This window comes from Flavobacterium filum DSM 17961, assembly GCF_000425465.1.
Classification (GTDB): domain Bacteria; phylum Bacteroidota; class Bacteroidia; order Flavobacteriales; family Flavobacteriaceae; genus Flavobacterium; species Flavobacterium filum.
Genome location: NZ_AUDM01000007.1, coordinates 57,672 through 173,014, shown reverse-complemented (window position 1 = coordinate 173,014; position 115,343 = coordinate 57,672). Strand labels below are relative to the sequence as shown.

Here is a 115,343-nt window from a genome sequence, read left to right as displayed (position 1 = left end):
ATAACGGTCACAATAAAACCATACCGGTAATTGACAATTTTGAGGAATTGGATTTACTTCAGGAAAAAATTGACGGAAAGTTCAAAATCGGCATTCGCATTGCGGCAGAGGAAGAACCAAAATTTGAGTTTTATACTTCCCGTTTAGGAATTGGTTATAAAAACATTGTTCCATTTTACCGCAAGCAAATTGAAGAAAACAAAAAAGTGGAGCTTAAAATGTTGCACTTTTTTATCAATACCGGTATTCGCGACACGGCCTATTACTGGAATGAGTTGTTGAAATGTATGAAAGTATATGTTTCATTGAAAAAGGAATGTCCAACGCTAGACAGTTTGAACATTGGCGGTGGCTTCCCAATTAAAAATTCATTAGCATTTGAATATGATTATCAATATATGATTGACGAAATCATCAATCAAATCAAAATTTCCTGTGAAGAAGCGGAAGTAGATGTGCCAAATATTTTCACTGAATTTGGATCTTTTACAGTAGGAGAAAGCGGAGGAGCGATTTATCAAGTGTTATATCAAAAACAACAAAACGATCGTGAAAAATGGAATATGATTGATTCCTCATTCATCACCACTTTACCGGATACGTGGGCCATCAATAAACGTTTTGTAATGTTAGCCATCAACCGTTGGAATGATACCTATGAGCGGGTTTTACTTGGTGGTTTGACGTGTGATAGCGACGATTATTACAATTCTGAGCAAAACATGAACGCCGTTTATTTACCAAAATATAACAAAGAAAAGCCGTTGTACATTGGTTTTTTCAACACCGGAGCGTATCAGGAAACCATTGGCGGTTTTGGCGGTTTACACCACTGTTTGATTCCGCAACCTAAACATATTTTGATTGATCGGGATGAGAATGGAATTATTGCCACTGAGGTATTTTCTGAGCAGCAAAATGCAGATGATGTACTATCCATTTTAGGGTACAATAAAAAATAACAAAATTCAACAAAAAGAGTTTTTCGTTTCAGAAAAATAGTTTTTCTTTGAAGCGGGTTACGAAATAATAATTTTATACGAACAAAATGAGTAAAGGACCTATCAGTCAATTTATTGAAAAACATTATCTTCACTTTAATGCCGCCGCTTTGGTTGACGCAGCCAAAGGGTATGAGCAACATTTGCTTGAAAACGGAAAAATGATGATTACTCTTGCCGGTGCAATGAGTACCGCTGAGTTGGGAAAATCATTAGCGGAAATGATCCGTCAAGATAAAGTACACATTATATCGTGTACCGGAGCAAACCTTGAAGAAGACATCATGAATTTGGTCGCTCACAACTCGTACAAAAGAGTACCCAACTACCGCGATTTAAGTCCGCAAGAAGAATGGGATTTATTAGAAAATCATTATAACAGAGTTACGGATACTTGTATTCCAGAGGAAGAAGCCTTCCGCAGATTACAATCGCATTTATATGACATTTGGAACAATGCTGATTCAAAAGGGGAACGTTATTTTCCGCATGAATTCATGTACCAAATGATTAATTCAGGTGTATTAGAGCAATATTACGAAATTGACCCAAGAGACTCTTGGATGGTTGCAGCGGCAGAAAAAAACCTTCCTATTGTTGTACCCGGTTGGGAGGACAGCACGATGGGTAACATTTTTGCTTCGTATTGCATCAAAGGAACATTTAAACCAACAACCATGAAAAGTGGTGTAGAATATATGATGTGGTTGGCTGATTGGTACACTAAAAATTGTTCCGGAAAAGGAGTTGGATTTTTCCAAATTGGTGGTGGAATTGCAGGTGATTTCCCTATTTGTGTGGTTCCAATGTTGTATCAAGATATGGAAATGCACGATGTACCCTTTTGGAGCTATTTTTGCCAAATTTCAGACTCTACCACAAGTTATGGTTCTTATTCAGGAGCAGTTCCGAATGAGAAAATCACTTGGGGTAAATTAGACATCACCACTCCCAAATTTATTGTAGAATCAGATGCTACCATTGTAGCCCCCTTAATCTTTGCTTACTTACTTGATTTATAACAGATTTTTTTATGAGAAGAATTATTGTTGACTATGCTAAACTAACGAATGACATTTTATCCTTATTGGTAGAAAAGTTTCCAGAAGGATATGAAGATTCCGATATTATCCGTTTCAAAAACGCTCAAAATGAGTTGATTGAAGCTGTTGAAGTGCGAACTGAGGATACTATTTACTTGGTAAAAGTCAGTAAAAAATTAGCTACCCGAATTGAAAACTTTGAAGAAGATGATGATTTGGATGTAGAAGTTGAAACAATTGCACCGGTAAAAGGTTTAGACCTTGATGAAGATATTGATGAAGTAGATGTAGATGAAGAAGACGATGATGCTCCTTCTGATGATGATGCTGAAATTGATTTATTAAAAGATGCCGGCGGTTCTGACGACGATGATGACGATGATGATGATTTTGATGAAGAACCTTCAGATGAAGACGAAGACGAAGACGAATATTAAGATAAAAAGGAGCAAATTGCTCCTTTTTTTTATAGATACCGCTCTCTAATCACCTTTTGGTGATGCATTTGATGCCCAATCGTTATAAATCCGATGGCTCGAACTGAAACCGGTTTTTCTGATGCTGTACCGGTTTGGAGTAATTGCTCATCTGAAAAGGTTTTAAAAAGCAAATAAGTTGTTTTCCGAATCAATTTAAATTCTTCCATCAATTCAGAAAGTGTTCGTTGGTTGGCAAATGCGGCATCAACATAGTCGTTTTCTTCAAATCCCGGTAATGGAGTTTGGTCTTTTCGTGCGATTCGCAAAGCCCGATAAGCAAAAATTCGTTCCGCGTCTATCAAGTGTTGAACAATATCTTTGATGGTCCATTTTCCTTCGGCATAGCGATACTCGTGCTTTTCAGTTGGTATTTGAAGAATGAATGCATCAAAATCCTGCATGGAATTTTCTAAACCCTCAAGCAAGTCAACTTCGTCAACCGCTTTGATGTAATCGGCATAAAACGGTGCAAATTCGTTGGGTTGTAATTGAGATGGTTTCATTTTAATAATTTTAGATTTTTTACTTTCACTACGCCGAATTTCGACTTGCATTTATGTTACCAAACAAGGAACGGGTGACTAATTTTTCATATACTTCTAACAAATCCGGTTCGCTTCTCCCCTTTTTGATTTCGTTGATTTTGATTAAGGCATATTGTTGAATGGTCAATAAGGGCAACACAATTTGTTCTCTAATTTCAATAGATGCTTTTCCATCCGGATAATTTTCCATTAATTCCAGATAACCGGATAATTTGAGTAACAATCGTTTGGTTTCCAAAAATTCATCATAGATAATTTGCCAAAATTCACCAAACTCTTCATCCTTTCGCATATAAGCCGTTAAAGGGAAAAATGATTTGCATAACGCCATCATACTGTTTTCAATAAGCGTTTTAAAAAACAAGGAGTTTTTATATAAATCGACTACTTTATTCCATTGATTGGTTTGTTCAAAATGCTGTAAAGCCGTTCCTACACCAAAAAAACCAGGCACGTTTTGCTTGAGTTGACTCCACGAACCCACGAACGGAATTGCTCTTAATTCTTCAAACACGAGTTGTTCACTTTTGTTTCGTTTAGAAGGACGGCTGCCAATATTTGTCTTTGCATAATAATTCAGTGTACTCATTTTTTCCAAATAAGGAATAAATTTGGGATGCTGCTTAAATTGTAAATACTTTTCATAACTCAACTCCGATAATTGTTCAACAACCGCTCTATCTTGATCAGAAAGTTGGTTATTCCCTTTGCTGAACAATTGATTGGTAGCACCGGCACTTAATAAATTTTCGAGGTTATATCGACATGCATCTAACGTTCCAAAATTAGAACTAATGGTTTGACCTTGTACCGTAACTTGAATTTGGTTATTTTCAATTGAAGGCCCTAATGAAGCATAAAATTGATGTGTTTTACCACCACCTCTTGCCGGCGGACCACCTCTACCGTCAAAAAAGAGTACTTTTATACCGTATTTTCTTGACATGATTGTTAGTGATTCTTTTGCTTTATAAATGCTCCAATTGGCCATTAAATAGCCTCCATCTTTTGTGCCATCAGAAAAACCAAGCATAACCGTTTGCACATTATTTCTGGATGCCAAGTGTTTTTTGTAGGTGATATTGGCATACAATTGTTCCATGATTACATCGGCATGCTGCAAATCATCTACTGATTCAAATAAAGGCACGATATCAACTGTTGGATTTTGCCAACCACACAAATGGAACATCGACAAGGTTTCCATCACATTCAGAGCACTTTCATTGTTGCTGATAATGTAGCGATTGCTTCCTAATTCTCCATTTTTTTGTTGAATCGTTTTCATGGCATGAATGGAACCAATGGTCGATTTTGTCATTTCATTTTCCACCTCGTTTTCAGTCAGATTTCCACTTAAATGGGATAAAATTTCGATTTTTTCAGTATCTGATAATGAGACATAATTTGGAGGAAAAACGTCCATTTTTTGAACAATTTCTTCAAAAACGTTTCGGTGAATTTTACTGTTTTGACGAATATCCAATGTAGCAAAATGAAAACCAAATGCCGCTAATTTATTCAATAACAAATCAATTTCATCCAGATAAAGCGATTGATGGTGTTCAATTACTCGCTTTTTGATTTCTTGTAAAGTTTCTTCAAAGGCTTGAATGGTAATAAATATTTCTCCTTGCGAATAAAACACGGAGCGATATAGTTTATGTTCAACTTCAGCCAAAAGCGTGTCAACACCTTTAAATGTCAACTTTCTTTTCAATTTCCGAATGTCAATATAATAACATTTTAAAATAGAAGTCCTTAGTCGATCAGCCACTTTTAGGGTAATTTCAGTCGTCACAAATGGGTTTCCATCTCTATCCCCACCCGGCCAAAACCCGAGATTGACAATCGATTTTGGCATTTGGTGGTTTTTATAAATGTTTTTATGCAAATACTGAAGCATATCTCCAATGGTAGAATAAAACACATTTTCTAAATACCAAATCAAGCTGACTGCTTCGTCAAATGGAGTTGGTTTTTCTTTTTTGATGAAAGGTGTTTTGCCCAATTGAGCCAATAATTCTTTGATTTGAACCAGATTATTCACCCGAATCGCTTCTGTTAAATCCGTAATGATTCCCAAAACCGAACCCGGATAAAACTGTGTAGGATGAGCGGTTAGCACCGTTCTAACTTGAAAATCATTCAAAAACCGCACTAATTCTTGGTTTTTTGACCGCTGATCTGCTTTTTCTTTCATATCGCGAATCGAACCTCTCCCTTCCATATTGTTGACAATCGGAAAAGCGGCATCTTCTATCGCATCGAACAACACAATTTGACGTTCGACATATTGAATAAAACGAAACATCAAATCCAGTTTATCTTGCTCGCTTGGATTTTCAAGGTATTTTGTTGCAAATGTTTCAACAATTTCTTTTGGGCTTAACGTATTTTTAAACCCATTTTCACACACTTCTGCAAAAAGAGGAAGAAGAACACCTGTATTATCAATTTCATCAAATGGCAACGTAATAAATACACTATTGAACAGTTTGTATTTGAGCCAAACATGTTGATTGAATCGTTCTATTTTAGGAAGTGAGTACATTTTTTTGTTTACTAATTTACGATTTTAATTGTAAGCTTACAAAAACGACATAAAAAAACCCTCTCGTTGCGGAGAGGGCTATATTTTCATGTTTCAAATTACATGTTTTTGAAAATCGTGTGCATCAAACGTTTTTTATCGTTGATACTTTCTTCCAAAGAAATCATTGTTTCAGTACGATAAACTCCTTCAATATCATCAATCATAAAGATGACATCTTTTGCATGTTTAGTATCTTTTGCTCTGATTTTACAGAAGATATTGAATTTACCGGTTGTAACATGTGCAACAGTTACGTATGGAATATCATTAATTCTTTCTAAAACAAACTTAGTTTGAGAAGTATTGTTCAAAAATACTCCCACATAAGCGATAAATGAATAACCTAATTTTTCATAATCCAAGGTCAATGAAGAACCCATAATTATTCCTGCATCTTCCATTTTTTTCACACGTACGTGAACTGTTCCGGCAGAAATCAATAATTTTTTTGCGATATCTGTAAAAGGAACTCTTGTGTTATCAATTAACATGTCAAGAATTTGATGATCCACTTCATCTAAACGAAACTTACTCATGGTTTTGTGTTTGTATTAATACTAGTTTACCTCGATTTGCTTTACAAAAGAAATACATTTAATTCAATAAAAAAACGAATTTGTTATTTTTTTAATAAACCATTAACAAATACTTTATTCTTTCCTAAAGAAAAATTCGCTTTTTTGCCATTAATCGGAAAATTACCTTCATCATCTTTAAATAGCTCTTCTTGTGCATCATACTCTAAATGACCAAAAAAATCATCCAAATCTCCAACACTTGCAATGTAGCCTATGAAAATTACATCATCTCCGACAATTTCTTCTTTAAATTGCACTGCAAAATTGGTAATTAATTTTGAATTTTCATAATTAATTTTGACATTTCTATAAACAAAATCGAAAAAACAGACATTATTTTGAGGAATTTTCAAATAATTGTCAGTTTTGTTATCAACTATATCGTTTTCGTAAAGTAGATCAATTGCCTTCAACAAACTCACAAATATCCATTTTCGGGTTTCTTCTCTATGGTAATCATTTTGAAAATGTCCAGCTTCAAACAAAACCGTTGGCACACCTAGTTGCTGAAACGTATCTCCAACGCAATTTCGATTATACCCATCATCAAAACGACCTATTTGACTTGGAATATACTTTTGAAGCTCTTCTACAATGCCTGCAATTAAATTAATTGCTTTTTGACGTACATCATTAATGGCTCTTTCTTCATTAAATGAAGGAGCTAAAAAGGAAACGGTAGCCGGGGAATTTGTCTTCCCAGCACCAAAGATGGTGCGTTGATCATGTAAATTAAAACAAAAATCCGGTTTTACTTCCTCAAACAATTGAAACAATAATTGACTTTCAGGTTGCGACAATTGAAGAAAATCACGGTTTAAATCTACTCTATTGGCATTTTCACGTGTGTAAAGTTCTGCACCATCCGGATTCAGTATTGGAACAAAAATGAAAGTAAATGTTTTTTTCCAATCAAGCACTTCTTTAGTGTCGCTTTCTAAAAAATTAAAAAGGTCGAATAACGCTTTTGTAGTGGTACTTTCGTTTCCATGCATTTGTGACCAAAAAAGTAATTTGATTTTTCCTGAACCAACTTTGTACATATAAATTGGTTTTTGCAAAACAGAATAACCCAAAACAGTCAACTCATTTTTGATGGAAAAATGTTGAAGCAGTTTCTCAATTTTTGACAACGTGATATAACGACCCGAAAGCGAATTTTCTTTATAGGTTTCAAAACAAAAAAGGTAATTCATACTGTATAATTAGTACAACAAAAGTAAACATCTTTATCGTAACAATTGTAAACAGCTTTCTTTTGTTATTTTTATTACTTTTGTAAACAAATTTTTTATATACAATTCACATAAATACATTTTAAATACTATATAATTAATTTCCAAATATTTATATATATTTACATAAAGTGATAATTTATAAAAATTATTTAATTATAAAGCTAATTACATTTGTAACACTATTCAAATCACAAAAAATAATTACATTTGTAAACGACATAGAACAGCAAAAAAAAACATGCAAGAAGGAAACGATTTTGTAGAAAAACTTGAAAAAATATTAGCTTATTTTCAGTTGAGTGCTTCCGCATTTGCCGATAAAATTGGTGTGCAACGTTCAAGTCTTTCTCATCTCCTATCCGGAAGAAACAAACCCAGTTTAGAGTTTGCTATTAAAGTGACAGAAACTTTTCCTGAAGTTGATTTATATTGGTTTTTGATGAATAAAGGTTCGTTTCCGAAATCAATTAACTCTACACCTGTTAACAGTTCAATTGAAAAGAACAATTCAAAACCGGAAGAAAAAAGTAACACTAACGAACCAAAAAGTTTTTTTGCACCGTCATCAACCTCTGAAAACATTGAGAAAATCATTGTTTTTTACACTAATGGAACTTTCACTACGCATCATCCAAAAAAATGAAAGCCTTCACTCTGAAGAGCAAAGGCTTTCGAACCAATAAAACAAACACAAAAAACTATTTTCTATATAAAAAAACAGCTGTACATCCCGGCTCTACTCTATTCATCATTGGAGCATAGTCACCGCTTGTAGTTGGCACCATATAAGAAAGCAGTCTTCCGCCACCATTGGCACGTTCAGCTACATATATCATTTTTGTTACGTTATCATACGCTACATCCACCGGATTACCCAACATTGAATTTGGTCCGTAAATGCGGATTTGTTTATCCATCATTATTGTTCCGTTATTTACTGTTGCATTGAATACATTAGAAAAGTTTTTGATGATTACTAATCCACCATCTACATCAGAAGCAGCAGCAGCAACATCAGATAAAACCATCACATCTTCCACAGAAGAATAGGCAATACCATGCGTTCTAATCAATCCTTCTATTGTAACTCTTTTGTTAGGTGTAATTGCTCCAGAATTATTTGATAATAAGTTATTAAACACAACCAAATCACTTGTTAAATCTACAATTGCATATAAAGAAGTACCGTCAAATTGAATTCCCCAAAGTTTAAAATCTACATCAAACGTTTTTTGCAATTGCAATCCGGAAGCCATTCTTTCATACACAAACAATTTGTTCATGTTGCTATTTGAAGCTGCTTGGTCTTGTGCCACCACAATCATATTGCCTGAAGCAGCAATTTCTCTGGCATTGGTGAAGTCGGCTGTGCTCATTCCTGTTAATGTTAATGCACTTGCATTGTTCATGTATTCTTGTTTGAAGTTTCCATATACTTCTAAACGATTATTAGAACGAGAAGCTTGAATTAATTGATCTGAACCCGGATGATAATATATTCCGTCAGCATCAGTAGAATTAACCATAAATTGTTTAACAACCGGTGTTGCGGGAAGTAAATCCGTTACAGAAACCATTCCTGATGTATTACTTGAAGTAAACAACATTAATTCTTTTACTGTTTGTTTGTTATCATCATCACTACATGACAATAATACAGCTGAGCTCATCAAAAGAGATGCAAATAAAAAACTTTTTTTCATCGTATAAAATTTTAAGTGTTATGAAGTCACTTACGATAAAAAAAAGAATGTGGTTTTAAAAAAAGTAAAAAAAATTAATTTACCTCAAAACTGTATTGAGGAATCTTTCCTATTACTCCTTTATAAAAAGCTTGTAAAACTTTCGAATCTTGCTCATAATTTCCTGTTGGACAAAATGGATTTCCTAATTTCACTTCCTTTTTACCATAATCAAAAGCCACCGGAATAATTGGAACTTTAGCTTCAAGTGAAATATAATAAAATCCTGTCTTCCATTCATTTACTTTTTTTCTCGTTCCTTCAGGAGCAATGGCTAAACGAAAAACTTTTTTATTTTTGAATATGGCTGCAATAGCTTCTACTCTATTTAATCCGCCGGTGCGATCAAGGGGTTCGCCGCCCATCCAACGAAAATAATAACCGAATGGAAAGCGAAACAATTCTTTTTTCCCCACAAAATTCATTTCTAAACCAACGATTCCTCTAGTAAAAATACCCAAATAAAAGTCATGCCAGCTTGTATGAGGAACCACAATCATCACACATTTTTTGGTGCTCTCTTCAATTGTTCCACTAATTTTCCAACCCATCAGTTTAAAAAAGATGAATTGATAAAGTGCTTTTTTCATGCTAAAAATATTTTAGTAAAAATACGATTAATCCCTTATTTTTGAAAAAAAATGGCATGCTAAAAAAAATCATCAGTTACTTCTATCCTATTCCGATACACAAAACAACCTCTGAAATCAGTAAGTCGTTGGAAGTAACGATGGTAAATGGTGAAATTGTTTTGGACAGCAAAAATACCAATTATTCCTATGGAAGTTTACAGCGTATTTTAAGAAAAGGGCTCAAACATATTGGTTTTGAAAACATTCTTCCCATGCAACACATCTTGGTTTTAGGTGTAGCCGGTGGAAGCGTAATCAAAACATTGACAGATGAAATTGGTTATAAAGGAAAAATAACCGGAATTGAGTTAGATGAGAAAGTAATTGACCTTGCCAACACTTATTTTGGATTAAATAAGATTGAAAACTTACAACTGATTCATCATGAAGCCTTTGAATTTGTATTGAGAACCAAAAAAACCTATGATTTAATTATTATTGACATTTTTCAAGACACAACAATGCCCGATTTTTTATTTGAACCTTTTTTTCAAAATAGGTTAATTGAAATAATGAATTCAAATGGTTATATTTTGTTTAATACGATGCTGTTGAATCCAAATGACAATGAACGGAATAAAAAATACCATTCTTATTTTGACGTAAATAAATTCACTATCAGCACCTTACCGCGTGTTGAAGAACATAATGAGCTAATCATAGTTCAGAAAAAATAGGCTTTGGCAAGCTTTTTGAAAGTTCGGAATTCAATAAAAATGAATATCTTAGCCGACTCTATCAGAAACATGAAAAAAATATATCTAATTTTAAGCATACTGCTCGCAATGGCATTTTTATACAGCTTTGAACAAGAAGATTCAGAAAAAGAATCTGCCAAAGCCGGGAAGAAAATGCAGGATTTTGTCATTAACCTTTCCAGGTATGCTCGAAAATTTGATCCTAATTTTATTGTTATTCCACAAAATGGCTCTGAATTAGCTTTTCAAAACGTGCAACCGGATAAACCATTATGTCAAAATTACTTGAATGCAATTGACGGGATTGCGATTGAGGAGTTGTTTTATGATGAAAAAGGAAAAGCTGATGACTACCGAATTAACAATTTGAAAAAAATTGTAGGTCAAAAAAAAGTGATTGTTTCAGAGTTTATTAAAGAACCTAATGATCATAATCAAATCATTCAGCTGAATCAGGAAGCCGGTTTTGTGCCTTTTATTCGCTCCGCAGAAAATTATCATTACCATCTAATTCCTGAGAAAATCATCAATGAAAACGAAAATGATATCACAAAATTGAGTGACGTTCAAAATTTTTTATACTTGATTAATGCGGATGATTTTGATACCAAAAATGAACTGATTGAAAAAGTTTCCAACACCAATTTTGACCTTATTTTAATCGATTTATATTATTTAAGCTTTCCTTATTCCAAAAAAGAAATTGAAAAGCTACAAACGAAGAAAAACGGCAAAAAAAGACTGGTGATTTGCTACCTCAACATTGGTGCAGCAGAAAATTGGCGAAATTATTGGCAATCTGATTGGAAATTAGGTAACCCAAAATGGTTAAAAAAGAACTACAAAGGCTATGACAATGAAATTTATGTCCAATTTTGGGAACCGGCTTGGCAAAAAATCATTTTTGGAAATGACGATTCTTATTTGAAAAAAATTGTGGATGCCGGTTTTGATGGCGTTTTCCTAGACAACGTCGAAGCGTATTATGCTTTGTATCACAATTAAAGCATTAATCGGGCTTTTTCTAAATCTTCCGGCGTATCAATTCCGATGCCTACGTGAGTAGTTTCTACCATTTTGATTTTTTTACCATATTCCAAATAGCGAAGTTGTTCCAATTTTTCGGAAGCTTCCAAGGATTGCATCGGTAAACGATAAAAATCCATCAAAGCCGCTTTTCTAAACGCATAAATTCCAATGTGTTGAAAATAACGAACACCTACGTTTTTTTCTCTTGGATAAGGAATTACAGAACGGGAAAAATATAACGCTAAGCCATTTTGATCCACAATCACTTTCACGTTATTTGGATTTTCAATGGCTTCCCAATCGGTAATTTCACGCATAAGAGAAGCTAAATCTACTTTTTTCTCCAAATCATTTTTGAAGACTTCAATTACTTTTTGCAATGGTTCTTTATTGATAAACGGTTCATCGCCTTGTACATTTACCACCACATCTACGTCTAAGTTCTCGATTGCTTCCGCTATTCGGTCACTCCCACTTTCATGCTCTTTGATGCTCATTATGGATTTTCCACCGTTTTTTTCAATTTCTTTAAAAATGAGGTCGGAATCGGTCACTACAAAAACATCGTCAAATAACTGTGTATTTACTGCTGCTTCAAACGTTCGTAAAATGACTGTTTTTCCACCTAAATCTTGCATTAATTTGGCCGGAAAACGTGTGGAAGCATAACGAGCAGGAATAACAGCAATAATTTTCATAATGAAACTTAATTTTAGATTACAAATGTAGTTTTAAACTTTTTAAAGTCGGGAAAGATGCAACTGAATTTTTTTCAAACATCAATCTTCATGAGCTTCCATAAAAAACTCCTCTTTAAAACCGATTAAATACAATTTTTCTTTCGCTCTGGTAACGGCTGTGTACAACCACCGAATATAATCGCGATTGATACCGTCCGGCAAGTAAGGTTGTTCAACAAAAACGGTATTCCATTGTCCACCTTGTGATTTATGACACGTAATCGCGTAGGAAAATTTAACCTGAAGAGCATTAAAAAATTCGTTTTCCTTCACTTTTTGTACCTGTTTATATTTTGGCCCTTCATTTTCATAATCTTTCAATACTTCTTGATACAATATATTGGATTCTTCATAGGTTAACGAAGGTGATTCGCTCATAACGGTATCCAAAAGTAAAATAGTTTCAAACGGTTTTTGTTGCGGATAATCCACCATTCTAATTTTTACTTTGGCAAATTTGAATCCGTATAGATCAACTATTTTATGAATTTCAAGTACTTCAATAATATCGCCATTGGCAATAAATCCGGCTTCATCGGTTTCTTTTAACCAAAAATAATTGTTTTTGACCACCATCATAAAATCTCCAGCCGACAAATCACTTTCTCGAAATAAAATACGGTTTCTGATTTGCTGGTTATATTGATTCGCCCGTTTATTGGTTCGCACGATAAAGGCGGTTTCTTCCATTCCATCGTTGCTGTAAGCCGTATTAATGGCGTCTTGAATATCATAACCATCAGACAATCGTACAATATCCTTAAACCCATTTACATTGAATTGAAATGTATCGATAAAATGTTCTTTCAACGTTTCTCGAAGTAAAGTAGCATTAAATAAAATTCCTGAATTTTCTTCTTGCCGCATGACTTCATCCAATTCCAGATGAATTACTTCTTTGTGATAATACGCCAGAAGCGTTGCAACATCCAACGCCGGACTCATTTCCATTTGAACCGGTGGCAACTGTGCGGTATCACCTAAAAAAAGGATTTTACAATTTTCACCTGAATACACATAATGCATTAAATCATCTAGTAAAGAACTGGATTCCATTGTTTTGATGTCAGTGTTGGTATCTGAAATCATAGAACTTTCATCGACAATAAAAAGGGTGTTTTTGTGTTTATTAATTTGTCGGGTAAACGAAACGCCACCACCCTGATTTTTTTTTGGAAAATATATTTTTTTATGAATGGTAAAAGCCGGTTTTCCGGAATAATTAGCTATAACTTTTGCCGCACGACCGGTTGGAGCAAGAAGAACATATTTTTTATTGACCAAACTCAAATTTTCGACCAACGTAGAAATTAATGTGGTTTTTCCTGTTCCTGCGAATCCTTTTAGCACAAAAAGATCATTTTGTTGAGGATTAGTGACAAAGTCGGCAATCTTTTCAAAAAAGATAAGTTGCTTTACAGTCGGATTAAATTGGAATGATTTTTGTAAAATACTGTAAAACAGAGATGAATTCATTGTCAAAAGTTAGGAAAATATTAAAATTCAAATATACTGATGAATTTTGTGCGAAATGCTTTTGAGAAAAAAAAAAAATTGTAGATTTGCCTTAACTGAAATTAAAAAAAATAAAAGATGATAACATTAGTTATAATTATTGTAGTACTAGCCTTAGCTGTGTTTGGAACAGTTAAATTAATTGATAAATCTACTAATCGTTCATTAAAAATTGGACTTTCTGTTGCGTTGTGGGCCATTTCAATTGTTTTTGCCTATTTAATTTATCAATCCATTCAAGCTCCAATTGAATTTGACAAATTAAAAGAAAAAAGATACCAAGTTGCGGTTAATAAATTTTTAGACATTAAAGCTGCACAATTAGCTTATAAAGCAGTTAATGGGAAATACACTGCTAATTTAGATTCTTTAATTCAATTTATCGAAAACGAAAAATTCACTATTATTGAAAGAAGAGATACATCAATTATTGATGTTGATAAAAACAGAGCATACGGATTAACCGTTGATGCGAGTGGAACAGGTGGTTATTTTAAAGATATTGTTGTAACTAAAGAATTAGGGAAAGTAAGTATCAAAGATTCATTATTTAAAGGTTCAGACCGTTATAAAAGATTGAACATTGTAAAGGTTGGTGATATTGAAACGAAAATCGAATTAAAAGCCGGTTTTATTCAACGTGAAGAGTTAAAAATTCCTGTTTTTGAAGCTAAATTAGATAAATCTACCTTATTAACTGATCAAGATCCAAATCTAGTTGCTAAAGAGAAAAAAGTGGTTTCAGTTGATGGAATCAATGGTGAATTTATCATTTTAGGTTCTATGGAAGAAGTAAGCATGTCAGGTAACTGGCCAAAAAAATATGGTAATAACGAATAATTCACTTACCGAAAAAAGCTATAAAAAGTTGTCCATTCAGGTTGCACTGAATGGGCTTTCTTTTTGTTGTCGGGACTTACTATCCGGACAAATTACTTCATTCAAGCAAGTTGACTTTTCATCTTTCCCAAAAAATTATACGATTGAAAATGCCCTTTGGAAATCCATTTTAGATTATCCAGAATTAACCCGTTCCTACGATTCCATTGTTGTATTGCACGAAAACGATTTGAGCACATTTGTACCTAAACCCTTATTTGATGCAGATTACAAAGGCAGTTATCTTCAATTCAACACCAAAGTTTTTGAAACCGATTTTTTTGCAACCGATGAAATCGAGCAAAGCGAAATGATTAATGTTTATGTGCCGTATGTGCATGTAAACAACTATCTAATCGACCAATTTGGTTCGTTTGAATACAATCACTTCAGCACTATTTTAGTTTCTAAACTGCTTGATTATTCAAAAAATCAAGAATCACCTCAATTATTTGTGCATGTTGCCAAAGAACATTTTGAAATTGTAGTGGTTCAAAATCAAAAATTACTGTTGTATAATTCTTTTCAATACAAGAATGCTGATGACTTTTTGTATTATTTATTGTTTACGGCTGAACAGCTTCATTTGAATCCTGAAACGTTTAAATTATTCTTTCTAGGGGATTGTACAATCGAAAATGAATTGTATCAAAAAGCCTATCAATACGTACGAAACACCCAAATGATGGAAGTGAGCGAAATACAAAAATCCAATTCGTTTTCAGCGGAAGAAAACAGAAAACATTTTATTTTATTTCATTCGTGAGAATCATATCCGGAAAATACAAAGGTCGCCGACTTTCTCCTCCCAAAAATCTGCCTGTTCGTCCAACCACTGACATGAGCAAAGAAGCCTTATTTAATATACTGAACAATCACTTTAATTTTGCAGAATTATCAGTGTTGGATTTATTTGCCGGTACCGGAAACATCAGTTTTGAATTTGCTTCCAGAGGAAGTGAGCCAATTGTTTCGGTTGATGCTGTTTATGGTTGTGTGTCCTTTATCAAAAAAACGGCAACTGAATTTGATTTCAATATTACTGCTTTAAAAAGTGATGTCTTTAGCTTTTTAGCCAAAACAAAAGGTAATTATGACATAGTTTTTGCCGATCCACCTTATGGTATGGAACAAAAAGAATTTGAAAAAGTAGTTTCACTCGTTTTTGAAAATGAACTGTTAGCTGAAGAAGGAATGTTGATTGTAGAACATTCCAAGCATACCAAATTAGAGCAATTACATCACTATTCTTTTCAAAAAAATTACGGTGGCTCAGTTTTTTCATTTTTTGAATGGGAAACTGATGAAGAGGATTAACGAATGTTGATTAACGAATGTTGAACAACCCATTGCCACTTACCCATTACCTATCACCCATTACCTATCACCCATTACCTATCACCCATTACCCATTACCTATCACCTATCACCCATTACCCATCACCAAAAAAAAGCAGACCTGTAAGCCGGATTCTGTATTCGCCGAAGCGAACCCTTATCATTTATCTGGTTCAACAGTTACCCATTGAATCGAGCTGCCTACCCTTCAACATCGAACGAGTAGCCCTTATCCGCCAAAGCGGAACGTTGATATACATGGCATTTCACCGCATAGAGTTTACCTGATTTCACTACAGCCGAACTGTACATCCTTTCTGTTGCACTGGTCCTTCTCGTCTTTCAACGAGCGACGGGCGTTACCCGTTATGCTACTCTGTGGTGTCCGGACTTTCCTCTTTATTCTGAACTTGATTCAGAATCTATAAATAGATGTTGAAACAAGTTCAACATAAAGCGATAAGGCGGTCTGCGGTGCAAAAGTAAACTTTATAATTCATAATCGTATAAAATCAAGAAGATTAACTAATGCTTCGTTATGAACGTAGCTTTTTATCATGTACAGAAACTAAAATAAATTGAGCACATAACAAAATAAGAAAATTTTAAAACAACATTTCATTTTTACAACAGTTGTCTTTTCAATTTTTATTTTTCCAATTTTTTTACGCTTAATATTATTAAATACAATTTTAAAAAAGATAATATTCATCGTCAAAAGACTATATAAAATTATTTTGTAAGACTTCATTTTATATATACTGATTTTCAATTGTTTAATTGTTTAACACAAACCTATTTCTACTACCATTAAAGTTAAATAATTGTTAATTTATAAGAAAAAGTTGTAAGAATCATTTTTTTTTTGGCACTTTTATAACGGTTAACCAAAAAATTAGTTTTAACTTTAAATTTTAAAAAAATTTATGTTTAGTGCTATCGCAATGATGGCGTTTTCGGTGAGTTCTTTTGCAGAAACAAATTTTGTTGAGAAAAAAGAATTAAAAAATGAATCAATATCTGAATTTCAAGAGAATCTCATTGCAACTTCCTGGGGATTAGATAGATGTACAATACTATATGTTTCAACATACAATAGTGCAATTGCACAGGGATTTAATTCAACCCAAGCTGGTAGAATAGCTACTGCAGCTTTTAATGAATGTGCTTTAATTGAAAATCCTGGTCCAGGAGATAGACAAGAATAATAACAAAAGCAACCTCAGATATGAGGTTGCTTAAATTAATTTTAGTTATGAAAAATATTTTTATATACTTAATACTTTTAATCAATTTTAACTGCCTTGCTCAAGTTAAAAAAATAATAGTTGATTATACCTTGTATTTTGCTGAACCTAACAACTTGACTAATAACGAAAGGGATAAAATAATGAAAGGGATTTATAAAAAAAATGGATTGATAACTTATAAACTATATGTAAATGATAGTATAAGTTATTTTGTTGATAATGAAGGTTTAAATTCTAGCGACTTACTTACTTCACTTGCCACAAACAAATCACTCTATGATACTCCCATTTTTTCTGATCTATCAAAAAAAAAAATATATTATTCAAATTCAACAAATTTTATCTTTTTTAAAAAAAATCAATATCTAATAGAACATCCAGTAGTTTCGAATTGGTCAATTTCTTCTGAAAATAAAATAATTGACAACAAAGTATGTTACAAAGCAACTTCAATCGACAATTATTATTTTCATACTAAAGATAAAAAGATAGAATTTGAAATTACTGCGTGGTTTTGTCCTGAAATTCCAGTAAGTGCTGGGCCAGTATTTTTCAATAACTTACCAGGTTTAATTTTAGAGATTTCTTATTTAGATGTCCGTTTGTATGCAACAAGAATTGAGTTCATCGAAACTGAAAAATTCATAAAAAAACCAGAAGGAAAAACAATAGTTAATTATGAGGAGTATGTCATTTTAGAGGCAAATAAGATAGAAGAAATGACAAAACAAATTAATTCAAAAAAAAATTAACTCGTAAAAATTTAAATAAAGTCAGTATCTATCTGATGGTTTAATCTTATACCAAGACTATTTAATCATTAAATGAAAATTACAAGTATTTTTTTTTTATTAATAACTAAATTTATTTTCTCCCAATCATTATCGGGAACAGTTTCCGATACCCTCAACAATCCTCTCGAAAATGCCAACGTAATTGCTAAACCCTTACAAGAAAAAGCAAATTTAAAATCATAATAATAGCAAATAAGAACGTCATATATTTAGAATCTTAAATTATTTTGTAAGATATAATTTTTTTATACTGATTTTCAAATGAATAAATATTTAACAAAAATCTATTTGTACTACTATTAAAGTTAAATAATTGTTAATTTATAAGAAAAAGTTGTAAGAATCATTTTTTTTTTTTTTGCACTTTTATGTCGGTTAACCAAAAAATTAGTTTTAACTTTAAATTTTAAAAAAATGAAAAAATTTATGATTAGTGCTATCGCAATGATGGCGTTTTCGGTGAGTAGTATGGGGAATACTATTTTTATTGACGAGAATATTAATACGGTAGTTCTTGAAGAATCAGAAATTCAAAAAGACAACAGTAATGAAGGATGTTTTTTGAGAGGTATAGCCACTTACTATCAATCATTAACTGCTGGGCATACTGAGGAGGAGGCTATAATTTATATGAATATTTCCGAAGCTATTTGTTTAGGTTGGACATTGGCTGATGTTAGATTATAACTAAATTGTGGGCTTAAATTTAAGCCCACAATTAAATTTTAATGAAATGAAAAAAATCTTTTATTTATTATTACTATTTACATTACATTCAATTTCTCAAAATCGAAATGAAGGTGTAATTACTTACAAAGTTGTATGTAATACTTGCGATAAAAAAGATGAAAAAAAGAGTGAAATAGAAAAGATTGATGATCTTATATTTAAAGATTTAGAGCAAGTTAATTTTGTTTTAATTTTTAAAGGAAAAGAGTCTTTTTTTGAACTAGAGGATAAAGTTTACTCAGATAATACTAAAATAAACAAATCTATAATTAAAGGTTTAATTAGTGGTGGTGACCATTATTTGGATTTAAATGAAGATATTCTAATTCAAGAAAAAAGTATAATGGGTCAACGTTTTTTAATAAAAACAAATCCATCATCAGCTCAATGGAAAATAACAACTGAACAAAAAGAAATTGATGGATATTTATGTTTTAAGGCTCTAAAAACTGAAAAGATTACTAATTCTTTTGGTACTTTTGAAAATGAAATTACAGCTTGGTTTACTCCTTCATTACCTTATCAGTTTGGTCCAAAAAATCATAATTCACTTCCAGGATTAATATTGGTTCTTCATGATAAAAAGTTTAGCTACTATTTAGATAGGATTAATTTGAATCCCAAAGAAAATGAATTGTCAAAAATAAAAAAACCAAATGGTAATTTGATGACAGAGGATGAGTTCAAAAAATATTTAAATAAAATAACAGAAAATTTTAAAAATTAATGAAATTTTTATTCTTGATTATTTTTACACTCTATTCACAACTCGTTTTTTCTCAAACATTTAGCGGTACAATATCAGACACCCTAAACAATCCCCTTGAAAGTGCCAACGTCATTGCCAAACCTCTACAACAAAACGCATCCATAAAATTTGCAATCGCAGATAATAAAGGGAGATACAAACTTGAATTAGAAAAAGACGTTCGCTATGAAATAAAGGTTTCCTATATTGGATTTGTTGAAGAAAGTATTGTTTATGAACCAAATTCCGAAATCAAAACCCATGATTTCAAACTCAAACCCACCGGAATAGATCTAAAAGAAGTCATCATCAACCACAAATATGAACCTATCATCATCAAAAAAGATACGTTGGTGTATGATGTAAAAGCTTTTGCCAGTGGTAACGAACGAAAACTTAAAGAACAACTCGAAAAATTACCTGGTGTTGAAGTTGATAAAGATGGTGGCGTAACCGTTCAAGGAAAAAGAGTTACCAAATTTTTAGTAGAAAACAAATCCTTTTTTGGAGGTGGAACCAAGTTAGGAGTCGAAAATATTCCTGCCGATGCTGTGGATAAAGTAGAAGTAATCGACAATTTCAACGAAGTAGGTTTCCTTAAGCAAGTTTCCGATTCCGAAGATTTGGCCATGAACATCAAACTCAAAGAAGACAAAAAGAAATTTGTCTTTGGCGATGTAGAAGCCGGTGCCGGAAACGATTCCTATCATCTATTGCATGCCGCTTTGTTTTATTATTCCCCTAAAACCAATTTGAGTTTTATTGGCGATATCAACAACATCGGAAAACAAACTTTTACTTTTCAAGATTTAATGCGTTTTCAAGGCGGAGTAAGTAGCTTTATTTCCGGCAGAAAATCGTTTACCAATCTCTATTCTTTTACCTCAGAAAACAAAGATTTAGTTGAAAATAAATCACAATTTGCCGCGTTGAATTTTAGTCACGAACTTTCAACAAAGTTGGATGTTTCCGGTTTTGCTTTGTTTTCAAAATTGTTTACCGCAACACAAAACGAAACAGCGTTAGAATACCTTCAAACCGAAACGCTCGAAACCCGAACACAAAATGGCAACAATCGCTCATTGCTCGGTCTTGGAAATGTAAAACTGGATTATACACCAAGCAAAGACGAAAAATGGTATTACAACGCACAATACCAATCAAGTGCAAATGATGCTTTTTCGTTGCTCAATTCGGTATCATCTACCAATCAAAATACATTTGAAACGTTGCGTGAAGCAGATAATTCGTCGGTAAAACAATATATCGAATGGCATAAATCCATTTCAAAAAATCATACCACAACCTTAGTAGTCAATCACGCTTTTGAAAATAATGTTCCTCAAAATCAATGGTTAACCAATCAACCCTTTTTAGCCGGATTAATTCCGTTGGATGAAGATGAAAACTATCAAATTGCTCAATTAAAAAAGGTAAAATCCAATTCAATTGATGCCTTATTTAAACATTATTGGATTTTGAATAATTTCAACCACATTTATACGAATGTTGGAAATAATTTTGGAACCACTGCTTTACAAACCTCCGAAAGACAATTTTTATCCAACGGAACAATCAACGATTTTGCCGAAAATGGTTTTGGAAATGACATCGATTACCGTTTGAATGATGCTTTTATCGGAATTGAATATAAATTTAAAATTGGAAAATGGACCAATAAGCCCGGAATTTACGGACATTGGTACCAGTTGAAAACCAAGCAATTTGAAGAGGACATAAATCATTCAACGTTTTTACTTCAACCCCAATTTAACAGCGAATTTGAATTTAATCAATCTGAAACACTACGATTTAATTACCGTTTAGTGAATCAATTTCCAGAAGCTTCACAATTAGCAGAACGATTTACACTTCAAAATTACAACTCCGTTTTTCGTGGAAATGCTTTGTTGAATAATGAGCGTTATCATTCGGCAATACTTAATTATTCTAAAATGAGTATGTATCGTGGTTTGATTGTCAATGCTTATGCCAATTGGAATAAAAAAGTAAAAACCATTCGAAATATTGTTCAATTAGACGGCATTAATCAGTTTACTTTGCCAATTTTAACCGATAATCCGGAAACCAATTTCAGAGTAGGTGGTTCAATAAGCAAAAAGATTTATCGCTTTAATTTGCGTTTAAACACCTCTTTATCATGGTTTGATTACATTCAAGAAGTCAACGGAATCGAAACGGCTAATTCGAGAAAAAATCAAACAATTGGAGTAGAATTGCGTACTGCTCATAAAAAATGGCCTTTTGTAAAAGTTGGTTTTAATAAAGGTTTTAACACATTTAGCGGAATCACTTCATCCAAATTTGAAACCAATCAATTTTCGGCTGGTTTTGATCATGAAATCATTAAGAATTTCACTTTAAAAGCCGATTATGAAGCATTTACCAATTTGAATTTCACCAATCCAAATACTTTTTTTGAAATAGCGAATGCTTCAATAACTTATCAAAAGAAAAACAGTCCTTTTGGGTTTGAATTCCTAGTGTCCAATCTTTTAAATAACAAATCAAAAAATCTAAATACTTTCTCTGATTTTCTCATTTCAGAACAAACTACATTTATACTTCCAAGAATTTTTCAATTCGGAATTCGCTATAAATTATAATATTTATCAATTCTCCTAATCAATTCGGAAATGTGCTTCTGTCTGCAGAAATTTTTATTTTTTACCCTAAAAACTATTCCCATCGAAAATAAAAATAACTTTGCCTCAAAAGAGCACCATGAATATCAAATTAATCGCCATTGGTAAAACAGACCAAAAAAATCTACAAGCGTTGATGGACGAATACCAAAAGCGATTGTCGTTTTACATTAAATTTGAATTGGAAATTATTCCTGATATCAAAAATGCTAAAAACTTAAGTGAGCAACAACAAAAGGAAAAAGAAGGAGAATTGATTTTACAAAAGCTCTCGCCAACTGATTTTTTAATTTTGTTGGATGAAAACGGGAAATCATTCAGCAGTGTTGAATTTTCGGAAGAATTACAAAAGAAAATGAATGCCGGCGTCAAAACATTGGTTTATGTGATTGGCGGACCATATGGCTTTTCGGAGGCGGTATATCAAAAAGCTCAGCAGAAAATCTCCCTATCAAAAATGACTTTTTCGCATCAAATGGTTCGATTGTTTTTTATCGAACAATTGTATAGAGGTTTCACCATTTTACGAAATGAACCTTATCATCATCAATAATAAAAATTAACCTAAAATTATATTCTTTCCAATTCATAACCCATTCAATTCAATTATCTTTGCGAATGGAAATATGAGGTATTTTATCAAATTAGCTTACAACGGAACCCATTACCACGGTTGGCAATCGCAACCCAACGCTACTTCCGTACAAGAAACCTTAGAAAAAGGTTTGTCGTTGTTGCTTAAACTAAAAATTGAACTGGTAGCCGCAGGACGTACCGATGCTGGTGTTCATGCCAAAGAAATGTTCGCTCATTTTGATATGGAAGAACAAATTGATGCTGCTATTTTATTGCCAAAACTCAATTCATTTTTACCCAAAGACATTGTAATTTATTCCATATTTGCCGTTCATGATGAGGCTCACGCTCGTTTTGATGCCACAGAACGCACATATGAATACCATATTCATACCACAAAAGATGCGTTTATTCATGAGTTGAGTTGGTACCATCATTATCCGTTATCGATTGAAAAAATGAACGAAGCAGCATCTATTTTAAAGGAATACACCGATTTTGAATGTTTTTCAAAAGTCAACACCGATGTGTTTACCTTTAATTGCAAAATAAAAAACGCTTATTGGCAACAAAATGGAAATGCATTGGTATTTACCATTACTGCCGATCGTTTTTTGCGAAACATGGTCAGAGCCATCGTTGGCACCATGATAAATATCGGTCAAGGAAAAATTGAACCGAAACAATTACATCATATTATTGCCAGTAAAAACCGTGGTCAGGCAGGATTTTCAGTCCCAGCTCACGGATTATATTTAACCGAAATTAAATACCCCTACCCAACCGAATGAAAGCATTTGACACCAAACTCTTCAAACGGATTTTAATCTACACTAAACCTTATCAATGGCTGTTTAGAGGGGTAATTATTTGGGCTATTGGGCTGTCTGTTTTTGCTGCACTTCGCCCCTATTTGCTTAAAAAAACGGTGGATGATTATATTCAAACACAAGACAAAGAAGGACTTTTAGTATATATCCTCCTAATGGGATTCATTTTGTTAATGGAGGTACTTTCACAATTTTACTTTGTCTACTGGGCCAATTGGTTGGGACAGGATATTGTGCGGGATATTCGTGTGAAACTCTTCCAACACATGTTGCGATTCAAAATGAAATACTACGACAATTCTCCGGTTGGACAATTGGTGACGCGTTCCGTATCTGATATTGAAGCCATTGCACGGATTTTCAGTCAAGGTTTATTTATGATTATAAGTGACTTAATGAAAATGGTTGCCGTAATTATCGTCATGTTTTTCATGAATTGGAAACTCTCTTGGATAGCCATTTTAGCCATGCCGATTTTGATTTATGCCACTCGAATTTTTCAATTGAAAATGAAGGTCGCTTTTGAAGAAGTGCGAACACAAGTAGCTAACTTGAATACTTTTGTTCAAGAACGTGTGACCGGCATGAAAATAGTGCAACTCTTTTCGCGTGAGCAAATTGAATATGAAAAATTCAAGGAAATCAACGACAAACACAACAAAGCGTGGATTAAAACCGTTTGGTATAACTCTATTTTCTTCCCTATTGCGGATTTGGTTACATATCTAACACTTGCATTGGTAATTTACTTTGGTGGTTTATCCTTGGTAGAAGGCGATACTACTACTTCTTTTGGAGATTTATTTACTTATACCATGTTGATTGGAATGTTATTCAATCCACTTCGTCAAATCGCTGATAAATTCAATGAAATGCAAATGGGAATGATTGCTGCCAATCGAGTTTTTCATATTTTAGATATTGAAGACCAAGTACAACAAGACGGGACAGAAATTGCTCCTCATTTTGATGGTAAACTATCGTTTCAAAATGTGCATTTCAGTTATATTGATGGAGAAGAAATCATCAAAGGCATTAATTTAGAAGTAAATCCGGGTGAAACCATAGCTATTGTGGGTTCTACCGGAGCCGGAAAATCAACGATTATCAATTTATTGAATCGATTTTACGAAATTCAGAGTGGTACCATATCCATTGATGGAAAAGACATCAAGAGCTTTGAATTGAAGAGTTTACGCAAGCAAATTGCGGTAGTTTTGCAAGATGTATTTTTGTTTGCCGATACCATTTTAAACAACATCACTTTAGACAATCCATCTATTTCTCGAGAAGATGTTATTACTGCCGCACAAAAAATTGGTGTCCATGATTTTATCATGAGTCTCCCGAATGGTTATGATTATAATGTAAAAGAACGCGGTGTAATGCTTTCTTCGGGTCAACGACAATTGATTGCATTTTTACGAGCGTATGTAAGTAATCCGAGTATTTTAATATTGGATGAGGCTACCTCTTCCATTGATAGCTATTCGGAAGAATTGATTCAACAAGCCACTGAAAAAATCACCAAAGGAAGAACCTCTATTGTTATTGCACATCGATTAGCCACCGTTATCAATGCCGATAAAATTATTGTGATGGATAAAGGTAAAATCGTTGAACAAGGAAAGCATGCTGATTTGGTTAATAAAGAAAATGGCGTGTATAAAAATTTGTATGATGCACAGTTTGTGAATGAATAGTTGGCGGTTGTCTGTTGTCGGTTATCTGAAAACTGATAACTGATAACTGACAACAGTCAACAGACAACTGAATAAAAAAAACTTTTAAAAGACATAATAAATCCTTATTTTCGCACTCAATTAATTACGAAAAATCCCTTCATAATGAAATACGATATTATTGTTTTAGGTAGTGGTCCCGGTGGTTATGTAACAGCCATTCGTGCTTCACAGTTAGGCTTTAAAGTAGCCGTTATTGAAAAAGAAAATTTAGGTGGCGTTTGTTTAAATTGGGGTTGTATCCCAACAAAAGCCCTTTTAAAATCTGCACAAGTATTTGAGTACCTAAAACACGCATCCGATTATGGATTGACCGTAAAAGACTTTGACAAAGATTTTGGAGCGGTAATCAACCGTAGCCGTGGAGTGGCAGACGGGATGAGCAAAGGCGTTCAATTCCTAATGAAAAAGAATAAAATTGATGTGATTGAAGGTTTTGGAAAAATAAAACCGGGTAAAAAAATAGATGTTACTGCGGCAGATGGAAAAGTAACAGAATACAGTGCAGATCATATTATCATTGCTACCGGTGCTCGTTCACGTGAGTTGCCTAATCTTCCACAAGATGGTAAAAAAGTAATTGGCTATCGTCAAGCCATGACCTTACCGGAACAACCAAAGAAAATGATTGTGGTGGGTTCAGGTGCTATTGGTGTTGAGTTTGCCAGTTTTTATAATGCAATGGGAACGGAAGTAACTATTGTTGAATTCATGCCTAACATCGTTCCGGTGGAAGATGAAGATGTATCAAAACAATTTGAGCGTTCGTTAAAAAAATCCGGAATTTCTATTATGACTAATTCTTCTGTTGAACGAATTGACACTAGTGGAAATGGAGTAAAAGCATTTGTAAAAACAGCAAAAGGCGAAGAAGTGTTAGAAGCTGATATTTTGTTATCTGCAGTAGGTATCAAAACAAATATTGAAAACATCGGATTAGAGGAAGTGGGTATTGCTACTGACAGAGATAAAATTTTAGTAAACGATTACTATCAAACCAATATTCCCGGATACTATGCCATTGGAGATGTTACTCCCGGACAAGCTTTGGCTCACGTTGCGTCTGCAGAAGGAATTTTGTGTGTTGAAAAAATTGCTGGACATCACGTAGAACCAATTGATTATGGAAACGTTCCGGGTTGTACCTATGCTACACCTGAGATTGCATCCGTTGGTTTAACTGAAAAACAAGCGAAAGAAAAAGGATACGAAATTAAAGTAGGTAAATTTCCATTTACCGCTTCCGGAAAAGCAAAAGCGGCCGGTACTCCGGATGGTTTTGTAAAAGTAATTTTTGATGCCAAATATGGCGAATGGTTAGGTTGCCACATGATTGGTGCCGGCGTAACCGATATGATTGCCGAAGCCGTAGTAGCTCGTAAATTAGAAACAACAGGTCACGAAATCTTAAAAGCCATCCACCCTCACCCAACGATGAGTGAAGCGGTTATGGAAGCTGTGGCAGATGCATATGGTGAGGTGATTCATTTGTAAATTACTATTAAAATAAAATGTAAACCGTTCAATATTAAATTGAGCGGTTTTTTTATGTTCTAAATTTTGGTAGCTTAAAAAATGATGAGATAATGTAAATTATACATATATTATACGTATATTTACCGTAAATTATATAATAATGCTACAACAAGAAAAAAACAGAAAAGAAGTTGCTCTAGATAATCAAACACTTGCATTGCTGAGTATTATGGCTGAAAGAGAAGGTAGAAAACTCAAAAATTTTATGGAGCAAGTTTTAAAAGAAAAAGCAAATAGTTTTGAAATTTCTGACGCATATAAAAAAGAAATGGATGAACTTTTGGCGAAACACGAAAACGGTCAAAACAGTTATGTAAATGAAGAAGCGTTTTTCGCAAAAATCAAAAGAAAATGAGTCATATTTTGCTTTTTGACGATAATGCTCATCTTGATTATCAAAAAGGTATTGACTACTATGACGATATTTCCATTGAATTAGGTAATCGATATGAAGAGGATTTTAAGAAGACTTTGCAGTATATTAAAGAAAATCCTTTACATTTTTCTAAACGATATTCCATTATCCGAATTGCTCTCTTTGAAAATTTCCCATTTGGAATACATTTTATGGTCGAAGGAAATGTAATTTACATTTTAAAAATTCTGCACACAAAAAGATTTTTTAAACAATAAAAAATACTATAAAATTATAGTAAAACTGCTTCCTTCTTAGCCATTTCAAATTCTTGTATTACTGAATCGATAATTTCTTTGACCGGTATAATATCATGAATTAATCCGGCAATTTGACCGATTTCTAATTCACCTTCCACTAAATCGCCTTCAAACATGCCGCGTTTGGCTCGAGCTCGCCCTAATAATGCTTTTAATTCTTCGGTGGTTGGACATTTTGCATACAACTCTTGTAAATCGTTAAAAAACTTATTCTTAATCAAACGTACAGGAGCGAGTTCTTTTAAGGTAACCAACGTATCCCCTTCTTTGGTATCAATAATTGTCTGTTTGAAATTTTGATGTGCCGAACTTTCCACTGAAGCCGCAAAACGACTACCCATTTGTACGCCATCGGCACCCAAAATCATAGCCGCCAACATTCCTCTTCCGGTCGCAATTCCGCCAGCCGCAATTAAAGGGATGGAAATATTTTCTTTCACCATCGGAATCAAGGTCAAGGTAGTAGTTTCTTCTCTTCCATTGTGTCCACCTGCTTCAAAACCTTCGGCAACAACGGCATCCACCCCAGCCTCTTGGGCTTTTAAGGCAAATTTAGAACTACTCACTACGTGAACCACAGTAATTCCATTTTCTTTTAAAAAAGAAGTCCACGTTTTCGGGTTTCCAGCAGAAGTAAAAACAATTTTCACGCCTTCTTCTACAATAATTTGCATGATTTCTTCAATGTTGGGATACAACATCGGTACATTAACACCAAAAGGTTTATCGGTTGCTTTTTTGCATTTCTGAATGTGTTCACGCAAAACATCAGGATACATCGAACCGGCACCAATTAAGCCTAAACCACCGGCATTACTCACCGCACTGGCTAATTTGTAACCGCTGTTCCAAATCATTCCCCCTTGAATAATCGGATATTGTATATTGAAAAGTGTAGTTATTCTATTCATGAAAGGTGTATAGCTTACTTTTTGATTAATTTACCTTGAACTTCTTCACTTTGAGATTTAATTTTATAAAAGTATACTCCGGATGAAAAAGCTTGAAAATCAATACTTTTTTGTGTTGAAAGTATAGAAGATTGGAAAATTAACTGCCCTAATTGATTATAAAGCTCAAAAGTAGCATTTGTATTTTCTGAAGGTAAAATTAGTGTTAATTGATCAGCTACCGGATTAGGATAAACCTTAACTTTATTGGTTTTTACCTCCCATAAAGCCAGTGCATTTTCTAGAGCTAAATTAAAATTCGGAATTCCGTACCCTAATTGAGCCGTTGGATTTTGAAACAAATGAGCAGATTCACGAATGATGTTTAACAATTCTACATTGGTTTTTTGTGGCAACGCTTGCCATAAGCATGCCACTAATCCTGCCGTTATAGGACCGGAAAAAGAAGTACCATTTGCGGAAGAAATAGTACCTGATGCTGTGGCGACAATTGAACTCACTCCTTGAGCAACTACATCAGGTTTGATGCGTAAATCCGATGATGGACCAATTGAACTAAAAGAAGCGTAATTTCCGGCAGCATTCACGGCACCAACTGTTAACGTATTGATAGCATCTGCAGGGGTTGCTATGTATAACCATGAACCACTGCCCGAATTCCCTGCAGAAGTCACTATGAATATTCCTCTGGAAAAAGCAATATCAGCACCTCTACTACTAAAGGTTGTTACTCCATTCATATCAGCATACGAATAATTATAGGCAGGATTGTCAAAAGTGCTGTAACCTAAAGAAGTGTTGATAATGTCTACACCCAAACTATCAGCCATTTCAGCCGCTTCTACCCACAACGATTCTTCTAATGGATTTTCATAATCAGTTGCCTCAGTTTTGAATAAATAATAGCCGGCATCTGGAGCGGTTCCAACCAGTTGGTTATCTACAAATCCTCCCATGGTAGATAGCACTAATGTGCCATGCGTTCCTCCATCATAAACATTTTCATCACGGTTTACAAAATCATAACCTCCCAAAATTTGGTTGTTTTGCATTAAACGTTGAAAAGGAGACATGTTATTCACTCCCGGAAAACCGTTGTCCATTACTGCAATAATTTTTCCGGCACCGGTATAATTATTTTGATGCAACAAATGACCATTTAACATTTGAATTTGATTGGAAGAATTTCCGTAAAGAAAATTTTCTTCGGTTTCCAGATTTTTTTGCACCTGACTAATTTTATTGCTTGAAGATTGTCTTCCCGCAGTATTCAACGTTCGATCGGCAAAAAATACTTCGGCTACAAAAGGCAATTGTGTTAACGCTTGAATGTTCTCAATTGAACCTCTTACATGCAAACAATTCATCCATTTAGATTGAGCCAGAACAGTAATACCTGTTTGATTTTCTATAGCTTGTCGATAGGAAGCCGTAATCGGAACATCTTTACTGTCAAGTGAAATACCTTGATTAGCCCTTCTATCCAATGCTCGTTGAGAGAGCATTTCCATTGGGTTTTGCAAATAATAATCCACTGATTGCTTATCAGTAAAATAAACCCAAGCATCTTCTTGTGCAAAAGAAATTTGAGCTATGATTAGTAAAAAGAAAAGGTATAACTTTCTCATTTTGATTTGGTTTGGGCACTAAGTTACGAAATTACTCCTGAACCTACCAATTCAACATCAATATTCCATGCTACAAATTGTCCTTCGGTGATGGCTGATTGTGGTTCATCAAAAACAACATACAATCCTGATTCAAATTGATGTAAAGTGGCTTTTTGCAGAGCTTGACGGTATCTGATTCGGGCTAAGACCTTCATCGATTCACCATTATTCAGACGTAAATCTTCTCTTATCCAGTGAATTTCATCTGGATTTACTTTTAAAGTCGTTCTATATAATCCGGGATGATCATGGCCTTGACCGGTATATATGGTGTTGGTTTTTACATCAGTATGAATGATAAAAAGGGGTTCTTTTGTTCCTCCCACATTCAGTCCCCTTCGTTGACCGATGGTATAATAATGAGCTCCTTGGTGTTTTCCAACTATTTTACCCATAGTCGGAAGATAGGTCAAGGGTTGTGCATCAAATTGAAGCTGTTCTTCCAAGGAATCAAAAGTAGGTTTAAGTTGACTGTAAATGGAGTCATTTTTATCGATTTCGATGATAATGCCCTCTTTAGGTTGCAATTGTTGTTGTAAAAATTCAGGTAAGCGAACTTTTCCGATAAAACATAACCCTTGGGAATCTTTTTTCTCGGCTGTAATTAAATCCAATTGAGCGGCAATCTCTCGTACTTGTGGTTTAGTTAACTCGCCAATAGGAAACAATGCTTTTGCCAATTGCTCTTGTGACAATTGACATAAGAAATACGATTGATCTTTATTGCCATCAATTCCGGCTAGCAATTGATAGATTTCTTTACCTTCTTTTTGAATCGTTCCTTTTCTGCAATAATGACCGGTGGCCACAAAATCGGCTCCCAACGAAAGAGCAATCTTCATAAAAACATCAAACTTGATTTCTCGATTGCAAAGCACGTCCGGATTTGGTGTTCTACCATTTTCATATTCCTTGAACATATAATCGACAATACGGTCTTTGTATTGTTCACTTAAATCAACGGTTTGAAAAGGAATGCCTAATTTTTCAGCTACTAAAAGAGCATCATTGGAATCTTCTAACCACGGACATTCGTTTGAAATGGTTACCGAATCATCGTGCCAATTTTTCATAAATAACCCGATAACTTCGTAACCTTGTTCTTTCAACAAATAAGCCGCAACACTAGAATCCACTCCGCCGGAAAGTCCGACTACTACTCTTTTCATTTCAAAAGTTTTTGCAAAGGTAGGAATTTCTAAAATTACTGTTTCTGTGCTTTAACTTTTCTTTTGGCTTCGCCGGCTGCCGTTTTAGGTTTGGCTTTTTTCTTTTCGCTACGGTTTTCTTGTTTTACCAATTTGTTGTTTTCATAAAACTTCCAAATGCCAACTGATTTTCCGTTTTTATATTCTCCGGTGGAATAACTTTTTCCGGTGGCATCGCGAAACGTTACGATGCCATGGTATTCATCATTTTTATAATTGGCTTCTTCTAAAATAACACCGTTTTCTGCATACCGTTTAGAAGCTCCCTCTTTTATTCCATTTAGGTAATTCGTTTCTTCAGCCAATTGACCATTATTAAAAAAAACTTTTCGGATGCCATTTAATTTTCCTTCTTTATAGTTTTCAATGGTCATAATGTCAGGCGATTTAAAATGATAATACTTCCATTCACCTTCAAATTGTTTGTTGATTACTTTACCTTCACTCACTTTAAATTTTCCATTGAAAAAAATAGTGTAACAAGAACCGTCATTGGCCGAAAAATCTCTAGTGGCCACAATTGATTTTACTTTTGTATTGTCATAAAAAGTAAACAAGCCAACTTCTTTTCCGTTTTTAAACTCGCCTTCATATTTCAAGTTTTTAGTATCCTCATAAAAGCCTTTCCAACTTCCATGTTTATTTCCATTTTCATCCAATTGATTGGTTTTTTCTTGAGCAAAAGAAATTAGATTTGAAAAAATAAAAAGCCAAAAAATAGGTTTCGAAATTTGCATGTGAGTGATTTTAAAATTCAATATTATAACTATGTATTCACAAAAATAGTATAAGTCAATGAAAAATCGAACGAATTTATTAAATTTGAGCATCATGGAAATTTTACTACAGTTATGAGAAAAATAAGTCTATTCAGTTTTTTAATTTCTTCGCTTTTACTTCAAGCTCAAGTAACATTGAGAATTACTTCTATACCGAATAATACTCCGCTTGGAGCAACAATTTATTTGGCCGGAAGCATCAATAATTGGACTCCAGGTAATTCGGCATTCATTATGCAACCGGATGGTTTAGGAGCCTTTCAAATTACTATTCCGGAAGGAACGGGAACCGTTGAATACAAATTTACGCGTGGAAGTTGGCCAACTGTGGAAGGAAATGCCAATGGTGGTTTTTTACCCAATCGCTCCTTTACGTTTACGGGAAATCCACAAACGATTAATTTGAGTATTCTTTCTTGGGAAGACTTAGGTGGAGGAAATAATAGTACAGCCGCTTCAAATGTACAAATTTTGAGTCCGAGTTTCTTTATGCCACAACTCAACCGGAACCGAAGAATCTGGTTGTATCTGCCACCGGATTATTTTACTTCCACCAAACACTATCCGGTACTTTATATGAAAGATGGTCAAAACCTATTTGACAATCAAACTTCATTTTCCGGAGAATGGCAAGTTGATGAAACCTTAAACAATTTGTTTAATCAAGGAGATTACGGAGCAATAGTTGTGGGAATTGACAACGGAGGAGGAGAACGATTAAATGAATATTCGCCATGGGTAAATGCTCAATATGGTGGTGGACAAGGAGATGCGTACATGGCTTTTGTTGCTGAAACACTCAAACCTTATATAGATGAAAATTTCAGAACTCGACCTGAGCCAGAAATGAATGCACTTATCGGAAGTTCGATGGGAGCTCTGATAGCAACCTATGGTGCCTGTGAGTATCCAAATGCATTTCGGAAAATCGGTTCGTTTAGTCCGGCTTATTGGTTCGCTTTAGCTCCATTAACTACTTATATAAGTTCCGTTGCAAATTTAAATCAACACAGAGTTTATTTTGTTGCGGGGCAAAATGAATCTTCCACAATGGTGCCCAACATAACCACCATCAGAACAAACATGCAAAACAACGGTTTAACAACCAACAATACGTTTACTAAGATTGATGCTAATGGAACACATTCAGAAAGTTATTGGCGAAATGAATTCGGTGCCGCCTATCAATGGTTATTTATGGAAGAAAATTTATCAATAAACAAAGAAGAAAATAAAAAACCTCAAATCATTCAAACAAATAGCGGGCAAATTTGGGTGGAGGGTTTAACCAATACTACATCATTTGAACTTTATACCATAACCGGACAAAAAATCACTACATTAGAATTAAAAAATGGTTATAATACAATTTCTAATGAATTATTGAGCGGAATTTATCTTTTAAAGTCAACATTTATTGTTTTTAAACTCTTCAAAAATTGATTTTTTTATATTTTGTTTATTAAATTTGTGTTAAAATTAAACAAAGTTATTAACAATGAATAATCGTAAAATTCCATAAAATAAAGGGTTTTTAAAATTTTTACACGGTATTTTGATTTATTTTTTGTTTATCATTTAAACAAAATAATTAAACAATATAAAAAAATGTATATCTTTGTAGAGAACAATAAAAACTCATAATCTATGAAAAAATTAAATTTATTAAAAACAGCTTTTGTAGCTATTTTTGCAGTTGTTGCATTTTCATGTAGTGATGATGATTCTTCATCAAATGACAACACAATTGCCGGAATTGCTTCCAAAAATGAAAATTTAAGCTCTTTAGTTGCCGCATTAGAAAGAGCTGGATTAACTTCAACTTTAAGTGGTGCTGGTTCTTACACAGTATTTGCTCCAACAAATGAAGCTTTTGCTTCTTTTTTAAGTGCAAATGGATTTGCAAATTTAAACGCTGTACCTGTTGATGTTTTGAAACAAGTATTATTAAACCATGTTGTAGCGGGTAACGTTCAGGCAGCTCAACTTCCAGATGCAGGATACATCAAAACTTCTGCAACTGTTGGTGGTACTTCAACAGGAAACACATTGAGTATGTATGTAAACAAATCTTCAGGTGTTAAATTAAATGGGGTTGCAACTGTTACAACTGCAAATGTAATTGCTTCAAATGGTGTTGTACACATTGTAGATGCTGTAATTGCATTACCAACTGTGGTAACATTTGCTGTTGCAGATCCAAATTTTGATATATTACAAGCTGCATTAACAAGAGAAGGTAATACTACTGATTTTGTAACTGCTTTAAGCAGTGCGGGACCATTTACAGTATTTGCTCCTACCAATGATGCTTTTGTAAGTTTATTATCTGAATTGGGAGCAGCGGATTTAGCTGCAATTCCAGAACCAACATTAGATGCGGTATTAAAATACCATGTTGCCAGTGGTGCTTTTGGAAATGTATTATCTAGTGGATTAACACCTAATGGGGTTACTACAGTTCCTACTTTATTAGGTTCATCTGCAACATTTGATATTACTTTACCAGGTACAGGTGGAAATATTGCAAATGTAACTGACGGTGCTGACAGAGCATCTGGAATCATTGCTGTTGACGTACAAGCAGCAAACGGTGTAATACATGTTTTAAACAGAGTTCTTTTACCAGGATCTTAATAATCTTATTGCTATGAAAAAGAAAAGCTCCGATAATTCGGGGCTTTTTTTATGGTTTTACTTGTGAATTTTTAGACTTGAAAATGTTTTAAACTATAAAAAGAATTACTCTTACTACACAAAATGTAGTTCTCAAATATTTACAAAATACAAAAAAATATCATCTGTATTACTTCATTTATTAATTGAAAACTAAAACATACAAAGCTATTTTAATTCCATGTTTATTTTGTAAAAAAAAGCCCCAAACAAATTTAGGGCTTAAATGAATTTACTTTTTCAATTTCTTTTGTTTTTCAGCTTCTTCCATCATTTCTTGCATTTTGCGTTGGAAACGATTCATAGATTTAGGCTTAGTTTTATTTTCTTGAATTTGAGCATGAATTTTATCCTCATTAATGATATAATTTTTAATCACCAACATGATTCCAATAGTAATGGCATTGGAAACAAAGTAATATAAACTCAAACCGGAAGCAAAATTGTTGAAGAAAAACAACATCATGATAGGTGACAAATAAATCATCATTTTCATGATTTTGCCCATATCCGGCATACCTTCTTGTGGTGGTGCACTCATGGCTTGATCACCCGTTGTCATTTTCATGTAAAAGAAAATTGCGATAGAAGCCAAGATAGGAAATAAACTCACGTGATTACCATAAAATGGAATGTAAAACGGTAAGCTAATAACGGAATCAAATGACGACAAATCATCTGCCCAAAGGAAACTTTTTTGACGTAAATCAATTGCTGATGGGAAGAAACTAAACAACGCATAAAACACCGGAATTTGCATTAAAGCCGGTAAACATCCCGCCATTGGGTTTACTCCCGCTTTAGAATACAACTTCATGGTTTCTTGTTGTTTCTTCATTGGATCTTTGCCGAATTTGGTATTTAATTCTTGGATTTCCGGACGTAAAACCTTCATTTTTGCTTGAGACAAATACGATTTATAGGTTACCGGTGACATTACAATTCTGACCAAAATCGTTAATACAATAATCGCAATACCGAAAGGTAAAAACAAAATCAGAAAATCAAATGTTGGAATAAAAATATAACGGTTTATCCAACCGAAAATTCCCCATCCCAACGGTACAATTTCATCTAAGTTTTTATCGTAATCATTTAAAATATGATAATCAGTTGGTCCATAATACCAATTCATATTATAATTCACTTCACCATTTTTAAAAGCTAATGGTACAGTTGCTTTGAATTGTTTGGTAAACAAAGTATCTTTCTCTTCATCTTTTACTAAATTTTCTGAAACTACAATTGCTTTTTCAAAAGGTGTATCCGTCATTAAAACAGATGTAAAGAAATGTTGTTTGAAAGCTATGTACGACACCTCTACCGGTTCATCAGAGGTTGAAGCACCTTGTCCTAAATAATCGTCTTTCCCACCTTCATATTCAAAAATAAGTTCAGTGTAACGATTTTCATAGCTTACACTTTTCTCATTGCGATACGTTTTGATTTTCCAATCTAAATTTAACGGATTGGAGGTATTTAAAACCGTATTTAAACCTTGTGAACGAATAGCAAAATCAAGCATATATTCGTTTGGTTTCAATACATATCGGTACTCCAAGTATTGATTATTTCCAGCTTTTAGTTTTAAAGAAACAACTTGGTTTTTACCTTCCTTTGTTAACGTAGGCTCGAAAAATAAATCTTTTGTATTTAACGTTCGATTATCGTTAGTTTTTAATTCAATATTAAAATCTGCATTCCCGTCTTTAATCAAATGCACTTTTTTACCTGAACCTTTTTGGAATTGTTCAAATTCTTTCATTTCGGCTTCAACGATGTAACCTCCTTTATTTGCAATTTTTAAACGAGCCACTTCATTTTCAATGGTTGTAAAATCATTTTTTGCAGAAGGAAGAGAAGCTGAATAAGCAAAAGACCCTAAACTACTTTGTAATTGAGCTGCTTGAATAGAATCGCTAACTGGGGCAACTGTTTTTACATTTGTTTCGGCTACTTTGACCGGAGTAGTTTTTCCTTTGGTCTCAACTTTTTCTTGTTGTGCCTTTTTTGCTTTTTCCTTTACTTCGTTTTGCTGACTGTTGTACATGACCCAAATCAGAATCAGGAATATTAATCCGAATCCGATAATCGAGTTGACGTCTAATTTTTTTTCTTCCATTTATTTAACTAATTACAATTGTTGCGTTTCTACACTTAAACAGAAACGACTTTATGTTGAACGGCAGCTTTAACAAATCCAACAAAAATTGGATGTGGATTGGCCACAGTACTTTTATATTCCGGGTGGTATTGCACTCCGATAAAAAACGGATGGTTTTCGATTTCAATAATTTCAACCAAACCGGTATCCGGATTAATTCCACTTGCTTTTAAACCTGCTTTTTCAAGTTGTTCCTTGTATTTTCCATTGAACTCAAAACGATGACGATGACGTTCTTGAATTTGCTCTTTTCCATAAATTTGATACGCTAATGTATCTTTTTCAAGGTTGCATTTCCAACTTCCCAAACGCATAGTTCCGCCTTTGTCTGTAATAGTTTTTTGCTCTTCCATCAGATCAATAACAGGGTGTGACGTTTGCTGATTCATTTCGGTTGAATTGGCATCTTCAAATTCTAGTACGGTTCGAGCATATTCGATTACCGCCATTTGCATTCCCAAACAAATTCCGAAAAACGGAATATTATTTTCTCGTACATATCGAACGGTTTCAATTTTTCCTTCAATTCCTCTTTCACCAAAACCGGGTGCGACTAAAATTCCGTCGAAACCACCTATTTTTTCAGCTACGTTGCTTCTATCAATGTATTCCGAATGCACACTCACAATATTTACTTTGGTCTCATTGGCAGCACCGGCATGAATAAACGCTTCTAAAATCGATTTATAGGAATCTTGCAATTCAACATATTTTCCAACCAATCCGATATTAACCGTATGTTTTGGGTTTTTTAATTTGTATAAGAACTCGTTCCATTGTTTCAAATCGGGAGAAGATTTTTCGGGTAAATTCAACTTTTTCAAGGCTACTTTGTCCAAACCTTCTTCCAACATCAAATTCGGTACATCATAAATCGTTGAGGCATCAATCGATTGGATTACTGCTTCTCGTTTTACATTACAAAACAAAGCCAATTTTTGACGCAATTCATCAGACAATTCGTGTTCGGTTCTACAAACCAAAATATCGGCTTGAATTCCACTTTCCATCAACGTTTTAACCGAATGTTGCGTAGGTTTCGTTTTTAATTCACCAGCCGCAGCCAAATACGGAATTAACGTTAAATGAATGACAATTGCGTTCTCCTCCCCCAACTCCCACAACAATTGTCGAACAGATTCGATGTAGGGTAACGATTCAATATCACCCACCGTACCGCCAATTTCGGTAATCACAATGTCAAAATCACCAGAATTTCCTAACAATTGCATTCTCTCTTTAATTTCGTTGGTAATATGTGGTACAACTTGTACCGTTTTACCAAGAAATTCGCCTCTTCGCTCTTTTTCAATCACAGAAAGATAGACTCTTCCGGTGGTTACGTTATTTGCTTGCGAAGTCGGTACGTTTAAAAAACGCTCATAATGACCTAAATCCAAATCGGTTTCCGCTCCATCATCCGTTACATAACATTCTCCATGCTCATACGGATTTAAAGTTCCCGGATCAACATTGATATACGGGTCGAACTTTTGAATGGTCGTTCGATAACCTCTGGCTTGCAATAATTTTGCTAACGAGGCCGCAATAATTCCTTTTCCTAAAGAAGATGTTACGCCACCGGTTACAAAAATATACTTCGTTTGATTCATTGTGTTGTTGTTTGTTGTTGTAGTTGTGTGAAATGGAATAAAACTTTACTCCAAAACGGTGCAAAAGTACGATTTAATTCATCAATGTAAAAATGAATTAAGGAGATTGTTTCACAATATTCTAATGTCAAAACAATTCTTTGAAAATCAGATGCTAAGGCTTTGGAAATTTTTCTTTAATGGTTCGAACCAAATGTTCTAAACCGTTTAATTTGAGTTCATAAACCAATTGGAGTTGCTGGCCCAATTCTCCTTTTGGAAAGCCTTTTTGATGATACCAAACCACATAATATTCTGGTAAATCAATCAAATAACGTCCCTCGTATTTCCCGAAAGGCATTTTTGTATGAGCTAATTTAATAAGGATTTTTTGTTGGTCCAATTCTTTTGTCTGTTTTCCGTTGTCGGTTGTCTGATAACCTATAACGGACAACCGACAACAGGAAACTATTTCCAGTTAAACGTAATTTCTTTTTCAATATCCGGATGCAAACTCAACATTACAGGGCAAGTCATGGCGGCTCTTTCTAAAATAGTTTTAGTTTTATCATCGACCACAAGATTCATGTTTAAAACCGTGATAATCTTAGCGATTTTACGAGGCTCTGCCTGCATGATTTTGGTGACTTCAACAGTTGAACCGGTTAAATCTACATTCAAATCTCTGGATTTTATTCCCATAATAGAAATCATGCAAGTAGCTAGTGAATTAGCCACCAAATCAGTTGGAGAAAAAGCTTCTCCTTTACCGTGATTATCTTTTGGAGCATCAGATAGTATTTCTGTTCCCGATTGTAGGTGTACTGAAGTGGTGCGTAAATCGCCTATATAAGTTACTTTAGAAGTCATTAGTCCATTAATTTTACATTAAAATCTTCAACGTATTGCATGATATAAATTCCCTTGTTGGAATATCCTGAGCTACTTTTTTCGTAATCAAATTTATTTTCCACTCCTTCTGAGGCATACGTTTGAATGGTCGTTTCAAAATCTTCTTTTTGGAACAATCGCATCATGGTATCAAAAACAACATCAAAGCCTCGAACAGCATATTGATTCGGATACACATTGTTTTTCTTCTTGTATTGCATGGCAAAATTCAACGATTGTGGTGTATCTTGATATCTTGTAAGCGAAGGAAATATGATTTGTTGCTTTAAAATTCTTGGAAAAACCTCATCAGTTTCGAAAGTATTGTTAATATCCAATACCACTAATTCAGCATTATATCCGGCAGATTTCGCATTACTACATTGGCTTAATGCGTTAAAAATCATTCCGGTAGAAGCCGTTTCTAAAATAAAATAGTTTATTTTATCCTTTGATAATTTTGGGGAAATACTATCATTTATAATTCCACCTTTTTCATTTAAAGGTGCTATGTAAATATCTTTATGAAAGTCTGTTATGAATTGCTTAGCAGCCGATTTTTTACTGTCAACCAAAGCAATCATATTGCCATTTTTAGAGCGTATATAGGCAAACATTTCGTTTTTAACAAAATCGTTTGGTGGCATAGATTGATAAACATTTTCGGTGGATGAAGTTATTTCTCTCAATGGGGAAATTACCGGCACATTACTACTGCTCAGTAATTCGGCAGTTTTTTCAACATATTGAGGATAAAAAGGTCCGATAACGGCATCCGCTTTGGCTAGATTTTGATTTTGTACAATTGACGAAACACTTGAACCTCTTTTAGTTTCTTGAGAATCTAGTATTTTAACATTCAAATTTAAACCCAATCGTTTAGCTGAATCAATTGCCATTAAAGCACCGGAATAAAAATCTAAAGTAAGGTTTAAAAAACCATCTCTTTTTAATCTGGCCTGAGTGGTCAATGAAGTATCACTTTCGATATTTGAAGTATTAAATGGCAGTAATAGAACAATTTCTTTTTTGTCTTTTTTAACCAACGATTTTGTAAAATCCTTGATTTCTTTTGTTTTACCGGAATACACAAATCGTTGAGCAGGAACTTGAAGTTTCATTCCTTCTTTCACACCTTCCTTTAATTCAGGATTCAACGTCAATAATTCTTCTTGACTCATCGAGAAAAGTTTTGAAATACTAAATAAAGTTTCTTTTGGTTTAACTACATATTCCAAATAGTTAGATTTTGAAACTTTTTTTATTTCAGATGTTGCATCAGGTAATGATGGTTTAGAATTTCCGTTTTTGATTATCAATTTTTGACCAATTGATAAACCTTCTTTTGCACTTGGATTCCAAAGTGACAAATCATCTACAGAAACTTGATATTGTTTAGCAATAGAATAAAGGGTTTCTTTAGCTTGAACTTCGTGATAAAGGGTTGTTGACTCTTGAGGTTTGGATTTTTGAACCTCAATTGATTTTCCTGAAACATGAATAATTTGACCTACTTTTAAACCGTTTTCTTTAACATCAGGATTCCATTTCTCTAAAAGTTCTACTGTAGTTGTATATTGTTTTGCAATACCAAATAAAGTTTCTTTTGGTTTTACTTCATGCGTTAATGGAACCGAAGAATTACTCACATCAGAAGAAGGAATTAATAAAATCGCATCAATTTGAATCCCATTTTTGGCATCAGGATTCATCCTGTAAATATCGTAAGGTGTAACTTTATATTTTTGAGCAATCTGAGTGATGGTTTCTCCTTTGGCTACTATATGCTTTTTTACAGACTCATTCGGTTGAGCGAAACTATTTTGAAAGCTCAAAAAACAGCATACAATAACTAGGAAAAATACCCTCATGGAGTTCAAAATTTATTTAGAAATAATCGTTAATACTTGTCCGGCTTGTAATCCGTTTTTCAATAATTTTTCATTTTGATTCATAATTGCTTCTACTGACACATTATATTTTTTAGCAATTCCATATAATGTTTCTTTTGGAGCAACTGAATGCTTAATCACAGTTTCAGATGATGCAACAGTAGTAGCTATTTCAGCCGGCTTATTTGTTGATACAACTTCTTTGGTTTGTTTTTCAATAACCGTACCACTTTTGGGTATTTTCAGTGTTTGTCCAACTTGTAAACTGTTTTTTAACAGCATTACATTTGCACTTTTAATTTCATCAACTGAAATATTATAAAGTCTTGACAAACCATAAAGTGTTTCACCTGCTGTTACTTTATGCATAACAAAACCTGATTTAGAATCATTAGTAAGGTTAGAATTTACAACTTCTTTTTTTACGATAACCTCTTTTGGCTTTTCTACTTCTTTTTGCTTATCTAACTCTTTTATAGGCTTGTAATTATCAGAAGGTAAAACAATTTCCGGTGACTTTTGAGGAACATAAAATTCTAATACCATTCCCTCTTTCACTCCATCTATGGCTGAACGATTGGAACGATAAATTTCTGCCGGATCTACCACATATTTTTTTGAAATATCTAACACGGTTTCTCCAGAAGCAACGGTATGTTTAACTAAATCCATACCCGGTTTTACAACGGTTTGAGAAAAAGTGATTTGGGGGCTAAGCAAAATCATTGCTCCAAATAAAAACTTCTTCATCTAACTAAAAATTAAAAAACTACTCCCATTCAATAGTAGCTGGTGGTTTTGAACTGATATCATACACAACTCTGTTAACCCCTTTTACCTTATTGATGATTTCATTGGAAATTTTCATCAAAAAATCATACGGCAGATGCACCCAATCGGCTGTCATTCCATCGGTAGATTCAACAGCTCTTAAGGCAACAACTTTTTCGTAGGTTCGCTCGTCACCCATAACTCCTACACTATTTACAGGCAGAAGAATGGCTCCAGCTTGCCAAACTTTATTATACAAACCGTGTGACTTTAATCCTTCAATAAAGATAGCGTCAACATCTTGCAATATACGAACTTTTTCTTTAGTTATATCACCTAATATACGAATTGACAAACCTGGACCTGGAAAGGGATGTCTGCCCAACAATTCCGGGTCAATACCCAAGGTAGCTCCTACTCTTCTCACTTCATCTTTGAACAACATTCGGAGGGGTTCAACAATTTTTAATTTCATAAAATCGGGTAATCCGCCCACATTATGATGCGATTTAATAGTAGCCGATGGTCCTTTTACTGAAACCGATTCAATCACATCCGGATAAATCGTTCCTTGTGCCAACCATTTCACGTCTTCAATTTGATGAGCTTCATCATCAAAAACTTCTATAAATACACGACCAATAGTCTTTCGTTTGGCTTCCGGTTCTTCAATTCCGGCTAACTGATCTAAAAATCGGTCGGTTGCATCAACACCTTTCACATTTAATCCCATTCCTTTGTATTGATCTAATACATTTTGGAATTCATTTTTACGCAATAAACCATTATTTACAAAAATACAATACAAATTTTTGCCAATGGTTTTATGCAATAAAACCGCAGCAACGGTAGAATCCACTCCACCTGAAAGTCCTAAAACGACTTTATCGTCTTTAATTTTTTCTTTTAATTCGGCTACAATTTCATCAACAAAAGCATTAGGAGTAAAATTTTGTGGTACTTCGGCAATTCGCACCAAAAAATTTTCCAACATTTGTTTTCCGTCGGTAGAATGATATACTTCAGGATGAAATTGAATGGCATAGGTTTTTTCACCTTCAATTCGATAAGCCGCATTTTCTACATCTTTAGTACTGGCCAATCGAACTCCATTTGTTGGCAATTTTTTAATCGTATCTGAATGACTCATCCAAACTTGACTATTAAGAGCCACTTCTTCAAAAAACGGGTCGTGATCATCCACAAAACTCAAATTAGCTCTGCCGTATTCCCTAATGTTAGAAGGAGCTACTTCGCCACCGCTAAAATGAGCCAAATATTGAGCTCCATAACAAACGGCTAGCAAAGGCATTTTGCCTCTAATTTGAGATAAATCGGGATGAGGAGCATCGTCTGCTCGAACTGAAAAAGGACTACCGGAAAGAATTACTGCTTTAAATGAAGATAAATCTTCAGGAACATGATTGTAAGGAAAAATTTCGCAGAATATGTTTAATTCCCGAACTCTTCTCGCAATAAGTTGTGTGTATTGCGAACCAAAATCTAAAATAAGTACGTTGTGTTGCATGGGCAAAAATAGGGATATTCTCGGAAAGTGAGAAACGGTTTTCCTGTTAAATTTTAAACAATTTTAAGTACTAAATTTATAAATAAGGATTAAATTCCAATTTCAACTTGAAAACGGATGTACCAATTGGTTCGTGAAGTTCCGTTGAAATAAGACAATTCATCTACCGTAAATTCTGATTGCAATTTGAAAGCATGCTCCCAAAAATATTTGGTTACCCCAACACTGTATTGTTTGGTGTTGGGTGTAAAAGCTTGAATATCTTTATCTACTTTTTGTGTAGAAAAACGTCCAATTATTTCATAATTAGTTGGAAACAAATAACTCAATTGGTAATCAAATCCATCACCCACATAAACAAAATTGAAGTCGTTTACATCTTCAGGATTAAAAGTCAAAGGATTCTCTGAGGTGCGATTCATGTAAGAACTCATGAAAGCCCAACCATTATATTTAACCATGGCATCTAGTAAAACGGATTCCATGTTCCTTTTTTCATACAAATCAACTCCTAATTGTCCTTGTGTTTGACGGGCTTTTACATTTCTATGAAAAGTTCCGGCCAGTAACAATTTTGGTTTTTGTTCTCGAGCAATATCGCCTTCAAAATTGGTTCCGTCTTTTGAAAATGAACCTAGCGGAAACAATTCCATTCTACCGGTTAAGGCAAAACCATTATCCGGACTTTTGGTTACGTTTCTTCCATTACCTGTACTAACCGCGGTTTTTACATTATAAGAAAACTTTTCTTTCTTCTCGTTTAAAAAATAGGTTTGAAACCCAAAATCACGGTCAATATTAAAACGAGCATTGTTAATTGTTCTATCAGTCATTTGTAAGGCTCCTGAAGAATTTACCCGTTGCCTGTTCCCCGGTAATTTGGTTTGCCCAAAGGCAAAACTCCAGTGTTTGTTGGGTCGGTAAAACACAACTGCATCGCGAATAATATTGATATTTTCTCCCTCTTCAATTTCGCCTACATCACCGGGAGCAAAAGACAATTGAATAGCATACAAAAATTTAGGATTTCCTACATACCCATCAAAACGCAATCGCAAACGTCTAACTTGACCTTCAAACGCTTCTTCTTGGTCTTCATTTTTTAAAAAACCCATTCGGTTTTGCATTCGGAATCGGATATTCAACTGAAAAATACTGTCCGGAGATGTCAATCCTAATCCTCTACCGTAATTGTAATAAGGTAAAGTGGCTAATTTTAAATCGTTATCTTTTGTACTGAATTTAATATCCTGAGCAAAAGAAAATGAGGATACAAGTACAAAAAAAAGTATACATTTTGTTTTCATTAAAGTAGTTGTGTTTGTTGGGCAAAAGTAATTTAATTTTTGGAATGTAAAAGGAATGAAATTGCATTGTTATCTTTGCCCAAAAATTAAATCATGTCAAACAAATATTTAGGATATCACTTTACGGTTGAACCGAAAGAATTGGGTTGTGAAATTTTAGTGGCAGAATTAGGCGAAAAACCTTTTGAAAGCTTTATAGAAACCGAATTTGGCGTAACGGCTTACATTCAAAAAGAACTTTGGACAGCCAATATATTGGAGGATATTTATATTTTGACTTCTCCTGAATTTGTAATTTCTTACCAAATTGAAGAAATTGAACAAGTGAATTGGAATGAAGAATGGGAAAAAAACTTTGAACCCATTGATGTAGATGGAACATGTCACGTTCGAGCTCCTTTTCATCCTAAAACCGATGCAGAATTTGATATTATAATCGAACCAAAAATGAGTTTCGGAACAGGTCATCATGAAACCACACACATGGTCATTCAGCATTTATTAGAAACCGATTTGGTTGGTAAAAAAACCTTAGATATGGGTTGCGGAACTGCTATTTTAGCCATTTTAGCAGAAATGAAAGGAGCCAAACCTATTGATGCGATTGACATTGACAATTGGTGTTACTTGAATTCGATTGAAAATGCAGAACGAAATAACTGCCAACACATTAGCGTTTATGAAGGTGATGCGTCGCTATTAATTGATCAAAAATACGATGTAATTATTGCCAATATCAACCGAAATATACTTTTGAACGATATGCCTCGTTATGTGAATTGTTTAAATCAAAATGGTTTATTATTTTTGAGTGGTTTTTACCAAGAAGATATTCCGGCCATTGACGAATGTTGCCAAGAGTTAGGATTGAAATTGGAAAAAACTTTAGAACGCAATAATTGGGTGAGTTTGAAGTATCAGTTGGGATAGTTGGATTTTTAGATTGTCAGATTATTCGAAAATCAAAAAATCGAACAATCCAAAAATCTTTTTAAATAAAAAATATGAGTACGATAGAAAAAATTCAAGAAGAAGTTTTAGTCGAAGAAGCCGTTGGCATCAATAACGAAATTGTGCTTTTTAATGACGATGTGAACACTTTTGATCATGTGATTGATACGCTAATTCGCGTTTGCCATCACACGAGTGAACAAGCCGAACAATGTGCCATTTTAGTACATTACAAAGGGAAATGCACGGTTAAAACCGGACCTTTTGACGAATTAAAACCGCAATGTACTCAATTGCTAGAGGCCGGATTAAGTGCCGAAATTATTTAAATGGAACAATACGGTAAAATACTCATTATAGCCATGCCGGCATTTCTATTACTTATTTTAATAGAAAAAGCGTATGGTTATTTTAAAGGAAATGATACCGCTCCTTTGATGGATACCGTTTCGAGTCTAAGTTCTGGAATTACCAATGCTGTGAAAGATGTATTAGGCATTAGTGTTTCCATTTTGACCTACGAATGGATGGTGAGTAAAGTGGCAATTTTTACCATTGAAAACACAATTCTAACTTATATTATCGCCTTTTTTGTAATTGATTTTTATGGGTATTGGACACATCGATGGTCACATCAAATCAATATTTTTTGGAACAAACATGCTATTCACCACAGCAGTGAAGAATTCAATTTGGCATGTGCATTAAGACAATCCATTTCTTCGTTTGTCAATTTATTTACTTTTTTATTACTTCCGGCAGCTATTTTAGGCGTTCCGGCATCCGTCATTGCTATTGTTTTGCCATTGCATTTGTTTTTACAATTTTGGTACCATACCAAACATATTGGTAAAATGGGAATTTTAGAAAAAATCATTGTTACGCCATCTCATCATCGCGTGCATCATGCGATAAACAAAGAATATTTAGACAAAAATCACGGTCAAATATTTATATTTTGGGACAAATGGTTTGGCACTTTTCAGGAAGAATTAAAAGAAGTTCCTGCTGTTTTTGGAATTACAAGACCTGCTCAAACCTGGAATCCGATAAAAATTAATTTTCAGCATTTGTGGCTTTTAATCCAAGATGCATGGCGAGCCGAAAATTGGAAAGATAAATTCAGAATATGGTTTATGCCAACGGGTTGGAGACCAGAGGGTTTTGAAGAAAGATATCCGGTTCATAAAATTGAAGATGTGTATGCTTTTAAAAAATACCAACCCAGTCATTCCAACTTATTAACTTACTATTCCATTATTCAACTTTTTGTAACGTTAGGATTTGTAAGTTTCTTGTTTGCTAATGTGGCTTCAATTGGTTTACCAACCATTTTTATTTATGGACTTTTTGTTTTTGTAACTATTTACAGCTTAACTGAATTGATGGATACCAATCCAATTGCCTACTTTTTTGAATTGTTTAGAGCCTTTTTAGGTATTGGTATTTTATATTTTTATGGAGATTGGTTTGGTTTGAATCAACATTTTTTGGTTGGAAATTATATTTTAGGGATGTATTTCATCGTTTCATTTTTGATTTCATATTATTTTTCAAATTATGAATTTCATACTCCAACCTATTTACGACACTAATGAAAAGCAAGAAGTTTACCCGAAGTTTCATCGTATTCAGTTTTTTATATTTACTTCTTTTAATTAGTGGAAAAGAAGATATGGCTTGGTGGTTAAAACCGCTTTTAATTCCTATTCTAATAAGTATTGTTTCAATAAGCGAACCTTTTAAGACTCAAAAAATACTTCTCTTAGCCTTATTTTGCTCTTGGATTGGTGATGTTTTATTGATGTTTGCAAATCAACATGCTCTGTTTTTTATTTTCGGATTGATTTCTTTTTTAATGGCACATCTGATCTACTTATCTCTTTTTCAGAAACAAACGATACAATATGAACGTAAATCGTACTTAAAATTTATTCCTTTTGTAGTTGCTTATCTTTTAACTATACTCTACTTATTATGGGATACATTACATGAAATGAAAATTCCGGTTGCAGTTTATGCAATCGTTATTTCCTTAATGTTACTAATGAGTATTAAAGCCTATTTTCAATGGGAAAAACCAAGCAATTTTTGGGTTTTAATTGGAGCTTTACTATTTGTCATTTCAGATAGTATTTTGGCATTTAATAAATTTCATTCTCCAATTTTTATGAGCACATTTTGGATTATGAGTACCTATTTAGGAGCTCAATTTTGTATTGTGAACGCAATTTTACAAAAACAAAAAAAGCTGCCTTATTAGAGACAGCTTAGCTTTTATTTAATTTATTTTAGCTTCTGGTAAAAGTAACAACTATAGTTACCTCACTTCCATCTTCAAAATAATCATCTTTATATTTTACTACTAAAGTTGAACTATTTAAAGTAGTTACAGTAGCCGTTTGAGGTACACCATCCTCTGTAATTGTTATTTTATCTCCACTAATTGACCATACACCAGCAACATCTTCAAATAACTCACAATCCCATACATCGCCATAAACTACGAAACCATCTTCTCTGAATTGAATATAATCTTTCCCACATGCTTCATGATCATCATAAGGAAAAGTTTCGCCTGCAACTTTTGTTGTTTTGTAATACCACTTACCAACTAATTTTGCTTCTGTTACATTAACTGAATCATCACTTTTTGAACAAGAAAAGCTGATTGCAGCCAATACAAATAATACTACTAATTTTTTCATTTTTTGTGTTTTTTATAATTTGGTTGCAAAAATAATCTTTTTTCTCATAAAATCAAAAAGATAAAAATTCTATTACAATTTACCAATCGCACAACTTAAATACGATTTTGCTTTTTCACCAATTGAATTTTCTTCCCCAGCTTCAGGATAACCTAATTTTTTCAACGTTGATTTTACTTGATCGATTTGTTCTACATTTGTATAATCAAATGATAGGGTATTATCTTCAACACTCACAAAAACAGAAGAAACTTCATTAATTTTTGTAATTTTATTAATGATGGTATTCGCACAACCATTACACTTTACATTTTGAATTTTTAAGGTAGCTTTCATTTTTTACAGATTAATACACAAATTTATATCAATAAAAAAATTAAAAGTGTAACCTTTATTACACTTCAAAAATTGGTTTAGTGTGGTAATTTATCCTTAAACAAGCCATATAAAAAAGTTCCAAAAACGGCACCCAATAAAACAAAAGCAACGTTATAGATACCCGCACCCAACAGAATAAAAATAGGTCCCGGACAGGAACCAACCAATCCCCAACCTAGACCAAAAAGTGTTCCACCCAACCAATATCGCATATTACCATCTTCTTTGTCTAAAATTTCAATTGGATTTCCATCCACATCTTTTACTTTTTTTCGTTTGATGTATTGAATACCGATCAATCCGGTTGCTATGGCTGTACCGATTATTCCATACATATGAAACGATTGAAAATGAAACATTTCATAAATTCTGTACCATGAAACGGCTTCTGTTTTGGTGAGCACAATCCCAAATAAAATACCAACCAAAAAAAACTTTACTAATTTCATCTCTTAAAAAATTAAAGGTAAAAGAAAATGAGCCATAATTAATCCACCGATAAAAAATCCTATAACAGCTTTTAAGGAAGGAAGCTGCAAATTACTCAATCCTGAAATCGCATGACCTGATGTACAACCACCAGCATATCGACTGCCAAAGCCAATTAAAATTCCGCCAAAAATTAAAATGATAATTGATTTTGGAGAATAATCATTAAAAAGTGCATCAGGCACTAACTTTCCGTTGGGATTATCAATTCCCATTTCATTCAATTGCTCAACTGTTTTTGGATTTAAATTTACATTTGTAGCATCATGCAAAAAATGAACGGCTATAAAACCACCTAACATTGCACCCGTTACCACCACTAAGTTCCAACGTTGGCCTTTCCAATCCCAATCAAAGAAAGGAATTTTTTTTCCAATACCGGTCATAGCACATAGTGAACGAAGGTTGGATGACATTCCGAATGTTTTTCCAAAATAAATCAACAACAACATGACCAATCCAATTAAAAAACCGGAAATTGACCAATGCCAAGTATGAGAAAGAAATTCCATAAGCATTTTTTTAGCAAAAATAGGATTCTGAAATGGTTAACACAAATGAAAACACAATGGTTTTCTAAAAAAAACTTATACCTTTGACCTATTAATTGGTTTATTATGAAAAAAACTGTTAGCCTCCTTTTTTGTTGTATAACTTTGATGCTTTTTTCTTGCGGTAGTATAAAAAATACCATTAAAAATATTGATGATACCGCTCCTACTCCACTTTTAAAGAACAATATTTCTTTTGTTTTAAGTGAAATTAGTGATGATCCTAAATATGGTTATGACCCGGATTATCCGATTAATATTTTTTACAGAAACACCGCTAACGACACTATTAATCAAGAACGTTTTTTGAAAGCTTTGGCCGGTCCAAATGGTGAAAAAATATTTTATGAAAAACTAGAAAGCTGTTGTCCTTTCCCAACCAAAAGAAGTGAAATTGGTGCTGGTTTTTTAGATGTATATCAAGTAAATTGGGTAGGTTGCAAAAAACCACTTAAACTTTACTTCAATATTTATGAAAAAGGAAAGCTAATGGTACCAAAAGGCTTAACAGCTAAAAAAGACGAGTAACCTTTGTTACAAAATCAATAGAAAAAAATCGTACTTTTGCATTTTAAAAATCGAAAATGGATATTACCAAAATACCTCAAATTAAACATACCAATAGTGGAAATTTTTTTGTTTTAGCAGGACCTTGTGCTATTGAAGGCGAAGAAATGGCATTGCGAATTGCAGAACGTTTGGTTCAAATTACTGATAAATTAGCAATTCCTTATGTTTTCAAAGGTTCATTTAAAAAAGCCAATCGTTCTCGAATTGATAGTTTTTCAGGAATTGGAGATGAAAAAGCTTTGAAAATTTTACAGAAAGTTTCGCAAACGTTTGGTATTCCAACTGTTACAGATATTCACACTAATGAAGACGCTCCTATGGCAGCAGAATATGTTGATGTATTGCAAATACCAGCATTTTTAGTTCGTCAAACAGATTTAGTGGTAGCTGCAGCCAATACCGGAAAAACCGTGAATTTGAAAAAAGGACAATTTATGAGTCCGGAAAGCATGAAACATGCCGTTCAAAAAGTATTGGATTGCCAAAATGAAAATGTAATGGTTACCGATCGCGGTATCATGTTTGGCTATCAAGATATGATTGTGGATTTCAGAGGAATTCCAACCATGAAACAATTTGCTACTACTGTTTTGGATGTTACCCATTCTTTACAACAACCCAATCAAATGTCGGGTGTAACGGGTGGTCGTCCCGATATGATTGAAACCATTGCCAAAGCAGGAATTGTAACCGGTGTTGATGGAATTTTTATAGAAACCCATTTTGATCCGGCCAATGCCAAAAGTGATGGAGCCAACATGCTTCATTTAGATTATTTTGAAAATTTAATGACCAAATTAGTCGCCATCCGAAAAACCATTAATCAATTCTAATTTATTATTTTTTTATACCGTGAAAAATCAATCACTTTTGATTGTGCTTTTTTTTTGTGCCATATTTCAACACATTTCAGCTCAAGAAGTTCAAGTAAATCCGGAAAAATACACAGCCCATAACAAAGGTAAATTCTATATCTTTTGGGGAGGAAATAGGGAAGATTACTCAAAATCAGATATACGATTCAAAGGAAAAGATTATGATTTTACTTTGTATAATGTTGACGCACACGATAAACCAAAAGGTTTTCATATCGATTATTTTAACCCCATTCGAATGACTATTCCACAAACAAATTTGAGAATAGGCTATTTTATTACTGATAAATATAATATTTCAATAGGTTTTGACCACATGAAATATGTAATGTTTCAAGACAGAGCTGTTGATTATTCCGGAAATTACCCCAACCAAGGTAGTTATGGAGAAACTTTACCTAACGGACAAATTTTGCTAACAGAAGATTTTCTAACTTTTGAGCATACTGACGGTTTAAACTACGTAAATACCGAAATTGCACGTGTGGATGATATTTCGAAATGGTTTAAAATTCCTAATACGGATAAAATTCAAATCAATCTGACCGAAGGAGTTGGTGGTGGATTTTTATATCCAAAAACGAACACAAAATTGTTAGGAAAAGAACGTTATGATGAATTTCATGTTTCCGGTTACGGACTTTCAGCTAAGGCGGGACTAAATGTTACTTTCTTTAAATATTTCTTTATTCAAGGTGAATTAAAGGGTGGTTATATCAACATGAATGATATTCGCACCACTAAAGACAAAGCCGACCGTGCCGAACAAGATTTTTGGTTTTTTCAACGAATTTTGGTGATTGGAGGAATTTTCAGAATTTAGTGGAGTACTTTTGCCTCTAAAATAACTTCTTTCAAAATACTTACATCGATTTCTTCTAATGAAACATATCGAAGAGATTTGAATGTATTTCTTTTTTCTCCAACCAAATGATCCAAATGTTGCTCTAGTTGATAACCTTTATTGAAAGCTAAATCAACAAATTTTCCTTTGTGACTTGCGTTGATAAAGCAAAATGGCTTACCGTTTACATAGTAATAAGGAATTTTCCATTTAAAAAGCAAAACAGCTTCTGGCAACTCTTTCTCGATAACTACCTGCAAATTCAGTATTATTTCTTGGTAAAATTCGGGTTGATTTAAGATGTATTCTTCAGCTGGTTTCATTTTTCAAAAATAAACTAAAAAATATTTGGTTGTAAAATATTTTATATTTTACTTTGCAACTCAAAGTACTTTAAAAATGGAAAACGAGAAATACCTCAACGACCTTTCTGAAATCAAAAATTTGATGAACCGTTCCTCACGCTTTTTATCATTGAGTGGACTATCAGGAATTTTAGCCGGAACTTATGCGTTAATAGGAGCATATTTGGCCTATAAGACAATTTACTTTGACACTTCAACAATGGGAGGATACAAGAACCTTGTTATTTCAGAAGAAGCTGTTATCCGATTGCTTATAATTGCAGCTACAGTAGCCTTCCTTTCTTTGCTAACCGGTATCTTATTAAGCATTCAAAAGGCAAAAAAAAACAACGAAACCATATGGAACAATATAGCAAAAAGACTAGTAATCAATTTTTTAATTCCCTTAGCAACAGGTGGTTTCTTTATCCTATTTTTGATTGAAAAAGAAATGTTAGGGTTAATTGCTCCTCTCACTTTAATCTTTTACGGACTAGCCTGCGTGAATGCAAGCAAATATACCATCGGAGGTGTTCGTTATTTAGGACTAACATTTATTGTTTTAGGATTGCTTTCAACTTGGTTTTTGGGTTACGGATTATTATTTTGGGCATTAGGTTTCGGCGTTTGCCACATTTTATATGGTAGTATAATGTATTTTAAATATGAAAGAGGATAGATTGTTCGATTTTCTGATTATTAGTTCCGATAGCTATCGGAATAGATTCTTTCAATTTTTCAAATTTTATTCATCTGTGTTCCCAAAAATTAATTCCTTTTCTTTGCAAAATGAAAAACATCATTCAAAATATCAACAAAGCCTTTGACCATCGTATCCGACTGGGCATCATGTCGATTTTGATGGTAAACGAAAGTGCCGATTTTAATACACTCAAAGAATTGTTAGGCGTAACCGATGGCAACCTAGCCTCACATGCTAAAGCCCTAGAATCGGAAGAATATATTGCCATTGAAAAACAATTCATAGGCAAAAAACCTAACACCAGTTACAAAGCTACAAAGCTTGGAAAAAAAGCCTTTCAAGATCACATTGAAGCCCTTGAAAAATTAATCAAAAAAAGCTAATCTATTTTTTTATCTAATTACTTTGAAATACAAAGTACTTTTAAATATGAAAACAATCCATTTTTATCTTCAAATCAAAAAGAGAGAATTTCTTGTTCTTTCCATTCTTACGTTATTCTGTTTATGTTTATTACTCATTCGGGCAAAAGCTTCAAACAGTGTTTTCTTCTTCTTTCTAATTTGGAATTTGTTTCTGGGTTTTCTCCCCTATTGCATCAGTCAAATGTTCTTTTATTCTATAAAAATTAGAAATAATAAATGGTATAGGGCATTTGGATTACTAGTTTGGCTACTATTTCTTCCCAATTCATTTTATCTATTGACCGATTTTTTCCATTTGAATAAATTCAATTCGGTGCCGGTTTGGTTTGATCTTATGGTAGTAAGCTCTTTTTCGCTGACCGGTTTTTTGTTTGGTATTTTTTCACTTTTTACTATCGAAAAATTACTCCGTAATCATTATTCGGTAAACGTTTCAAAAATTTTTCTTCTAATAAGTCTCTATTTAAATGCATTCGGAATATACTTGGGAAGATACCTTCGTTTCAACAGTTGGGATGTACTTTCCAACCCGATAAACTTACTGAATTCTTGTATCAACTGCCTTTTTATTAGTGACGTTCAAAATTTTACACTTGGATTCGGAACGTTTTTAATGGTCATCTATTTTGTGGCTACTTCAATGAAAAAGAATGAAACAAATAATTTAAAAATCAAATAATCCATACTATGACTAAAAAAACCTATGCCACCGTTACAGGAAAACTTTCCACACAAATTGCCATTGCGTCTTTTGTAATAGGAACACTAGTTTTTTTATTACATCATCTATTTCCACAAGAAGATATAATTTTTATTCTGGGCTTCTTTTACGTGCTTACCGCCTTGTTTGTCAACGGTGTAGTCGTTCTCAATCTCATTCATCATTTTATCTTTTTTCAAAATCATCGAGAATATTTTGGGGTAAAAATTCTAATTGTATTGGCAAACATTCCCATCGCTGCTCTCTTTTTTTATCTAACCATTCATCACATCAACCTTTTAAACTTTTAAACCTTTAAACTTTTAAACCTTTAAACTCTTAAACCTTTTAATCTTTTAAACTCTTAAACTTTTAAACCTTTAAACTCTTAAACCTTTTAATCTTTTAATCTTTTAAACTCTTAAACTTTTAAACCTTTAAACTCTTAAACCTTTAAACATAAAAATCATGGAAAAACAAACCAATTTCTTTCAGTCCAACACCGCAAAAATCATCATGGTAGGCTTTTTAACGCTCATTTTATTGATTCCGCTTCAATTTGTGAAAAGCTTAATTGAAGAACGTTCCTTACGTCAAAAGGAAGTTGTTTCCGAAACCTCCGAAAAATGGGGCGAAGACATTTATTTTTATGGTCCAATTTTGAAAATTCCATACAAAGTGCACACAGAAAGCTTGCAATATGAAGCAAAAACCAATCAACATATAAAAAGCATTTCAACTGAAATTCGTTTAGCCTATTTCTTTCCGGAAGAACTAAAAAACACTACCGATGTCACAATGATCAAGCCTTTACAACGCAGTTTGTATAAATCGAATGTGTTTAATGCCCAAATGGATTTTACGGGAAGTTATGTTTTTCCTAACTTTAAAATCAACTCGATTGCCGATGAAAATATTATGTGGGACAAAGCCACGATTCAGATTAGAACCACTAATTTAAAAAGTATCAAAAGCCAAGTAAATCTGAAATTAGGCGATTCAGTTTATCGATTTGAACCCACTCAAAACAAACAAAACGATTCGATGTCAACGTTAGAAACCGGTTTGGTGAATTTGCAATCGCTTCGGGAGAACAAAAAACAAAACTTTGCTTTCAACATTAATTACAATGGAAGTAAGATGATTCATTTTGCTCCGATTGGCAAAACGACTTCGGCAAAAATGACTTCCAATTGGCCGTCGCCGAGTTTTTCCGGGAATTTTTTACCCAATGACAAAAACAAAGTAATTACAGTCAAAGGGTTTGAAGCCGAATGGGAAGTTTTGCACCTCAACAGGCCATTTCCACAACAATCCTTTGAAACATTACCAAATGTGAAACCGCACGCTTTTGGTGTCGATTTTATTACAACAGTAGATGAATACCAGCAAAACGAAAGAGCTTCGAAATACGGATTTTTGGTGATTGGACTAACGTTTTTAATCTTTTTCCTTATTCAAAGCATCAGCAAAATCAACATTCATATTTTTCAGTATTCGATGATTGGTTTGGCGTTGATTATGTTTTATACATTACTGATTTCGATTACGGAACACAGTAGTTTCACCTTGGCATATGTGGTTGCCGGAGCTTCGGTGATTGTGCTGATTTCGCTCTACTCGATTTCGATTTTAAAGAATAAAAAGTTTCCGGCTTTCATTGGCATTTCGCTCACGTTTTTATACACGTTTATTTTTGTGATAATTCAGATGGAAGATTATGCACTGTTGGTGGGTAGCATTGGATTGTTCTTGATTTTAGCTGCGGTGATGTATTTTTCTAGGAAGATTGATTGGGGAGCGGGGAATTAGGTTATTTTTTTAAACCATTAAGAAATTAAGGCTCATTAAGCTTGCTTGGTGAGGTTGATTTCTTGGTGGTTTTTTGTATTATTGATAAATTGGTATAAATAACAAAACCCGACAATCACTTGCCGGGTTTTGCTTTGACATTAAAATTATCTTAGTGTCCACCAGACACTTTTTGATCAAAATCAATTCCTTGTGCTTTTAAAATTCCGCTTACTTTCCATGCATAGAAAGCGAGATACGCAAAACAAGCTACCCCAACTATGTAACTAAAATGAATGTTGGTTTCATCAGCAACTACACCTTGTAACCAACTCACAATTCCTCCACCCATAATCATCATAATCAAGAAATTACTACCTTGATTGGTGTTTTTACCTAAACCACTGATGGCTAACGTGAATATACACGGCCACAACGTACTACAAAATAAACCAACACTAGTAAAAGCATAAACGCTTAGCATTCCTGTGGTAAACATCCCAATTAATAAAGCAACTATTCCTAAACTTGAGAAAATCAACAACATTCTGGCCGGATTTCCTTTGCTGGCAATATCAGCTGCGATTAAGACTACAATAACTAATGCATATACATAAAACGGTGTCAAATCATGTTTAGCTATCGCGTTAACCATCAAGAAAACTCCAAAAGCCAAATACGGAGCTAAAAATTTCAATATTTTTTCGGTGCTGGCTGTTGCATTAAATGCTTCAACAGCTCCTGTCCAACGGCCAATCATTAAACTCGCCCAATACAACGAAATGTAAGGTGCAATATCTTTGGTTTCAAATCCTAAACCGGATTCCATATAGGCCGGCAAATTACTTGCTGTGGATACTTCTACCCCTACATAAACAAAAATCCCAATCATTCCTAAAATCAATTGTGGATAGTGTAGAGCAGATTTTTTAGATGACTTAACATCTTCTGCAACCTCAACAACGGTTTCCGGTTGATCCGGTAAAGATGAAAATTTCAAAAAGATGGCTACCAAAATAAAAGCAGCTCCTAAAATCAAATACGGTATCTTTACACTTTCAATACTCACATCGGTATTGGCAGAAGCCGCAGATCCAAAAATAGCAAAACTCACAATCAATGGTCCAATCGTAGTACCAAAATTATTGATTCCTCCAGCCATTGTTAAACGTTGTGAACCGGTTGAAATTGGCCCGAGTGCAATAGCTAGTGGATTGGCAACCGTTTGTTGCAAAGAAAATCCGAGTCCAACAATAAACAATCCCGAAAGCATCAATGGAAAAGAACCATTATTAGCCGCAGGATAAAATAATAACGTCCCTAAAGCAGAAATGGTTAATCCTATAGCCAACGCATTTTTATACCCGATTCGGTTGATGATATCCCCTTTCGTCAGAAATGAAATTCCCATGTAAATTAAAGAACCTACGGTGTAAGCCACATAAAATGCGACGGAAACCAATTGACTTTGTCCTTGAGTTAAATCGAATGCTTTTTTGAAAACCGGTATTAAAATGTCGTTACTGGCCGCTACAAATCCCCAAAAGAAAAATACGGTAACTAAAGGAATGAACTGTGCCCATTTGGTTGAAGTGGTTGAACTCATAAATTGTTTTTAAAGGTTAGTTTGGTTTTTGATTTTTTATTTACTGTTCAGTAAGTGATTTAAAAAGTTAAATTTAATTAGAACAAAAAGAAAAATTCTATTAAAATAAAATAGTTATCAACGAAATCATGTTTACATTAACAAATGAGAATTATTCCGACTTTTTAATTTCACTTCGCGGACCAATCCCATTATTATTAAACGCCTCAATTTGAAAATAATACACATCGGAACGATCTAATCCATTGAAATAATATTCGTTCTTTCCATATACCATAATGGAACCGTATAATTTGTCCGGTGACTTTCCAAAATAAATCACATAACCATCTGCTGAAGGTTCTTGTTGCCATTTGAACCAAACGTTTCTGCGTTCCCCTTTTACTTTTGGACCGGAACGTAACGGCACGAAGTTTTGAACCGCTTTTGGTTTTTCGCCGGAGCCTTTTCCAAAAACCCTGAATCCGCTTACCGCAAATTTTCCGGTGGGCATTCCGTGATTTTCTAACTTTAAAAATCTGGTTTTTATTGGAGTTTGCAATTCAATGTATTCATGTGGAACATCTTTGTTACTTTTACTTTTATCTACAACTATTTTCCAATTCTTACCATCGTTCGAAGCATATAAAATATATTGATGACCATTCGTTTTATCGGGTTTTCCCATGAGTTCAACATCTTGATCAGCATAATTAATTTGAATGGCATTCACGGTACTCATTTCGCCTAAATCGGAAATGAAATACTCGCCTTTGTTACTGGTTTTTGCACTCCAATAGGTTTTGATATCTTCATTTACAGCAAAATTGGGTTTAAATCCACCTAAAGTTGAAGAAACCTGAACCGGTTTATTATAGTTTAACAACATCCAACCTGAAAAATGTTCCGTTAGATGATTTTTTTGTTCCGATGGTAAAAAGGTCGGATAATCACCATAAGCAGTATTACTGTACATTACGCCATCTTTATCAAATCCCGAAGGCCAAATACCGATGCGTCGTTCAAAATTATTCTTCACACAAATACCAATTGTGGAAACGTGCCAATATTGATTGTTCACATCTTGATATGTTGCACCATGCCCCGCTCCTCTTGCAAATCCACCCGGTTTATAAGAAAATGGATTGTGCGGTTGATAATCAAATGGTCCTAACGGATTATTCCCTACATACACACCATCGGCATAACCGCTAAATTCTGTTCCGGGAGCACCGTATTGCAAATAATATTTATTGTTATGCTTGGTCATAAAAGCTCCTTCGGTAAATGGTTGCAAAAAGGTATTATCATTGTTTTCGCCAAATCGCTCCCAACCGTGTTCATCATCGTTTAAGGCTAAAATGGGAACGGGCTCACCTTCCGGCTGAAATGTTTTTCGGTTTAATTTCAAACCATATAACGGATACAAATTACTGGAACCATAATACATGTACAATTCATCTTTCTCTTTGTCCCAGAATAGTTGTGGATCCCAAGCACCGGCTTGGTGTTTGTGTACCAATTCTTTCCAATCATCTATTTCGGGATTGGTACTCATCCACAACGGAAATTCTTTCGTATGTGTGGAACCAATGACCAATAATGTATCATTGACAAAAGATAAGGAAGGAGCACACAATTCATCCCACACTTTATGCTCGGGTCGAAGAAATTTTCGTGGAATAAACTTCCAATCGAGCATGTTTTCGCTATGCCAATATCCCCACTGGTTGGTAGAAAAAAGATAATATTTCCCTTTGAAAAATGTGATGACCGGATCAGCAGTTGCCCGATGTTTGCCTTGTTTGACAAAAGGTTCAATTGGACAATAACCATAATCGATATTGATGGGATTACAGTACGTTTTTTGTTGTGAAAAAACAGGACTAATTACCCAACAAATAACTATAAAAAATACTATTTTTTTCATGTCTGGATTTTAGAAAAAAACCCTTTGAAAAGTTCAAAGGGCTTAGTGAACAACAAAAACTCAAATTATTTAACTAGCTCAAACGGCTTATATTCGGTTACATCAGAATTTGTGCCGATAAAAACATGAAATGTTCCGGGTTCAGCAATAAATTCAAGTTCTGAATTATAAAATTTTAAATCTTCTTCTGTGATTTCAAAAGTTACAGTTTGCTTTTGGCCTTTGGCAAGGTATATTTTTTGGAAACCTTTTAACTCTTTTATTGGACGAGTCACAGAACCTACTACATCTCTGATGTAAAGTTGAACGACTTCTTTTCCGTCATAATTTCCGGTGTTTGTTATCTCTACCGAAGCAGTAATTTTTCCATTCGAACGCATTTTATCAGCGGATAATTGAAGATTAGCATATGTAAACTGCGTATAACTCAACCCAAATCCGAAAGGATAAAGCGGTTCATTGCGTTCATCAATGTAATTCGTTTTGAATTTTTCAAATTTTCCTTCGGTATTTCCAAGCGGTCTTCCTGTATTTTTAGCATTGTAATAAATTGGAATTTGACCCACACTTCTTGGGAAAGTTGCCGTTAATTTTCCGGAAGGACTTTCATCACCAAATAAAATATCTGTAATGGCTAACCCGGCTTCTGTTCCGGGAAACCAAACATTTAAAATAGCAGCAACTTTTTGACTTTCTTCCACCAAAACTAATGGTCTTCCTGTAAATAAAACCAAAACAACCGGTTTACCGGTTTTTAATAATGCATCCAATAATTCTTTTTGAACAGATGGGATGCCTAATTCTGTTCTACTGCTTGATTCTCCACTCATTTCAGAAGATTCCCCTAATGCAGCTACAATCACATCGGCTTTTGAAGCTACTTGAAGGGCTTCATTCAATAATTCTTCTTTTGAACGGTTGTCGCGATATAATGTTTTACCAAACATCGTCGCCCTTTCTTCATAGGCGGCATCAGCTACTAAATTACTGCCTTTGGCATAAAGTACATTCACAGATTTTCCCAAAACTGATTTCATGCCATCTTCCAAAGGAATAGCCTTTTCATGTTTTGTAGCCACACTCCACGTTCCAGGCATATTGACGGCATTATTCCCTAATGGACCAATTACAGCGACGGTTCCTGATTTTTTTAAAGGCAATAAACCTTTATCGTTTTTTAACAAAACAAATGACTCTGCTGCCGTTTTTCTGGCTTCATTACGATGGGCAACTGTAAAAATATCGGTTTTATTGCGTTTTAAATCACAATAACGATAGGGGTCGTCAAATAAACCTAAATCATATTTAGCACTCAAAATTAATCGAACAGCCTGATCAACTCTTTCCATTGAGACCTTACCTTCCTCTACTGATTTTTTTACGGTTTTTAAAAAACCTTCACTTACCATATCCATTTCAATTCCGGCATTAAGAGCAGTAGCTGAAACGGTTTGAAAATCACCTACACCATGTTCCATCATCTCTTGAATTCCGGTGTAATCCGTAACAACAAATCCATTAAAATTCCATTGTTTACGCAATACATCCGTCATTAGCCATTTATTTCCGGTGGCTGGAATACCATCAATTTCATTAAAGGAAGCCATAACCGAGCCCACTCCGGCATCAACAGCAGCTTTATAAGGTGGAAAATACTCATTATACATTCGAATTCTACTCATGTCAACCGTATTGTAATCTCTTCCACCTTCTGGAGCACCGTACAAAGCAAAATGCTTCACACAAGCTAAGAGAGTATTATTGAGTGACAAATCTTTTCCTTGATAACCTCTGACCATTGCTTTGGCGATTTCACTACCTAAATAGGCGTCTTCACCGGAACCCTCTGAAACCCTTCCCCATCTTGGGTCGCGTGAGATATCTACCATGGGTGAAAAAGTCCAATTGATACCATCTGCACTGGCTTCTTTGGCAGCAATTTGAGCACTTCTTTCAATCAATGACAAGTTCCATGTAGAAGACAAACCAAGTGGAATTGGAAAAGTCGTTTCATACCCATGAATCACATCCATTCCAAATAATAGAGGTATTTTGAGTCGGCTTTGCTCAACTGCAATTTTTTGAACTTCTCTTATTTTCTCAGCCGTTTTAATATTAAATAGCCCGCCTACTTTTCCTTCTTTGATATTTTTTGCCACATCTGAGCTACTGGCTTGACCAGTTGTAATATCACCAGACGTTGGCAGATTTAATTGTCCAATTTTTTCTTCCAAGGTCATTTTGGAGAGTAATTGCTCTATAAATTCTGTTTTAGAAAGGGTTACTTTTTGATTGTTTCCCTTTTGAGCCAACACAGAAGTTGTAATTAAAATAGTAAAAATTAAGGCTTGAAATAAACGCATATTATTGATTTTTTATTTGGCTTAACATCCATTTATATAGATTGACATCCGCATAAACTCTTGTCCAACTATCATGATTAGCATCATCAAAAATAGTCAACTGAATGTCTTTAGAGCAATTTTTTAATTTTTTATATATAGTGATAGAATACTCAACATCCACCACATCATCTAATAATCCATGATATATTCGAGTTGGAATATGAGCAATTTTACAATTTTCAATCATTGGAACCCTATCTACAAAACCACAAATTGGTATTAATGCAGCAAAAGTTTCCGGATGAGCAAAAGCTAAATTCCATGCTCCCCATGCTCCCATACTCAACCCGGTAAGGTAAATTCGACTGTTGTCGATTGGGTTTTCTTTCATTATTTTCTGAATCAATTGATGCAATGATTCTGATTCCCAATAAGCATTTTCAGGACATTGAGGGGCTAAAACATAAGCGTCTAATTCATTAGTTTGAAGATACTTTAACGGACCATGTACTTTTACTTTTTCCAAATCAGTACCTTTCTCACCAGAACCATGTAAGAAGATAATCAATGGTTTTTTTGTTCCGCTTATTTTTGGTTTATGTAAAATATAGCCATAATTTACTTTATTTTCTAACGTAACGGAATAACTTCCTTTTGTTTCTTGACTATACGCAACAAAAGGAAAATATCCTGTTATTAAAAAACAGAAAATGATACTATTGACTAAACTTTGTTTAAAAACCATGTTGTGAGGATGAAAATCCTAAATTCTGTAAACCTGTACGAATTTCTGGAGCTTGCATAAACAAATTCCATAAAAATCCGGTTCTGTAATTTTCTATCATTGGAACAATCGTTCCTTGATCAATAGCTAAATAGCGTTTTGTTACCCAGTTATGATGTGGTGAAAACGCGTCATAAGGTCCAGCCACACCAATTAATCGGTTTCTCCAATCATTGCTTTCGTAAAAATACCGCAAAGCTTTCATAGATTCTTCTGGCGTGTAGGGAAATGAAGATAATGCTGCTGTAGGCGTAATGACTCCTCTGTCATTACCGGGTTTATGATCGGTATAACCAACTGTTCCATTTGCATTTCTGGTGTAACTTGCTGTTAAACCCCAACATTCATCGCTGTAGCCATTCCAACCTATGGGATTAGCCACACAATAGGCATGCATGATTTTTGTATGATTTTGAGTTAATTCCCAATAATTAGCATATTGGTCAGTTAGTCCTCGAGGGTCTAACCCCAAATAAGAATAATGTGCCCAAAACATTGGACCAACAATAGAAGCCCCATTGTAATTAAAAATCTTAGGAATGTTATAACTGGAAGCCGCGGTAACAATTGCACCATTTCTAGCCCATGCTTGATGATAGGCTTCTGAGGGAATTGGATGCGTTGGCGAAGAAGCTCCCATGATATACGTAATTAAACACTCATTATAACCTTCTAATTTAAAATTTAATTGCCATTCATAATCAGGAGACCAATGCCAATACATTGCATTTTCACCTTTTGTATACCAGTTCCACTCTACTCCTCTCCAAAGTTCATCGGCTTTTTGTGCTAAGGCTTGTTCGGCTTCTGTACCATTTTTAAAATATTCACGAACACAAATTAATCCTTGACACAAAAAAGAAGTTTCTACAATATCGCCACCATTATCAACGGTGCCAAAAGGAACAGTATTTCCATTAGTTCCGTTAATCCAATGACTCCAAGCTCCGTGAAAACGATCGGCGTTTTCTAGGAAATTTAAAGCCGTTTGCAATCGAGAAACAGCTTCTTCTCTAGTTACAAAACCTCTTTCTATTCCTACTAAAACAGTCATCAAACCAAAGCCTGAACCACCTGTTGTAACTAAATGCTCATCTACAAAAGGTTCATCTACATGGTAGCGTTCTCTAGCTAGTTTTGAATTGGATTCTGCATAATTCCAAAAATATTTAAAGGCATCTTTTTGAGCTAAATCCAATAATTCTTGCTCTGATAAAGGTGGAATATTTATGATATCATCATCTTCTGTCTCTGATTCGTTCGTTTTAGAACATGAACAAGAGATGAAAAAAAATTGAATAACAAATAAATATTTTAGGAGATTTTGCATATAAAATTCATTAAAAAAATTAAGTAGAAATAAACCTAACAGGAAAATATCCTGCTAGGTTTATCATATGAAAACAAATTATCTTCCTGCTTTTTCAAGCTCATAAAGAGCACCGATTTCAGCTTGGGTTAATGTTTTATCATAAATTCTAACTTCATCAACTTGGCCTTTTAAAGCTTTATTCCAAGTATCAGTATTTGTTCCATTAACTACAGTTTCCAATGCTCCAATTACTGGTCTTGTTGGCGTAAAATGATTTAATAAAAATGCATCTCCACCATTTCTTACTTCCCATGCAGAATTTGAAATTTTCACACCATTCACATATAATCTGTTGGTTGCAGTTGGCCCATCATAAACATATACAATGTGAGCCCATTGTCCTCCAATTTTATTCGGATTCCAAGTATGAGTAGCATCCATCCAAGGCTCTTGTTTTAACATATTAACGGCATCTCCACCGAATTCTGTTCCATCTTCTTTTTTAATTCTAAAAATACCTTTTACTTGAATTGAATCACTAGTTGTTAAGCCATGTGTCTCGCCAAATAAATTTAAATTTCCAAATACTTCACCTGTTCTTGTTAAAGAAAATATTGGAGAAATGTTACTTGGACCGTCTGGAACTAATTTAGTATTTGAAATTTTTGCCCAACAGCTGATTGAAGCACTTCCTGAAGTTGAACTTAATGCCGCAATTGTAGGATAAGCCAAATACCCTTCATTAAAATTAGCTCCTTGTCCTTTTATACCAGTTACAAATGTAGTAGCAACTGTAGAAGATGGAGCTGTGTTCGAAATTTTTTCATTTCCATTTCCATTTAATGGCCAGTATGCTTTTAAAGCTGAAGCAGCAACCTCATCTGCACTATTATAGCCTCCAATTGGTGGTAATTTTTTCGAATCATCATCGCTACAAGCGATAATAGTTGCACCAATTAATAATAAAGACATAGCCTTCATTGATAATTTCATTGTTTTCATAATCATAATGTTTAAAATGTTAAATATTTAAGTTAGTAATATTAATATCCTGGGTTTTGAGTTAACAATCCACCACTTGCAATAATTTGATCATTTGGAATTGGGAATAATTCATGTTTCCCTACCACAAATGTTTTACCGTTTGCTAACATTGCACTTACTGCGGTTCCGGTTCTTACCAAATCAAACCATCGGTCATGCTCCATAGCCATCTCCCATCTTCTTTCATTTAAAATGGATTGCAACGTTACTGTTGTTGCTTGATCAAGCCCTGCACGTAAACGTAGTTCATTAATTCGGTCAAGAGCTTCCCCTGTCATTCCCAATTGAAATCCAGCTTCAGCTCTAATCAACAAAATATCACTGTATTTTAAGATTCGTAAATTTTTGGCTGTTTCTCCTTTATCATCATTCCATAACTCTAAAAGAGGACTTTGATAAGCTTTATAATTATACCTTGGATTGGTCCAACTTACGGGTGCAATGAATCCATCCCATAGCACTGATGGAACAAACATTATAGCAGCTTCTTTGCGTAAATCTCCACTTTCATAAGAATTAGCTAAACTCAATGATGGTGTATTGAACCCCCAACCCAAATCAGGTGTTCCTCTTGGACCTTGAACATTGGTATAATCACGTAATCCTTTTGTTAAAGTTGCTTGCACCTCATAAATGGATTCGGCTTTATTTTCACCAATTTCTCTCCAAACATCGGCATAATTACTTAATAATGCATATTGACCTGAAGTGATAACCTCACCTGCCATATCATAAGCCAATTGCCATTTGCCTTGGTATAAATAGGACTTTGCTAGTAACGCTTGAGCGGCACCTTTTGTAGCTCTGCCCAAATCATTTGGAGAATATTGCCCTTTTAATGGTAATTTGCTTATTGCATCTAACAAATCTGTTTCAATTACGTCATATACTTCTTGTTTTGATTTTCTAACAAAAACCACCTCATTTATGGTCTCACTATCATTAATATCAATTTTTTCAATTACAATAGGAACTCCACCAAAACAACGTACTAAATCAAAATAAAAAAGGGCTCTCAAAAACTTTACTTCACCAATTAATCTGTCTTTTAAGACAGGGTCAATAGTTAACTGATCTAAATAAAACAAAGCATTATTTGCTCTGTAAATACCATCATATCTACCTTTCCAAACATCGTTAAATGAAATATCAGTGGCATCAAAAGTTAAATTATCCATTCTGTGTTTATCCGTTCCGGTATCGGTTGCAGTAGAACCTTTATCTGCATCATCTGAAGTGATACTGGTTATTCCTATCCAAGAAAAGGAATACATGTTATAATCCAGTTGTTTATTATACACTCCATTCACCAATTGGACTGCATTTGCCGGATTATTTAAAAAATCAAATTCATTTATAACATCATTCGGTTTAACATTCAAATCATCTTCACATGATAAAAAACCAACCAATGTTAATACAAATAAGAAAACTTTATATTGAACTATTTTTTTCATAACCTTGATTTATAAACTTATGTTAACACCCATTAAAAAAGATTTATTTGTTGGATAGGCATCTAATTCTATCCCTGCAGAACCCAAAGGATCAGCATTATTATTTCCTGATATTTCAGGTGAAAAACCGGTATATTTTGTAAACAAAAATGGATTTAATGCCGTGAAATAAAACCGTACTTTATCTATTTTTTCATAGAATTTTGGTAAAGTATATCCAATAGTTATATTATTAATTCTGAAAAAAGAACCATCTTCTATATAGTAAGTGGAAGAAACAGGAACGATATTAAACGGAAGTGGATTAGGGGCATTTGGATTAGTTGGTGTCCAAAAGTTATCTAAAACTGCACTCTCAATATTCTCTCCACCAAATCGTTGTGCTTTTTTTCCATTATAAATTTTATTCCCTCCAACCCCATACGTATCAACAGAAAAATCAAAATTTCTATATTTTCCCCCTAAACTTAAACCATAAGTATGTGTTGGCAAATAAGAACCTGCAACCACTCGCTCGGTACTATACGTAAATGCTCCATCAGCATCAATCCCCGTTACTTGATAAACATAAAAACTTCCTAAAGGTTCACCCACTAAAACTTGTTTTGTCCATTGCCCATTATTGATACTACCCCCAATGAAATCAGAGAAATATGAATTACTCACACTAGTTAATTCATTTTTGTTATAGGAAAAATTTCCACTGACCCAATAAGATAAGTTGCCATTAATTTTTCCATCCCATTTTAAAGATAATTCGACCCCTTTGTTTGTAACATCGCCTGTATTTACAGTTACTCTTTCGGGAGAAAGAACAGTTGGTAACGTTATTGGTAAAATTACATCTGCAGATTTTCGATTGTATAAATCAATGGTTCCTGACAAGCGATTATCCAAGGTCTTAAAATCAATTCCAAAACCTAATTCTTTCATGGTTTCCCATGTTAAATTCGGATCTACCTGATAAGGTTGGTTACTCCCCGGATTAATGATTTGATCTTCACCAAAAGCATAATTAAAGTTGGAAGAAAAAACCGGAATATTTAAAGAATTAATTGTATTCCCGTTTCCTACTTCACCATAACCGGCTCTTATTTTCAAAAAGTTTAGCACTTTAGAACTTTGTAAAAACTTTTCATTTGATGCTATCCAACCCGCAGAAACAGAAGGAAACATTCCCCATCGTTTTGACTCTTGAAAGGCACTAATTCCTTCTCTTCTTAAAGAGGCTGCAAACAAATATTTCCCACTGTATTCATAATCCAATCTTGCAAAATAGGAAATAGAAACTATAGGAGTTTGAACTGAGTGTGATACTACCGCTCCAGGAGCAGTTTCAGTATTATATGAAGATAAATTTAATGACCAATAATTAGATTGCTCTGGGACATTCCAACGTGTTCCTGTCAAAAAATCGCTATTACCTCTAGTCGATCTTGACATACCCAATACAGCTGTAACCTCATGTTCACTAAAAGATTTTTTGAAGGTTACAAAATTATCCCAGTTCCATAGATAACTATTTGCTCTTCTTTGTTGTAAAATATTAATAGGAGCATTTGGAGAATAATCCTCAATAGTTGAAGTAGCATTTTGAGACAACCAAATTTCTCTACTTGGTGTAAAGGTATAACCTTTTGACCAATCATAAGTTGCACCAAAGTTAGATGTAAATTTTAGTTCTTCTAAAATTTTTATTTCAGTATTTATTGAACCAAATAACGTAACGTTTTTATTTTCTTCATTCGTGTAAAACAATTGTGCTGCAGGGTTAGCAACATTATTGAATCGGTCACTTCCGTTAATGTCAATTAAACCGGTTTCAGGATTTCGAAGAGGAACTCCCCATCTTCCGTTATCAAAACGCACTGGTACAATTGGAGATTGCTTGTATGCATTTGTAAATGCACTCAATGGTTTAGGAGTATTGTTTACGATGGATAAATTAATAGATGGAGCAATTTTAACCCGTTGATCTAAAATATAAAACTCATTTCTTGAAGTAACATTAGTTCTTTCAAATTGAGTTCCATTCAATATACCTTTTTCCTTTAAATTTGTAGCTCCCAAATAATATGTAGCATTCTCATTACCACCGGAAATGTTGATGTGATTACTCATCACTTCCCCATTATCCGTTATTTCATCTAACCAATTAGTATTATAAGGCTGTTCAAAGTTAAAATAAGAGGATGATCCTTGTGCGGTATTATTATAATAAGCAAATCGATAGGAATCAGCCATTTTAACTTCTCTTTGGATAAAGCGTTGACCGTAATAAGAATCAACATTCACTTTCATTGTTCCTTTTTTACCTTTTTTAGTGGTGATGATAACCACACCATTAGAACCTTTTTGACCGTAAATAGCCAATGAAGAGGCATCTTTTAAAATGTCCATCGTTTCAATTTCATTTGGACTAAGGCCATTTAAACTATTACTTTCAATACCATCAATCACATAAAGCGGATCTCTTGCACCAAGAATAGTACCTAAACCTCTAATTCGTATTGATGGATTTGCTCCCGGTTCATCATTCGTAACAATATTTACACCCGCTGCTCTACCTTGAATGGATTGAATAGCAGACTGTGATGGGGTTTTTAAAATATCAGCTGATTTGATTTGCGAAACCGAACCGGTTATTGAACCCGCTTTTTTGGTTCCGTAACCTATTACTACGACCTCAGATAGACTTTTTGAATTATCATCTTCCAATTTAACTGTCATTCCATTTGTAGCCGGAACAGTTTTCTTTACAAAACTTAACATTGAAAATTGAAGTTCATCTCCTTCATTAGCTTTGATCTTGAATTTACCATCAAAGTCTGTAACCGTATTTTCATTAGTTTTGACAACTAATACAATTACATCAGGTAAAGGCATACCATTTGAATCAGTAACTTTTCCGGAAATTTCTTGTGCTTGGATAGAAGGAATAGTTACTATTAAAAGTAACAAATAAAGAATCCTATACATAGTGTTAGTTTGTTTAGTTTGATATCGTAAATATACTAACTAAAACGATGTAGTAAACAAATAAATTAAGCTACAATTATACATCAAACAAAAAATAACGTAAAATAAAATATTGAATATCAATTATTTAAATACAAAAATAACGAATATGAATACATCGTTAAAAAAGCTAAATGATGTATAAATGATGTAGTAATAGATTACTATTTAAAACACCTGAAAAATTCTAATTATTTAAAATAATTCAGAAAATTATAGATTTATCATAAATGTTGAAAGATTTACATCAGCATCAAGAGTAATCTTTTTTCTAAGTCGGTATCGATGTAGTTCAACTCCTCGATAAGAAATATTCATTAAAGGAGCAATCTCTTTAGAAGATAGATTCATTTTTAAGTAAATACAAAGTCTAATGTCTTTGGAAGTTAATTGTGGATAACGTTTTGTCAATCGCTGAACAAAATCATCATGACTTTGATAAATGTTTTTCTCGAAACTCTCCCACTCCTTTTTGTTAAGAGCGTTTACCTTTATCACTTTGCGAATTTTACTTTTCAATTGTAACATCTCATTTTCATTTTCCAAAATGCGTTTTATACTTTCAATCATTTCACCTTGTTTGGCTATTGATAATGATTTACCTGCTAATTCGGATGCTTTTGATTGAATTTGCATTTCTAAAATATGCTTTTCATAATCTTGAATTTTCAGCTTATTCTCTGCCTCCAACTCCAATTCAACTATCTGCTTATGATGCTTTAGTTCTTCTTCTTTTAATTTTAGCTTTTCTTGGTACCTAATTTTGTTCCAACGATAATATATAAACAAAATAAGGCCAATAAAGGTTAAATACAATACAATCATCCAAAACGATAAATACCAAGGCTTTTTAACATAAAACGTAAATTCATTAGCTTTAACATAATCCACTCCATTGGTATAAAAAATTTCAATTTTATTTTGCCCACTTGCTAAATTATTCAAAGCTAACTTTCCTTCTGTCAGAGGAATAAGCACGGATTCATTTTGTCGATAAAACAAGGTGGTTTTTTTGTTTCCATAAAAATCAGACAGAAAATGTAATTCCAAAGTTTGGTTATAGGGTATTTTAGTCTCATTTTCAATCAATTCACCATTCAAATACGCCTCAATTGTAACACTTTGTTTAGTAAAATCATTTTTATTAGTTTCAAAAAGCAAAAAACCATCGTCTAAATTGAGTAAATACTGATGATTAAAATTAAATATTCGGGTATCATTATTTACAATTTTTCCTTCATAATATTTTGGAGCAATTAATTTCCATGAAAAATGTTGCTCATTTTGATTTATAATATAAAGCAAATTATCTTTCAAAATACCAAAACTTGAGTCATCAATAGGAATAATTTCACTGATTCCTTTAAAATGTTTATTAAATAATTCATGCTTTTTCAAAACATCTGTAACATGGTCTAAAACATACCATTCTGAGTGAATATAGTACAACACTTCACTTTTGTACTGAAATATTTTTACCCCAAAATCATTACTAATCCGATTCTTTTCTGTTAAATTAACATAGGAAACTACCTCTAGATTTTGATCATATTTTATTTTAAATAGTCCCCTATAACTGTCAGAAGCAACAATTTCATTTGGTCCGGTTTGAATAAAATCTTTAATGGGTCTGTACACCGTATTCAAACGTTTAAATGAAGTGAAATTATCATGTTCACTAAAAAAAGCAATGCCTAAGTAATTGGATTGAATAAAACGTGGGACAGCGATGTCTCTCTTTAATTGCCATCCTCCATTCAGTGGATTAACTTTTTTAAACTGGTTCTTATCCAATAAAAAAGTACCTTCGTTATGACCAATAATATATTGTTGTCCAATCTGCTGTATATTCCAAACTTGTCCTTGAGAACCGTTTAAAAATTCCAATTGTTTATTTTGATATGTAAAAACTCCATGATTCGAGCCTAATAAATATCCGCTTGAAGTTGCTGCAATAGCATAAACACTGCCTAGTTCACCCGTTTTATCAGAAAAAATTCGAAAGGGTGAATTGATTTCTAAGTGTGAAATACCATTATCTAACCCAAGCCAAATATCCTTTTCCTGATCAACTGATATAGTTAAAATGGTATTATTTGATAACCCATTATTTCGATCAATTTTAATGTAATCTCCGGTCTTCAACTGAACTATATAAACCCCATTTGAAACCGTACCAATTACTAATTGATCTTTTTTATAAAACTGGGCTGCATTGATTCCCTCTTTTTTAAGGATTGCATTCAAAGGATGTGTCCATTCTGTTAATCCATTTCCTTGCTCAACAAAAACTCCATTTTTTAAGGTAAAGATGTAGGTGCTTTTTTGGTTTCTATCGATTCCGTGAATTACATTATTATAAATTGCATCCCACTTTCTTAGAAGTGTAAATTGCTTTCCATCAAAAAGATATACACCTTTGTTAACAGAAGCCACATAAATTTGTTCATCAATCACATAACAATAGGAGATTAAAAAAGGAATTTCCACTTTTCTAATCGTTTGATTTTCATGAATATAAAGTTCATTAAACGATTGAAAATACAGTTTGTTGTTGGCACGAAAAATTTTCCATATTTCTTCATTTTTAGAACTTCCTTTAAAAAAATTCTTCCCTTTAGAAAGTGAAAAATACTGCATTTTACCCTTTTCCCTTTTCCAATAACCAAATTCATTATAAGAACCACAATAAATCTTGTCTTGATGAGCGAACACAGAACGAATGATGGTTTTATTGGGTAACGAATAACGTTCCCATTTTACTCCATCATGCCGTAATAAATAATGATTGTTAGCAAAATAAAAGGCTTTATCTTCACCTTGAGTGAGATTCCACACTTGATTATCACCTTTGTAATCAGTTTTTGTAAAATTTTCTACAAATGGAAGAAGTTCCTGAGCAACAAAGTCAGAGGAAATAAAAAGTAATAACCAAATTAAAAATTTACCTTTCATAAAAGCAAGTTTCATTTTCCAAATGTAAAAAACAATTTGGATTAAACCACCTGCTCAATACTGTAGTTATTTTAAAACTGGCGATAAATCATCTACATACTCCTGAAGATAGCTGAAACGTGGCGTAAGTTTTCCATTTTCAGTGATTTTAGCTCGCTGTAAAATACCATCTTTATCTCCATTAAAAAAAGCAGGAATTACATGTTCCATGAACATTTCACCAAAACCTTCACTAGCATCTTTGGGTAGTTCACATGGCAAATTGTCAACACTCATGACCATAATGGAACCCGGATGCATATAAGGAACTTCTTCTCTGGTAGAAGGTAAATAACCAAAAAACGGGTCGGCTATAGTTGAAGCTTTGATTGTGCAGGCAATTGGCCCATCTACATCACACGAAATATCAGCTACTACTTTCAACGAACAATCTACAGCTTTCAACATTTCATTAGTCAATATCTCCGGCGAACCATTGCCATAAAAATGTCCGGCCATAAAAATATCCGCTACTTTCGTAAATCTTTCAAAATCAGAAATATATTCAGCCGGATGTGCATAAAAATCTTGGTTATCCAATCGCTTACCGTCTTTTCGCTTGTTGTAATCTAATACGTCAATATGCACATAAACAGGTTCAGAATATTTTTTAGTGAGGAAATTTTCAACAGAAACTTCTTTGAACTTGATTCCATCTAAAATTTCTTTAGCTCCCATTCCTACTTTGCCTTTTCCGGTCAAAACAATTTTTATTGGTGGAAAAGTTTGACGCTTTAATTTAGTAATCAATTCTGCTTTTCCGTTTAACGATTCAGCTTTAGGTATAGTAAACAGTTCATATTTGATTCCAAAACCTCTCAATCCGTTGTAAGCTCCCACAATTCCAGCATAACGTCCAAAACCGATTAAACGACGATTTTGAGTATCAACAATCGTTTCATGATCATATAAATCAATTTTCTTTTCTAAAATAGCTTGCAACAACTTACGATTATGCGGTTGTTTTTTAATGGTATGCGAAAAGAAAAAATACTTTTTATTCGGAATCAAAGCGTCAATTGGCACTTCTTTAACCCCTATTAAAACATCACAATCTGCCATATCAGTAGTCACTTCCAAACCAACTTCTTGATATGTTGCATCCGGAAAAACCCTGATATCAGAAGCTTCTACTTTAATTTTTGCTTCCGGAAATTGTTGCTGTAACCGAATTAATTCTTCAGGAGTAAATACAACCCTTCTGTCAGGTGGATTTTTGCGTTCTTTGATGATGCCAAATGTCATTTGTGATATTTTTATGGTAAATCTTAAAAATTGTTCCAAATATAACATTATTGGTTTATACAGACAAGTTTTATATTTGACAATTTAAATTGTATATTTGTGGACTGGTTTTTGTTGTGAGTGGCTGAGTGGCTGAGTGGCTGAGTTGACAACTGAAAACTGAAAACTGAAAAAAGGGGTCGACCGGTTTTGACAGCAGGTGGAACTAAACGGTAAGCACGTCGAGCATTGGACATTTGGCTCGTAAATATCAAGGTTCACACTTTATAAACGGCGAAAATAATTACGCTTTAGCTGCTTAATCTGAATTATAGTAAGATTTGCCTAGTCTCGTCAAGGACGAGAAGCTAGATTCTCCTCAGAAGCCTTGGTTTGTGGCGTTTGATTCAGGGGAACCGTAAAAATAAACCTAGGACGGGTAAAGCTTTAAATCCCTTCTGACAACTATAAAGCTAAGCAAGAAGTGGCTGCCTTTGGCCTTGCTTTTTGTCGAAAATCCAATCAAAGGATAAACGCGTAGAAAGCTCTTTGGTTGCTTGTTTGGACGAGAGTTCGATTCTCTCCGACTCCACAAAAAACCCTGTAAAACCTTGATTTTACAGGGTTTTTTATTTCAGGGGACGTTTTAGGGGAAATATATCTATTTATTTCCTGTTTAAAAGTAATTCTGATTTTACTTACATTCAATTATTTTCTTTAAAAAATCAACTTCCTTAAATAAATCTAAACAACCATTGTAGTATCAGCGTTTTTAGTAATTTTGACAAAAATTTGAGATTGAAAAAATTAATCATTCTTGCTGGTTTCTTATTGATTTTTGTTTCTGCTTTTGCTCAAAAAAGTAAAGAAATTATCGTTGAATACTCAGAATTTGCCGACGTTGACCAAGATTTGTATCCGGATGCTATTCTTCTCTCCGGTAATGTTCGGGTGAGCCACGATGGTGCTTTAATGTTTTGTAATAAAGCCTATTTCTTTAAAAAAGAAAATTACATCAAAGCTTTTGGAGATGTACGAATGACGCAAGGCGATACCATTCAAATGACCAGCACCTATGCCGAATATAATGGTGAAAACAAACAAGCGTATGCCTCCGGTAATGTCATCATGACTTCTCCAAGTTCTACCTTAAAATCTGAAGTATTAAACTTTGATAGAAATTCCCAACAAGCTTTTTACAGAACAGGTGGTACTATTACCGATAAAGAAAATGTTTTGGTCAGTCAATCCGGTACGTATGTAGTGCAACGAAAAATGTACCAATTCAGAAATGCAGTAACCATTACCAATCCAAAATATGTCATAAAAACCAACCATTTGGATTACTATGAAAAAGTAGGTCATGCCTATCTTTTTGGTCCTTCCACCATTACCAGCAAAGAAAATTACATTTATACCGAAAAAGGTTTTTATGACACAAAGAAAAACTTTGCTCATTTTGTCAAAAATTCCTACATCAAATACAACAATCGATTAATTGAAGGCGATAGTCTTTACTACGATAGAAACAGAGAATTTGCCTCCGCTACCCGAAATGTAAAAGTGACAGATTCCATCAATAACAGTATCGTCAAAGGTCATTATGGCGAGGTCTATCGCAACAAAGATTCGTTGATGATGACCCGAAAAGCAGTGGCCATGACATTGGTTGAAAAAGATACACTTTATATACACGGTAAAAAACTAATCGTTACCGGAAAACCGGAAAACAGAGTCGTTCGAGCGTTTAACAATGTTCGTTTCTTTAAAATAGATATGAGTGGAAAATGTGATTCCCTTCACTCTGACGAAAAAACCGGCATCACTAAACTAATCCGAAATCCGGTCATGTGGAACTATGAAAACCAAATGACTGGCGATATTATGCATTTGATTTCAAATAAGAAAACCGAAAAATTGGATTCGCTTATTGTGTTCAACAATACTTTTATTGCCTCTAAAGACACACTCGGAACAGGCTTTAATCAAGTTAAAGGTCAAAATCTATATGGAAAGTTTCGGGACAATAAATTGTATGAAGTAGATGTAGTCAAAAACACAGAAGTAATTTACTTTATGCGAAACGATGAAAACGAATTGATTGGCATTGATAAGACCGTGAGCAGCAGTATTAACATGACGCTTGACGGAAACCAAATAGACGCAATTACTTTTTTCAAAAAAGTGGAAGGAGATATTTATCCCGAAAAAGATTTACCTGAAAATGCCCGAAAATTAAAAGGTTTCATTTGGCGTGGCGACGAACGTATCAAAACAAAAGAAGACATCTTCCCTCTCGAAGAATTGGAATATGATGCACAAATGCAAAAGGACAAAAAGGCAGAAGACGAAAAAGAAGTTGTTCCTATGGAAATTCGAAAAGAAACCTTAGAAACGGAAGAAAAAAAAGAAAAGAAAAAAGATAGTTAGTTTAAAGTTACGGGTTGCGAGTAAAGTTTGGAAAATAATGTTCATCCCTATTACCATTTACCTATTACCCATCACCTATTAACCATTACCTATAACCTTTCACCCAAATGAAACAAGATTTCCTAAAATACCAAGCTCAAACCTCGCCCTACCCCCTGGCGTTGGAGGTTTCGTATGCCAAAGGAAGTTATATTTACGATACGAATAATAAAAAATACCTCGATTTTGTTGCCGGTGTTTCGGCTTGTAGTTTGGGACATCAACATCCGCGTGTTAACCAAGCCATTAAAGACCAATTAGACAAATATTCACATGTAATGGTGTATGGCGAATATGCTCAACATCCTGCAGTCGCCTTTTGTAAATTGTTGGCAGAACACATGCCCGATCCACTCAACAAAACGTATTTGGTCAATTCAGGAACGGAAGCAACAGAGGGTGCGTTAAAACTCGCCCGAAGAGTAACCGGAAGAAGTCAACTGATTTCTTGCTTTAATGCTTATCATGGCAACACGATGGGTTCAATGAGCGTAATGGGATTTGAAGAACGAAAACAAATTTTTCGTCCGTTAATTCCCGATGTAGATTTTATTACGTTTAATAATGAAGAAGATATTCATAAAATAACCACTAAAACGGCCGGTATTATTTTAGAAAGTATTCAAGGTGGTGCCGGTTTTATTCAACCGGAAAATGATTTTTTAGCCAAAGTAAAAAAACGCTGTGAAGAGGTTGGTGCCTTGTTGATAGTAGATGAAATTCAACCCGGTTTCGGTAGAACAGGAAAACTGTTTGGCTTTGAAAATTATAATTTGGTACCTGATATTGTCATCATGGGAAAAGGAATGGGCGGTGGCATGCCGGTGGGAGCTTTTACGGCCAAAGCTGAATACATGGATTTATTAAGTCACGACCCAAAATTAGGCCATATCACTACTTTTGGAGGACATCCTGTAATTGCAGCTGCGTGTTTAGCTACTTTGCAAGAAGTACTGGAAACTGACTTAATGCCTCAAGCTTTAGAAAAAGAAAAACTGTTTCGTTCACTTTTGGTTCACCCTTTGATAAGAGAAATAAGAGGAAAAGGGTTAATGTTGGCTGCAATGGTTGACTCGCCGGAAATAACCAACGAAGTCATTTTTAAATGCCAAGACAAAGGGTTAATTTTATTTTGGTTATTGTTTGAAGGTAAAGCCATTCGCATTACACCACCATTAACCATTTCAGAAGAAGAAATTAAAGAAGGTTGTAGTATTTTATTAGAAGCCTTGGACGAAATGGTAATGGGTTAAAGGTAATGGGTAATAGGTTTTGAGTATTAACAACCCATCACCAATTACCTTAAAAAAACTGTTAATTAAATTGTTTACAACAATCTTTCAAAAAAATAGAATCAGAGCAATCCTTTCCTACTTTTAGTGAAGGATAATTTTAAATAAAACGGGTATGCATTTAAGTCACGAAGAAGACGATTACAACGTATCCTTGTCAAGGTTTGAATCGATGTTGAAAACCAATAAAGTTTTCTTTTTTGATTCGGAAGAATTTGAAGAAATCATCCTTCACTATCTTGACATGGGCAAGGCATCTCTGGCCAAAAAAGCCTTGAAATTAGCTCTTGAACAACATCCAAAATCAACCGGTTTAAAATTGGTTCAGATTGAAATGCTTATCTATGATGACAAACTGGATATGGCAGAAAAAATGCTCAATGAACTCTACGCCATTGAACCCCACAACGAAGAAATTTATATCCAAAAAGCCAATATTTTTTCTAAAAGAGACCAACACGATAAAGCGATTCTAGAATTAGAAAAAGCGTTAAAATATACCGATGATTATGCCGATGTTTATAATTTAATGGGCATGGAATATCTGTTTATGGATAATTTAGAATTGGCCAAATATAACTTTATCAAATGCCTTGAAGAAGATTTTGAAGATCAATCTGCTCTTTATAATGTGGTGTATTGTTTTGAATTTTTAGATCAAATTCAAGAAGCGATTGATTATTTAGAAAAATATATCGAAAGAAATCCTTACAGTGAAATTGCTTGGCATCAACAAGGAAGGCTGAGTTATGCCTTAAAAAATTACGAAAATGCTTTGCGTTGTTTTGATTATGCTACCTTAATCGATGATGAATTTATAGGTGCTTTTGTTGAAAAAGCCAAATCGTTAGAAAAACTTAAACGTTACGAGGAAGCAATTGAAACCTACGAACAAACGATTGAATTTGAAGAACCAACTTCTTATGTTTTGTTACGCATTGGAAAATGCCATGAAAAATTAGGCAACAAAGCCGAAGCCCTAAAATTCTACAACCAAACCGTTCATGAAGATCCTTTATTAGACAAAGGTTGGATAGCGATAACCGATTTTTATATTCGGATGAAAAATTATCAAAAAGCGTTGTTTTATGTGAACAAAGCTTTAGCGATTGACAATGAAAATCAATTGTATTGGAAACGATATGCGACCATCAACCGTCAAATGAATTTTTACGAAGAAGCGGAATTAGGCTATAGAAAAGCGGTTGAATTCGGGGATGCACATCTAGACACTTGGTTATTTTGGGTTGATTTGCTCCAGTTTTTAGGCGAATTTGATAATGCGGTCTCAACTTTAACACAAGCAAATGAATTTTTTCCGGATGAATATGAAATTGAATTTCGTTTAGCCGGCATGTTTTTTATGATGGGCGAAAAAGAAAAAGCTACTTTCCATTTGGTAAAAGGCTTGCATTTAAATGCAAAACATGTAACCTTATTGGAAGAATTATTTCCAATTGTTTGGGAGAAAAAACAAGTGCAACAAATCATCAAAAAACATTTGAAATCTTAACCTTTCAACAAAAATAATTCTAAAAAAATCCTTACTTTGCGTTCCGTTTCTATAACGGAACGCTTTTTTTATGAGAAAACTATTTCCCGATTATTTATTCATAACCCTGAAAGGGATTGCAATGGGTGCCGCCGACGTTGTACCTGGGGTTTCCGGTGGAACAATTGCCTTTATTTCTGGTATTTACCAAGAATTGATTGACAGCATCAATAAAGTAGATTTTAGTTTCTTTTCATCGTGGAAAAAAAATGGATTCAAAATTGCTTGGCAGCAAATAAATGGTAGTTTTTTATTGTCATTAGTCAGCGGAATTGCAGTAAGCATTTTGACGCTTTCAAAAGTTATTACACATTTATTGGCTACTCAACCCATTTTGGTTTGGTCCTTCTTTTTCGGATTAGTGATTGCCAGTATTTATTTTATTGGAAAACAAATTACGCAATTTTCAATCATTAATTGGATTGCGTTTATCATTGGAACGGCAATTTCCTATTACATAACCATTGCTGAACCGGTTTCTTCACCGGATAGTTATTTATATCTGTTTTTATCAGGTTTTATAGCCATCATTGCTATGATTTTACCTGGTATATCCGGAGCATTTATTTTATTATTAATGGGTTCTTATGCTGTTGTGATTGGTACGATAAATGAATTTAGAGATGGCTTAACATCACTTAATTGGTCTCAATTATTCAATGCGATTCTAAAATTAAGCACCTTTGCTTTAGGGGCAATTTTGGGATTAAAATTATTTTCAAAAGTTTTACATTGGATGTTTGATAATTATAGAAATGTAACGTTGGCCGTACTTACCGGCTTCATGCTTGGTTCCTTAAATAAAGTTTGGCCATGGAAAAAAGTGATTTCCACCCGTATTGATTCGCATGGACAAGAAGTACCATTTCTGGAAAAAAGCATTTTACCTACACATTTTGAAGGCGACAATCAACTCGTTTTTGCAGTTGTATTAATGATTTTAGGATTTTTAACTATCTTTATACTTGAGAAAGTAGCCGTTAAATTTTCAAAATAAATGCAAGTCCAACGTTCGTTATCTGATAAAATCTTCTTAGTCCTGAAAGGGATTGCCATGGGACTTGCCAATAAAATACCCGGAGTTTCCGGTGGTGTTGTGGCATTTGTAGCAGGTTTTTATGAAGAATTTATTTATTCTTTTAAACGAATCAATAAAACAGCGTTCAAATTTTTAATCGCAGGAAGGTTTAAAAGTTTGTATCGTTACATAAATGGCCCTTTTTTATCGCTTTTGATACTTGGAATTGTCATCAGTTTTTTTAGTATTTCTAAAATATTGGATTACTTGCTTACTCGATATGAAATTCAAGTTTGGGCTTGTTTTTTCGGAATGATAATCGGTTCTATTTATTATATCAACAAAGATTTTGAAGGAGCATGGTCAAAAACTTCCAGAACAGCATTAGTAATTGGAACATTGGTTGGCATCAGCATCAGTTTTTTTGATCCGGCAACTGAAAATTCAAACTTACTTTTTGTTTTTTTATGTGGAATCATAAGTGTTTCCGGCATGACGCTTCCCGGACTTTCGGGTTCATTTATCATGATGTTAATGGGAAATTATGTTTTACTTCTCGTTGATTCTGTTAACTCGCTTTATGATACTATTGCCGATATGTTTTCGGGTGATTTTAGTTTTATTCACAATCCGGCTAGAATTCATTTACTTAAAGTTTTGGTTTCTTTTACGCTTGGTTCTGTGACAGGTTTGGTTACCTTTTCTAATCTTTTAAGTTACTTAATTAAGCATTTCAAAAAAGTGACTTATGCTTCTATTTTAGGCTTTATCATAGGTTCATTAGGAGTTGTTTGGCCATGGAAACATAAGGTTTTTGCTGTTCATAAAGGTGAATTTTTATTGGATAGAAATGGTAATCAAATCATAGCTACTTATAAACGTTACTTGCCTGAATTAACAATGGATACTTTTTGGGCGGTTTTTTATATTTTTATGGGTATTTTACTTGTTTTAGGATTGGAATGGTATGGAGCAAAAACCAGAAAACACTAGATTATTTGGCTTAATTGGCAAAAACATTGGGTATTCTTTTTCAAAAAAATATTTTACCGATAAATTTGAAAAGGAAGGGCTGCTGAACTGTTCGTATGAAAATTTTGACTTGCAAATCATTACCCAATTTCCCGGAATAATCCGAAATAATCCATTGCTAAAAGGATTAAATGTCACCATTCCCTACAAAGAAAAAATTATTCCTTATTTAGAACAACTGAGTAAAAAAGCAGCAAAAATAGGAGCCGTTAATTGCATCAAAATCACTAAAAAAGGAAAACTAAAAGGTTACAATACCGATTATTATGGTTTTAAAAAATCATTACAACCGCTATTGCAACCTCATCACAAAAAAGCTTTGATTTTAGGAACCGGTGGAGCATCAAAAGCTGTTGCGTATGCTTTAGAAGAATTAGGTATTTTATACACTTTTGTTTCCCGAAGTAAAAAAGAAAATGCATTGGATTATAAATATATTAATGCTACAACTTTTGACAATTTCCAAATCGTTATTAATTGCACACCACTTGGAACTTTTCCTAACCTTGAAGAATGTCCGCCAATACCTTATGATTTCTTTACGGAAGAGCATATTGCATTTGATTTGATTTATAATCCGGAAGAAACTACTTTTCTTAAAAAAGCCAAGGCAAAAAATGCTCAAACTAAAAACGGTTATGAAATGTTGGTTTTGCAAGCCGAAAAAGGATGGAAAATTTGGAATGAATAGATAATTTCAGTTTACGTTTAGAAAATAAATGTAGTTCAATCAGAAAACTATTGATTAAAAACGGCATTAATAGCCTTATTCCTTTGTATTTTCAGAACACTTTAGTATCTTTCGCCACTATAATATGAACCTTAAAACATTATTTCGATGTTAGAAGAAAAGAATGATAACCTGTCGTCATTAGAAAATGAGACAGATGGAAATGTAGAAAACACCGCTCAACAAGAAGAAGCTCAATCGGTTATTGCCGATGAAGTAGAAGAATCGATTGCTACAATTGAAGAAGAAAGCAATGAAACTGTGGCTGATGAAGTTGAGGAAGCTCCAGCATCCGCTGTTGAAGAAGTTGCAACTGAAAAAGTAAATGAGCATCAAGAAGTTCTTAACGCTATTGACGAAAGCAATGCAGAAGAAAGTGAAGATGAAACGCTGAAAGATCGTCATGAAATTCCGATGCTGGATTATGCTTCTTTATCAATGGAAGTGTTGGTTGACGAATTAGAAAAACTTGCTGTTGTAGATAAAGTAATGTCTGTTAAAGACCATGTTGAGGAAATTAAAAAAGAATTTTTAGCCAAATACAATCATTTTATTGACGAAAAGAAAGAAGAATTTCTAGCTGAAAATCAGGAAAGCAATGAAGAATTCGACTATCATTTTCCATTGAAAGTAAAATTTGATACGTTATACAAACAAATTAAGTCAAAACAAAATGCTCATTTTAAAAGCATTCAAAATAATTTACAAGCCAACTTAAACAGACGTTTGGCAATTGTTGAAGAAATAAAAAACCTCATCAATCCGCAAGAGAACATTAAAGATACTTTAAAACACTTTAATGAGTTAAGAGACGAATGGAAAAACATTGGTCCGATTCCTAGAGATAAATACAACCACGTTTGGAATAATTATCATTTCCACGTAGAAAATTTTTACGATTATCTTCATTTAGACCGTGAAGCGAGAGACATTGATTTCAAACATAATTTAGAGCAAAAACAGAAAATTATTGCTCGTGTAGAAGAATTAATTCAAGAAGAAGATATTACAAAAGCTTTCCGTGAATTACAAGATTTACACCGCATTTGGAAAGAAGATATTGGCCCGGTTGACAAAGAACACCGTGATGCCATTTGGAATCAATTTAGTGCATTAACAAAGCAAATGCACGACAAACGTGAGAGTTTGTTTGTCAACCAACGCGAAAAAGAAAATGCCAATTTAGAGAAGAAAAAAGGTATCGTTGCCGAAATTGAAGCTCTAGCAAAAGTAACCGTAACAGCACATTCACAATGGCAACAACTGATTGACCAAGTGGAAGCATTACGCAATGCATTCTTTACCGCCGGAAAAGTGCCAAATGAAGTAAATGAAGACATGTGGGCGGCTTTCAAAAATGCAGTTCGTGATTTCAATGCTCATAAAAATTCTTTTTATAAAGACATCAAGAAGGAACAAAATGACAATTTGAATCAAAAAATGGCATTGGTTGAAAAAGCCAAATCATTGAGTGCAAGTGAAGATTTCGCTGCTACCACTCCATTGATGAAACAAATTCAAGAAGATTGGAAAAAAATTGGTCATGTACCTCGTAAATATTCTGATAAAGTTTGGAATGAATTCAAAACGGCTTGCAATCATTATTTTGACCGATTAAAAGCTTCCAGAAACGAAGCTAATTCAGAGGAAGTTGAAGCCTTTGATAAAAAGAAAGCTTATTTGGATAGTTTAAAAGATTTCCAATTGACCGGTGAACACAAAGCGGATTTAGATGCTATTAAAGCACACATTGAACAATGGAAATCATTTGGAAAAGTTCCTTTTTCAAGAAGACATATTGAAGGAAAATTCAATAAAGTATTAGACGCTCTTTTTGAAAAATTAAGTTTGAGCAAAAAAGAAGGCGACATGATGCGTTTTTCTAACAAACTTGAACAACTAGCCGGAGCAGATGACAGTAGAAAGTTAGAAAATGAGAAAATTTTCATCATTCGAAAAATTGACGAAATTCAGTCTGAAATTTTCCAATTAGAAAACAATATTCAGTTTTTTACGAATGCTAAAAAAGACAATCCGTTGGTAAAAGAAGTGTTGAAAAACATTGAAAAACACAAAGATGAGTTGAAAACTTGGAAAGACAAGTTAAAACAACTTAGGAATTTGAACCAAGAATAGTAAAAATGCCATCTTTCAAAGAGATGGCATTTTTTTATGATATTCATAACTTTCTATTGCTATTTTAATAGTAGATTTGCACCATGAAATGGATTAAAAATGCTTTCGCTTTAGCGAGTCTATTGATGCTCTTTTTTTGGAGTGTTAAAGATAATTCATATTTTCTTGAGCATAAAATTAGTTCGCCTTCTTCCATTCATACGGTTGAAAATGTAAAAGTAGTAGGTCTTAAACAGACTATAACGGAGCATTCCATTCAACATTTCTATAAAAACAACACCGTTTTTATATTCGATTTTACTTCATTATATGTTGAAGTAAAGAAAAACGTTTTTATATCAAAGTTTAAAACGTTTTTGTCCCGTCAAGATCACAACCGATGTGATAAAGTTTCTACACTACTCTATCCTTTTCATTTTTTTTGGTAATTGAATTGAACCGTATCTATTAATTCAAGCTGTAATTCTTGTTACAGCTCAATTTTCAATTCTAAAAATATAAAAAAATGGAAACATCCACTACAATAATTGGGTTAGGTTTATTGTTAATTACCTTTTTCCCAATCATCATGTTGATGAGAAATCAACAAATTAAAAAGTCAAAAATTAATGAAATCATAGCATTAAATTGCCCCGAAAATCCAAAACAATTTTCAATTCGAGAATTTCAAAACAGTAAAGTTGTTGCTTTACATCCCGAAAAAAACAAACTCGTTTTTGTTGATTTTAATGCACAACCGGAAACTGCTCAATTTGTTGATTTACATGAAGTATCCACTTGTGAAATGAAAAGTCAAATTGATTCGTCTTTTAATCAAAAAAAGGACTTTGTGGTAAAAGTTGAATTGATTTTAAACCTCAAAAATAAAACAAATCAAATCTTGAAATTCTACGATTTTGAATATGAAAAGCCAATTCAAACGGCTTATTTCAGAGACAATCAGTTTGCAGAAAAATGGTTTCTTGAAATCAACAAACGAATTAAATAATTAAAAAAAACTCTCCCAAAAAGGAGAGTTTTTTTGTATTGACTGTATGACAATTATCATTTTTTTTGCAGTTCATTCCTTTTACCTTTGACTTGTATTTTTACTTCATTCTGTTCAAGTTAAGAGGAAATGAAATGCATGGAATCTTAACTTTTACAGTTTAAAACGTTGGCAAAATGACCTTAATTCAAAAATATAATGTTCCCGGACCACGGTATACAAGCTACCCTACCGTTCCGTATTGGAATGAAGAAGATTTTTCACTTTCAAAATGGAAAGAAACCTTGATTCATTCTTTTACTGAATCCAATCATGCGGAAGGAATTAGTTTGTATATTCATTTGCCTTTTTGTGAAAGTTTATGCACCTTTTGCGGTTGCAACAAACGCATCACGAAACGACATGATGTGGAACATCCATATATCGATGCCGTATTAAAAGAATGGGAATTGTATTGCGAACTCTTGCCCAAAAAACCTATTATCAAAGAAATCCATTTAGGAGGCGGCACCCCAACCTTCTTTTCTCCTGAAAATTTAGAGCGATTGTTAAATGGTTTATTTGAAAATGCAGCTATTCATCCTGAACACGAATTTAGTTTTGAAGGACATCCGAACAATACCACCAGAGCACACCTCCAAAAATTATTTGATTTAGGTTTTCGAAGAGTGAGTTTTGGCGTTCAAGATTATTCGCAAAAAGTACAAGAAGCAATACATCGGATTCAATCGTTTCATAATGTGGCAAAAGTTACTTTTTGGGCAAGAGAAATTGGTTATACTTCGATTGGCCACGATTTGATTTTCGGATTACCTTTTCAAACTATTGAAGATGTAATTGATACGATTGACAAAACCAATTCGCTTCAGCCCGATCGATTGGCTTTTTACAGTTATGCTCACGTTCCGTGGATCAAAGGAAATGGACAACGAGGATTTAGAGACGAAGATTTACCAAAAGATGAAGAAAAACGACTGTTGTATGAAATTGGTAAAAAACGACTTTCGGAAAATGGTTATCACGAAATTGGGATGGATCATTTTGCATTAGAAACCGATAGTTTATATCATTCGTTTAACGAACGAAAACTACATCGTAACTTTATGGGTTACACATCTTCCAAAACTCAAGTGATGATTGGTTTAGGCGTTTCATCGATTAGTGACAGTTGGTATAGTTTTGCACAAAACGTAAAAACGCTAGAAGACTATTATGATGCTTTGGCACAAAACGAATTGCCTGTTTTTAGAGGCCATCTACTAACGGATGAAGATTTAATCATTCGCAAACATATTTTGAATATCATGTGTCAGTTGCATACATCATGGCATGAATACGGCTATTATTTCTCAGAAATCAATCAAGTACTTGAAAGATTACATGAAATGGAAGAAGACGGATTAGTCATCATTACCAACCATTCGCTCACAGTGACTGAAAAAGGAAAAGCCTTTATCCGCAATATTTGCATGGCTTTTGATTTACGCATGACACGAAAACTACCGGAAACCAAATTGTTTTCGATGACGGTTTGATTTTTATTTCTTATACCTTTTGTAACTAATTTATTCTTTTTAGCGTAAAACCCATATAAACTCTTTTTATCATGGGTGGATTTGGTGGTGTTCAATATTTGAATACTGTTATGAAATTTAATCGATATCAACTTGATAAGAAGAAATCTATGTTCTCTTCTAAGAAGGATTATATTGGTTCAACTCATGAAAAAGAGGAAGAAGAATTTGTCGATTATAAAACCGCTTCTCCTGAATTATTAGAAGAAATAAGAATAAAACTGATAAATGAAAAAAAAGCTTCTTTACGTTTAAGTGTCTTACTTTTTCTCCTTATTTCAATACCGGCTATTGGGTTAACTTATCACCTTTTTGGAAATGATAAATCTATTGAAAATAAACAATTAACAGAAAAAAGTGAGACATTTCAAGATTCAATCAGTAAAAAATTCATCTTTTACATAGAAGATGGCGATGAATGGTTAAACCAAGGGAAATTTGAAAACGCTCTTTTTCAATATAATAAAGCATTAGAACTCGATTCAAATAATTTTTCAACTCATTACAGAATATGCTTAGCGTATAGTTATTTATGCAGATATGACAATTTGCTATGCAAGGAAGGTAAAACACATTTAGAAGAAACATTACAAAAATTCCCAAATGAATCAAAACTGAATGATTTTAAGCCATTTTACTAAAAAAGCCCGACACAAATCGGGCTTTACGTTTCATTTCTATTTAAAATTACACTTCTTGTAATTCTTCTTTAAAAGTATGAATCAATTGCTGCTGCATTTCATAAGGCACTTTTTCATAATGTGAAAATTTCATACTTAATTTGGCTCTTCCTTGTGATAAAGAACGAACAGTCCCCATAAAATCATGCATTTCCGCAATTGGAATTAAGGCTTTAATTTTAGTAAAATGACCCTCTGCATCCATGCCTTCTACCATTGAGCGATGGGATTGAATGGCACTCATGATTCCACCTGTGATTTCGTCGGGAGTCACAATAATAACCTCGTAAATTGGTTCTAATAATTGTGGATTGGCATTAACAAAATTTTCTTTAAACGCCATCATACCGGCAATTTTGAACGACAAATCGTTGCTGTCAACCGCGTGCATTTTTCCATCATAAACCAAAACTCCAACATCTTGAACGTGGGAACCGGTGAGTGGCCCTTCTTGCATTTTTTCCATCACCCCTTTTAAAATAGAAGGATGAAAACGGGCATCAATGGCTCCACCTACAATGCAATTGTAATAGATTAATTTTCCTCCCCAAGGTAAATCAATTTCTTCTTTACCCCGAATAGGATAGCCTTTTGGCTCTTCACTATCTGCCGTAATTGGGAATATTTTCATTGAAATTTCACCAAACTGCCCTGCCCCACCCGATTGTTTTTTATGACGATACGTGGTTTCTGCTTCGGTTTGAATGGTTTCCCGATAGGCTACTTTTGGTTTTTTAAATTCAACCGATAATTTATGCGTATTTTCTAATTTCCATTTGATAACAGCCATGTGCAATTCGCCTTGACAATGAATAATGGTTTGTTTTAATTCGGCGGAAACTTCAACAATAATGCTTGGATCTTCTTCCACCAATTGATGCAATGCAGCTGAAAGTTTTTCTTCTTCTCCTTTTTTGGTTCCTTCTACCGCCATTGCAAAAGTTGGAGTAGGAAACTGAATTGGTTGAATTGATATCGGGAAACCTTTTTCATGCAAGGTGTTATTGGTATGCGTATTTTTTAACTTTAGTGTTGCTCCAATATCTCCGGCGGTTAATTCATCTACAGCGATTCGTTTGTTGCCTTCCATTTCAAACAATTGCATGATTTTTTCTAGTTGTCCGGTTTCTTCATTAGTCAGTTCGTCTCCAACTTTTATTGTTCCGGACAATACTTTAAAGAAACTCAACTCGCCCACATGCGGTTCAGAAACGGTTTTATAAATAAAAATGGCAGTTTTCCCTTGCTCATCACATGGAATCTCACGGTTGTCAATAGTCAATTGAGGAGGCATTTCATAGGCGGACGGACAAACATTATCAATAAAACCCATCAATCTTCCTCCTCCCATATTTTGCTTAGCAGAAACACAGAAAACCGGAAAAATTTCATGGTTGATTAACGAATGATGCAAGCCCAATTTCATTTCGTCTTCGTTTAATTCTCCTTTTTCAAAATAATTTTCCATTAAACGTTCGTCGTTTGCAGCAATGGTTTCAATCAATTCTTGGTGCAATTGTTTTGCTTTTTCTTTCTCCGCATCCGGAATTGGAAGTTTTTCCGGTTTTCCACCATCGGAAGGAAATTGATACATCACCATGTTCAGAACATCAATTACCGCATTAAAATTGGGTCCTTGTTTAACCGGATATTGAACAATAACCAATTGATTGCCAAAATGAGCTTTGGCTTCGGTTACCGTTTTATCAAAATCGGCTTGTTCATGATCGAGTTGATTTACCGCAAAAATAACAGGAAGTTTAAATTCATTGGTATATTGCCAAATAATATCGGTTCCAACTTCTACTCCCATTCTAGCATTGAGAAGCATCACACCACATTCGGAAACCCGCATCGCACTGATAATCTCACCTGATAAATCATCATATCCGGGAGTATCTATCATATTGATTTTATAGCCTTTCCATTTTGAATTGACCAATTTAGAAAAAAGCGTTTTTCCTTTTTCATGTTCAATGTCGGTATAATCGGCAATCGTATTTTTTTCCTCAACGGAACCTCTTCGGTTAATGATTCCTGATTCAAACAACATGGCTTCTGCCAATGTCGTTTTACCGCTACCGGTGTGACCCAGTAGCACTACATTTTTTACGTGTTTACTGTCAAACTGTAACATAACTGTTCATTTAGAAATTATACTATAAATTTCGGATTAAATAAGCAGTTAAAACATGACTTTCATCAGGTTATAAAAAGAAAACGAACAACTTTTAAAGGTTGCTCGTTTTCAAAACTGAAAAACTAAAAATCTTAATGACAATTCGGATTGGCTTGAACGATTAATGATGTGGTTTTAGGCGATAGATAAGGAATATCCAACCCCATTCCTCTCATGATGAATAAACTACCGATGATGAATACCATGATGGGAATCATTTTTTGAATTTTATTGCGAACAGGTACTGTAATAAAATTCGCGATTAACACCACGGCACTCATCATCGGGATAGTTCCTAATCCGAATAAGATCATATAGGTTGCTCCCATCCATTCATTTTGCATGGCAATGGCTCCAAAAAGTGCTGCATACACCATTCCGCATGGTAAAAAACCATTGAGTAATCCCATGGTAAATAAAGCATCAAATGTTTTTCTTTTGAATTGAGCTCCTAAATGACTTTTTACTTTTGAAATGATTTTGTAAATGGGTTTTGAAAAATTGTATTGAGCCATTTTCCGTTCTGGAATAATAACAAACAAAATCATTAATACACCTACGATGATTGACAATTGTTGTTGTAATCCGGCTAAGAACAAACCTTTCCCCAACATCCCAAAAAACAATCCTAGCATGGCATAAGCCGATAACCTTCCCAAATGATATAGAGAGATTTGGATGATTCTTTTCGCTGCATTATTTCGATCAACAGGAATCATCATGGCAATTGGTCCACACATGCCGATGCAATGAAAACTGCTGATTAATCCGAATATGAGAGCGGTATAGAGCATGACTGTTGTCGGTTGTCGGTTATCTGTTGTCGGTTGTCGGTTGTCTGATAACGGACAACGGATAACGGACAACTTTCTATAAATAAATTGTTTTCTTCGTTAAAATTTCTTTTCCATCATACGTCCAATCAATAGAAATGTCCCAGCGACCGCCTACCAAATTACTTTTAGGTATGAGCAAATGTGGACCGGAAAATGAAATCGGAACATCAAAATCCAGTTTTTGGTTAGACGGTCTGTAAAGGGACACTTTTCCTTTGATTTTTTGTATATCCATACTTTCAGGAAAAACAATTTTTAATCCTTCCTCCTGAGAAGTTACTTGAACGGGTTGAGCTAAATTTTTGTCATTTTGCTCTTTTTCCATTTGTTTTTCAAAAACGAGTTCTTGTTTGTAATATTCTTGAACTACTAATTCATTATCATATTTACTATCCGATTGCACTTTGAAAACAAAGAATAAGATGAATGTCATAAACAATCCAAATGCAATTACGATTGCTGTTCCCCAATTAATTTTCATTTTTTTTTAAGTTTCTGAGTAGCTGAGTTACTGAGTAGCTAAGCTATTTCGTTAATTAAAGCTTCTTGGTCCCATGAAGTTGGTGGTAGCGGTCTCAATAAGATTTTCGCCATCATATACTTCAATTTTCAATTTAATTTTATCTCCTTCAATGTAGGCCGGATTAATTTCGATAAATAAAGTTCCTTTAGCAATTCCATCCGGTTTAACTTTGATGGATGGATTTCCAACTAAAATAATTTCACCTTTGGGTTCAATTAATTTAAAGGTCACATTGTCAAATTGTTTGGTGGTTTTGTTTACAATTTTATAGGTATAAACATTACTGATATTTTCACCTTTATGTTCAAACAATTGACCGGGTAATCGCAATACAGTAGCTTCCACATCATTTCTCAAAAACAACATACCGATCAACACGCCAATTAAAATGGTTAACACGGCGGTATAACCTTTCATTCGGGTGGTAAAGACGAATTTTTCTTTTTTTACAATTTCATCTTCACTAGCATAGCGAATTAATCCTTTTGGTAACCCAACACTTTCCATGATGGTATCACATTCATCAATACAGGCTGTGCAATTAATACATTCTAATTGGGTTCCATTGCGAATATCAATTCCTGTTGGACAAACATGTACACAAAGTTTACAATCAATACAATCTCCTTTTCCGGTAGATGCTCTGTCTTCTTGTTTATTAAATTTGGCTCGTCCTATTTCTTTTTCTCCACGAACATGATCATAGGCTACATTTATGGATTTGTTGTCTAATAAAACGCCTTGCATTCTTCCGTAAGGACAAGCGATGATACATACTTGTTCTCTAAACCATGCAAAAATGAAATAGAAAACCGCAGTAAATATTAACAACGCAACAAGCGTACTGGTGTGTAAAGCGGGTCCTTCTTTAATCATTAACAACAACCGATCACTACTTACCAAATAGGCTAAAAACACATTGGCTATTAAGAAAGAAAAGATAAAAAAGATGATCCATTTGGTGATTCTTTTTCTTATTTTTTCTGCATTCCATTCTTGTTTTGCTAAACGAATTTGTGCTCCTCTGTCACCATCTATCCAATATTCGATACGGCGAAAAACCATTTCCATAAAAATAGTTTGCGGGCAAAACCATCCGCAGAAAATTCTACCAAAAGCTACGGTAAATAGTGCTAATCCTACCACTCCGATAATCATTGAAATGACAAACAAATGAAAATCTTGTGGCCAAAAAGGAAAACTGAAAATATTAAATCTTCTTTCCAATACATTGAACATCAAAAACTGATGTCCGTTAATTTTGACAAAAGGAGCAACAAATAAGAAAACTAACAAAAAGTAACTTACTAACTTTCTTTTATCATAAAAATATCCTTTGGGTTTTTTGGGAAAAATCCAAGCTCTTTTTCCTTCTTTATTGATAGTTCCGATGCTATCTCTAAAACTTTCGTCAGGTAACTTGCTCATACCTTGATTTTTAAATTTATAAATCCCGGAATTACATCCGGGATTTATTTTTATTTCATTACAACTTCTGTTGAAGTAGTAGTTGAATCTGCTTTTGCATCTGCTTTAGGAGCATTTTCATCCACCCAAACATCTCCTTCCGGTGCTTTTGCATCTTTCGGATTGGTTCCTTGGAGTGAAAGCACATAACTAGCTACTTTTTGAATGTCTGAAGGTTTAATGGTAGCTTTCCAAGGCACCATTCCTTTACCTTCACGACCACCTTCCATAATGGTGTTGAATACATTTTTAATTCCACCGCCTAAAATCCAATGTTCATCGGTTAAATTAGGACCAATTGATCCACCACCATCGATTTTGTGACAAGCCATACAATTTGCATCATAAATTTTCTTCCCTTCTGCTAAAGCTGTAGCATCTGTTAACAAAGTCACTTTTTCTTTGTCCATTAAATCTGGAGCAGTTAACTTATATTTTTCAACTTCTGCTTTCGCTATTGCCATTTCAGTTTCAAATTCAGATGCTTGATCATACTCCTTAATAACATGGAATCTTACTAAATAAACGAAGGAAAAAATAATAGTTATATAGAACAAATATACCCACCATGGTGGCAATACATTATCTAGTTCTTTAATACCGTCATAGTCATGATTAAGCATGACATCATGTTCTTCATCTATTTCCTTTGAACGAGTAAGTTTTTTTATCCAATTTTGATAAAAAGCACTTTCTGTAAATGGAATAGATTGTGCTTGCTCCAATTGTTGTTTTTGTTCTTCTGTTAACAAATGATAGGTTACTCTATCTACTGCACTTACTACAATTTCAATTGCTATCAATAAGAACAAAAACACACCTAAAAATAAGGCTACCATGGGATACTCTACAAATGCAGGCTTGTCTCCCGAGTCAATAAAATATTCCATTCCTCCTAAAACAAGGGCAAAAATTAATGGAACTCTAACGTATGATGGAATTAATTTTTTCATTTTTTACGTATAATAAGGTTAACTAATTATCTTCTTTTAATGGTATATCACTCAATTCATTTATTTTTTCTTTGCTATAAGTGAATACCCAAAATAAAAGTAAAGCAAAGAAGATAAAGAAAATACTCAGCGAAATAATCGGATAAACCTCTATCCCAGAGATACTGTCCATGTGGCCTTTAATAAACTTGAGCATAACAATTATTTTTGAGCGGTTTCTTTTACTTTAATATCCGTACCAAGACGTTGTAGGTATGCAATAAGAGCTGTGATTTCTCTGTCTTTCATGGCTACAAATTCTTCACCACGAGTAGCTGCATTCTTTTTACTTTCTTCATACGATTTTACAAAATCAGGATCAGCATGTAAATTTTTCTCAATCTGAGCAGCTTGCTCATCAATTGATTTTCTAGCATTCGCAATATCTTCCGGAGTGTATGGAACACCAAGTGTAACCATTACTTCCATTTTTTTCTCTATTTGAGAATAATCCATTGCTTTATTATCAAATAACCATTTATAACCAGGCATAATTGATCCCGGTGAAGTACTTTGCGGATCCCACATGTGATTAAAATGCCAATTATCATTGTATTTTCCTCCCAGTCGATGTAAGTCAGGTCCTGTTCGTTTTGAACCCCACAAAAATGGATGATCATATACATATTCCCCTGCTTTAGAATAGTCACCATACCGTTCCACTTCTGAACGGAATGGACGAATCATTTGAGAGTGACAACCCACACAACCTTCGCGGATGTATAAATCACGCCCTTCTAATTCTAATGGTGTATAAGGTTTAACTGAGGCTATAGTTGGTATATTTGATTTTACTACAATGGTTGGTATAATTTGAATAATGCCACCAATTAATATAGCTATTAATGACAATACAGTAAATTGAATAGGTCTTCTTTCTAACCAAGAATGCCATTTTTCATCTTTCATTCTTCTTGAAGAAATTACAGCAAGAGCGGGTGCTTCTGCTAATTCATCTTCTACTTTAGAACCGGCAGCAACTGTTTTGATTACGTTATATACCAATACTAATAGACCCGTAACATAAAGTGTTCCACCAATGGCACGCATCCAGTACATTGGCATGATTTGCGTAACCGTTTCAAGGAAGTTTCCATACACTAAGGTTCCATCCGGATTGAATTGTTTCCACATAGAGGCTTGCGTAAATCCGGCAACATAAAGTGGCAATGCATATAAAATGATACCTAACGTTCCAATCCAGAAATGGAAATTGGCTAATTTTTCAGAATACAATTTGGTTTTCGTCATACGAGGAATCAACCAATAAATCATACCAAACGTCATGAAACCGTTCCATGCTAAAGCTCCAACGTGTACGTGTGCAATAATCCAATCAGTAAAGTGAGCAATAGCATTTACATTTTTAAGCGAAAGCATCGGCCCTTCAAACGTTGCCATACCATAACCGGTAATCCCCACAACGAAGAATTTCAAAACGGCATCAGTTCTTACTTTATCCCAAACACCTCTTAACGTAAGTAATCCGTTAATCATACCTCCCCAAGATGGAGCAATCAACATTACTGAGAAAACAACTCCTAAATTTTGAGCCCAATCCGGTAAAGCAGAATATAATAAATGGTGAGGTCCGGCCCAGATGTAAATGAAAATCAACGACCAAAAGTGGATAATTGATAATCGGTACGAATATACAGGACGATTCGCCACTTTAGGAACAAAATAATACATCAAACCTAAAAACGGTGTTGTTAAAAAGAACGCCACCGCATTGTGTCCGTACCACCATTGCACCAATGCATCTTGTACACCAGCGTAAACTGAATAACTTTTTAAAGCAGAGACAGGAAGTTCTAAACTATTGAAAATATGAAGAATAGCAACAGTTACGAACGTGGCGATATAAAACCAAATCGCAACATAAATATGACGTTCTCTTCTTTTGATGATCGTCATAATCATGTTGATACCGAACACTACCCAAATTAAAGCAATAGCTATATCGATTGGCCATTCTAATTCGGCATACTCTTTTGAGGTCGTAATACCAAGTGGTAATGTTATGGCAGCGGCAACAATGATTAATTGCCATCCCCAGAAATTAATGTTACTCAGCACATCGCTGTACATTCTGGTTTTTAATAAACGTTGCATGGAGTAATATACTCCCGCAAAAATTGCGTTACCCACGAAAGCGAAAATAACTGCATTGGTATGTAAAGGTCTAAGTCGCCCAAAACTAAGGAATGAAATTCCGTCCGTCATGTTGGGAAACAAAAACATAAGGGCCAAAATAAGACCCACTAACATCCCTACTACCCCAAAAACGATTGACGCGTAGAGAAATTTCTTTACAATTTTGTTGTCGTAATAAAATTGTTGCATTTCCATAATTATACTTGTTTTTCTTCGATTGTTTTTATTTGATTTTTGTTTGGTTTCTTGATTTCATCGTCAAAAAGTATTCTGACGGAAGGAGTATAATCATCATCATATTGACCACTTCTAACTGCTTTTATAAATGCATACAGAAAAAAAACGGCCACAATAATGCTGATAGTGATTAAAATGTAAATGACGCTCATACCTTAAATTTATGTTAACAAAGTTAGTTTGACTGGTTTTTATAAAACATGATATTTGTCATGCTATTATTTTTTTGTTGGAAAGCATTTATCGATTTTTTATGGGACAGGTCGCGACCTATCCGTACGTGCGTAAATATTGGTCATTATCGTTACGAAACTTACAATAGTGATGGTACTCAACGGCATAATAATCGCAGCCACAAGTGGTGATAAATTTCCGGTTACAGCAAAACTTAAACCTACCACGTTATAGGCTAAAGAAAGTGCAAAACTCATGTAAATTGTCTTCATGGCATTTTTAGAATAACGCATAAAAAAGCCAATTTTAGAAAATTGAGAAGCATCTAAAATTCCATCGCACGCAGGCGAAAAAACATTCACATTTTCTGAAATAGAAATGCCAATGTTACTTTGTGCTAATGCACCGGAATCGTTTAATCCATCTCCAATCATCATTACATTTTTTCCTTGATTTTGAAGTTTTTCAATGTAGTGCAATTTTTCTTCCGGCCTTTGATTGAATACCAAAATGGTTGATTCAGGCAACATTTTTTCCAGAATTTTTCGTTCACCGTCATTATCACCTGATAAGATGACTAAATCATATTTTTTTGCTAATTGAAAAAACAATTGCTCTAACCCTTCTCGGTACTGATTATTAAACACATAACTACCTTTGTAAACACCATTTATTTCCACATGAACTTTGGTTTTTTTATGCGTATTCTCGGTCATGGTTTTTAAAAACTGCGAAGAACCTAATTTGATGGTATTTCCTTCTATTTCAGCAAAAATTCCTTTGCCAATAATTTCTTCAAAATGAGTGGGATTTATCTTTTTTTGTGCAGGAATAAAATCATACAACCTTCTGCTTAACGGATGATTAGAACCTCTAAGTGCGTTGTTCAACAACTTCAGTTCATGTTCATTCAAAGGAATTCCTTCATACGTAATTGCAGTTTTTTTATTCGTAGTAATCGTTCCTGTTTTATCAAAAACCAATGTATCTACTTGAGCTAATTGTTCAATTACGGTAGCGTTTTTGAGATAGAATTTTCGTTTGCCTAATATTCGAAGCACATTTCCCAACGTAAAAGGAGCGGTTAATGCCAAAGCACACGGACAAGCCACAATTAATATCGCAGTAAAGACATTGAAAGCCGTATTGGTATCGATAAAAATCCAATACAAAAAAGAAAAAAATGCCAATCCTAATAATGCAGGAGTGAAATAGCGACTGATTTTATCGGTTACGGTTTTGTGTTTGACCTCAACTTTTTTCTGAAATACATCGTTGCTCCACAATTGTGTGAGATAACTTTGAGAAACGGAGAAAAGCACTTCCATTTCAATAATTTTACCCATTTGTTTACCGCCAGCGAAGATTTTATCGCCTGATTTTTTTTCGATGGCAACGGCTTCTCCTGTCACAAAACTGTAATCAATGTATGCATTTTCGGAAATTAAAATACCATCAACCGGAATTAATTCTTGGTTTCGGATTAAAAGTCGATCTCCTTTTTGAATGTCATATACTTGCACAGAAGTTTCAGAACCATCGGCTAAAACTTTAGTTATCGCAATAGGAAAATAGGATTTATAATCTCGTTCAAAAGAAAGAAACGCGTAGGTTTTTTGTTGAAATAATTTTCCCAACAACATAAAAAAGATGAGCCCGGTCATGCTATCAAAAAAACCTTGACCGTAATCGAAGACAATATCAACTGTACTTCTGACAAACATCACTACAATTCCTAAAGCAATCGGAATATCAATATTCAACAAACCAGATTTTACACTTTTATAAGCCGAAACATAATAGCCACTGGCGGAATAAAAGAAAGAAGGCAACGAAATTCCGAAAATCAACCACCGGAAAAATCCACGGTATTCATTTATCCAATATTCTTCAACTTCAAAATATTCCGGAAAGGAAAGTAACATGATATTTCCAAAACAAAAAAAGGCAACACCTATTTTATAAATCAAACTTCGATCGATGTCTTTTTTTCCATTATCAAAATTTTCTAGACTTATATACGGTTCATAACCGATTGAACTGAGTAATTCGACAATTTTCTTTAAGGAAGTTTGCTCAGGTTGAAAAGTGACACGAACCTTTTTCTCAGGAAAATTAACTTGCGAAGTAACTATTCCTGATTGAAGTTTTTGTAGATTTTCCAAAATCCAAATACACGAGCTACAGTGTATATGCGGAATGTAGAGTGAAACAATATGTGTTGTATCCTCTTGGAATTCGAGAAGTTTAGTAACAATGTCTTCATTGTCTAAAAAATCATATTTACCTTGTATATCTTGTGGAGTCGCACCCGGGGCTGCTTGAAAATCATAATAACACGTTAAGTCATTTTGACTAAAAATTTCATAAACGGTTTTGCAACCATTGCAACAAAAACTTTTTTCGTCAAAAAATATTTCGTCTTTTTTACTAATTTCATTACCACAATGGAAACAATTTTCTGTGTCCATCTTTTGCTCATTTTACCTGCAACAAAGGTTGCAAAAGGATGAAAATTAAAATATGATATTTGTCATACTTTAATTATCTTTGTAAATACCAACAATAAATAAATACACCATGAGCAAGTGTGAGCAATGTATTGTAAGGGAATTTAGTTCGTTAAAAGCCCTTAACAAAGAAGAATTACTTAAAATGGCCAACTGTAAAACTTCCTACACCATAAAAAAAGGTGAATCTATTTTTGAAGAAGGTGAATCGGTAAACGGAATTTACTGCATAAAAGACGGAGTTTGCAAACTTTCTAAACTAAGTGCTAATGGTAAAGATCAAATCGTAAAATTGGTTAAACCCGGAGAATTGTTAGGACAACGATCCATGATTAGTGACGAACCCACTAATTTAAGTGCAGTAGCATTAGAAGACATGGAAGTTTGTTTTATTCCAAAATCGGAAGTATTGGGCTTTTTTAATAACAACAATCAATTCTCAATGAATGTGATGAAAACCATTTGTGGTGATTTGAAAGAATCAGACGATCACATGGTTTCCATGGCTCAAAAAACTGTAAAAGAACGTTTGGCAGAAACATTATTATACTTAGAAGATACGTTTGGCAAGAATGAAGATGGCTCACTTCATATTCAACTTTCCAGAGAAGAATTGGCTGGGATGATTGGTACGGCAACAGAAAGTTGTATTCGATTATTGTCTGAATTCAATAAAAACGGTTTAATTGACATTAATGGGAAAAGAATAAGTATAATTGAAAAGAATAAGTTGAAAAGAATGGCGGAATAAAAAACCACGAGTATTTTACTACTCGTGGTTAAAAAATAAAATTAATCCTAACTGATTAATTTCTAACTAACTTAATGGTTTGAGTAGCATTATTTGCAGTCACTTTTGCAAAATAAATACCACTTGTTAATCCGTTTCCATCAATAGAAACTTCATTTGATTTTGGTTGAAGAGAAATCATCAATTTTCCGGTAATATCAAAAAGTTGAACGCTATTAATTTGATTATCAGCAACACTCAAATTCCAACTTGAAGAAGATGGATTTGGGTGAACAGTTAATTTCACCAAATTAGAATCGTTTACACTTAAAACTTCTTCAAAGTTATATGCACCCGTTAATCGATTAAAAGAAATATTATATAATCCTGCTGTGGTTGGAATATCAACACCGTTTTGAGAACCCACTCCAGCTGGAAAATCAGCACTTCCCCAGTTTTTAGCCCAAGAAGAATTTGCTCTAAACTTTACAAATCCGTTTGATAAGGTGAAGTTTTCTAATAAAAAAGTAACTCCACCATCAGTAGAAGGCATTGCAATATCTGTTTCCCAACCTTGTGCACCGGTACCTAAAATAGAAACCGGAACCTGAATAAAAGAATAATTTAATCCAGAATAGTTAAAAGTTACATTATAAAAACCAGCTGTTAATTGAATATCATTTCCATTTGGTATCGCCTCACCGGAGGGAAATGTGCTTCCACCCCAGTTTACATCCCAAGAATTGTCTTTTCTGAATTTAACATCATTTGCTGTAAAATGAAAATCATCTAAAGTATAAAGAGAACCATTAAAAGTAACCATTGGAACACTTTCTGACCATTCATTAAAAGCTCCAATTATTCCAATATTATCAAATTGAGATGCTACTGTAGTAAAGGTATAAGCACCAGTATCTTTATTAAAAACGATATCATAAGTACCCATTGGAACCGGAATATCTTGACCTCCTTGTGTAGCAGTTCCTGAAGGAAAAGTAGTTGAACCCCAATTGGTATCCCAATTGTTATCTTTTCTGAATTTAGCTCCACCACTTACAGCAAAATTTTGTGAAGTCAAGGTATAGGTTATACCATCGGTTGTATTCATTGGAATATCTGCATTCCAATTTGTAAATTGTCCGATAATAGAAATGTTATCAAATTGAGCCAATACAATTGACACATTAAAGCATAACAAAAAAGTTAAAAGTAGTTTTTTTATCATAATGATTGATTTTTAAGTTATTAAACAAAATTAAGTTACTAAAAATCAATACACAAAAAAAGAAATATGATTTACGAATTATTTAAAATTAAGTATTCTTGAACACTTGTAATGAATGAAAATGCAATGATAAATTGTTTTCGTCGTATAAAATTCAAAGAAATACGAAAACGTTTTCGCTTATGGTTTTATAGCTTTTTTGCTTCTTCCCAAAAGACATCCATCTCAGCTAAAGTCATATCTGAAAGGGGTTTTCCTAATTCTACAGCTTTACTTTCGAGGTACATAAATCGTTTCATAAATTTTTTGTTTGTTCGCTCCAAAGCATCCTCTGGATTGATTTTTAAAAACCGTGCATAATTAATCATCGAAAACAAAACATCTCCAAATTCGGCTTCCATTTTTTCAAAATTTCCTGATTTTACTTCCTCTTGAAATTCTGAAATTTCTTCCTGAACTTTATCCCAAACTTGATGTGGTTCTTCCCAATCAAAACCAACTCCTTTTACTTTGTCTTGAATTCGGCTAGCTTTAACGAGTGCCGGTAAACTTTTTGGAACTCCTTCTAAAACCGATTTTTTTCCTTCTTTCAGTTTTAATTTCTCCCAATTTTGTTTCACTTCTTCTTCATTGGCAACCACTACATCGCCATAAATATGTGGATGACGGTCGATTAATTTATCGCAAATACTATTGGCTACATCGGCAATATCAAAAGCATTTGTTTCGCTGCCAATTTTGGCATAAAAAACAATATGTAATAATAAATCACCTAATTCCTTTTTGATTTCTTGTAAATCATTATCCAAAATGGCGTCACCTAATTCATACGTTTCTTCAATGGTCAAATGACGCAAACTTTCCAAGGTTTGCTTTTTATCCCAAGGACATTTTTCTCGTAAATCGTCCATGATATCGAGTAGGCGACCAAAAGCAGCTAATTGTTGTTCTCTTGTATGCATTGTATATGATTTATGTAAAAATAAAAAATCCTGCTCATCGCAGGATTTAATTATCAAAATTTATTCGGCTGTTTCTTCTTTTCCTTCTTTAGATAACGCTTCAAGTGTTACAAATCCTTTTGGTTGTAACATATTGTACCAATTGATTATTTTTTTAATATCGGAAGGGTAAACTCTGTCTTCATCAAATTCAGGCATTACTTCTCTGAAATAAGACAACAAGACAGTGTTATCTTCTTTGTGAGAAATAGACGCACCTTCGTTTTCTTTTGTAGCAATGGCTTTGAATACCTCAGCTAATTTCACTTCTTCATTATAGGTATAGACCGCAATTTCAGAAAGCAAACTCACATTGCTTCGCATACCTACCGTAATTTTTTTTCCGTCTAATAAACTTTCTGCTACAAAACCGGTTCTGGTTTGTAATTTTAATTCAAATAATCCCGGTTTTCCCGAAATGGCTAATATTTTCTGTAAACTCATTTTAAACTATAATTAAACTTTATTATCTTCCTTTTTTGTTGAAAAACTTCATCTTATAATCAGCTCTGATTTTGCCATCCATTATGTTTTGAAGTCTTTTTTTAATTAATGTCTTTTTTAATGTAGAAATTTTATCGGTAAATAAAATGCCTTCAATATGATCGTATTCGTGCTGAATTACTCTGGCAATTAATCCATCGTATACTTCAGTGTGTTTGGTGAAGTTTTCATCAAAATAGTCAATCGAAATTCGCTCTTTTCGATACACATCTTCGCGAACATCCGGAATGCTCAAACAACCTTCATTAAAACCCCATTCGTTTCCTTCTTCTTTTAGAATTTTAGCATTTATAAACGTCTTTTTAAAACCCTTCAATTGTTCTTTTTCTTCAGGTTTCAAATCGTCGCTTTCGCTAAAAGGCTCTGTATCTACAATGAACAAACGAATGGCCAAACCAATTTGAGGGGCAGCTAAACCAACGCCATAGGCATTGTACATGGTTTCATACATATTGGCAATCAAATCCGAAAGATTTGGATAATCTGCAGCAATATCTTGACCTACTTTGCGTAAAACCGGATCTCCGTAACCTACTATTGGTAAAATCATTTTATAATGCGTATTATTTGTGAGCTACATTTGCTCTTTTAAGGTGGCAAAAGTAATAAAAAGAATTCTGAAAATTCGTTAATCTTTTTGCCTATTTTGGTTTAAATCATTTTACGGGTTAAGAAATCCTGTAGTAAAATAGTAGCGGCAATTTCATCGACTAAACCTTTATTTTGACGTTGTTTCTTGCGTAAACCACTATCAATCATCGTTTGAAAAGCCATTTTGGAAGTAAAACGTTCATCGACACGGATAACTTTCATTTGTGGAAATTCAACCGAAAATGTTTCTACAAATTTTTCAATAATGGGAGCACTTTCTGATGGTAATCCGTTCATTTGTTTGGGTTCGCCAATTAAAACTGTAGAAACATTTTCCTTTGAAAAATAATCTTTCAAAAAAGGAATAATTGTATCAGAAGGAATAGTTGTTAACCCTGAAGCAATGATTTGCAATTCATCGGTAACTGCAATTCCGGTGCGTTTGATTCCGTAATCTATGGCGAGGATTCGTGGCATTTTATAAAGATTCTTTGTAATTAATAAAACCAAAAATGGTCACTATTTTATTTTCTGTGTCAATGAAATAAACACAAACATAGCCTTTGAAAACATAATCCCTGATATTCTCATTATCAAAATGGATGGATTTTTTAAAATGGAATGGTCTTTTTAAATCTTTACGTAAACTCTTGATCAAATCAGATTTAAACTTTTTTGCTGCTTTTGGCTTATCTTTTGATATAAATCTGACCTGTTTTTCAAGGTTATATTTAAAATCATTGGTAACTTCAATCTTCATATTCTGAAATAGTTTCGTCAAGAAACTTATCTAATTCATCTAATGAATAGCATGTTGCTGTACCATTTTTTAATTTTTCAAATGAAGCTTCCAATTTTCTTTTTTCATCCAGATAAGAAGAGTCCTCATTTATTATTTTGTATTCATGAGAAGAAAAATTATTCAAAAACTCTACAATTTTTGACTTGATGTTTGGTTCACAATCGATTCTAATAGTTTCCATAACAAATACTTTTTACAAATATACATCATTATTTAATTGCTTCAAACTTCGCCAACGGTGCCATTCTTGCTCTATTGAATGACAAATTATTTCCGTTAATACTGTAATTATCCACTTTTTCAAGCATTTCTGCAAATTCTTGTTCGGTTGTCATGTCCGGGCACGCCATCAGGGTGGAAGCTCCTTTAAAGAATTTGATTCTCATTGCTTCTTCTTTAATTTCAAAACTTCCCATCATGTTATTGCAACCAGCAAAAGCAGCATAACTATTTTCCTTATTTAATTGAATAAACATCTCTTTTTTAGATTTATCGGATGCGTCAATTTTTTTTCCGTTTATTTCAACCAAACGCCATTTGGTTGAGATGAGTGATTTATTTTCCACTGATGTAATTTGCTTTTTAACATCATTAAAATTTGAAGCTGATGGAGTTGGCGGAGGAGGTAATTCATCAACTACAGTTTTCTTTTGCAAAACGTATTTCTCAGTCAAATCACCACTAATTTTATTTCCTTCCAAATCTAATTGCGTTAGATAATTTTCTCCAACAAAATAACGATTGGGTGCATTTTCAATTCCGGATAAAATAATTGTGTTTCCGGCTTCATTCCACGAATAAACACCCCGAACTTCATTAGTTGAATTTTTCTTTTTCCCTAAATAATTGGTTTTTAAAACGTAGTTGGTTTCATCTTCCAATGTCAGTAAAGTTTCAATTCCTTCGCAATCAGCACAGGGAACAACACCTTGATACATCCCAATATAATCTAAAGAGTTCTTGGCGTTGTGCTCATTATTTACAACAACCTCAGTAGAATCTGCAACGATTTCCTCGTTTCCTTCTTCTTTTATTTTTTGATTACAACTCAATATCAAAAGAGCGAATAAGAATAGAGATGTGTTTTTCGTTTTCATATTAAATATCATTAGGTTCAATACAAATTTAGTTCATTTTGTTATTTTTCTGAAGTAAGTTTACAAAAATCAAACCAAAATGTATTGCGAAAAGATTTTATCTTTGTCAAAATTTTATAAAATGAACAATTTACAACCTATCATAGAAAAAGCTTGGGAAAACAGAGCTTTATTGCAAGAAGAAACTACTACTGCTGTCATCAGAGAAGTTATTGAATTATTAGATAACGGAAAACTTCGCGTAGCCGAACCCACAACTGATGGTTGGCAAGTGAATGAATGGGTTAAAAAAGCTGTAGTAATGTATTTTCCTATTCAAAAAATGGAAACCTGGGAAGCCGGTATTTTTGAATACCACGACAAAATGGAATTGAAACGCAACTATGCCGAAAAAGGGGTTCGCGTGGTTCCTCCTGCCGTAGCACGTTACGGTGCGTATGTATCCAAAGGTGTAATCATGATGCCAAGTTATGTAAACATCGGAGCGTATGTGGATGAAGGCACAATGGTAGATACTTGGGCAACAGTTGGAAGCTGTGCTCAAATTGGAAAAGACGTTCACTTGAGTGGAGGTGTTGGTATTGGTGGGGTTTTAGAACCGCTACAAGCAGCACCGGTTATCATTGAAGACGGAGCATTTATTGGCTCGAGATGTATTGTAGTAGAAGGTGTTCGTGTGGAAAAAGAGGCTGTTTTAGGTGCCAATGTGGTTTTGACCGGTTCAACCAAAATTATTGACGTAACAGGCGAAAGTCCGGTGGAATATAAAGGATTTGTTCCTGCTCGATCGGTGGTGATTCCGGGAAGCTATACCAAAAAATTTCCAGCTGGCGAATTTCAAGTTCCTTGTGCACTGATTATTGGTCAGCGTAAACCTTCAACCGATTTGAAAACTTCGCTCAACGATGCGTTGAGAGAATATAATGTGGCAGTTTAAAAAAGCTATAAACAATTCAGTTCCTTCTATCTGTTTTCAGAATTGAATGAAGGAACTTTTTATTTTTCACCCAACTATCATTTATTGAATTCTTGCATTTACCGTAATTTTCATTTCAAATGGCAAATTATTTAGAAAGTATCAAATTGTATTTCAAACGATTATTAATCGTTCTTTTCTTTTATCAAATTTGTCGATTTCTTTTTTTTCTATTCAATAGAAATGCGTTTGAAAATGTAACTGCAAAAAGTTTTTTGGGCGGTATTCATTTTGATGTTTCGGCTATTGCCTATATCAATTTAATTTATGCATTTTTTCACCTACTACCCGGTAAGATCAACTATTCTGATCGTTATCAAAAATTCTTGAAAATTGGTTTTTTTAGTGTGAATTTCATCTTTATGTTAACCAATTTTGTTGATTTTGAATATTACAAATTTACGGGCAGAAGAAGTACTTTTGGGATGATAACAGCTAGCGGAATGGAAAATGAAATTGGTGGTTTAATTTTTTCCTTTCTGATTGAATTTTGGTACTTACCCATTTTAGCTATTCTAATCGGTTTCTCTTTTTGGAAATTGTTGCCAAACGGGGAAAAAAGTAGTGAACTCAGTTCAAGTTGGTCGCAAAAAGGAAAACAAGCATTACTATTTTTGATTTGCATTGGTTTTTTTATTGTTTTGGGGAGAGGCGGCATTCAGAAAAAACCAATAAAAATTGTAGATGCGGTAAATTATGGTTCCATAAATCAATCAGCTTTGGTGCTCAATACTCCTTTTTGTATTTTGATGACTATTGGAAAAAAGGAAACGTTAGAATCTCCTAAGTATTTTGATGAAAAGGAATTAGTTGAAATTTTCAATCCTATTACAGAATTTAAAAAGGATGGAGATAACAACCGTAAAAATGTAGTTATTTTAATTTTAGAAAGTTTTGGTAGAGAAAATATTCAACGTGGCCAAACTCCTTTTTTAGATGAGTTGATAGAAAAATCATTGTTTTTTGAAAATGGTTTTGCTAACGGAAAACTTTCTATTGACGCCGTACCTTCTACCCTTTCAAGTATTCCGAGTTTGATGAATCATTCCTTAATTACCTCTAGTTATGCTATAAACGATGTTTATGGTTTGCCTAAAATTATGAAAGCCAACGGCTACTCAACCTCCTTTTTTCATGGAGCTTTTAACGGAAGTCAAAATTTTGATCAATATTGTAAAGTAGCAGGTTTTGACAATTATTTTGGTAAAAATGAATATGACGGTTCCGATGCTTTTGATGGAAGATGGGGCATTTTTGATGAAGAATTTATGCAGTTTTTTTCAGAAAAATTAACTTCATTCAAAGCACCTTTCTTTGCGACACTTTTCACGATTTCATCACACAATCCATATATTATTCCGGAAAAATACAACGGCAAATTTCCAAAAGGAACAACTAAAATTCAAGAAAGTATTGCTTATACTGATTTTGCCTTGAAACGTTTTTTTGAAACAGCTTCAAAACAGGAATGGTTTAAAAACACTTTGTTTGTCATTACCGCAGATCACACTTCCTCTGAACCAACAGAGCCAAAATTCAAGACAAATGTTGGGAAATTTCGAGTTCCCATTTTGTTTTTTGATCCATCTAACCCTTCAATTAATGGAAAAAACGATAAGAATTTGCAACAAATTGACATTATGCCTTCTATTATTGACTATTTAAATATAGAAAGTAAAATGATAACCTATGGTAAATCGTATCAATCTGAAAAAGATTTTGTTGTGTATTATTTAGACAACATTTACCATTATATTTCAGGTGATTATTATTTGGCTTTTGACGGAAAAAAAGCAATAGGTTTATATAATATTAAAAAAGATGAATTACTTTCCACCAATTTAATCAAATCCGAAAATGAAAAAGCAGCCGAAATGGAGAGGTTTATTAAAGCCTATATTCAATCATTTAACGAACGAATGATTGAAAATAAATTAGTCTTGAATCAATAAAATTAGAATTGAATATGAAAAAAATATTGGTCATTCAACAAAAAATGATAGGTGATGTTTTGCTGAGTTCAATTTTGTGTAATACGTTAAAAAAAGCATATCCAGAGGCTCGAATTGATTATTTGGTTCATGAAAATACAATTCCGGTTTTAGAAAATAATCCAAATATTGATCAAATTATTCGTTTTACTGAAGAGCATAAAAACAGTAAAAAGGCATTTTTTAAATTAGGCAAAAAACTTAGGGCTGAAAAATACGACTTGTTGATTGATGCCTATTCAAAGCTTGAAAGTTGGTTACTTTCTTCAATGAGCGGAGCAAAAAAGAAAATATCATACAAAAAAATAGGTCGTAATTTTATTTATGATATTAATGTACCCTACGCTAATTCTCCTAAAACAAATTTGGGTCTAGCCATAGAAAGACGATTATCGTTGTTAGAGCCTTTAAAAATAGAATCATTTTATGAGCCTATTCCGAAACTGTTTTTAACCGAAGAAGAAATTCAAACGGCTCAAAATACGTTTTCTGACTTTGGTGTTGATTCTTCAAAAAAAACAGTCATGATGAGCATTATTGGGAGCGAAGAAAAGAAAACATATCCGCTTTCTTATATGGCTGAATTGGTTAATTTTATTGGTGAAAATTACAATGTTAATATTCTCTTCAACTATTTTCCAAAGCAAATTGAACAAGCAAAAAAAATCTACAATTTATGTTCAGAAAAAACCAAAAGTAAAATATTCTTTGACTTATTAGGACAAGATTTGCGTTCATTTATAGGTATTATGCATCAATGTGACGCCATAATCGGTAACGATGGTGGAGCAATTAACATGGCAAAAGCATTGAATAAACCATCATTTATTGTTTTTTCACCTTGGATTGAGAAAAAAATGTGGGCCACATTTGAAGATGGAATTAATCATTGCTCAGTACATTTAAACGATTTTGAACCGCAACTTTTTATACATAAAACAGAAAAAATACTAAAAAAAGAATCCGAAAGTTTATACCAAAGTTTTAATCCAAAATTAATTCTTCCTCAATTAATAGAGTTTTCGACTACACATTTTTGTTAATTCCATTTGGCGTTTTAGTGATGTTATGCTTTCGATTAAAAGCTCGAATGGCGAGATTTTTATCCCATTCTTCTTGACTAAAATAGCCTCTCGCATGATCTAAATGTAAGCAAATCGCACTGTAACGAATTTGCTTTGAAAGCATTCCGTTATTAAACATACGTTCACCCAATTCACGATCTAAACCACCATATTTCATCACTTCATTAAATCCGTTTACCGCTAGTATATCTTTTTTAAAACCGGACGAATTGTGTCCATTCCAAGAACGCTTAGTTGGAGTAAGCCAATTCATAAAAGCTGCAATCCATTTATTGTGCGTTAACTTAGTAAGTTTAAAATTGAATGATAATCCTTGTTTTCTTAACCATGAAATATCAAAACATTCCTGATTAATTATGTCATTTTCTGAAATGGAATTGGATATTGACATGGGAAGTTTGAAGTAGCCTCCCGATAAAAAGTAACCTTCTTCTTTAAAAAATAAATGCGTGAAAACAAAATCTTTTCTTGGGATACAATCGCCATCGGTAAAAAGTAAATAATCAGAATTGGATGCTAAAATGGCTTTGTTTAGAATTTTTGGCTTTTGAAATCCATCATCCTCTTGCCAAACATGCACAATCGGATGTTTAAATTTTGATGAAAAGCTATCAATTAATTCTTTAGTTTTAGAGGTTGAACCATCATCAGCAATCACAATTTCAAATTCAGATTCGGTTTGAACGCTATAGCCAATTAAGACTTTACGCAACCATTCTTCGGAATTGTAAGTTGTAATGATTATGGATACTTTCATTGAAACTAATAAGAAGCGAAAAGTACTATTTTTTACGAAATTTTACTTCCAAAACTTCAATTTCTTTTTCAATCTTTTTTTTCTGTAAAATCGGCTTTGAAAGTCAGCCGTAAATTTCCACATTTTTTCAAAAACATATGTTTCTTGTTCTCCGGTTAATTTAGCATATTCATTACTCATTAAAGCTACAATTTCTTGACTGGAAGTTAGTTTAGAGAAATTTTTAATTCGTTCATCTAAATTCATTTCCTTATCAAAATTAGTCCGGTTTAAATCAACTAAAAAGAATGAAAAAATATCATTCCCCTCCTCTTTTATAAGTGTATTACCGGTGGAATGGTCAATAAATTCAACATGAGCACAATGTAATTTATATGTAAATGCTACAAATTGCCTGATTATTTTTTCTTTCTTCTGAGCATCTTCTAACTTTAATATATCTCTAAAAGTATAATTTGCTTTGATGTATTCACAAATATAATAACTATCATTTAAGCCTAACCAATCGGTGTTTTCTACATAAGCTATTGGCTCAGGTGTACCAATTCCTTTTGACAATAAGCGTTCAGCATATTCAAAAGATCGTTTTGCTTTACTTTTTCTAACATAAGCATATAAAAACTTATTGATTAGATGAGGTTTTTTAAATGCTTTAATACAAATGACTTGATTTTCAAAATCAACAATTTTTAAACTATTTCTATTGCCTTCATATATATATTGACCAATGCTGTAATAGGATTGAATAATCTCAAAAAGCTTTTCTTTTTTATCACTATAATTTTGGCTAACCATCATTTTCATAGAGGTCTTTTTAGAATTTAGTTTTCAAAATTAGAACATTTAATTTTAAAATTTCCAAAATGGTTTAAAACCTTAATTTAAATCAGAAAAAATCAATCCATCAAAATACTTTTAAATTCAGTATTTTTGTTTACTTTTTAACATTTCAAAATAATTCAATACATCAACATGAGTATTTTTAGTTCAATACAACGAAAAATCACAAAGCGAAGGGTGATAAATACCATTCTGAATACAGAACAATTTAATGTTGATGTTGTCAATATTCATCGTATTGATCCGAATAATATTGGCGATTATTTTTGTGCTCCACATCATTATTTTGAAGTATTAAAAAATAAAAGTCTAGATATTTTTGATTATAAAAGTGAGGATAAAAAAGTAACACAACATTTTATTGATCAAATCACTAATAATTCACTTATCGTTGGTGGCGGTGGACTTTTGAACAGAGATGGATTTACAATGCAAATGCAATTATTTGAAAAATTAACTGCCAAAGGGAAAAAAATTGTGCTTTGGGGAGTTGGACACAATGAAAAATCACCTTCTTCTTATGGAAAAATATCAAAATATAACATCAATACCGATAAATTTGGTTTGGTTGGAACAAGAGATTTTTCAATGCCGGGCGAATATGTTCCCTGTGTGAGTTGTCTTCATCCGTTGTTTGATAAAAAATATGATAGTACAAATGAAGTGGGAATCGTTTTTCATAAAGACACCCTAAAAAAAGAAACTATTGTAGCTAAATATAAAGACTTTCCAACCTCATCCAACACTAAAAACTTAGATGAATTAATTTCTTTTATCGGTAGTTGTGAACACATTGTAACCGATAGTTATCATACAATGTATTGGGCTATGTTGATGAATAAAAAGGTAGTTGCAATTCCGAATTCATCCAAATTTTTTGATTTTAAACACAAACCTGTAATTTCAACTTTTGATGAAGCTTTAAGCCAATTAAAAAACTCTCAAGTGATTGATGGATTATTGGAAGAATGCAGAGAAATTAATATTGATTTTTCAAAAAAAGTATTTGATTATTTAGATTTATAAAAATGAGAGATTTTAAAAAAGGCATTGCACAATTATATATTTTTTCACTTTTAAATATCTTATTAGTTTTTGTTGTTGCTATTTCATACGCTCAACACATTGATGGCTTAGATGATTTTGGGGCTATTCTTTATTTTTTAATTACCACATTTAGTCATTTTGTGTTAATTGGATTATTACCTTTTTTTATTAGTATTTTCATTTATTTCCTTACCAAATCAAAAAAAATCACTTTTGTATTTTATTCCATTTTAGCGGTTTTACTCCTGATTATATTAAAAATTGATTCACAAATATTTGATCAATTTCGCTACCATTTGTCTCCAATTGTTCTAGAATTGCTTTTTGGAAAAAGAGCTAATGATATTTTTCAATTTTCATATGGTGATATTTTTTATTTTGGAGCAATTATATTTTTTATCATTTCCATACAATTTTTGTTTTATTACATTTCGAAAAAGGCCATTTCAAAAATTAAATTGTTTTATTTCAAATATCAAATAATTGCCTTTTCTATTTGTTTTCTTCTAAGTCATTTAATGTTTGCATGGGCGGATGTTAATTTTTATAGACCGATTGTTCAATTTAAAAATGTATATCCTTTGTTTTATCCATTAACGGCTGAAAAATTAATGACAAATGTTGGACTAGTTGATAAAGATTTCATTGCAAAAAACAACAAACTAAATCAAAATTATAGCGGTAATATCATTCAATATCCATTATCAATAATAGAATCATCTCCTTTAGAAAAAACAAAAAATATTATTCTGATAGTGATAGATTCATGGCGATATGACTGTTTGACCGCAGAAATAACACCAACGCTTTTTGAAATTGCACAACAATCTCAAGTTTTTGAAAATCATTACAGTGGTTCAAACATGACTACCGGTGGTATTTTTTCACTTTTTTACGGAATACCCGCAACTTATTATGATTCGTTTACCAACTATCAAAAATCTCCTGTTCTGATAGACGAATTACTTAAACAAAATTATTCTATGGGGATTTTTAGTAGTTCTACTCTTGAAAATCCAACTTTCAATAAAAATGTTTTTTGCCATATCAAAAATCTCAGAAATTTTTCTGACGGAAATAGTCCATCTGAACGAGATTGTGATATAACCTCCGATTGTTTAGCTTTTTTAAAAAATAGAAACAAAGAAAAACCTTTTTTTAGTTTTTTGTTTTATGATGCGGCTCACGGTTTTGACTATCCGGATTCTTTTGAAACTCCATTTAAACCCAGTATAAAAAATGTAAATTATTTAGATTTAAATGATGATTATAATGCATTGCCACTCAAAAATAGGTTTAAAAACTCTTTAAACTTTATTGACCATGAAATTGAAAAAATAATTGAAGCTCTAAAAGATGAGGGAGAATTAGAAAACTCTTTAATTGTAATTACAGGTGACCATGGTCAAGAATTCAATGATAATAAAAAAGGGTATTGGCAACATGGTGGAAACTTTTCAAAACATCAAATCAAAGTTCCGTTTTTACTATTTGATCCATCCTTAGAGGCAAAAAAACACTCTCATTTGAGTCTTCATTATGATGTAGTGCCTACAATAATGAAAAACTATTTAGGTGTTAAAAATGATCTAAATGACTATAGTACCGGAAAAATATTATTTGAAAATTCAAACAGAGATTGGTTTGTTTGTGGATATAATCAAAAATATGCTGTAATTCAAAAAAATAAAATAACGACAATTTATGCTTCTGGTTTTTTTGAAGTTACAGATCAAAATTTGAAAATTCTTAATGAAGAAATTAACTTTTCAATTATTGAAAAAGCTTTGAAAGAAACACATAAATTCTATAAAACAAAATAATGGACATCAACACCGAAATCCACAACGCTTTCCAAGTTATTCAAAACGGTGGAATCATTCTCTATCCTACCGATACTGTTTGGGGAATTGGGTGTGATGCTACGAATCCGGAAGCCGTTAAAAAAATATACGAACTCAAAAAAAGAGCCGAATCCAAAAGCATGATTGTGTTGATGAATGGCGAAAAAATGATGTATAATGTATTCAAAGACATTCCTGAAGTAGCGTGGCAAATTCTTGATTTATCAGAGAAACCCACCACATTAATTTTGGATAAACCCAAAAATGTGGCTCCAAATATCATTGCAGAAGATCAAACTTTGGCCGTTCGAATTGTGAAAGAACCGTTTTGTTATAAATTGATGGAACGCATGAAAAGACCTCTGGTTTCTACTTCTGCAAATATTTCCGGTGAACCCACTCCAAAATCATTTAAAGAAATCAGTCCCGAAATTATTAAAGGTGTGGACTATGTTGTAAATTTGCACCGCGAAAAAATTTGCGACAAGCCATCAACGATTATAAAATTAACGTTGGATAGTCAAGTTCAGATTATTCGGAAATAAAGTTAAAAGCCACGAATTCACGAATTAAATTTTAATGACAGATATTTTATACAAAACGGAAAGCTATAAATTAGTAGGCATTTTATTTGAAGTACATAATAATTTAGGTAAAGGATTTTCTGAAATCGTATACAAAGATGCACTCGAATATGAATTTAAAAATTCATTAATTCAATTTGAAAGAGAGAAAGAGTATTCAGTTAATTATAAGGATACTATTTTAAAACACAAATTTTACGCTGATTTTGTCGTATTGGATAAAATAATTTTAGAAATAAAATCATGTAAATCTTTAAATGACGAGCATATAGCTCAATGCTTAAATTATTTAAAAGTTTCAAATAATAAACTAGCAATTTTGGTAAATTTCAACAAAGATTCATTAGAATATAAAAGAATTATTCTTTAGATAGAATTTGTGAAAAAAAATTTTTTATTCGATTAAAATTGCTACAATTAATTCTAAGTTATTATTTGAGAATTCGTGGCAAAAAAACAAAAAAGTGGTTGTAAATTATAATAAAGCATTAAAAAAACCAATCTTTAAAATCATCTCGCAAGCCGCACAAGAGCTTGGCGTTGAATGCTACGTAATTGGTGGCTTTGTACGTGATTTTTTGTTAGAAAGAGATTTCAAAAAAGACATCGATATTGTTGCCGTTGGTAGCGGAATCGAATTGGCTCTCAAAGTTTCAGAGTTACTTCCAAACAAACCAAAAGTTCAGGTTTTTAAAACCTACGGAACGGCGATGCTTCGTTTTCAGGAAATTGATATCGAGTTTGTGGGTGCTCGAAAAGAAAGTTATCATTTCGAAAGTCGCAATCCGGTTGTAGAAAACGGCACTTTGCAAGACGATCAAAACCGACGCGATTTTACCATTAATGCTTTGGCTTTTTCGCTGAATGAAAAAAATTATGGTGATTTAATCGATCCTTTTAATGGTTTAGAAGATTTGAAAAATAAAATCATACGAACACCATTGGATGCCGATATCACTTTTTCGGATGATCCATTGCGAATGATGCGTGCGATTCGTTTTGCTACGCAATTGAATTTTACGATTGAAGAAAATGCATTGGCTTCTATTTCCAAAAATTATGAGCGAATCAACATTATAACCGGCGAACGAATTGTGGATGAATTAAACAAAATTCTTTCCACAGAAAAACCTTCTATTGGTTTTATTTTATTGTATCAAACCGGTTTGTTAGAGTTAATTTTACCCGAATTAACCGCTTTAAATCAGGTGGAAGAAATGGAAGGTCATACCCACAAAAACAACTTTTATCACACCTTAGAAGTGGTAGATAATATTTGTCCGAATACCGATGATGTTTGGTTGCGTTGGGCGGCTTTGCTTCACGACATTGGAAAAGCTCCAACCAAAAAGTTCAACAAAAAACAAGGCTGGACATTTCATGGTCACGAATTTTTGGGTGGAAAAATGGTCAAGAAAATCTTTGAACGGTTGCACATGCCGCAAAACCATAAAATGAAATTCGTTGCTAAATTGGTGATGTTGAGTTCACGACCTATTGTGCTTTCGCAAGACATTGTTACCGATTCTGCGGTGCGACGTTTATTGTTTGATGCTGGCGAAGACATTGAAGATTTAATGATTTTATGCGAAGCCGATATTACCACCAAGAACCCGAATAAATTCAAAAAATACCATAATAATTTCAAAATTGTTCGTCAAAAAATCGTAGAAGTAGAAGAACGCGATCACGTGCGAAACTTTCAGCCGCCTA

General features: G+C 33.5%; 108 protein-coding genes and 2 other RNA genes (2 of these 110 cut by a window edge). 55 read left to right on the top strand and 55 right to left on the bottom strand.

The window, feature by feature from the left end:
- From H601_RS0105240 to H601_RS0105230, 3 genes are all read left to right on the top strand, one after another.
- Positions 1-962, top strand: partial view of an arginine decarboxylase gene (locus H601_RS0105240; RefSeq protein ID WP_026710528.1) — the 3' portion only. It extends 439 nt beyond the left edge of the window; only the last 962 of its 1,401 coding nucleotides appear in the window; the start codon falls outside the window, past its left edge; it ends in the stop codon at positions 960-962.
- Positions 963-1,048: 86 nt separating this feature from the next.
- Positions 1,049-2,023: a deoxyhypusine synthase family protein gene (locus H601_RS0105235; protein ID WP_026710527.1), complete on the top strand. Its 975-nt coding sequence runs from the start codon at positions 1,049-1,051 to the stop codon at positions 2,021-2,023.
- Between the two features lie 11 nt (positions 2,024-2,034).
- Positions 2,035-2,481, top strand: coding sequence for a hypothetical protein (locus tag H601_RS0105230; protein WP_026710526.1), 447 nt, complete (start codon positions 2,035-2,037; stop codon positions 2,479-2,481).
- 29 nt (positions 2,482-2,510) lie between these two features.
- Here H601_RS0105230 and H601_RS0105225 read toward each other — a convergent pair whose 3' ends face one another.
- The 4 genes from H601_RS0105225 to H601_RS0105210 all read right to left on the bottom strand — a co-directional run bounded on the left by H601_RS0105225 (position 2,511) and on the right by H601_RS0105210 (position 7,438).
- On the bottom strand, positions 2,511-3,026 hold the full coding sequence (locus tag H601_RS0105225; protein WP_026710525.1) for a DinB family protein: 516 nt from the start codon (positions 3,024-3,026) through the stop codon (positions 2,511-2,513).
- Positions 3,027-3,054: 28 nt separating this feature from the next.
- Positions 3,055-5,622: a phosphoenolpyruvate carboxylase gene (locus tag H601_RS0105220; protein WP_026710524.1), complete on the bottom strand. Its 2,568-nt coding sequence runs from the start codon at positions 5,620-5,622 to the stop codon at positions 3,055-3,057.
- 98 nt (positions 5,623-5,720) lie between these two features.
- A complete protein-coding gene (locus H601_RS0105215) occupies positions 5,721-6,200 on the bottom strand; it encodes an Lrp/AsnC family transcriptional regulator (RefSeq protein ID WP_026710523.1) in 480 nt (159 codons plus the stop codon).
- A gap of 83 nt (positions 6,201-6,283) precedes the next feature.
- Positions 6,284-7,438: a M14 family metallopeptidase gene (locus tag H601_RS0105210; RefSeq protein ID WP_026710522.1), complete on the bottom strand. Its 1,155-nt coding sequence runs from the start codon at positions 7,436-7,438 to the stop codon at positions 6,284-6,286.
- Positions 7,439-7,718: 280 nt separating this feature from the next.
- Between H601_RS0105210 and H601_RS0105205 the strand changes: the two genes are divergently transcribed.
- Positions 7,719-8,123 (top strand): helix-turn-helix domain-containing protein, encoded by a 405-nt coding sequence (locus H601_RS0105205; RefSeq protein WP_026710521.1) that lies wholly within the window; start codon positions 7,719-7,721, stop codon positions 8,121-8,123.
- A gap of 55 nt (positions 8,124-8,178) precedes the next feature.
- Here the strand turns inward: H601_RS0105205 and H601_RS0105200 are convergent, their stop codons facing one another.
- Positions 8,179-9,183 carry a hypothetical protein gene (locus tag H601_RS0105200; protein ID WP_026710520.1) on the bottom strand — a complete coding sequence of 335 codons (1,005 nt, stop codon included), beginning with the start codon at positions 9,181-9,183 and terminating at the stop codon, positions 8,179-8,181.
- Positions 9,184-9,257: 74 nt separating this feature from the next.
- Positions 9,258-9,812, bottom strand: coding sequence for a 1-acyl-sn-glycerol-3-phosphate acyltransferase (locus tag H601_RS0105195; protein ID WP_026710519.1), 555 nt, complete (start codon positions 9,810-9,812; stop codon positions 9,258-9,260).
- 56 nt (positions 9,813-9,868) lie between these two features.
- Here H601_RS0105195 and H601_RS0105190 point away from each other — a divergent pair, with 56 nt between their 5' ends.
- Positions 9,869-10,531: a spermidine synthase gene (locus H601_RS0105190; protein WP_026710518.1), complete on the top strand. Its 663-nt coding sequence runs from the start codon at positions 9,869-9,871 to the stop codon at positions 10,529-10,531.
- A 69-nt stretch (positions 10,532-10,600) separates the two neighbouring features.
- Positions 10,601-11,557: an endo alpha-1,4 polygalactosaminidase gene (locus tag H601_RS0105185; RefSeq protein ID WP_169628250.1), complete on the top strand. Its 957-nt coding sequence runs from the start codon at positions 10,601-10,603 to the stop codon at positions 11,555-11,557.
- On the opposite strand, the gene kdsB is transcribed toward H601_RS0105185, so the two are convergent.
- Entirely contained in the window at positions 11,554-12,279 is a 726-nt protein-coding gene (gene kdsB / locus H601_RS0105180; protein ID WP_026710516.1) for a 3-deoxy-manno-octulosonate cytidylyltransferase, read from the bottom strand. The genes H601_RS0105185 and kdsB overlap by 4 nt on opposite strands.
- 81 nt (positions 12,280-12,360) lie before the next feature.
- Positions 12,361-13,797, bottom strand: coding sequence for an ATP-dependent DNA helicase (locus H601_RS0105175; RefSeq protein WP_026710515.1), 1,437 nt, complete (start codon positions 13,795-13,797; stop codon positions 12,361-12,363).
- A gap of 117 nt (positions 13,798-13,914) precedes the next feature.
- On the opposite strand from H601_RS0105175, the gene H601_RS0105170 reads away from it, so the two are divergent.
- Genes H601_RS0105170 through rsmD form a run of 3 tightly spaced genes read left to right on the top strand, consistent with a single transcriptional unit; the run spans position 13,915 to position 16,032 of the window.
- Positions 13,915-14,676, top strand: a complete 762-nt coding sequence (locus tag H601_RS0105170) for a hypothetical protein (protein ID WP_051220664.1) — start codon at positions 13,915-13,917, stop codon at positions 14,674-14,676.
- Positions 14,660-15,481 (top strand): DUF3822 family protein, encoded by an 822-nt coding sequence (locus H601_RS0105165; RefSeq protein WP_026710513.1) that lies wholly within the window; start codon positions 14,660-14,662, stop codon positions 15,479-15,481. The genes H601_RS0105170 and H601_RS0105165 overlap by 17 nt, the downstream gene beginning before the upstream one ends.
- Positions 15,478-16,032, top strand: a complete 555-nt coding sequence (rsmD, locus tag H601_RS0105160) for a 16S rRNA (guanine(966)-N(2))-methyltransferase RsmD (protein WP_026710512.1) — start codon at positions 15,478-15,480, stop codon at positions 16,030-16,032. Before H601_RS0105165 ends, rsmD begins: the two co-directional genes overlap by 4 nt.
- A 129-nt stretch (positions 16,033-16,161) precedes the next feature.
- Here the strand turns inward: rsmD and rnpB are convergent.
- An RNA gene (gene rnpB, locus H601_RS16075) (RNase P RNA component class A) lies at positions 16,162-16,529 on the bottom strand.
- Positions 16,530-16,979: 450 nt separating this feature from the next.
- Between rnpB and H601_RS0105150 the strand changes: the two genes are divergently transcribed.
- The 11 genes from H601_RS0105150 (at position 16,980) to H601_RS15270 (ending at position 27,557) form a co-directional block, all read left to right on the top strand.
- Positions 16,980-17,261, top strand: coding sequence for a hypothetical protein (locus H601_RS0105150; RefSeq protein WP_026710511.1), 282 nt, complete (start codon positions 16,980-16,982; stop codon positions 17,259-17,261).
- A 47-nt stretch (positions 17,262-17,308) separates the two neighbouring features.
- The gene (locus H601_RS16065) at positions 17,309-18,055 is read left to right on the top strand and encodes a GLPGLI family protein (RefSeq protein WP_026710510.1); all 747 of its coding nucleotides are present in this window, start codon (positions 17,309-17,311) and stop codon (positions 18,053-18,055) included.
- 468 nt (positions 18,056-18,523) lie between these two features.
- Positions 18,524-18,784, top strand: coding sequence for a hypothetical protein (locus H601_RS0105135; protein WP_156900346.1), 261 nt, complete (start codon positions 18,524-18,526; stop codon positions 18,782-18,784).
- Between the two features lie 46 nt (positions 18,785-18,830).
- A complete protein-coding gene (locus tag H601_RS0105130; protein WP_026710508.1) occupies positions 18,831-19,553 on the top strand; it encodes a GLPGLI family protein in 723 nt (240 codons plus the stop codon).
- Positions 19,553-22,201 (top strand): carboxypeptidase-like regulatory domain-containing protein, encoded by a 2,649-nt coding sequence (locus H601_RS0105125; RefSeq protein WP_026710507.1) that lies wholly within the window; start codon positions 19,553-19,555, stop codon positions 22,199-22,201. Before H601_RS0105130 ends, H601_RS0105125 begins: the two co-directional genes overlap by 1 nt.
- Before the next feature lie 118 nt (positions 22,202-22,319).
- Complete coding sequence (rlmH, locus tag H601_RS0105120; RefSeq protein WP_026710506.1) at positions 22,320-22,793, top strand: 23S rRNA (pseudouridine(1915)-N(3))-methyltransferase RlmH; 474 nt, start codon at positions 22,320-22,322, stop codon at positions 22,791-22,793.
- A gap of 73 nt (positions 22,794-22,866) precedes the next feature.
- The gene (gene truA, locus H601_RS0105115) at positions 22,867-23,607 is read left to right on the top strand and encodes a tRNA pseudouridine(38-40) synthase TruA (RefSeq protein WP_026710505.1); all 741 of its coding nucleotides are present in this window, start codon (positions 22,867-22,869) and stop codon (positions 23,605-23,607) included.
- Positions 23,604-25,349, top strand: a complete 1,746-nt coding sequence (locus H601_RS0105110) for an ABC transporter ATP-binding protein (protein WP_026710504.1) — start codon at positions 23,604-23,606, stop codon at positions 25,347-25,349. The genes truA and H601_RS0105110 overlap by 4 nt, the downstream gene beginning before the upstream one ends.
- Before the next feature lie 144 nt (positions 25,350-25,493).
- Positions 25,494-26,882 carry a dihydrolipoyl dehydrogenase gene (gene lpdA / locus H601_RS0105105; protein ID WP_035655566.1) on the top strand — a complete coding sequence of 463 codons (1,389 nt, stop codon included), beginning with the start codon at positions 25,494-25,496 and terminating at the stop codon, positions 26,880-26,882.
- 142 nt (positions 26,883-27,024) lie between these two features.
- On the top strand, positions 27,025-27,279 hold the full coding sequence (locus H601_RS0105100; RefSeq protein ID WP_026710502.1) for a hypothetical protein: 255 nt from the start codon (positions 27,025-27,027) through the stop codon (positions 27,277-27,279).
- Positions 27,276-27,557: a hypothetical protein gene (locus H601_RS15270; protein ID WP_035655564.1), complete on the top strand. Its 282-nt coding sequence runs from the start codon at positions 27,276-27,278 to the stop codon at positions 27,555-27,557. Before H601_RS0105100 ends, H601_RS15270 begins: the two co-directional genes overlap by 4 nt.
- A gap of 14 nt (positions 27,558-27,571) precedes the next feature.
- Here H601_RS15270 and H601_RS0105090 read toward each other — a convergent pair whose 3' ends face one another.
- Genes H601_RS0105090 through H601_RS15265 form a run of 4 tightly spaced genes read right to left on the bottom strand, consistent with a single transcriptional unit; the run spans position 27,572 to position 32,125 of the window.
- The gene (locus H601_RS0105090; RefSeq protein ID WP_026710501.1) at positions 27,572-28,510 is read right to left on the bottom strand and encodes an NAD(P)H-dependent flavin oxidoreductase; all 939 of its coding nucleotides are present in this window, start codon (positions 28,508-28,510) and stop codon (positions 27,572-27,574) included.
- A gap of 14 nt (positions 28,511-28,524) precedes the next feature.
- Entirely contained in the window at positions 28,525-30,138 is a 1,614-nt protein-coding gene (locus H601_RS0105085; protein WP_026710500.1) for a S8 family serine peptidase, read from the bottom strand.
- Between the two features lie 23 nt (positions 30,139-30,161).
- Positions 30,162-31,349 (bottom strand): tRNA 2-thiouridine(34) synthase MnmA, encoded by a 1,188-nt coding sequence (gene mnmA / locus H601_RS0105080; RefSeq protein WP_026710499.1) that lies wholly within the window; start codon positions 31,347-31,349, stop codon positions 30,162-30,164.
- Positions 31,350-31,384: 35 nt separating this feature from the next.
- Positions 31,385-32,125: a toxin-antitoxin system YwqK family antitoxin gene (locus tag H601_RS15265; RefSeq protein WP_051220667.1), complete on the bottom strand. Its 741-nt coding sequence runs from the start codon at positions 32,123-32,125 to the stop codon at positions 31,385-31,387.
- Positions 32,126-32,239: 114 nt separating this feature from the next.
- Between H601_RS15265 and H601_RS16060 the strand changes: the two genes are divergently transcribed.
- Positions 32,240-33,610 (top strand): alpha/beta hydrolase-fold protein, encoded by a 1,371-nt coding sequence (locus H601_RS16060; RefSeq protein WP_051220663.1) that lies wholly within the window; start codon positions 32,240-32,242, stop codon positions 33,608-33,610.
- Between the two features lie 204 nt (positions 33,611-33,814).
- Positions 33,815-34,804 (top strand): fasciclin domain-containing protein, encoded by a 990-nt coding sequence (locus H601_RS0105065; protein ID WP_026710498.1) that lies wholly within the window; start codon positions 33,815-33,817, stop codon positions 34,802-34,804.
- A 271-nt stretch (positions 34,805-35,075) separates the two neighbouring features.
- Here H601_RS0105065 and yidC read toward each other — a convergent pair whose 3' ends face one another.
- The 8 genes from yidC to H601_RS0105020 all read right to left on the bottom strand — a co-directional run bounded on the left by yidC (position 35,076) and on the right by H601_RS0105020 (position 44,988).
- Positions 35,076-36,965, bottom strand: a complete 1,890-nt coding sequence (gene yidC / locus H601_RS0105060; protein WP_026710497.1) for a membrane protein insertase YidC — start codon at positions 36,963-36,965, stop codon at positions 35,076-35,078.
- A gap of 35 nt (positions 36,966-37,000) precedes the next feature.
- The gene (locus H601_RS0105055; RefSeq protein WP_026710496.1) at positions 37,001-38,620 is read right to left on the bottom strand and encodes a CTP synthase; all 1,620 of its coding nucleotides are present in this window, start codon (positions 38,618-38,620) and stop codon (positions 37,001-37,003) included.
- A 154-nt stretch (positions 38,621-38,774) separates the two neighbouring features.
- Positions 38,775-39,002, bottom strand: a complete 228-nt coding sequence (locus H601_RS0105045; RefSeq protein ID WP_026710495.1) for a DUF3820 family protein — start codon at positions 39,000-39,002, stop codon at positions 38,775-38,777.
- 65 nt (positions 39,003-39,067) lie between these two features.
- The gene (locus H601_RS0105040; RefSeq protein ID WP_026710494.1) at positions 39,068-39,469 is read right to left on the bottom strand and encodes an OsmC family protein; all 402 of its coding nucleotides are present in this window, start codon (positions 39,467-39,469) and stop codon (positions 39,068-39,070) included.
- Positions 39,469-41,361 (bottom strand): PBP1 and LysM peptidoglycan-binding domain-containing protein, encoded by a 1,893-nt coding sequence (locus H601_RS0105035; RefSeq protein WP_026710493.1) that lies wholly within the window; start codon positions 41,359-41,361, stop codon positions 39,469-39,471. The genes H601_RS0105040 and H601_RS0105035 overlap by 1 nt, the downstream gene beginning before the upstream one ends.
- Before the next feature lie 12 nt (positions 41,362-41,373).
- Positions 41,374-42,132 (bottom strand): LysM peptidoglycan-binding domain-containing protein, encoded by a 759-nt coding sequence (locus H601_RS0105030; protein WP_026710492.1) that lies wholly within the window; start codon positions 42,130-42,132, stop codon positions 41,374-41,376.
- Between the two features lie 19 nt (positions 42,133-42,151).
- Complete coding sequence (gene guaA / locus H601_RS0105025; protein ID WP_026710491.1) at positions 42,152-43,681, bottom strand: glutamine-hydrolyzing GMP synthase; 1,530 nt, start codon at positions 43,679-43,681, stop codon at positions 42,152-42,154.
- 89 nt (positions 43,682-43,770) lie between these two features.
- Complete coding sequence (locus tag H601_RS0105020) at positions 43,771-44,988, bottom strand: porin (RefSeq protein ID WP_026710490.1); 1,218 nt, start codon at positions 44,986-44,988, stop codon at positions 43,771-43,773.
- A gap of 93 nt (positions 44,989-45,081) precedes the next feature.
- Between H601_RS0105020 and prmA the strand changes: the two genes are divergently transcribed.
- The 4 genes from prmA to H601_RS0105000 all read left to right on the top strand — a co-directional run bounded on the left by prmA (position 45,082) and on the right by H601_RS0105000 (position 48,202).
- The gene (gene prmA / locus H601_RS0105015) at positions 45,082-45,918 is read left to right on the top strand and encodes a 50S ribosomal protein L11 methyltransferase (RefSeq protein ID WP_026710489.1); all 837 of its coding nucleotides are present in this window, start codon (positions 45,082-45,084) and stop codon (positions 45,916-45,918) included.
- A gap of 74 nt (positions 45,919-45,992) precedes the next feature.
- Positions 45,993-46,268, top strand: a complete 276-nt coding sequence (locus tag H601_RS0105010) for an ATP-dependent Clp protease adaptor ClpS (protein ID WP_026710488.1) — start codon at positions 45,993-45,995, stop codon at positions 46,266-46,268.
- Positions 46,269-47,534 (top strand): sterol desaturase family protein, encoded by a 1,266-nt coding sequence (locus tag H601_RS0105005; RefSeq protein ID WP_026710487.1) that lies wholly within the window; start codon positions 46,269-46,271, stop codon positions 47,532-47,534.
- Positions 47,534-48,202 carry a lysoplasmalogenase gene (locus tag H601_RS0105000; protein WP_026710486.1) on the top strand — a complete coding sequence of 223 codons (669 nt, stop codon included), beginning with the start codon at positions 47,534-47,536 and terminating at the stop codon, positions 48,200-48,202. The genes H601_RS0105005 and H601_RS0105000 overlap by 1 nt, the downstream gene beginning before the upstream one ends.
- A 28-nt stretch (positions 48,203-48,230) precedes the next feature.
- On the opposite strand, the gene H601_RS0104995 is transcribed toward H601_RS0105000, so the two are convergent.
- The 4 genes from H601_RS0104995 to H601_RS0104980 all read right to left on the bottom strand — a co-directional run bounded on the left by H601_RS0104995 (position 48,231) and on the right by H601_RS0104980 (position 50,026).
- On the bottom strand, positions 48,231-48,647 hold the full coding sequence (locus tag H601_RS0104995) for a lipocalin-like domain-containing protein (RefSeq protein WP_026710485.1): 417 nt from the start codon (positions 48,645-48,647) through the stop codon (positions 48,231-48,233).
- Between the two features lie 72 nt (positions 48,648-48,719).
- Positions 48,720-48,983, bottom strand: a complete 264-nt coding sequence (locus H601_RS0104990; protein WP_026710484.1) for a heavy-metal-associated domain-containing protein — start codon at positions 48,981-48,983, stop codon at positions 48,720-48,722.
- 77 nt (positions 48,984-49,060) lie between these two features.
- Positions 49,061-49,474, bottom strand: coding sequence for a DUF6691 family protein (locus H601_RS0104985; RefSeq protein ID WP_026710483.1), 414 nt, complete (start codon positions 49,472-49,474; stop codon positions 49,061-49,063).
- 3 nt (positions 49,475-49,477) lie between these two features.
- Entirely contained in the window at positions 49,478-50,026 is a 549-nt protein-coding gene (locus H601_RS0104980) for a YeeE/YedE family protein (RefSeq protein WP_035655560.1), read from the bottom strand.
- Between the two features lie 105 nt (positions 50,027-50,131).
- Between H601_RS0104980 and H601_RS0104975 the strand changes: the two genes are divergently transcribed.
- Genes H601_RS0104975 through H601_RS0104965 form a run of 3 tightly spaced genes read left to right on the top strand, consistent with a single transcriptional unit; the run spans position 50,132 to position 52,333 of the window.
- A complete protein-coding gene (locus tag H601_RS0104975) occupies positions 50,132-50,593 on the top strand; it encodes a hypothetical protein (RefSeq protein WP_026710481.1) in 462 nt (153 codons plus the stop codon).
- Positions 50,594-50,649: 56 nt separating this feature from the next.
- Entirely contained in the window at positions 50,650-51,468 is an 819-nt protein-coding gene (kdsA, locus tag H601_RS0104970) for a 3-deoxy-8-phosphooctulonate synthase (RefSeq protein ID WP_026710480.1), read from the top strand.
- A gap of 19 nt (positions 51,469-51,487) precedes the next feature.
- Positions 51,488-52,333: a hypothetical protein gene (locus tag H601_RS0104965; protein ID WP_156900345.1), complete on the top strand. Its 846-nt coding sequence runs from the start codon at positions 51,488-51,490 to the stop codon at positions 52,331-52,333.
- Here H601_RS0104965 and H601_RS0104960 read toward each other — a convergent pair.
- Positions 52,330-52,677, bottom strand: coding sequence for a DUF1801 domain-containing protein (locus H601_RS0104960; protein WP_026710478.1), 348 nt, complete (start codon positions 52,675-52,677; stop codon positions 52,330-52,332). The genes H601_RS0104965 and H601_RS0104960 overlap by 4 nt on opposite strands.
- Positions 52,678-52,753: 76 nt before the next feature.
- On the opposite strand from H601_RS0104960, the gene H601_RS0104955 reads away from it, so the two are divergent.
- From H601_RS0104955 to creD, 5 genes are all read left to right on the top strand, one after another.
- A complete protein-coding gene (locus H601_RS0104955; protein ID WP_026710477.1) occupies positions 52,754-53,377 on the top strand; it encodes a hypothetical protein in 624 nt (207 codons plus the stop codon).
- A gap of 110 nt (positions 53,378-53,487) precedes the next feature.
- On the top strand, positions 53,488-53,784 hold the full coding sequence (locus tag H601_RS0104950; protein ID WP_026710476.1) for a winged helix-turn-helix domain-containing protein: 297 nt from the start codon (positions 53,488-53,490) through the stop codon (positions 53,782-53,784).
- A gap of 46 nt (positions 53,785-53,830) precedes the next feature.
- The gene (locus H601_RS15255; protein ID WP_084139932.1) at positions 53,831-54,505 is read left to right on the top strand and encodes a DUF1361 domain-containing protein; all 675 of its coding nucleotides are present in this window, start codon (positions 53,831-53,833) and stop codon (positions 54,503-54,505) included.
- Positions 54,506-54,513: 8 nt separating this feature from the next.
- Complete coding sequence (locus tag H601_RS0104940; RefSeq protein WP_026710475.1) at positions 54,514-54,837, top strand: hypothetical protein; 324 nt, start codon at positions 54,514-54,516, stop codon at positions 54,835-54,837.
- Positions 54,838-54,994: 157 nt separating this feature from the next.
- Positions 54,995-56,338 (top strand): cell envelope integrity protein CreD, encoded by a 1,344-nt coding sequence (gene creD, locus H601_RS0104935; protein ID WP_026710474.1) that lies wholly within the window; start codon positions 54,995-54,997, stop codon positions 56,336-56,338.
- Between the two features lie 151 nt (positions 56,339-56,489).
- On the opposite strand, the gene H601_RS0104930 is transcribed toward creD, so the two are convergent.
- From H601_RS0104930 to H601_RS0104885, 10 genes are all read right to left on the bottom strand, one after another.
- Positions 56,490-57,923, bottom strand: a complete 1,434-nt coding sequence (locus H601_RS0104930; protein ID WP_026710473.1) for an MFS transporter — start codon at positions 57,921-57,923, stop codon at positions 56,490-56,492.
- A gap of 151 nt (positions 57,924-58,074) precedes the next feature.
- Entirely contained in the window at positions 58,075-59,832 is a 1,758-nt protein-coding gene (locus H601_RS0104925; protein WP_026710472.1) for a family 43 glycosylhydrolase, read from the bottom strand.
- A gap of 65 nt (positions 59,833-59,897) precedes the next feature.
- Positions 59,898-62,195 carry a beta-glucosidase BglX gene (gene bglX, locus H601_RS0104920; RefSeq protein WP_035655557.1) on the bottom strand — a complete coding sequence of 766 codons (2,298 nt, stop codon included), beginning with the start codon at positions 62,193-62,195 and terminating at the stop codon, positions 59,898-59,900.
- A 1-nt stretch (position 62,196) separates the two neighbouring features.
- Positions 62,197-62,922, bottom strand: a complete 726-nt coding sequence (locus tag H601_RS0104915; protein ID WP_035655554.1) for a carboxylesterase family protein — start codon at positions 62,920-62,922, stop codon at positions 62,197-62,199.
- Positions 62,912-64,291 carry a glucoamylase family protein gene (locus H601_RS0104910; protein WP_026710469.1) on the bottom strand — a complete coding sequence of 460 codons (1,380 nt, stop codon included), beginning with the start codon at positions 64,289-64,291 and terminating at the stop codon, positions 62,912-62,914. The genes H601_RS0104915 and H601_RS0104910 overlap by 11 nt, the downstream gene beginning before the upstream one ends.
- 78 nt (positions 64,292-64,369) lie before the next feature.
- The gene (locus H601_RS0104905) at positions 64,370-65,275 is read right to left on the bottom strand and encodes a LamG-like jellyroll fold domain-containing protein (protein ID WP_026710468.1); all 906 of its coding nucleotides are present in this window, start codon (positions 65,273-65,275) and stop codon (positions 64,370-64,372) included.
- Between the two features lie 41 nt (positions 65,276-65,316).
- Complete coding sequence (locus H601_RS0104900) at positions 65,317-66,774, bottom strand: RagB/SusD family nutrient uptake outer membrane protein (protein ID WP_026710467.1); 1,458 nt, start codon at positions 66,772-66,774, stop codon at positions 65,317-65,319.
- A gap of 9 nt (positions 66,775-66,783) precedes the next feature.
- Entirely contained in the window at positions 66,784-69,753 is a 2,970-nt protein-coding gene (locus H601_RS0104895) for a SusC/RagA family TonB-linked outer membrane protein (RefSeq protein ID WP_026710466.1), read from the bottom strand.
- A gap of 252 nt (positions 69,754-70,005) precedes the next feature.
- Positions 70,006-72,747: a helix-turn-helix and ligand-binding sensor domain-containing protein gene (locus H601_RS0104890; RefSeq protein WP_026710465.1), complete on the bottom strand. Its 2,742-nt coding sequence runs from the start codon at positions 72,745-72,747 to the stop codon at positions 70,006-70,008.
- A gap of 66 nt (positions 72,748-72,813) precedes the next feature.
- Complete coding sequence (locus H601_RS0104885; RefSeq protein WP_026710464.1) at positions 72,814-74,031, bottom strand: NAD(P)-dependent oxidoreductase; 1,218 nt, start codon at positions 74,029-74,031, stop codon at positions 72,814-72,816.
- 175 nt (positions 74,032-74,206) lie between these two features.
- On the opposite strand from H601_RS0104885, the gene ssrA reads away from it, so the two are divergent.
- The 12 genes from ssrA to H601_RS0104830 all read left to right on the top strand — a co-directional run bounded on the left by ssrA (position 74,207) and on the right by H601_RS0104830 (position 87,442).
- Positions 74,207-74,605: a transfer-messenger RNA gene (ssrA, locus tag H601_RS16315) on the top strand.
- Between the two features lie 203 nt (positions 74,606-74,808).
- Positions 74,809-76,440: an OstA-like protein gene (locus H601_RS0104880; RefSeq protein WP_026710463.1), complete on the top strand. Its 1,632-nt coding sequence runs from the start codon at positions 74,809-74,811 to the stop codon at positions 76,438-76,440.
- Positions 76,441-76,547: 107 nt separating this feature from the next.
- On the top strand, positions 76,548-77,732 hold the full coding sequence (locus H601_RS0104875; protein WP_026710462.1) for an aspartate aminotransferase family protein: 1,185 nt from the start codon (positions 76,548-76,550) through the stop codon (positions 77,730-77,732).
- A gap of 154 nt (positions 77,733-77,886) precedes the next feature.
- Positions 77,887-79,284: a tetratricopeptide repeat protein gene (locus H601_RS0104870; protein ID WP_026710461.1), complete on the top strand. Its 1,398-nt coding sequence runs from the start codon at positions 77,887-77,889 to the stop codon at positions 79,282-79,284.
- A 70-nt stretch (positions 79,285-79,354) separates the two neighbouring features.
- A complete protein-coding gene (locus H601_RS0104865; protein ID WP_026710460.1) occupies positions 79,355-80,320 on the top strand; it encodes a DUF368 domain-containing protein in 966 nt (321 codons plus the stop codon).
- Positions 80,321-81,334: a DUF368 domain-containing protein gene (locus H601_RS0104860; RefSeq protein WP_026710459.1), complete on the top strand. Its 1,014-nt coding sequence runs from the start codon at positions 80,321-80,323 to the stop codon at positions 81,332-81,334. It begins immediately after the preceding gene.
- On the top strand, positions 81,309-82,064 hold the full coding sequence (locus H601_RS0104855) for a shikimate dehydrogenase family protein (RefSeq protein ID WP_026710458.1): 756 nt from the start codon (positions 81,309-81,311) through the stop codon (positions 82,062-82,064). The genes H601_RS0104860 and H601_RS0104855 overlap by 26 nt, the downstream gene beginning before the upstream one ends.
- Positions 82,065-82,211: 147 nt before the next feature.
- Positions 82,212-84,239, top strand: a complete 2,028-nt coding sequence (locus H601_RS0104850) for a DUF349 domain-containing protein (RefSeq protein ID WP_026710457.1) — start codon at positions 82,212-82,214, stop codon at positions 84,237-84,239.
- A gap of 83 nt (positions 84,240-84,322) precedes the next feature.
- Complete coding sequence (locus H601_RS0104845) at positions 84,323-84,667, top strand: hypothetical protein (RefSeq protein WP_026710456.1); 345 nt, start codon at positions 84,323-84,325, stop codon at positions 84,665-84,667.
- 77 nt (positions 84,668-84,744) lie between these two features.
- A complete protein-coding gene (locus H601_RS0104840; RefSeq protein WP_026710455.1) occupies positions 84,745-85,227 on the top strand; it encodes a hypothetical protein in 483 nt (160 codons plus the stop codon).
- A 176-nt stretch (positions 85,228-85,403) separates the two neighbouring features.
- On the top strand, positions 85,404-86,762 hold the full coding sequence (gene hemN, locus H601_RS0104835; protein WP_026710454.1) for an oxygen-independent coproporphyrinogen III oxidase: 1,359 nt from the start codon (positions 85,404-85,406) through the stop codon (positions 86,760-86,762).
- Between the two features lie 71 nt (positions 86,763-86,833).
- A complete protein-coding gene (locus tag H601_RS0104830) occupies positions 86,834-87,442 on the top strand; it encodes a tetratricopeptide repeat protein (RefSeq protein ID WP_026710453.1) in 609 nt (202 codons plus the stop codon).
- A gap of 46 nt (positions 87,443-87,488) precedes the next feature.
- Here H601_RS0104830 and H601_RS0104825 read toward each other — a convergent pair whose 3' ends face one another.
- The 9 genes from H601_RS0104825 to H601_RS0104790 form a co-directional block, all read right to left on the bottom strand.
- A complete protein-coding gene (locus tag H601_RS0104825) occupies positions 87,489-89,618 on the bottom strand; it encodes an elongation factor G (RefSeq protein ID WP_026710452.1) in 2,130 nt (709 codons plus the stop codon).
- A 134-nt stretch (positions 89,619-89,752) separates the two neighbouring features.
- A complete protein-coding gene (locus H601_RS0104820; protein ID WP_026710451.1) occupies positions 89,753-90,454 on the bottom strand; it encodes a sulfite exporter TauE/SafE family protein in 702 nt (233 codons plus the stop codon).
- A 76-nt stretch (positions 90,455-90,530) separates the two neighbouring features.
- Positions 90,531-90,977, bottom strand: a complete 447-nt coding sequence (locus tag H601_RS0104815; RefSeq protein ID WP_026710450.1) for a FixH family protein — start codon at positions 90,975-90,977, stop codon at positions 90,531-90,533.
- 51 nt (positions 90,978-91,028) lie between these two features.
- The gene (ccoG, locus tag H601_RS0104810; protein WP_026710449.1) at positions 91,029-92,447 is read right to left on the bottom strand and encodes a cytochrome c oxidase accessory protein CcoG; all 1,419 of its coding nucleotides are present in this window, start codon (positions 92,445-92,447) and stop codon (positions 91,029-91,031) included.
- Between the two features lie 50 nt (positions 92,448-92,497).
- A complete protein-coding gene (locus tag H601_RS0104805; RefSeq protein WP_026710448.1) occupies positions 92,498-93,439 on the bottom strand; it encodes a cbb3-type cytochrome c oxidase N-terminal domain-containing protein in 942 nt (313 codons plus the stop codon).
- A 22-nt stretch (positions 93,440-93,461) separates the two neighbouring features.
- Positions 93,462-93,635, bottom strand: coding sequence for a CcoQ/FixQ family Cbb3-type cytochrome c oxidase assembly chaperone (locus H601_RS16310; protein WP_084139930.1), 174 nt, complete (start codon positions 93,633-93,635; stop codon positions 93,462-93,464).
- 5 nt (positions 93,636-93,640) lie between these two features.
- Positions 93,641-95,830, bottom strand: a complete 2,190-nt coding sequence (gene ccoN / locus H601_RS0104800) for a cytochrome-c oxidase, cbb3-type subunit I (RefSeq protein WP_026710447.1) — start codon at positions 95,828-95,830, stop codon at positions 93,641-93,643.
- A gap of 2 nt (positions 95,831-95,832) precedes the next feature.
- A complete protein-coding gene (gene ccoS / locus H601_RS0104795) occupies positions 95,833-96,024 on the bottom strand; it encodes a cbb3-type cytochrome oxidase assembly protein CcoS (RefSeq protein ID WP_026710446.1) in 192 nt (63 codons plus the stop codon).
- A gap of 99 nt (positions 96,025-96,123) precedes the next feature.
- A complete protein-coding gene (locus H601_RS0104790; RefSeq protein ID WP_026710445.1) occupies positions 96,124-98,517 on the bottom strand; it encodes a heavy metal translocating P-type ATPase in 2,394 nt (797 codons plus the stop codon).
- Positions 98,518-98,626: 109 nt separating this feature from the next.
- On the opposite strand from H601_RS0104790, the gene H601_RS0104785 reads away from it, so the two are divergent.
- The gene (locus H601_RS0104785; protein WP_026710444.1) at positions 98,627-99,307 is read left to right on the top strand and encodes a Crp/Fnr family transcriptional regulator; all 681 of its coding nucleotides are present in this window, start codon (positions 98,627-98,629) and stop codon (positions 99,305-99,307) included.
- 55 nt (positions 99,308-99,362) lie between these two features.
- Here the strand turns inward: H601_RS0104785 and H601_RS0104780 are convergent, their stop codons facing one another.
- The 8 genes from H601_RS0104780 to H601_RS16590 form a co-directional block, all read right to left on the bottom strand.
- On the bottom strand, positions 99,363-100,511 hold the full coding sequence (locus tag H601_RS0104780; RefSeq protein ID WP_026710443.1) for a T9SS type A sorting domain-containing protein: 1,149 nt from the start codon (positions 100,509-100,511) through the stop codon (positions 99,363-99,365).
- 188 nt (positions 100,512-100,699) lie between these two features.
- Positions 100,700-101,473, bottom strand: a complete 774-nt coding sequence (gene mazG / locus H601_RS0104775) for a nucleoside triphosphate pyrophosphohydrolase (RefSeq protein WP_026710442.1) — start codon at positions 101,471-101,473, stop codon at positions 100,700-100,702.
- A gap of 60 nt (positions 101,474-101,533) precedes the next feature.
- The gene (locus tag H601_RS0104770) at positions 101,534-101,956 is read right to left on the bottom strand and encodes a DUF5606 family protein (RefSeq protein ID WP_026710441.1); all 423 of its coding nucleotides are present in this window, start codon (positions 101,954-101,956) and stop codon (positions 101,534-101,536) included.
- 22 nt (positions 101,957-101,978) lie between these two features.
- Positions 101,979-102,566, bottom strand: coding sequence for a peptide deformylase (gene def, locus H601_RS0104765; RefSeq protein WP_026710440.1), 588 nt, complete (start codon positions 102,564-102,566; stop codon positions 101,979-101,981).
- Positions 102,567-102,667: 101 nt separating this feature from the next.
- Positions 102,668-103,084: a Holliday junction resolvase RuvX gene (gene ruvX / locus H601_RS0104760; protein WP_026710439.1), complete on the bottom strand. Its 417-nt coding sequence runs from the start codon at positions 103,082-103,084 to the stop codon at positions 102,668-102,670.
- A 1-nt stretch (position 103,085) separates the two neighbouring features.
- A complete protein-coding gene (locus tag H601_RS0104755; protein ID WP_026710438.1) occupies positions 103,086-103,367 on the bottom strand; it encodes a type II toxin-antitoxin system RelE/ParE family toxin in 282 nt (93 codons plus the stop codon).
- Positions 103,357-103,590: a hypothetical protein gene (locus H601_RS0104750; RefSeq protein WP_026710437.1), complete on the bottom strand. Its 234-nt coding sequence runs from the start codon at positions 103,588-103,590 to the stop codon at positions 103,357-103,359. Before H601_RS0104750 ends, H601_RS0104755 begins: the two co-directional genes overlap by 11 nt.
- A 28-nt stretch (positions 103,591-103,618) precedes the next feature.
- Positions 103,619-104,506 carry a copper resistance protein NlpE N-terminal domain-containing protein gene (locus H601_RS16590; RefSeq protein WP_026710436.1) on the bottom strand — a complete coding sequence of 296 codons (888 nt, stop codon included), beginning with the start codon at positions 104,504-104,506 and terminating at the stop codon, positions 103,619-103,621.
- Between the two features lie 121 nt (positions 104,507-104,627).
- Here H601_RS16590 and H601_RS0104740 point away from each other — a divergent pair, with 121 nt between their 5' ends.
- The 3 genes from H601_RS0104740 to H601_RS0104730 all read left to right on the top strand — a co-directional run bounded on the left by H601_RS0104740 (position 104,628) and on the right by H601_RS0104730 (position 108,516).
- The gene (locus tag H601_RS0104740) at positions 104,628-105,443 is read left to right on the top strand and encodes a 2,3,4,5-tetrahydropyridine-2,6-dicarboxylate N-succinyltransferase (protein WP_026710435.1); all 816 of its coding nucleotides are present in this window, start codon (positions 104,628-104,630) and stop codon (positions 105,441-105,443) included.
- A 119-nt stretch (positions 105,444-105,562) separates the two neighbouring features.
- Complete coding sequence (locus H601_RS0104735; RefSeq protein ID WP_026710434.1) at positions 105,563-107,434, top strand: LTA synthase family protein; 1,872 nt, start codon at positions 105,563-105,565, stop codon at positions 107,432-107,434.
- A 14-nt stretch (positions 107,435-107,448) separates the two neighbouring features.
- On the top strand, positions 107,449-108,516 hold the full coding sequence (locus H601_RS0104730) for a glycosyltransferase family 9 protein (protein WP_035655552.1): 1,068 nt from the start codon (positions 107,449-107,451) through the stop codon (positions 108,514-108,516).
- On the opposite strand, the gene H601_RS0104725 is transcribed toward H601_RS0104730, so the two are convergent.
- Together H601_RS0104725 and H601_RS0104720 are read right to left on the bottom strand one after the other, a co-directional pair.
- On the bottom strand, positions 108,500-109,315 hold the full coding sequence (locus tag H601_RS0104725; protein WP_026710432.1) for a glycosyltransferase family 2 protein: 816 nt from the start codon (positions 109,313-109,315) through the stop codon (positions 108,500-108,502). The two genes, H601_RS0104730 and H601_RS0104725, sit on opposite strands and share 17 nt — an antisense overlap.
- A 42-nt stretch (positions 109,316-109,357) precedes the next feature.
- Positions 109,358-110,119: a lipopolysaccharide kinase InaA family protein gene (locus H601_RS0104720; protein ID WP_026710431.1), complete on the bottom strand. Its 762-nt coding sequence runs from the start codon at positions 110,117-110,119 to the stop codon at positions 109,358-109,360.
- 168 nt (positions 110,120-110,287) lie between these two features.
- Between H601_RS0104720 and H601_RS0104715 the strand changes: the two genes are divergently transcribed.
- The 5 genes from H601_RS0104715 to H601_RS0104695 form a co-directional block, all read left to right on the top strand.
- Entirely contained in the window at positions 110,288-111,181 is an 894-nt protein-coding gene (locus H601_RS0104715) for a polysaccharide pyruvyl transferase family protein (RefSeq protein ID WP_026710430.1), read from the top strand.
- Between the two features lie 2 nt (positions 111,182-111,183).
- Positions 111,184-113,025 (top strand): DUF3413 domain-containing protein, encoded by a 1,842-nt coding sequence (locus H601_RS0104710; RefSeq protein ID WP_026710429.1) that lies wholly within the window; start codon positions 111,184-111,186, stop codon positions 113,023-113,025.
- Complete coding sequence (locus H601_RS0104705) at positions 113,025-113,591, top strand: L-threonylcarbamoyladenylate synthase (RefSeq protein WP_026710428.1); 567 nt, start codon at positions 113,025-113,027, stop codon at positions 113,589-113,591. Before H601_RS0104710 ends, H601_RS0104705 begins: the two co-directional genes overlap by 1 nt.
- A 34-nt stretch (positions 113,592-113,625) precedes the next feature.
- The gene (locus tag H601_RS0104700; protein ID WP_026710427.1) at positions 113,626-114,000 is read left to right on the top strand and encodes a GxxExxY protein; all 375 of its coding nucleotides are present in this window, start codon (positions 113,626-113,628) and stop codon (positions 113,998-114,000) included.
- Positions 114,001-114,094: 94 nt separating this feature from the next.
- A protein-coding gene (locus H601_RS0104695) for a CCA tRNA nucleotidyltransferase (protein ID WP_026710426.1) crosses the window boundary here: on the top strand, positions 114,095-115,343 show its 5' portion. Its footprint extends 173 nt past the window's final position; the window shows 1,249 of its 1,422 coding nt (coding positions 1-1,249); the start codon lies at positions 114,095-114,097; its stop codon lies beyond the right edge, outside the window.

Bases quoted from the DNA above. Each gene is read 5' to 3' on its own strand.
- H601_RS0104910 (WP_026710469.1), bottom strand. From the start codon at position 64,291: ATGCAAAATCTCCTAAAATATTTATTTGTTATTCAATTTTTTTTCATC.
- H601_RS0104815 (WP_026710450.1), bottom strand. From the start codon at position 90,977: ATGAAAATTAATTGGGGAACAGCAATCGTAATTGCATTTGGATTGTTT.
- H601_RS0104950 (WP_026710476.1), top strand. From the start codon at position 53,488: ATGAAAAACATCATTCAAAATATCAACAAAGCCTTTGACCATCGTATC.
- H601_RS0105130 (WP_026710508.1), top strand. From the start codon at position 18,831: ATGAAAAAAATCTTTTATTTATTATTACTATTTACATTACATTCAATT.
- H601_RS15255 (WP_084139932.1), top strand. From the start codon at position 53,831: ATGAAAACAATCCATTTTTATCTTCAAATCAAAAAGAGAGAATTTCTT.
- H601_RS0104930 (WP_026710473.1), bottom strand. From the start codon at position 57,923: ATGAGTTCAACCACTTCAACCAAATGGGCACAGTTCATTCCTTTAGTT.
- H601_RS15265 (WP_051220667.1), bottom strand. From the start codon at position 32,125: ATGCAAATTTCGAAACCTATTTTTTGGCTTTTTATTTTTTCAAATCTA.
- H601_RS0105225 (WP_026710525.1), bottom strand. From the start codon at position 3,026: ATGAAACCATCTCAATTACAACCCAACGAATTTGCACCGTTTTATGCC.
- H601_RS0105220 (WP_026710524.1), bottom strand. From the start codon at position 5,622: ATGTACTCACTTCCTAAAATAGAACGATTCAATCAACATGTTTGGCTC.
- creD (WP_026710474.1), top strand. From the start codon at position 54,995: ATGGAAAAACAAACCAATTTCTTTCAGTCCAACACCGCAAAAATCATC.
- rlmH (WP_026710506.1), top strand. From the start codon at position 22,320: ATGAATATCAAATTAATCGCCATTGGTAAAACAGACCAAAAAAATCTA.
- H601_RS0104855 (WP_026710458.1), top strand. From the start codon at position 81,309: ATGGAGCAAAAACCAGAAAACACTAGATTATTTGGCTTAATTGGCAAA.
- H601_RS0105030 (WP_026710492.1), bottom strand. From the start codon at position 42,132: ATGAAGAAGTTTTTATTTGGAGCAATGATTTTGCTTAGCCCCCAAATC.
- H601_RS0105230 (WP_026710526.1), top strand. From the start codon at position 2,035: ATGAGAAGAATTATTGTTGACTATGCTAAACTAACGAATGACATTTTA.
- ruvX (WP_026710439.1), bottom strand. From the start codon at position 103,084: ATGCCACGAATCCTCGCCATAGATTACGGAATCAAACGCACCGGAATT.
- hemN (WP_026710454.1), top strand. From the start codon at position 85,404: ATGACCTTAATTCAAAAATATAATGTTCCCGGACCACGGTATACAAGC.
- H601_RS0105010 (WP_026710488.1), top strand. From the start codon at position 45,993: ATGAGTACGATAGAAAAAATTCAAGAAGAAGTTTTAGTCGAAGAAGCC.
- H601_RS15270 (WP_035655564.1), top strand. From the start codon at position 27,276: ATGAGTCATATTTTGCTTTTTGACGATAATGCTCATCTTGATTATCAA.
- H601_RS0104750 (WP_026710437.1), bottom strand. From the start codon at position 103,590: ATGGAAACTATTAGAATCGATTGTGAACCAAACATCAAGTCAAAAATT.
- H601_RS0104715 (WP_026710430.1), top strand. From the start codon at position 110,288: ATGAGTATTTTTAGTTCAATACAACGAAAAATCACAAAGCGAAGGGTG.
- H601_RS0104875 (WP_026710462.1), top strand. From the start codon at position 76,548: ATGAAACAAGATTTCCTAAAATACCAAGCTCAAACCTCGCCCTACCCC.
- H601_RS16310 (WP_084139930.1), bottom strand. From the start codon at position 93,635: ATGCTCAAGTTTATTAAAGGCCACATGGACAGTATCTCTGGGATAGAG.
- H601_RS0104780 (WP_026710443.1), bottom strand. From the start codon at position 100,511: ATGATAAAAAAACTACTTTTAACTTTTTTGTTATGCTTTAATGTGTCA.
- H601_RS0105040 (WP_026710494.1), bottom strand. From the start codon at position 39,469: ATGACTTCTAAAGTAACTTATATAGGCGATTTACGCACCACTTCAGTA.
- H601_RS0104895 (WP_026710466.1), bottom strand. From the start codon at position 69,753: ATGTATAGGATTCTTTATTTGTTACTTTTAATAGTAACTATTCCTTCT.
- H601_RS0105185 (WP_169628250.1), top strand. From the start codon at position 10,601: ATGAAAAAAATATATCTAATTTTAAGCATACTGCTCGCAATGGCATTT.
- H601_RS0104725 (WP_026710432.1), bottom strand. From the start codon at position 109,315: ATGAAAGTATCCATAATCATTACAACTTACAATTCCGAAGAATGGTTG.
- H601_RS0105055 (WP_026710496.1), bottom strand. From the start codon at position 38,620: ATGAATCAAACGAAGTATATTTTTGTAACCGGTGGCGTAACATCTTCT.
- bglX (WP_035655557.1), bottom strand. From the start codon at position 62,195: ATGCGTTTATTTCAAGCCTTAATTTTTACTATTTTAATTACAACTTCT.
- H601_RS0104870 (WP_026710461.1), top strand. From the start codon at position 77,887: ATGCATTTAAGTCACGAAGAAGACGATTACAACGTATCCTTGTCAAGG.
- kdsB (WP_026710516.1), bottom strand. From the start codon at position 12,279: ATGAAAATTATTGCTGTTATTCCTGCTCGTTATGCTTCCACACGTTTT.
- H601_RS16060 (WP_051220663.1), top strand. From the start codon at position 32,240: ATGAGAAAAATAAGTCTATTCAGTTTTTTAATTTCTTCGCTTTTACTT.
- H601_RS0105200 (WP_026710520.1), bottom strand. From the start codon at position 9,183: ATGAAAAAAAGTTTTTTATTTGCATCTCTTTTGATGAGCTCAGCTGTA.
- H601_RS0104705 (WP_026710428.1), top strand. From the start codon at position 113,025: ATGGACATCAACACCGAAATCCACAACGCTTTCCAAGTTATTCAAAAC.
- H601_RS0104955 (WP_026710477.1), top strand. From the start codon at position 52,754: ATGGAAAACGAGAAATACCTCAACGACCTTTCTGAAATCAAAAATTTG.
- H601_RS0104830 (WP_026710453.1), top strand. From the start codon at position 86,834: ATGGGTGGATTTGGTGGTGTTCAATATTTGAATACTGTTATGAAATTT.
- ccoS (WP_026710446.1), bottom strand. From the start codon at position 96,024: ATGAGCGTCATTTACATTTTAATCACTATCAGCATTATTGTGGCCGTT.
- mazG (WP_026710442.1), bottom strand. From the start codon at position 101,473: ATGCATACAAGAGAACAACAATTAGCTGCTTTTGGTCGCCTACTCGAT.
- def (WP_026710440.1), bottom strand. From the start codon at position 102,566: ATGATTTTACCAATAGTAGGTTACGGAGATCCGGTTTTACGCAAAGTA.
- H601_RS0105035 (WP_026710493.1), bottom strand. From the start codon at position 41,361: ATGAGGGTATTTTTCCTAGTTATTGTATGCTGTTTTTTGAGCTTTCAA.
- H601_RS0105235 (WP_026710527.1), top strand. From the start codon at position 1,049: ATGAGTAAAGGACCTATCAGTCAATTTATTGAAAAACATTATCTTCAC.
- H601_RS0105005 (WP_026710487.1), top strand. From the start codon at position 46,269: ATGGAACAATACGGTAAAATACTCATTATAGCCATGCCGGCATTTCTA.
- prmA (WP_026710489.1), top strand. From the start codon at position 45,082: ATGTCAAACAAATATTTAGGATATCACTTTACGGTTGAACCGAAAGAA.
- H601_RS0104990 (WP_026710484.1), bottom strand. From the start codon at position 48,983: ATGAAAGCTACCTTAAAAATTCAAAATGTAAAGTGTAATGGTTGTGCG.
- H601_RS0105205 (WP_026710521.1), top strand. From the start codon at position 7,719: ATGCAAGAAGGAAACGATTTTGTAGAAAAACTTGAAAAAATATTAGCT.
- H601_RS0104820 (WP_026710451.1), bottom strand. From the start codon at position 90,454: ATGCTCTATACCGCTCTCATATTCGGATTAATCAGCAGTTTTCATTGC.
- H601_RS0104900 (WP_026710467.1), bottom strand. From the start codon at position 66,774: ATGAAAAAAATAGTTCAATATAAAGTTTTCTTATTTGTATTAACATTG.
- H601_RS0104825 (WP_026710452.1), bottom strand. From the start codon at position 89,618: ATGTTACAGTTTGACAGTAAACACGTAAAAAATGTAGTGCTACTGGGT.
- H601_RS0104980 (WP_035655560.1), bottom strand. From the start codon at position 50,026: ATGGAATTTCTTTCTCATACTTGGCATTGGTCAATTTCCGGTTTTTTA.
- H601_RS0104740 (WP_026710435.1), top strand. From the start codon at position 104,628: ATGAACAATTTACAACCTATCATAGAAAAAGCTTGGGAAAACAGAGCT.
- H601_RS0105020 (WP_026710490.1), bottom strand. From the start codon at position 44,988: ATGAAAACAAAATGTATACTTTTTTTTGTACTTGTATCCTCATTTTCT.
- H601_RS0105135 (WP_156900346.1), top strand. From the start codon at position 18,524: ATGATTAGTGCTATCGCAATGATGGCGTTTTCGGTGAGTAGTATGGGG.
- H601_RS0104885 (WP_026710464.1), bottom strand. From the start codon at position 74,031: ATGACATTTGGCATCATCAAAGAACGCAAAAATCCACCTGACAGAAGG.
- H601_RS0104700 (WP_026710427.1), top strand. From the start codon at position 113,626: ATGACAGATATTTTATACAAAACGGAAAGCTATAAATTAGTAGGCATT.
- ccoN (WP_026710447.1), bottom strand. From the start codon at position 95,830: ATGGAAATGCAACAATTTTATTACGACAACAAAATTGTAAAGAAATTT.
- H601_RS0104720 (WP_026710431.1), bottom strand. From the start codon at position 110,119: ATGAAAATGATGGTTAGCCAAAATTATAGTGATAAAAAAGAAAAGCTT.
- H601_RS0104860 (WP_026710459.1), top strand. From the start codon at position 80,321: ATGCAAGTCCAACGTTCGTTATCTGATAAAATCTTCTTAGTCCTGAAA.
- H601_RS0105125 (WP_026710507.1), top strand. From the start codon at position 19,553: ATGAAATTTTTATTCTTGATTATTTTTACACTCTATTCACAACTCGTT.
- H601_RS0104755 (WP_026710438.1), bottom strand. From the start codon at position 103,367: ATGAAGATTGAAGTTACCAATGATTTTAAATATAACCTTGAAAAACAG.
- H601_RS0104770 (WP_026710441.1), bottom strand. From the start codon at position 101,956: ATGAGTTTACAGAAAATATTAGCCATTTCGGGAAAACCGGGATTATTT.
- H601_RS16065 (WP_026710510.1), top strand. From the start codon at position 17,309: ATGAAAAATATTTTTATATACTTAATACTTTTAATCAATTTTAACTGC.
- H601_RS0105215 (WP_026710523.1), bottom strand. From the start codon at position 6,200: ATGAGTAAGTTTCGTTTAGATGAAGTGGATCATCAAATTCTTGACATG.
- H601_RS0104840 (WP_026710455.1), top strand. From the start codon at position 84,745: ATGGAAACATCCACTACAATAATTGGGTTAGGTTTATTGTTAATTACC.
- H601_RS0105150 (WP_026710511.1), top strand. From the start codon at position 16,980: ATGTTTAGTGCTATCGCAATGATGGCGTTTTCGGTGAGTTCTTTTGCA.
- H601_RS0105195 (WP_026710519.1), bottom strand. From the start codon at position 9,812: ATGAAAAAAGCACTTTATCAATTCATCTTTTTTAAACTGATGGGTTGG.
- H601_RS0105065 (WP_026710498.1), top strand. From the start codon at position 33,815: ATGAAAAAATTAAATTTATTAAAAACAGCTTTTGTAGCTATTTTTGCA.
- ccoG (WP_026710449.1), bottom strand. From the start codon at position 92,447: ATGAGCAAGTTACCTGACGAAAGTTTTAGAGATAGCATCGGAACTATC.
- H601_RS0104850 (WP_026710457.1), top strand. From the start codon at position 82,212: ATGTTAGAAGAAAAGAATGATAACCTGTCGTCATTAGAAAATGAGACA.
- H601_RS0104890 (WP_026710465.1), bottom strand. From the start codon at position 72,747: ATGAAAGGTAAATTTTTAATTTGGTTATTACTTTTTATTTCCTCTGAC.
- kdsA (WP_026710480.1), top strand. From the start codon at position 50,650: ATGGATATTACCAAAATACCTCAAATTAAACATACCAATAGTGGAAAT.
- mnmA (WP_026710499.1), bottom strand. From the start codon at position 31,349: ATGAAAAGAGTAGTAGTCGGACTTTCCGGCGGAGTGGATTCTAGTGTT.
- H601_RS0104925 (WP_026710472.1), bottom strand. From the start codon at position 59,832: ATGAAAAAAATAGTATTTTTTATAGTTATTTGTTGGGTAATTAGTCCT.
- H601_RS0105110 (WP_026710504.1), top strand. From the start codon at position 23,604: ATGAAAGCATTTGACACCAAACTCTTCAAACGGATTTTAATCTACACT.
- H601_RS0105090 (WP_026710501.1), bottom strand. From the start codon at position 28,510: ATGAATAGAATAACTACACTTTTCAATATACAATATCCGATTATTCAA.
- H601_RS0104735 (WP_026710434.1), top strand. From the start codon at position 105,563: ATGGCAAATTATTTAGAAAGTATCAAATTGTATTTCAAACGATTATTA.
- H601_RS0105170 (WP_051220664.1), top strand. From the start codon at position 13,915: ATGATAACATTAGTTATAATTATTGTAGTACTAGCCTTAGCTGTGTTT.
- H601_RS0104960 (WP_026710478.1), bottom strand. From the start codon at position 52,677: ATGAAACCAGCTGAAGAATACATCTTAAATCAACCCGAATTTTACCAA.
- H601_RS0105085 (WP_026710500.1), bottom strand. From the start codon at position 30,138: ATGAGAAAGTTATACCTTTTCTTTTTACTAATCATAGCTCAAATTTCT.
- H601_RS0104805 (WP_026710448.1), bottom strand. From the start codon at position 93,439: ATGAAAAAATTAATTCCATCATACGTTAGAGTTCCATTAATTTTTGCC.
- H601_RS0104975 (WP_026710481.1), top strand. From the start codon at position 50,132: ATGAAAAAAACTGTTAGCCTCCTTTTTTGTTGTATAACTTTGATGCTT.
- H601_RS0104790 (WP_026710445.1), bottom strand. From the start codon at position 98,517: ATGGACACAGAAAATTGTTTCCATTGTGGTAATGAAATTAGTAAAAAA.
- H601_RS0105210 (WP_026710522.1), bottom strand. From the start codon at position 7,438: ATGAATTACCTTTTTTGTTTTGAAACCTATAAAGAAAATTCGCTTTCG.
- H601_RS0104995 (WP_026710485.1), bottom strand. From the start codon at position 48,647: ATGAAAAAATTAGTAGTATTATTTGTATTGGCTGCAATCAGCTTTTCT.
- H601_RS0104915 (WP_035655554.1), bottom strand. From the start codon at position 62,922: ATGGTTTTTAAACAAAGTTTAGTCAATAGTATCATTTTCTGTTTTTTA.
- H601_RS0105100 (WP_026710502.1), top strand. From the start codon at position 27,025: ATGCTACAACAAGAAAAAAACAGAAAAGAAGTTGCTCTAGATAATCAA.
- truA (WP_026710505.1), top strand. From the start codon at position 22,867: ATGAGGTATTTTATCAAATTAGCTTACAACGGAACCCATTACCACGGT.
- lpdA (WP_035655566.1), top strand. From the start codon at position 25,494: ATGAAATACGATATTATTGTTTTAGGTAGTGGTCCCGGTGGTTATGTA.
- H601_RS0105165 (WP_026710513.1), top strand. From the start codon at position 14,660: ATGGTAATAACGAATAATTCACTTACCGAAAAAAGCTATAAAAAGTTG.
- H601_RS16590 (WP_026710436.1), bottom strand. From the start codon at position 104,506: ATGAAAACGAAAAACACATCTCTATTCTTATTCGCTCTTTTGATATTG.
- H601_RS0104865 (WP_026710460.1), top strand. From the start codon at position 79,355: ATGAGAAAACTATTTCCCGATTATTTATTCATAACCCTGAAAGGGATT.
- H601_RS0104940 (WP_026710475.1), top strand. From the start codon at position 54,514: ATGACTAAAAAAACCTATGCCACCGTTACAGGAAAACTTTCCACACAA.
- H601_RS0105190 (WP_026710518.1), top strand. From the start codon at position 9,869: ATGCTAAAAAAAATCATCAGTTACTTCTATCCTATTCCGATACACAAA.
- H601_RS0104985 (WP_026710483.1), bottom strand. From the start codon at position 49,474: ATGAAATTAGTAAAGTTTTTTTTGGTTGGTATTTTATTTGGGATTGTG.
- H601_RS0104785 (WP_026710444.1), top strand. From the start codon at position 98,627: ATGAGCAAGTGTGAGCAATGTATTGTAAGGGAATTTAGTTCGTTAAAA.
- yidC (WP_026710497.1), bottom strand. From the start codon at position 36,965: ATGGAAGAAAAAAAATTAGACGTCAACTCGATTATCGGATTCGGATTA.
- guaA (WP_026710491.1), bottom strand. From the start codon at position 43,681: ATGCAACACAACGTACTTATTTTAGATTTTGGTTCGCAATACACACAA.
- H601_RS0105000 (WP_026710486.1), top strand. From the start codon at position 47,534: ATGAAAAGCAAGAAGTTTACCCGAAGTTTCATCGTATTCAGTTTTTTA.
- H601_RS0105175 (WP_026710515.1), bottom strand. From the start codon at position 13,797: ATGAATTCATCTCTGTTTTACAGTATTTTACAAAAATCATTCCAATTT.
- H601_RS0104710 (WP_026710429.1), top strand. From the start codon at position 111,184: ATGAGAGATTTTAAAAAAGGCATTGCACAATTATATATTTTTTCACTT.
- H601_RS0104845 (WP_026710456.1), top strand. From the start codon at position 84,323: ATGAAATGGATTAAAAATGCTTTCGCTTTAGCGAGTCTATTGATGCTC.
- H601_RS0104730 (WP_035655552.1), top strand. From the start codon at position 107,449: ATGAAAAAAATATTGGTCATTCAACAAAAAATGATAGGTGATGTTTTG.
- H601_RS0104905 (WP_026710468.1), bottom strand. From the start codon at position 65,275: ATGAAAACAATGAAATTATCAATGAAGGCTATGTCTTTATTATTAATT.